Annotated in this window: 96 protein-coding genes, 3 tRNA genes, 2 other RNA genes, 1 pseudogene and 2 riboswitches (1 of these 104 only partly in view); of the genes and pseudogenes, 67 read left to right on the top strand and 35 right to left on the bottom strand. The window is 61.8% G+C overall.

What is annotated here, in order from left to right; genetic code table 11:
* Window positions 1-42: 42 nt before the first annotated feature.
* Window positions 43-143: riboswitch (SAM riboswitch) on the top strand.
* A gap of 177 nt (window positions 144-320) precedes the next feature.
* The 3 genes from metK to H8S23_RS01540 all read left to right on the top strand — a co-directional run bounded on the left by metK (window position 321) and on the right by H8S23_RS01540 (window position 4,050).
* A complete protein-coding gene (gene metK / locus H8S23_RS01550) occupies window positions 321-1,463 on the top strand; it encodes a methionine adenosyltransferase (RefSeq protein WP_186886552.1) in 1,143 nt (380 codons plus the stop codon).
* Between the two features lie 331 nt (window positions 1,464-1,794).
* The gene (pepD, locus tag H8S23_RS01545; protein ID WP_186886551.1) at window positions 1,795-3,255 is read left to right on the top strand and encodes a beta-Ala-His dipeptidase; all 1,461 of its coding nucleotides are present in this window, start codon (window positions 1,795-1,797) and stop codon (window positions 3,253-3,255) included.
* Between the two features lie 204 nt (window positions 3,256-3,459).
* Window positions 3,460-4,050: a sugar O-acetyltransferase gene (locus tag H8S23_RS01540; protein ID WP_186886550.1), complete on the top strand. Its 591-nt coding sequence runs from the start codon at window positions 3,460-3,462 to the stop codon at window positions 4,048-4,050.
* A gap of 380 nt (window positions 4,051-4,430) precedes the next feature.
* Here H8S23_RS01540 and H8S23_RS01535 read toward each other — a convergent pair whose 3' ends face one another.
* From H8S23_RS01535 to dhaS, 5 genes are all read right to left on the bottom strand, one after another.
* Complete coding sequence (locus tag H8S23_RS01535) at window positions 4,431-4,652, bottom strand: hypothetical protein (protein ID WP_186886549.1); 222 nt, start codon at window positions 4,650-4,652, stop codon at window positions 4,431-4,433.
* Between the two features lie 7 nt (window positions 4,653-4,659).
* Window positions 4,660-5,283: an ABC-2 transporter permease gene (locus H8S23_RS01530; protein WP_186886548.1), complete on the bottom strand. Its 624-nt coding sequence runs from the start codon at window positions 5,281-5,283 to the stop codon at window positions 4,660-4,662.
* A gap of 90 nt (window positions 5,284-5,373) precedes the next feature.
* Complete coding sequence (locus H8S23_RS01525) at window positions 5,374-6,240, bottom strand: ABC transporter ATP-binding protein (RefSeq protein WP_186886547.1); 867 nt, start codon at window positions 6,238-6,240, stop codon at window positions 5,374-5,376.
* A 3-nt stretch (window positions 6,241-6,243) separates the two neighbouring features.
* Window positions 6,244-6,618, bottom strand: a complete 375-nt coding sequence (locus H8S23_RS01520; RefSeq protein ID WP_186886546.1) for a GntR family transcriptional regulator — start codon at window positions 6,616-6,618, stop codon at window positions 6,244-6,246.
* Window positions 6,619-6,912: 294 nt separating this feature from the next.
* Window positions 6,913-7,467, bottom strand: coding sequence for a dihydroxyacetone kinase transcriptional activator DhaS (gene dhaS / locus H8S23_RS01515; protein WP_186886545.1), 555 nt, complete (start codon window positions 7,465-7,467; stop codon window positions 6,913-6,915).
* A gap of 760 nt (window positions 7,468-8,227) precedes the next feature.
* On the opposite strand from dhaS, the gene H8S23_RS01510 reads away from it, so the two are divergent.
* The 5 genes from H8S23_RS01510 to H8S23_RS01490 all read left to right on the top strand — a co-directional run bounded on the left by H8S23_RS01510 (window position 8,228) and on the right by H8S23_RS01490 (window position 13,303).
* A complete protein-coding gene (locus tag H8S23_RS01510; protein WP_243165798.1) occupies window positions 8,228-9,088 on the top strand; it encodes a TraX family protein in 861 nt (286 codons plus the stop codon).
* Between the two features lie 208 nt (window positions 9,089-9,296).
* Entirely contained in the window at window positions 9,297-9,974 is a 678-nt protein-coding gene (locus H8S23_RS01505) for a response regulator transcription factor (protein ID WP_186886544.1), read from the top strand.
* On the top strand, window positions 9,953-11,329 hold the full coding sequence (locus H8S23_RS01500; RefSeq protein WP_186886543.1) for a sensor histidine kinase: 1,377 nt from the start codon (window positions 9,953-9,955) through the stop codon (window positions 11,327-11,329). The genes H8S23_RS01505 and H8S23_RS01500 overlap by 22 nt, the downstream gene beginning before the upstream one ends.
* 408 nt (window positions 11,330-11,737) lie before the next feature.
* A complete protein-coding gene (locus H8S23_RS01495; protein WP_186886542.1) occupies window positions 11,738-12,736 on the top strand; it encodes a nucleoside hydrolase in 999 nt (332 codons plus the stop codon).
* Window positions 12,737-13,303: a DUF3795 domain-containing protein gene (locus H8S23_RS01490; RefSeq protein WP_186886541.1), complete on the top strand. Its 567-nt coding sequence runs from the start codon at window positions 12,737-12,739 to the stop codon at window positions 13,301-13,303.
* A gap of 385 nt (window positions 13,304-13,688) precedes the next feature.
* Here the strand turns inward: H8S23_RS01490 and H8S23_RS01485 are convergent, their stop codons facing one another.
* From H8S23_RS01485 to H8S23_RS01470, 4 genes are all read right to left on the bottom strand, one after another.
* On the bottom strand, window positions 13,689-14,411 hold the full coding sequence (locus H8S23_RS01485; protein ID WP_186886540.1) for a YggS family pyridoxal phosphate-dependent enzyme: 723 nt from the start codon (window positions 14,409-14,411) through the stop codon (window positions 13,689-13,691).
* A 14-nt stretch (window positions 14,412-14,425) separates the two neighbouring features.
* Entirely contained in the window at window positions 14,426-14,983 is a 558-nt protein-coding gene (locus H8S23_RS01480; RefSeq protein WP_186886539.1) for a TIGR01440 family protein, read from the bottom strand.
* A gap of 234 nt (window positions 14,984-15,217) precedes the next feature.
* On the bottom strand, window positions 15,218-15,511 hold the full coding sequence (locus tag H8S23_RS01475) for a DUF3788 family protein (protein ID WP_186887210.1): 294 nt from the start codon (window positions 15,509-15,511) through the stop codon (window positions 15,218-15,220).
* 6 nt (window positions 15,512-15,517) lie between these two features.
* Entirely contained in the window at window positions 15,518-15,667 is a 150-nt protein-coding gene (locus H8S23_RS01470; RefSeq protein ID WP_186886538.1) for a hypothetical protein, read from the bottom strand.
* 174 nt (window positions 15,668-15,841) lie between these two features.
* Here H8S23_RS01470 and H8S23_RS01465 point away from each other — a divergent pair, with 174 nt between their 5' ends.
* The 4 genes from H8S23_RS01465 (at window position 15,842) to H8S23_RS01450 (ending at window position 21,352) form a co-directional block, all read left to right on the top strand.
* On the top strand, window positions 15,842-16,357 hold the full coding sequence (locus tag H8S23_RS01465) for an RNA polymerase sigma factor (RefSeq protein WP_186886537.1): 516 nt from the start codon (window positions 15,842-15,844) through the stop codon (window positions 16,355-16,357).
* Window positions 16,358-16,474: 117 nt separating this feature from the next.
* A complete protein-coding gene (locus H8S23_RS01460; RefSeq protein WP_186886536.1) occupies window positions 16,475-17,182 on the top strand; it encodes a response regulator transcription factor in 708 nt (235 codons plus the stop codon).
* Window positions 17,157-19,376: a sensor histidine kinase gene (locus tag H8S23_RS01455; protein WP_186886535.1), complete on the top strand. Its 2,220-nt coding sequence runs from the start codon at window positions 17,157-17,159 to the stop codon at window positions 19,374-19,376. Before H8S23_RS01460 ends, H8S23_RS01455 begins: the two co-directional genes overlap by 26 nt.
* Before the next feature lie 254 nt (window positions 19,377-19,630).
* Window positions 19,631-21,352, top strand: a complete 1,722-nt coding sequence (locus H8S23_RS01450) for a bifunctional diguanylate cyclase/phosphodiesterase (protein ID WP_186886534.1) — start codon at window positions 19,631-19,633, stop codon at window positions 21,350-21,352.
* A gap of 90 nt (window positions 21,353-21,442) precedes the next feature.
* Here the strand turns inward: H8S23_RS01450 and H8S23_RS01445 are convergent, their stop codons facing one another.
* A complete protein-coding gene (locus H8S23_RS01445; RefSeq protein ID WP_186886533.1) occupies window positions 21,443-22,012 on the bottom strand; it encodes a uracil-DNA glycosylase in 570 nt (189 codons plus the stop codon).
* Between the two features lie 287 nt (window positions 22,013-22,299).
* On the opposite strand from H8S23_RS01445, the gene H8S23_RS01440 reads away from it, so the two are divergent.
* The 8 genes and pseudogenes from H8S23_RS01440 (at window position 22,300) to ssrA (ending at window position 28,317) form a co-directional block, all read left to right on the top strand.
* Entirely contained in the window at window positions 22,300-23,238 is a 939-nt protein-coding gene (locus H8S23_RS01440; RefSeq protein ID WP_186886532.1) for a nucleoside hydrolase, read from the top strand.
* Complete coding sequence (locus H8S23_RS01435) at window positions 23,235-24,161, top strand: nucleoside hydrolase (RefSeq protein WP_186886531.1); 927 nt, start codon at window positions 23,235-23,237, stop codon at window positions 24,159-24,161. The genes H8S23_RS01440 and H8S23_RS01435 overlap by 4 nt, the downstream gene beginning before the upstream one ends.
* Window positions 24,162-24,617: 456 nt before the next feature.
* Window positions 24,618-24,716, top strand: an RNA gene (gene ffs / locus H8S23_RS01430) — signal recognition particle sRNA small type.
* A 61-nt stretch (window positions 24,717-24,777) separates the two neighbouring features.
* Window positions 24,778-26,313 (top strand): DNA polymerase III subunit gamma/tau, encoded by a 1,536-nt coding sequence (gene dnaX / locus H8S23_RS01425; protein ID WP_186886530.1) that lies wholly within the window; start codon window positions 24,778-24,780, stop codon window positions 26,311-26,313.
* A 75-nt stretch (window positions 26,314-26,388) separates the two neighbouring features.
* The gene (locus H8S23_RS01420) at window positions 26,389-26,736 is read left to right on the top strand and encodes a YbaB/EbfC family nucleoid-associated protein (protein WP_186886529.1); all 348 of its coding nucleotides are present in this window, start codon (window positions 26,389-26,391) and stop codon (window positions 26,734-26,736) included.
* A 25-nt stretch (window positions 26,737-26,761) separates the two neighbouring features.
* A complete protein-coding gene (gene recR, locus H8S23_RS01415; RefSeq protein WP_186886528.1) occupies window positions 26,762-27,361 on the top strand; it encodes a recombination mediator RecR in 600 nt (199 codons plus the stop codon).
* A gap of 90 nt (window positions 27,362-27,451) precedes the next feature.
* Window positions 27,452-27,910, top strand: a pseudogene (gene smpB / locus H8S23_RS01410) (SsrA-binding protein SmpB); the annotation flags it as partial.
* Window positions 27,911-27,969: 59 nt separating this feature from the next.
* Window positions 27,970-28,317: a transfer-messenger RNA gene (gene ssrA, locus H8S23_RS01405) on the top strand.
* Window positions 28,318-28,729: 412 nt separating this feature from the next.
* On the opposite strand, the gene H8S23_RS01400 is transcribed toward ssrA, so the two are convergent.
* Window positions 28,730-29,320 carry a hypothetical protein gene (locus tag H8S23_RS01400; RefSeq protein ID WP_186886527.1) on the bottom strand — a complete coding sequence of 197 codons (591 nt, stop codon included), beginning with the start codon at window positions 29,318-29,320 and terminating at the stop codon, window positions 28,730-28,732.
* Between the two features lie 591 nt (window positions 29,321-29,911).
* On the opposite strand from H8S23_RS01400, the gene H8S23_RS01395 reads away from it, so the two are divergent.
* From H8S23_RS01395 to gatB, 10 genes are all read left to right on the top strand, one after another.
* Complete coding sequence (locus H8S23_RS01395; RefSeq protein WP_186886526.1) at window positions 29,912-32,332, top strand: response regulator; 2,421 nt, start codon at window positions 29,912-29,914, stop codon at window positions 32,330-32,332.
* 104 nt (window positions 32,333-32,436) lie between these two features.
* Complete coding sequence (locus H8S23_RS01390) at window positions 32,437-33,801, top strand: GntR family transcriptional regulator (protein WP_186886525.1); 1,365 nt, start codon at window positions 32,437-32,439, stop codon at window positions 33,799-33,801.
* 93 nt (window positions 33,802-33,894) lie between these two features.
* A complete protein-coding gene (locus H8S23_RS01385) occupies window positions 33,895-34,044 on the top strand; it encodes a hypothetical protein (protein WP_186886524.1) in 150 nt (49 codons plus the stop codon).
* 339 nt (window positions 34,045-34,383) lie between these two features.
* Window positions 34,384-35,712, top strand: coding sequence for an esterase/lipase family protein (locus H8S23_RS01380; protein ID WP_186886523.1), 1,329 nt, complete (start codon window positions 34,384-34,386; stop codon window positions 35,710-35,712).
* Between the two features lie 54 nt (window positions 35,713-35,766).
* A complete protein-coding gene (locus tag H8S23_RS01375) occupies window positions 35,767-36,789 on the top strand; it encodes an aldo/keto reductase (protein ID WP_186886522.1) in 1,023 nt (340 codons plus the stop codon).
* 159 nt (window positions 36,790-36,948) lie between these two features.
* Window positions 36,949-37,605 carry a sporulation protein YunB gene (gene yunB / locus H8S23_RS01370; RefSeq protein WP_186886521.1) on the top strand — a complete coding sequence of 219 codons (657 nt, stop codon included), beginning with the start codon at window positions 36,949-36,951 and terminating at the stop codon, window positions 37,603-37,605.
* Window positions 37,606-37,701: 96 nt separating this feature from the next.
* A complete protein-coding gene (ligA, locus tag H8S23_RS01365) occupies window positions 37,702-39,687 on the top strand; it encodes an NAD-dependent DNA ligase LigA (RefSeq protein WP_186886520.1) in 1,986 nt (661 codons plus the stop codon).
* Between the two features lie 33 nt (window positions 39,688-39,720).
* Window positions 39,721-39,990: an Asp-tRNA(Asn)/Glu-tRNA(Gln) amidotransferase subunit GatC gene (gatC, locus tag H8S23_RS01360; RefSeq protein ID WP_186886519.1), complete on the top strand. Its 270-nt coding sequence runs from the start codon at window positions 39,721-39,723 to the stop codon at window positions 39,988-39,990.
* 19 nt (window positions 39,991-40,009) lie between these two features.
* The gene (gene gatA / locus H8S23_RS01355) at window positions 40,010-41,458 is read left to right on the top strand and encodes an Asp-tRNA(Asn)/Glu-tRNA(Gln) amidotransferase subunit GatA (protein WP_186886518.1); all 1,449 of its coding nucleotides are present in this window, start codon (window positions 40,010-40,012) and stop codon (window positions 41,456-41,458) included.
* Between the two features lie 7 nt (window positions 41,459-41,465).
* The gene (gene gatB, locus H8S23_RS01350; RefSeq protein ID WP_186886517.1) at window positions 41,466-42,908 is read left to right on the top strand and encodes an Asp-tRNA(Asn)/Glu-tRNA(Gln) amidotransferase subunit GatB; all 1,443 of its coding nucleotides are present in this window, start codon (window positions 41,466-41,468) and stop codon (window positions 42,906-42,908) included.
* Window positions 42,909-43,291: 383 nt separating this feature from the next.
* On the opposite strand, the gene H8S23_RS01345 is transcribed toward gatB, so the two are convergent.
* The 3 genes from H8S23_RS01345 to H8S23_RS01335 form a co-directional block, all read right to left on the bottom strand.
* Window positions 43,292-44,509, bottom strand: a complete 1,218-nt coding sequence (locus H8S23_RS01345; protein ID WP_186886516.1) for a helix-turn-helix domain-containing protein — start codon at window positions 44,507-44,509, stop codon at window positions 43,292-43,294.
* 795 nt (window positions 44,510-45,304) lie between these two features.
* A tRNA-Cys gene (locus H8S23_RS01340) sits at window positions 45,305-45,379 on the bottom strand.
* Window positions 45,380-45,383: 4 nt separating this feature from the next.
* Window positions 45,384-45,459: transfer RNA gene (locus H8S23_RS01335), tRNA-Gly, on the bottom strand.
* A gap of 368 nt (window positions 45,460-45,827) precedes the next feature.
* Here H8S23_RS01335 and H8S23_RS01330 point away from each other — a divergent pair.
* The 3 genes from H8S23_RS01330 (at window position 45,828) to H8S23_RS01320 (ending at window position 48,279) form a co-directional block, all read left to right on the top strand.
* Entirely contained in the window at window positions 45,828-46,712 is an 885-nt protein-coding gene (locus H8S23_RS01330) for an amino acid ABC transporter substrate-binding protein (RefSeq protein WP_186886515.1), read from the top strand.
* Between the two features lie 145 nt (window positions 46,713-46,857).
* Window positions 46,858-47,517 (top strand): amino acid ABC transporter permease, encoded by a 660-nt coding sequence (locus H8S23_RS01325; RefSeq protein WP_186886514.1) that lies wholly within the window; start codon window positions 46,858-46,860, stop codon window positions 47,515-47,517.
* A gap of 3 nt (window positions 47,518-47,520) precedes the next feature.
* Window positions 47,521-48,279 (top strand): amino acid ABC transporter ATP-binding protein, encoded by a 759-nt coding sequence (locus H8S23_RS01320; RefSeq protein WP_341479874.1) that lies wholly within the window; start codon window positions 47,521-47,523, stop codon window positions 48,277-48,279.
* Window positions 48,280-48,959: 680 nt separating this feature from the next.
* Here H8S23_RS01320 and H8S23_RS01315 read toward each other — a convergent pair.
* The 6 genes from H8S23_RS01315 to H8S23_RS01290 all read right to left on the bottom strand — a co-directional run bounded on the left by H8S23_RS01315 (window position 48,960) and on the right by H8S23_RS01290 (window position 56,501).
* Window positions 48,960-49,535, bottom strand: coding sequence for a xanthine phosphoribosyltransferase (locus H8S23_RS01315; RefSeq protein ID WP_186886513.1), 576 nt, complete (start codon window positions 49,533-49,535; stop codon window positions 48,960-48,962).
* 77 nt (window positions 49,536-49,612) lie between these two features.
* Window positions 49,613-51,064 (bottom strand): monomeric [FeFe] hydrogenase, encoded by a 1,452-nt coding sequence (locus H8S23_RS01310; protein ID WP_186886512.1) that lies wholly within the window; start codon window positions 51,062-51,064, stop codon window positions 49,613-49,615.
* A gap of 74 nt (window positions 51,065-51,138) precedes the next feature.
* Window positions 51,139-52,311, bottom strand: a complete 1,173-nt coding sequence (locus H8S23_RS01305) for a SpoIIE family protein phosphatase (protein WP_186886511.1) — start codon at window positions 52,309-52,311, stop codon at window positions 51,139-51,141.
* An 11-nt stretch (window positions 52,312-52,322) separates the two neighbouring features.
* Window positions 52,323-53,987, bottom strand: coding sequence for a [Fe-Fe] hydrogenase large subunit C-terminal domain-containing protein (locus tag H8S23_RS01300; RefSeq protein WP_186886510.1), 1,665 nt, complete (start codon window positions 53,985-53,987; stop codon window positions 52,323-52,325).
* Complete coding sequence (locus H8S23_RS01295; protein WP_186886509.1) at window positions 53,988-54,233, bottom strand: (2Fe-2S) ferredoxin domain-containing protein; 246 nt, start codon at window positions 54,231-54,233, stop codon at window positions 53,988-53,990.
* 165 nt (window positions 54,234-54,398) lie between these two features.
* On the bottom strand, window positions 54,399-56,501 hold the full coding sequence (locus H8S23_RS01290) for a glutamine synthetase III family protein (protein WP_186886508.1): 2,103 nt from the start codon (window positions 56,499-56,501) through the stop codon (window positions 54,399-54,401).
* A gap of 627 nt (window positions 56,502-57,128) precedes the next feature.
* On the opposite strand from H8S23_RS01290, the gene H8S23_RS01285 reads away from it, so the two are divergent.
* From H8S23_RS01285 to H8S23_RS01275, 3 genes are all read left to right on the top strand, one after another.
* Window positions 57,129-58,445, top strand: coding sequence for a glutamine synthetase family protein (locus tag H8S23_RS01285; RefSeq protein WP_186886507.1), 1,317 nt, complete (start codon window positions 57,129-57,131; stop codon window positions 58,443-58,445).
* A 29-nt stretch (window positions 58,446-58,474) separates the two neighbouring features.
* A complete protein-coding gene (locus H8S23_RS01280) occupies window positions 58,475-59,041 on the top strand; it encodes an ANTAR domain-containing response regulator (protein WP_186886506.1) in 567 nt (188 codons plus the stop codon).
* Between the two features lie 76 nt (window positions 59,042-59,117).
* Window positions 59,118-60,734 (top strand): CTP synthase, encoded by a 1,617-nt coding sequence (locus H8S23_RS01275; protein ID WP_186886505.1) that lies wholly within the window; start codon window positions 59,118-59,120, stop codon window positions 60,732-60,734.
* Between the two features lie 974 nt (window positions 60,735-61,708).
* Here H8S23_RS01275 and H8S23_RS14075 read toward each other — a convergent pair.
* On the bottom strand, window positions 61,709-66,853 hold the full coding sequence (locus H8S23_RS14075; protein ID WP_186886504.1) for an InlB B-repeat-containing protein: 5,145 nt from the start codon (window positions 66,851-66,853) through the stop codon (window positions 61,709-61,711).
* A 421-nt stretch (window positions 66,854-67,274) separates the two neighbouring features.
* Here H8S23_RS14075 and H8S23_RS01265 point away from each other — a divergent pair, with 421 nt between their 5' ends.
* Window positions 67,275-68,066 carry a LytTR family transcriptional regulator DNA-binding domain-containing protein gene (locus tag H8S23_RS01265; RefSeq protein ID WP_186886503.1) on the top strand — a complete coding sequence of 264 codons (792 nt, stop codon included), beginning with the start codon at window positions 67,275-67,277 and terminating at the stop codon, window positions 68,064-68,066.
* 242 nt (window positions 68,067-68,308) lie between these two features.
* On the opposite strand, the gene H8S23_RS01260 is transcribed toward H8S23_RS01265, so the two are convergent.
* The gene (locus tag H8S23_RS01260) at window positions 68,309-68,521 is read right to left on the bottom strand and encodes a hypothetical protein (RefSeq protein WP_186886502.1); all 213 of its coding nucleotides are present in this window, start codon (window positions 68,519-68,521) and stop codon (window positions 68,309-68,311) included.
* A gap of 284 nt (window positions 68,522-68,805) precedes the next feature.
* Between H8S23_RS01260 and H8S23_RS01255 the strand changes: the two genes are divergently transcribed.
* Window positions 68,806-69,558, top strand: coding sequence for a glutamine amidotransferase (locus H8S23_RS01255; RefSeq protein WP_186886501.1), 753 nt, complete (start codon window positions 68,806-68,808; stop codon window positions 69,556-69,558).
* A gap of 607 nt (window positions 69,559-70,165) precedes the next feature.
* Here H8S23_RS01255 and H8S23_RS01250 read toward each other — a convergent pair.
* On the bottom strand, window positions 70,166-70,597 hold the full coding sequence (locus tag H8S23_RS01250; protein WP_186886500.1) for a metal-dependent transcriptional regulator: 432 nt from the start codon (window positions 70,595-70,597) through the stop codon (window positions 70,166-70,168).
* A 102-nt stretch (window positions 70,598-70,699) separates the two neighbouring features.
* On the opposite strand from H8S23_RS01250, the gene H8S23_RS01245 reads away from it, so the two are divergent.
* The 3 genes from H8S23_RS01245 (at window position 70,700) to H8S23_RS01235 (ending at window position 73,533) form a co-directional block, all read left to right on the top strand.
* On the top strand, window positions 70,700-70,936 hold the full coding sequence (locus tag H8S23_RS01245; protein ID WP_186886499.1) for a FeoA family protein: 237 nt from the start codon (window positions 70,700-70,702) through the stop codon (window positions 70,934-70,936).
* Between the two features lie 43 nt (window positions 70,937-70,979).
* Window positions 70,980-73,118, top strand: coding sequence for a ferrous iron transport protein B (feoB, locus tag H8S23_RS01240; RefSeq protein ID WP_186886498.1), 2,139 nt, complete (start codon window positions 70,980-70,982; stop codon window positions 73,116-73,118).
* A gap of 67 nt (window positions 73,119-73,185) precedes the next feature.
* Window positions 73,186-73,533 (top strand): DsrE family protein, encoded by a 348-nt coding sequence (locus H8S23_RS01235; RefSeq protein ID WP_186886497.1) that lies wholly within the window; start codon window positions 73,186-73,188, stop codon window positions 73,531-73,533.
* A 439-nt stretch (window positions 73,534-73,972) separates the two neighbouring features.
* Here H8S23_RS01235 and H8S23_RS01230 read toward each other — a convergent pair whose 3' ends face one another.
* From H8S23_RS01230 to H8S23_RS01220, 3 genes are all read right to left on the bottom strand, one after another.
* Window positions 73,973-74,548, bottom strand: a complete 576-nt coding sequence (locus H8S23_RS01230) for an HdeD family acid-resistance protein (RefSeq protein WP_186886496.1) — start codon at window positions 74,546-74,548, stop codon at window positions 73,973-73,975.
* Between the two features lie 537 nt (window positions 74,549-75,085).
* Window positions 75,086-76,375 (bottom strand): sensor histidine kinase, encoded by a 1,290-nt coding sequence (locus H8S23_RS01225; protein ID WP_186886495.1) that lies wholly within the window; start codon window positions 76,373-76,375, stop codon window positions 75,086-75,088.
* Window positions 76,376-76,412: 37 nt separating this feature from the next.
* Window positions 76,413-77,099 (bottom strand): response regulator transcription factor, encoded by a 687-nt coding sequence (locus tag H8S23_RS01220; RefSeq protein ID WP_186886494.1) that lies wholly within the window; start codon window positions 77,097-77,099, stop codon window positions 76,413-76,415.
* Between the two features lie 211 nt (window positions 77,100-77,310).
* On the opposite strand from H8S23_RS01220, the gene H8S23_RS01215 reads away from it, so the two are divergent.
* The gene (locus H8S23_RS01215) at window positions 77,311-79,647 is read left to right on the top strand and encodes an extracellular solute-binding protein (RefSeq protein ID WP_186886493.1); all 2,337 of its coding nucleotides are present in this window, start codon (window positions 77,311-77,313) and stop codon (window positions 79,645-79,647) included.
* Here H8S23_RS01215 and H8S23_RS01210 read toward each other — a convergent pair.
* Both H8S23_RS01210 and H8S23_RS01205 read right to left on the bottom strand, forming a co-directional pair.
* Window positions 79,626-80,984 (bottom strand): sensor histidine kinase, encoded by a 1,359-nt coding sequence (locus H8S23_RS01210; protein WP_186886492.1) that lies wholly within the window; start codon window positions 80,982-80,984, stop codon window positions 79,626-79,628. The genes H8S23_RS01215 and H8S23_RS01210 overlap by 22 nt on opposite strands.
* Window positions 80,981-81,661, bottom strand: coding sequence for a response regulator transcription factor (locus tag H8S23_RS01205; RefSeq protein ID WP_186886491.1), 681 nt, complete (start codon window positions 81,659-81,661; stop codon window positions 80,981-80,983). Before H8S23_RS01205 ends, H8S23_RS01210 begins: the two co-directional genes overlap by 4 nt.
* A gap of 204 nt (window positions 81,662-81,865) precedes the next feature.
* Here H8S23_RS01205 and H8S23_RS01200 point away from each other — a divergent pair, with 204 nt between their 5' ends.
* From H8S23_RS01200 to H8S23_RS01130, 15 genes are all read left to right on the top strand, one after another.
* Window positions 81,866-84,010 (top strand): ABC transporter substrate-binding protein, encoded by a 2,145-nt coding sequence (locus H8S23_RS01200; protein ID WP_186886490.1) that lies wholly within the window; start codon window positions 81,866-81,868, stop codon window positions 84,008-84,010.
* Window positions 84,011-84,077: 67 nt separating this feature from the next.
* Entirely contained in the window at window positions 84,078-84,857 is a 780-nt protein-coding gene (locus H8S23_RS01195) for a carbohydrate ABC transporter permease (protein ID WP_341479873.1), read from the top strand.
* Window positions 84,854-85,723, top strand: a complete 870-nt coding sequence (locus H8S23_RS01190) for a carbohydrate ABC transporter permease (RefSeq protein ID WP_423717439.1) — start codon at window positions 84,854-84,856, stop codon at window positions 85,721-85,723. The genes H8S23_RS01195 and H8S23_RS01190 overlap by 4 nt, the downstream gene beginning before the upstream one ends.
* A 6-nt stretch (window positions 85,724-85,729) precedes the next feature.
* Complete coding sequence (locus tag H8S23_RS01185) at window positions 85,730-87,226, top strand: RND family efflux transporter (protein WP_186886488.1); 1,497 nt, start codon at window positions 85,730-85,732, stop codon at window positions 87,224-87,226.
* The gene (locus H8S23_RS01180; protein ID WP_186886487.1) at window positions 87,223-88,239 is read left to right on the top strand and encodes a hypothetical protein; all 1,017 of its coding nucleotides are present in this window, start codon (window positions 87,223-87,225) and stop codon (window positions 88,237-88,239) included. Before H8S23_RS01185 ends, H8S23_RS01180 begins: the two co-directional genes overlap by 4 nt.
* A gap of 151 nt (window positions 88,240-88,390) precedes the next feature.
* Entirely contained in the window at window positions 88,391-89,731 is a 1,341-nt protein-coding gene (locus H8S23_RS01175; RefSeq protein WP_186886486.1) for a replication-associated recombination protein A, read from the top strand.
* Between the two features lie 154 nt (window positions 89,732-89,885).
* A riboswitch (glycine riboswitch) is annotated at window positions 89,886-89,969 on the top strand.
* A 177-nt stretch (window positions 89,970-90,146) separates the two neighbouring features.
* Window positions 90,147-91,217, top strand: a complete 1,071-nt coding sequence (gene gcvT, locus H8S23_RS01170) for a glycine cleavage system aminomethyltransferase GcvT (RefSeq protein ID WP_186886485.1) — start codon at window positions 90,147-90,149, stop codon at window positions 91,215-91,217.
* 329 nt (window positions 91,218-91,546) lie between these two features.
* On the top strand, window positions 91,547-91,933 hold the full coding sequence (gene gcvH / locus H8S23_RS01165) for a glycine cleavage system protein GcvH (RefSeq protein ID WP_186886484.1): 387 nt from the start codon (window positions 91,547-91,549) through the stop codon (window positions 91,931-91,933).
* 37 nt (window positions 91,934-91,970) lie between these two features.
* Window positions 91,971-93,290 (top strand): aminomethyl-transferring glycine dehydrogenase subunit GcvPA, encoded by a 1,320-nt coding sequence (gene gcvPA / locus H8S23_RS01160; RefSeq protein WP_186886483.1) that lies wholly within the window; start codon window positions 91,971-91,973, stop codon window positions 93,288-93,290.
* Window positions 93,287-94,726, top strand: a complete 1,440-nt coding sequence (gcvPB, locus tag H8S23_RS01155) for an aminomethyl-transferring glycine dehydrogenase subunit GcvPB (RefSeq protein ID WP_186886482.1) — start codon at window positions 93,287-93,289, stop codon at window positions 94,724-94,726. Before gcvPA ends, gcvPB begins: the two co-directional genes overlap by 4 nt.
* A complete protein-coding gene (gene lplA / locus H8S23_RS01150) occupies window positions 94,713-95,726 on the top strand; it encodes a lipoate--protein ligase (protein WP_186886481.1) in 1,014 nt (337 codons plus the stop codon). Before gcvPB ends, lplA begins: the two co-directional genes overlap by 14 nt.
* Window positions 95,713-97,059 carry a dihydrolipoyl dehydrogenase gene (gene lpdA / locus H8S23_RS01145; protein ID WP_186886480.1) on the top strand — a complete coding sequence of 449 codons (1,347 nt, stop codon included), beginning with the start codon at window positions 95,713-95,715 and terminating at the stop codon, window positions 97,057-97,059. Before lplA ends, lpdA begins: the two co-directional genes overlap by 14 nt.
* A gap of 129 nt (window positions 97,060-97,188) precedes the next feature.
* The gene (locus tag H8S23_RS01140; protein ID WP_186886479.1) at window positions 97,189-98,550 is read left to right on the top strand and encodes a CCA tRNA nucleotidyltransferase; all 1,362 of its coding nucleotides are present in this window, start codon (window positions 97,189-97,191) and stop codon (window positions 98,548-98,550) included.
* 1 nt (window position 98,551) lies between these two features.
* Window positions 98,552-99,712 (top strand): DUF2974 domain-containing protein, encoded by a 1,161-nt coding sequence (locus H8S23_RS01135; protein ID WP_186886478.1) that lies wholly within the window; start codon window positions 98,552-98,554, stop codon window positions 99,710-99,712.
* Between the two features lie 111 nt (window positions 99,713-99,823).
* On the top strand, window positions 99,824-101,137 hold the full coding sequence (locus H8S23_RS01130; protein ID WP_186886477.1) for an alpha-amylase family glycosyl hydrolase: 1,314 nt from the start codon (window positions 99,824-99,826) through the stop codon (window positions 101,135-101,137).
* A 274-nt stretch (window positions 101,138-101,411) separates the two neighbouring features.
* Here the strand turns inward: H8S23_RS01130 and H8S23_RS01125 are convergent, their stop codons facing one another.
* Window positions 101,412-102,254, bottom strand: coding sequence for an Mrp/NBP35 family ATP-binding protein (locus H8S23_RS01125; protein WP_186886476.1), 843 nt, complete (start codon window positions 102,252-102,254; stop codon window positions 101,412-101,414).
* Between the two features lie 260 nt (window positions 102,255-102,514).
* Here H8S23_RS01125 and H8S23_RS01120 point away from each other — a divergent pair, with 260 nt between their 5' ends.
* From H8S23_RS01120 to H8S23_RS01105, 4 genes are all read left to right on the top strand, one after another.
* Entirely contained in the window at window positions 102,515-102,661 is a 147-nt protein-coding gene (locus H8S23_RS01120; RefSeq protein WP_186886475.1) for a hypothetical protein, read from the top strand.
* Window positions 102,662-102,706: 45 nt separating this feature from the next.
* Window positions 102,707-103,279, top strand: coding sequence for a sigma-70 family RNA polymerase sigma factor (locus H8S23_RS01115; RefSeq protein ID WP_186886474.1), 573 nt, complete (start codon window positions 102,707-102,709; stop codon window positions 103,277-103,279).
* On the top strand, window positions 103,260-104,078 hold the full coding sequence (locus tag H8S23_RS01110; protein ID WP_186886473.1) for a DUF4367 domain-containing protein: 819 nt from the start codon (window positions 103,260-103,262) through the stop codon (window positions 104,076-104,078). Before H8S23_RS01115 ends, H8S23_RS01110 begins: the two co-directional genes overlap by 20 nt.
* Before the next feature lie 460 nt (window positions 104,079-104,538).
* Entirely contained in the window at window positions 104,539-104,889 is a 351-nt protein-coding gene (locus tag H8S23_RS01105; RefSeq protein WP_186886472.1) for a DUF1622 domain-containing protein, read from the top strand.
* 466 nt (window positions 104,890-105,355) lie between these two features.
* On the opposite strand, the gene H8S23_RS01100 is transcribed toward H8S23_RS01105, so the two are convergent.
* Both H8S23_RS01100 and H8S23_RS01095 read right to left on the bottom strand, forming a co-directional pair.
* Entirely contained in the window at window positions 105,356-106,258 is a 903-nt protein-coding gene (locus H8S23_RS01100; protein WP_186886471.1) for a PfkB family carbohydrate kinase, read from the bottom strand.
* A 26-nt stretch (window positions 106,259-106,284) separates the two neighbouring features.
* A complete protein-coding gene (locus H8S23_RS01095; RefSeq protein ID WP_186886470.1) occupies window positions 106,285-106,704 on the bottom strand; it encodes a GNAT family N-acetyltransferase in 420 nt (139 codons plus the stop codon).
* Between the two features lie 104 nt (window positions 106,705-106,808).
* On the opposite strand from H8S23_RS01095, the gene H8S23_RS01090 reads away from it, so the two are divergent.
* Window positions 106,809-107,150 (top strand): MGMT family protein, encoded by a 342-nt coding sequence (locus H8S23_RS01090; protein WP_186886469.1) that lies wholly within the window; start codon window positions 106,809-106,811, stop codon window positions 107,148-107,150.
* On the opposite strand, the gene H8S23_RS01085 is transcribed toward H8S23_RS01090, so the two are convergent.
* A complete protein-coding gene (locus tag H8S23_RS01085; protein WP_186886468.1) occupies window positions 107,137-108,063 on the bottom strand; it encodes a DUF1848 domain-containing protein in 927 nt (308 codons plus the stop codon). The two genes, H8S23_RS01090 and H8S23_RS01085, sit on opposite strands and share 14 nt — an antisense overlap.
* 378 nt (window positions 108,064-108,441) lie before the next feature.
* Here H8S23_RS01085 and H8S23_RS01080 point away from each other — a divergent pair, with 378 nt between their 5' ends.
* Complete coding sequence (locus H8S23_RS01080; protein WP_186886467.1) at window positions 108,442-109,440, top strand: C45 family autoproteolytic acyltransferase/hydrolase; 999 nt, start codon at window positions 108,442-108,444, stop codon at window positions 109,438-109,440.
* 156 nt (window positions 109,441-109,596) lie between these two features.
* Here H8S23_RS01080 and H8S23_RS01075 read toward each other — a convergent pair.
* A tRNA-Thr gene (locus H8S23_RS01075) sits at window positions 109,597-109,672 on the bottom strand.
* A 130-nt stretch (window positions 109,673-109,802) separates the two neighbouring features.
* On the opposite strand from H8S23_RS01075, the gene H8S23_RS01070 reads away from it, so the two are divergent.
* Entirely contained in the window at window positions 109,803-110,159 is a 357-nt protein-coding gene (locus H8S23_RS01070; protein ID WP_186886466.1) for a hypothetical protein, read from the top strand.
* Between the two features lie 536 nt (window positions 110,160-110,695).
* Here H8S23_RS01070 and H8S23_RS01065 read toward each other — a convergent pair.
* Both H8S23_RS01065 and H8S23_RS01060 read right to left on the bottom strand, forming a co-directional pair.
* Window positions 110,696-112,066, bottom strand: a complete 1,371-nt coding sequence (locus tag H8S23_RS01065) for an NAD(P)/FAD-dependent oxidoreductase (protein ID WP_186886465.1) — start codon at window positions 112,064-112,066, stop codon at window positions 110,696-110,698.
* Between the two features lie 17 nt (window positions 112,067-112,083).
* The gene (locus tag H8S23_RS01060) at window positions 112,084-113,268 is read right to left on the bottom strand and encodes a glycosyltransferase (protein ID WP_186886464.1); all 1,185 of its coding nucleotides are present in this window, start codon (window positions 113,266-113,268) and stop codon (window positions 112,084-112,086) included.
* A 3-nt stretch (window positions 113,269-113,271) separates the two neighbouring features.
* On the opposite strand from H8S23_RS01060, the gene H8S23_RS01055 reads away from it, so the two are divergent.
* The 3 genes from H8S23_RS01055 to murB form a co-directional block, all read left to right on the top strand.
* Window positions 113,272-113,691, top strand: coding sequence for a hypothetical protein (locus H8S23_RS01055; RefSeq protein ID WP_186886463.1), 420 nt, complete (start codon window positions 113,272-113,274; stop codon window positions 113,689-113,691).
* A 104-nt stretch (window positions 113,692-113,795) separates the two neighbouring features.
* Entirely contained in the window at window positions 113,796-114,725 is a 930-nt protein-coding gene (gene hprK / locus H8S23_RS01050; RefSeq protein WP_186886462.1) for an HPr(Ser) kinase/phosphatase, read from the top strand.
* Between the two features lie 108 nt (window positions 114,726-114,833).
* Window positions 114,834-115,343 carry the 5' portion of a UDP-N-acetylmuramate dehydrogenase gene (murB, locus tag H8S23_RS01045; protein ID WP_186886461.1) on the top strand. It continues 399 nt past the right edge of the window, so only the first 510 of its 909 coding nucleotides appear in the window; the start codon lies at window positions 114,834-114,836; the stop codon falls past the right edge of the window.

The following is a 115,343-nucleotide window of genomic DNA, read 5'->3' as shown; positions in this document are numbered from 1 at the left end:
AAAGGACCAAAAAGAGGTACACTTGTTTTCACAATTGAATAACACTTATCAAGAGCGGCTGAGGGAACAGGCCCTGTGAAGCCCGACAACCTGCGCGTTTGCGCAAGGTGCCAAATCCTGCGGGTAACACCGGAAGATAAGCTTTTTATAGCCCCGGTTTGTTGCCGGGGCTTTTTCTTATCCCCGGCGTGCCTGGATGCCAGTGAAAAAAGGATATTCCGCCCGGCGGCGGCCTTTTTTTGCACGTTTCCAGGCCGCCTCAGGCGAGACTGCCCCGCGGTTATTCAGTTGGACAAAAACGGAAGGGAAGTCGAATCCAAATGTCCAAACGCTTTTTTACCTCTGAATCGGTGACGGAGGGGCATCCCGACAAGATCTGTGACCAGATCTCGGACGCCATCCTCGACGCCATCCTCGCCGAGGACCCGGAGGGCCGGGTCGCCTGCGAGACCACGGTGAGCACCGGCCTTGTCCACGTCATGGGCGAGATCACCACCTCCTGCTATGTGGATATCCCGCGGCTGGTGCGGGACACGGTGCGGGAGATCGGCTACACCCGCGCCAAGTTCGGCTTTGACGCGGACACCTGCGCGGTCATCACCAACATCGACGACCAGAGCCCCGATATCGCCATGGGCACCAACGACCAGGTGGGCGGCGCAGGCGACCAGGGCATGATGTTCGGGTTTGCCTGCGACGAGACGCCGGAGCTGATGCCCCTGCCCATCTCGCTGGCGCACAGGCTGGCAAAACAGCTGAGCCGGGTGCGCCGCCAGGGCACGCTGGAGTATCTGCGGCCGGACGGTAAGACCCAGGTCACGGTGGAATATGACGACGGCCGCCCCGTGCGGGTGGACACCATCGTGATCTCGACCCAGCACGCGCCGGAGGTGCCCATCGAGCAGCTGCGCGCTGAGATCATCGAGCAGGTGGTGAAGCCCGTCGTGCCCGCGGACCTGCTGGACGGGGAGACGAAATACCTCATCAACCCCACCGGCCGCTTTGTGGTGGGCGGGCCGCAGGGGGACTCCGGCCTGACCGGGCGCAAGATCATCGTGGACACCTACGGCGGCTACGGCCGCCACGGGGGCGGCGCGTTTTCCGGCAAGGACCCCACCAAGGTGGACCGCAGCGGCGCTTATGCCGCGCGCTGGGTGGCAAAAAATATCGTGGCGGCAGGCCTTGCCAGCAAATGCGAGCTGGAGCTGGCCTACGCCATCGGCGTGGCGCAGCCGGTGAGCGTGCTGGTGGACACTTTCGGCACCGGCAAGGCGCCGGACGACCGCATCGCCGAGGCGGTGAAAAAGGTGTTCGATCTCTCGCCCGCAGGCATCATCCGCACGCTGGACCTGCGCCGTCCGCAGTACAAAGCGCTGGCGGCTTTCGGCCACATGGGCCGCGAGGAGCTGGGGGTCGCCTGGGAGCGGACCGACCGCACCGAGGAGCTGAAAGCCGCGCTGTAACGCGCGCGGCTGCCGCCGGGCGCCGACGGAAGCAGGGGCGATAGCGCCGCTGCCGGCAGATGAAAAACCGTCTGGTTTTCAGCGCGCCGGCACCAAAGCGCCTTTTCCCAAAGGCGGTGAACAGCCCCGTCCCGCGGTTCTGGATAGATGCAATGGCAAAGAGGCCGGCGTCCTGCCGGCCTCTTTTTTGGATCTGCCCGCAGCAAAAACGGCTTTTTCCAGAGCGGCGCCTCTTCTGCGGCGCAGAAGAAAAGGGGCGCGCGGGCATTGCGCGCACGGGCAAAAGCGGGTATAATTTTTGCATACTGAGAGGAAAGCGAGGTCGTGAAGAATGGACTATGTTACCAAAGGGCTGGAGCCGGCCGATGCGCTGCGCTATTTTGAAGAGCTGTCCAGCATCCCGCGCGGGTCGCGCAAGGAAGCCGCGGTGGCCCAGTATATCTATGATTTTGCCCGGGAGCTGGGCCTGGAGGCCTACAAGGACGAGGCAAACAATGTGGTCGTCAAAAAGCCTGCCTCCCCGGGCTGCGAGGACAAGCCGCCGCTGATGCTGCAGGGGCACACCGACATGGTCTGTGTCAAGCTGCCGGGCTGCAGCCACGATTTTGAAAAGGACCCGCTGAAGCTGGAGATCCGCGATGGCCAGCTGACCGCGGTGGGGACCACGCTGGGGGCGGACGACGGCACTGCCTGCGCCCATATGATGGCCCTGATGGCGCGGGACGACTATGTGCGCCCGCCGCTGGAATTCGTCTTTACCAGCATGGAAGAGATCGGTCTGCTGGGGGCCAAAGCGCTGGACCCCGCCCTCATCACGGCGCGCCGGATGGTGAACATGGATTCCGGCGCCAGTGAAGACTATCAGACTGTGGTCTCCTGCGCGGGCGGCATCGTCTACGACTTTAAAAAGAGACCCCGCTGGGAGGCTGCCAGCGGCGAGGCGGTACAGCTGCGCATCTCCGGCCTGCTGGGCGGCCATTCGGCGATCACCATCGGCGAGGGACGGGGCAACGGCCTCAAGCTGATGGCGCGCCTGCTGCACGCCGTCGCCGCCGCGATGGAGCTGCGGATCGTCCGCTTTGAGGGCGGCACGAAGATGAACGCCATCGTCAGTGACGCCACCGCCCTGATCACCGTGCCTGCGGGCAGGGGCGCGCAGGCGCTCGAGATCGCCGAAAAGCTGGCCGCTTCGATCCGGGAGGAACTGAAGATCAGCGACCCCGGCTTTGCGTTCAGCGGCAGCGCGGCGGAACTGCCGGCCCAGGCACTGACCGGGGAGGACAGCCGCGCACTGGTGGATTTCCTGTTTTTGCTGCCGGACGGCATGCGTTTCATGAGCCGGGAGATCGAGGGGCTGGTGCAGTGCTCCAGCAATATCGGCATCCTCACCATGGGACAGGATGAGATCTATCTGTGCGACTGCATCCGCACTGCTGAGGACAGCCTGGGGGATCAGTTGGGTGGCGAGTTTGAGACGCTGGCCGGGCTGTTTGGCTTTGAGGCGGTGCGCACCGGCGGTTTCTGCGGCTGGAAATATGACCCGGCCTCTCCGCTGCGGGCCTGCGGCATGGCGCTGTACAAAAAGATGTTCGGCCGCGAGATGGAGATCCAGGCCACCCACGGCGGGCTGGAGTGCGGCGAATTCAAAGGCAAATTCCCGGAGATGGATATCATGACGGTGGCGCCCACCTGTTCCGGTGCGCACACCCCTGAAGAGAGGATGGACCTTGCCTCTTTCAAGCGGGTGCTGGATTATCTGCTGGCGCTGTTTGAAGAGCTCTGCAGGTCATAAAAATTCCTGCGCGGCAGCGCGCCTCGGCCTGCGCAAAATGACCCATGCGCCGGGCTTTGGCGCGCGCCGGGCTTCCCGGTGCAGGCGCTGCGCCCTGTTTTTGCTGTGTTTTTCCAGGCAAAGACATATATACAACACGGCCGCCCCAACCGAGGCGGCCGTGTTGTGTGCAGACCTGAAAACAAAAAAGAGAGGGAAAAGACGATGGAAAAAGAATTTTTGGGCGGCTACACCGAGGGCTGGTGGCAGGCGGACCGAAAAAACCGGGCGCTGGTGCGGCGGTACAATACCATGGACCCGGAACTGCTGTGGGAGAAATATCAGCTGCTCAAAGAGCTGCTGGGCGAGGTGGAGGAGCACGCGCTCATCGAGCCGCCGTTTTACTGTGACAACGGTAAAAATATCCGGGTGGGAAAAAATTTTTACGCGAATTATAATCTGGTGATCCTGGACGCGGACAAGGTGACGATGGGGGACCGGGTCGTGATCGGCCCCAACGTGACCTTTTGCGCTGCTTCTCACCCGGTACATCCCGAGAGCCGCTTTCACGGGGGCGCTTATCCAGTGCTTACCGCCCCTATCACAGTGGGGGATGACGTGTGGATCGGGGCCAATGTGACGGTCATGATGGGGGTGACCATCGGCAGCGGCGCCACCATCGGCGCCGGCAGCGTGGTGACCCACGATATCCCCGCGGGGGTGGTGGCCGCAGGCGTGCCCTGCCGGGTGCTGCGGCAGGTGACCGACGCGGACCGCTACGACTGGCCGGAGGACGGGCGGGACACGGCGCTATAGCGAAAATTCGTTCTGTCGACGGGTAAAAAACAGGGCCGGGAAGCTGTGCAGCAACACACAGCTTCCCGGCCCTGTTTCCGTTTGCAGCGCGCAGGCGCGCGGCGGTTTTCCGTCCAGCCCGGGCAGGGGGAGGGGCCGCACGGCCTGAAAGGACAAGAGCTGCAGACCGGCCCGCCGTCCCGCGCAGGCCCTTTTCAGCCCGCGCCGCTCCTGCGAGCGACGACGATCGGAAAAGTTGGCAACAACAGCGCCGCGGTTCGGGTTCAGTCCACGCCGCTCCTGCGAACAGCAACATCGTCATGGGCGGTTTGCAGGGGCGGCCATTTCCGTTTCGCTCCTGTTTGGAAAAAACGCTGTTCACGCCTGGTCCGGCCTTTTGTTTATCTAAAGGCCCGGCGCAGCTTTGCCAGGTCGGACGCGCTGTCCACCCAGTTTTCCACATAGCCGCAGTCCGCACAGACATAGCGGATCACCGGCACCTTGCCGGCCAGCGTAAAGGTGGTGGTGTAGATGTTGTTGCCGCTGGCATAACGGCCCGGGTGGTCGGGGATGCGCAGCAGCGCGCGGGAACCGCATTTGGGGCAAACACCTTTCTGCTTCATGACCGCATCACAGCTCCTTTTTGCGGAAGATGGAGACCGAGATGAAATAAGAGAGCAGATATCCCAGTGCCGCCGCAAAGGGCAGGGCGATGAGCAGCCCGATCCAGAAGTCTTCCTCGGGCATGGGCAGCCCAAGCTTTGACAGCGCCAGAATGCCCAGCGTGGGCAGCAGGAAGATGACGATCATCATCATGCGCGCCTTTTCGGTGCCGAACTTGTACAGGCAGGGCAGCAGCACGGCCTGCATCAGCAGGGCAACACACAGACAGGCGCCCACCGAGGCCAGGCCCTCTGTCATGGGCCCGCCGCTGAACAGGGCGGTGCCCACCACAACGGCCAGTGAGAGCAGTCCGCCCGCACCCACGGTCAGCAGGCCCAGCAGATATTTTGCGCCCACCAGAGACCGGCGGCTGAGAGGCATGGTCAGGGCGTATTTGTCCCATTTGGCCTGCTCATCGTAGGCCATGCTGCTGAGCACCACCATGGCGCTCAGCATAACGCCGTAGGCCGCGACAAACGAGTAGTTGTTGCCGGAAAAACTGAAAATAAAAACGAATACCACAAAGATCAGCAGCAGCTGTTTCAGATAGCGCCGCATGTTCATCAGGTCTTTATAGACAAGACCGCTCATTTCAATCATCATCCTTTCGCAATAAGCGCAGATCCTGCAGGGCTTGCAGGGCAAGAGGGGAAAAAGGGGGGGACAGAGCCGGTCCCTGACTCAGCCCTGCTCGCCTTTCACATAAAAGAGCATGATGTCGTCGATCCCGGCGCTGTCCAGCACAACGGAGGGGTGGCGGCGGGAAAATTCTTCCCGGTCCGCGACCAGCAGCTCTTCACCGCCCATGGCGGAACGGCGGCGGCGCAGGTATTCGTCCGCGCCGATGCGCTCAAACTGCTGGGCCGTGCAGCGCGCCACGCCGTAGCTGTACACAAGATCGTCCTTGTTTTTTGAGAATACGATCTTTCCCTTGTGGATAAAGGTGACGTAGTCGGCGACCTTTTCCAGATCGCTGGTGATGTGGGATGAGAACAGGATGCTGTGATCTTCGTCCTGGATAAAATCGTAAAAGACGTCCAGGATCTCATCCCGCACAATGGGGTCCAGGCCGCTGGTGGCCTCGTCCAGAATCAGCAGCCTGGGGTGGTGGGCCAGCGCTGCGGCGATGGAAAGCTTCATTTTCATCCCGCGGGAAAATGCTTTCACCTCTTTGCCCTGCGGCAGGTCAAAACGGCCGCACAGGGACGTGAAAGCGCCGCTGTCCCACTGCTTTTTGTAAATGCGGCCCAGCATTTTGTCGATGCCCCGGAGCGTCAGGTTATCGTGGAAATAGGTCTCGTCAAAGACGACCCCGATCTGGCTTTTGATCTCCCGCTCCCCATCCGTCATCGGCCGGCCCAGCAGCTCGCTTTCGCCGCTGTCAGGGCGGATCAGGCCCAAGATCGCCTTGATGGTGGTGGTCTTGCCCGCGCCGTTTTCGCCCACAAACCCCATGATGCTGCCGCAGGGCACGGCAAAGCTGACGTCCTGCAGCGCAAAGCCGGGATATTGTTTAGAGAGATGGCGCACTTCAATCGCGTTTTTCATCGTTTATTCTCCTTCATAGAGCAGGGCAAGGGCGTCCTGCAGTTCCGCAAGGGCAACGCCGCCGGTTTTGGCCGCGTCCACCGCGCGCTGCAGGGCTTCCTCCACCATGCGCAGGGACTCCTCCCGCAAGAATTCCGGGTTTTTGACCGCAACAAAACAGCCCTTGCCCGGCACGTTGGTGATAAAGCCGTCCCGCTCCAGATCCTCGTAGGCGCGCTTGGTCGTGATGACGCTGATGCGCAGGTCCTTTGCAAGCTGCCGCATGCTGGGCAGGCCCTCGCCCTCGGTCAGGACGCCGGTCAGGATACCGTTTTTGATCTGCGAGGTGATCTGTTCGTAGATGGGCTTACCACTGGAATTGCTAATGATGATCTCCAATCTTCTGCCTCATTTCCGGAAATGAATACTGTATATATACTGTATGCACAGTATAACGCGCTGTTTCCGCATTGTCAATAGAAAAGAAAAAGTTTTGTTTCGCTTTTTATGCCGCGGGCGGCGGCATAAAAAAAGAGCAGCCGCAAAGCGGCTGCTCGGACTTGTTCTGCAAAAAACACAACTGCGGGCCCACCGGCCCCGCGCCTGCGCCTGCCGCCGGCGCTCTGCTTTGCGGCAAAAGAGCAGCCCGCCCACCCGCGGAAAGAAAAACGCCCCGGGCCGGGGCGGAGCGCGCTATTTGTACTTTTCCAGTTCCCGCAGCAGGCTGCCGTTGATCAGTTCACGGATGCGGCCCACATAATAGGCGGGGTCCTCTTTCATGCCGCCGCGCGCCCATTTCATCACCAGACCGACAAAGGCGAACGCGTAAAAGTCTGCGATAAAGGCGCGGTCCTCTCTGGCGATGCGGCCGCCGCTCTCGGTCTCGATCAGGGAGCTGATCAGGCTTTGGAGAAATTGGGTCAGATATTCTTCAAAACTGTTTTGCCCCGGCGTGTTCAGGGCGTTGACATAGAATTTTTTGTTCTGCTGCACATAAAGGCAGAGATCGCGCAGGCCGTCCGTCCAATGGGCGCGGTCGGAGAAACTGCCCATAAAAGGCAGGGTCTCGGTGGAATAGATCCAGCCCACCAGGTCGTATTTGTCCTTAAAGTGGTAATAAAAGGTCTGGCGGTTGATGCCGCAGTGCGCGGTGATATCTCCCACCGAGATGCGGGCCAGAGACCGGGTCTGCATCAGCTCTTTGAGCGCGTCCGCCAGCCGCTGTTTGGTGAGGGCCGAATCCGCCATGAGTATCCTCCTTTGCTTGCCGGAAAAGCAAAAAGCGTCCGCAGAGCTTTTTTGCCGCCTTGCCGCGGGCTTGTCCCCCCGCGCGCCCACCCGGACCGGCTGCTTTTTGCAGCCGTGCGGCCGCCGGGCCGCCGTGACGGCGGTCAAAAGCGCGGCCCCGGGAGAGTGCTGTTTTTTTGCCGGACTCGGCCGCGGGCGTGAAAGGCAAGCCTTGCCGGTCTCTTCGGCCCGGCGGGTGAGGGGGCGGGAAAATCACGCCGTCCCTGCGGCCGTCGACCGCCCGGGCGGCCGGGAAAGTCTGTGCTTTGTCACAGGTTTACCGACGCTGGACTTGCGGACGGTGACCGCATCTCGGCCAGCGCGGGTATGGGCGATGGCCTGTTTCGAGCCGCGCCGCTCTTGCGAGCGGGGGCCAGATCGTCTAACAAACCGTTACAAATTGTAACGAGTTTCAATTCACGCCGTTCCTGGGGGTAGCGACGCCTGCCGGGTCATTTGCAAACTGCCTGCAAAGGCGTGTTTCAATCCTCGCCGCCCTTGCGGACGGCGGTCCTGCACGTCCGCAATGCTCGCCGTCCTGCAGCCGTTTCGACCCGCTCGGCGCGCATCCGATACCCCTATTTTAGAGGATTTCATCTTTTTTTTCAAGAAACGCGCCGGAGCCCGCCGGCGGCAGGACAAAAAACACGGCGGCCCTGATAAATTCCTTAGAAATTCCTTTTATGATAAAGACAGACCGATCACAAAAGGAGGATTTTTTATGGAACAGGAATTACAAATGATGCGCGCGCCGCAAAAGCGCCGCGCAGGGCTGACCGGCTTTGACCTCAAGGTCATCGCGCTGGTGCTGATGGTGCTGGATCACATCCATTATTTTTTTGAGTTCACCGGTGCGGTGCCGCTGATCTTCAACCAGCTGGGACGGCTTTCAGCGGGGCTTTTTCTCTTTTCGGTGGTGGAGGGGTTTGTTCACACGCATAACCGAAAAAAGTATTTTCTGCGCATCTACCTGATCTCGCTTGCCATGGGCCTGACGCTGTACGGGATGCTGGTCTTTGGCGTCGCCCGGGGCGACGGCATGGTCCCCCTGAACCAGATCATGGCAAATTTCGTTGTGCTGCTGCCCATGCTGCAGGGCTGTGAATGGCTGGGGCAGCGGCGCTGGGTGCGCGGGCTGGCGGCGCTGCTGCTGCCCATGGCGTGGCCCTATCTCGTCCTCTATCTGCTGTGCTCTCTGTTCCCGGTGCTGAACGGCTGGGTGGCCCTGGTGGGGTTTACCGTGCTTCCGATGCACAACCTTGTCATGGACGGGGGGACCTGGTACGTGCTTTCAGGTCTGCTGCTCTATCTGCTGCGCAAAAACCGGTTTTTGCAGGCGGGAGGCTATTTTGTATTCAATCTGCTGGTCTACGGGGGCATGGCGCTGTCGGTGCCGGGCATCACCGCGGCGGAGTTTTTCAACACCTATTTTGAGTGGATGTGCGCTTTTTCGGCCCTGTTTATGGTATTCTATAACGGGGAGCGGGGCAAAAATATCAAAAGCTTTTTTTATGTCTTTTATCCCGCCCATGTCTACGTCCTGTTCGGCCTCTCCTGTCTGGTATGGGACTGGCTGCACTGACAAGCTGTGCGGCTTGGCTGGGAAAGGGCTGCCGCGCAATGTTTTTGCCCGGCAGAGCTGAGCCCTGCCTGTTCTGCGGCGGGGCAGCGGCGCGGAAGAAAAATTCATCCCGCCGCCGGCAGGGCTTTGCCCTCGGCGACCCTTTGGAAACAGGGGCCGCCCGGCGCGGGGCGGTCTGGGGGGGCGGAAAGGAAAGCGGGGGAGAAAAATGGCGAATATCCTGGTGGTGGACGACGAGCCGGACCTGCGCGCGCTGCTGCAGGCGGCGCTGCAAAAGGACGGGCACCGGGTGACCGCGCTGGGGCGCGGAGACGAGGTCACCGCCCGGCACTGTGCCTGGGCCGACTGCATCCTGATGGATGTGATGATGCCGGGCGAGGACGGCTTTGCGGCCTGTGCGCGCATCCGCAGCGAGGCGGATTGCCCCATCCTGTTCCTCACCGCAAAAGGGGAGGAACAGGACGTGCTGCGCGGCCTGGCGCTGGGCGGGGACGATTATCTGACCAAGCCCTTTCGCCTGGCGGAGCTGCGCGCCCGCGTCGCGGCGCATCTGCGACGGCAGGGCCGCGTGCCGGCGCGCAGGCTGCGGCGGGGAGACTATGAGTTTGATCTCGCTGCACAGGAGATGTCGTTTTCAGGCCGGCCGGTCAGGCTCACCCGCGGCGAGTACGCCATCTGCGAACATCTTGCCTCCCATGCGGGGCAGACACTGGGCAAAGAGCAGATCTATGAAGCGGTGTTCGGCTATGAGGGCGGGGCGGACGCCTCCGCTGTGACCGAGCATGTCAAAAATATCCGGGCAAAATGCCGCGTCGCCGGCGCGCAGGAGCTGCCCGTGGAGACGGTATGGGGGATCGGTTACCGATGGAAAAGCGAAAAGGTGTGAGCCTGCGCGCGCTGCTGGCGCGCTATCTGCTGGCCACCGGCGCGCTGCTGGCGCTGTTTGCGGCGGCGGCATGGAGCCTGATCGTCCTGCTGATGAACAGCGGCTTCCTCCTGCCCGCCAGCAGCAGCCAGCAGGCTGCACTGCAGTCGGCCGCGCGCCTGCGCCAGCGGGAAGCGTTTGACGCGTCGGACCTGGATCCGCTGTGCGGTTATGTCTATTTCAGCGGCGAGGGCGCGGTGGTGCAGAGCAATCTGTCCCCAAAACGGCTGGAGGACGCGCAGAACATGCTGCGCGGGCAGGAGAAGACCAGCCTGCTGGGTGCCGCCTGGTATTATGAGAGCGTGGAGTTTGCAGACGGCGGGCTGTGCCTGATCCAGTACGACTACAGCGTGCCCTACGGCGATCCGGCGCTGCGGGGCCGTCTGCCGGATTTTCAGACGGCTTATCTGGCGTTCTGCGTGCTGCTGGCGCTGGGGATCGTCGCCCTGACCACTTTCCACTACAGCCGCAGATTGGGGCGGGCGGCGGACAAACTGGCCCGCGCGGGCGCGACGATCGCTGCCGGGGAGCTGGAACAGGGCGATTTCACGGCAACCGGCGTGCGCGAGCTGGACGGCGCGATGGATGCGATGCGCACGTTAAAGGAAAACCTTTCCGGCTCGCTGCGCGCCCAGTGGCGCATGGAACAGCAGCGCGCCGAGCAGATCGCGGCGCTGGCCCACGATCTAAAGAACCCGCTGACCGTGATCAGCGGCAACGCCGAGCTGCTGGCGGAAGAACCGCTCGCCCCGCAGGCGCAGGGATATGTGGAGGCCATCCGGCGCGGGGGAGAGCGGGCCGGCCGCTATCTGGAGGCGCTGCGGCAGGCGGCTGCCCCGGATGGCCTGGCGGCGGAGCCTGAGCCGCAGCCAGTGGACGCGGCGGATCTGTTTTGCGCGGTGCGGCAGGCGGCGCAGGATGTCTGTCGTCTGCACGGGGTGCGGCTGTGTGCCGGGACGCCGCCGCCCGGCGTTTTGCTGCGGCTGCAGGCTGAACCTGTGCGGCGGGCGCTGCTCAACCTGATCGAAAACGCAGCGCAGGCCGCACCGGGCGGCAGCGTGCGGCTGGCCCTTTGCCTGTCGCCCCGGCAGGCGGCTTTTGTGGTGGAGGACGACGGCCCCGGTTTTTCGCCGCAGGACCTGCAGCGCGGGACCGAGCTGTTTTACCGCGGCAGCGACGCACGGCCAGGAGACGGGCACTGCGGCCTGGGGCTCTATGTCTGCCGGCGTGCGGCCGAGGCGGCGGGCGGCAGCCTGACGCTGGAAAACGGCTCTGCCGGCGGCGCGCGGGTGACGCTGACCCTGCCGCGGCAGTAGAGCGGCGCGGGCTGGAGGCGGCGGAGAAACACGCCCCCGGCCCGTTTGCCGCCCCGCCCAGACAGCTTCCCGGCCTTCTGTGCGGCATACTGATTAAATCAGTCCAAAAAGCAGAGATGCTGTGCCGGCTATGTCAGCTGCTTTATCGCATGGATAAACGGTGCGGCCAGGGCGGTCGGGACCTGACGTCTGCAGAGGGCGTGGCCTCTGTCTTTGCTGCGGGGAAAGTAAGCAGGCTCAGTGAAGCAGAGATCAACTTCTGTGTAAAACACATGGAAAGTTGGATGCCTGCCCGCAGTGCAGCCTTGACAGGCCAAATCCCCCTGCCGTATACTGGGAGCGACAAAAGCAGGGCCTGCCGGACTTTTGCGGAAAACGGACCGGGGCCGGATGAGGGAGGGCATTGGAATGGACAGAAGAAAGATCATCATGGACGTGGACACGGGTTCGGACGATGCGATCGCGCTTTGCGCGGCCATGCTCAGCGATGAGCTGGAACTGCTGGGCGTGTGTACCGTGGGCGGCAACGTAGAGGTGAAAAACACCACCGACAACACGCTGCGGGTGGTGGAGTGCTGCGGCCGCCCGGAGGTAAAGGTCTATCGGGGTGCGGCGCTGCCGCTGGCGTCCACCCTGCAGCCCTGGGGCCTGCAGGCGCAGGAGCTGCCCCGCCGCGAGGGGGGCCGCGACCAGGAAACGGCGGTACACACCGACCATCTGCCGCTGCCGCCCACCTCGCTGCGCGAGCAGCAGCAAAGCGCCTGCGTCTGGCTGATCGAGACGCTGCTGGCGGCAGAAGACGGCGAGATCACCCTGGTGCCGGTGGGCCCGATCACCAACATTGCCCTGGCCATGCGGGCCGACCCCCGCATTCTGCCCAAGATCCGTGAGATCGTGCTGATGGGCGGCTCCCACGATACCTATCCGCCCACCCAGGCGGCGGAGTTCAATGTGTGGGCGGACCCGGAGGCTCTGGAGATCGTGCTGCAAAGCGGGGTCAAGGTGACCATGGTCTCGCTGGACGCCACCTCCCACGCCTGTTTGGACCGCCGGCAGGCAGCGCTGCTGCGGGAGATCGGCAGCGCCCCCGCGCTGCTCTGCGCCGAACTGGTGGAACACCGGCTGAAAGCGTCGGCCGCAGAGGGGGACGCGGACGGCACCGGCGTGGGCGCGGCGATCCACGACGCGCTGGCGGTGTGCGCGGTGCTGCACCCGGAGGTGCTCACCGAGGTAGAGTACACCAGCTGTCATGTGGACCTGGGCCACGGCTATGCTTACGGCGAGACGGTGCTGGGGCGGAACTACAAGTTTATGGAGATGCCCAAAAACTGCTATTACGCGCGTTCGGCGGATTCGCAGCTGTTTTTTGACTGGCTGTACGGCGTGCTTCAGAAAGCGGCCCGGTAGATGGAAAAGTATCGGCGCAGTTATCCCTGTTTTGCGCTCTGCGGCCTCAACTGCGGTCTTTGCCCCATGTATCACATCAGTGAAGAAAACCACTGTACCGGCTGCGGCGGCGCGGGACGGCCCTCCTGTGCGGTGCTGCGGTGCGCGGGGGAGCATGGCGGCATCGCGTACTGTTTTCAGTGTCCTGAATATCCCTGCGCGCGCTATGAACCGCCGCCGGAGTACGACTCCTTTGTGTCTGCGCGCAATGTGCGGCGCGACTTTGCGCGCGCGGAGAGCTGGGGGCTGGAACGGTATCAGGCCGTGCTGGAAGAAAAGATGGAGCTGCTGCGCTTTCTGCTGCAGGGATATAACGACGGCAGGCGCAAGTCTTTTTTCTGCCTTGCGGCAAACCTGCTGGAATTGGAGGACCTGCACACGGCCGTGGCCCGGCTGCGGCGGGAGACAGGGCCGGGGATGGAACTGAAAGAGAGGGCTGCCCTGGCGGTGCAGCTGCTGGGGGAGACCGCAGCTGCCGCAGGGGTGGTGCTGAAGCTGAAACGCCCGCCGCGCGGCGGCAAAAAATAACGGTCCCAGCCCGCCAGTTCCGCGTCGCCGGCCCCGGAACAGCGGCCTCCCAAAGCGGCTTCCCGCCGCCTGCCCGTGTAGACGGCGGGCGTTGACGGGGGAGGCCGGCAGACCTCTTTTGCCGCCGCGGGCCCGCTGTAAAAAGCGCTTTTGACCTGCGGCGGAAGAAAAAGGGCCGGCCCGGATGAAAAAATGAAAACACAGAAAAAGCAGCCGCAAACGGCTGCTTTTTTGTTTGCTTCCGATGCCAAAGACCATGCGCCCGGCGGGGGTGGGCGGCTGCAGGGCGCTGGCGGCGTGCGCGCCGGACCGGGGCAGGACCGAATGCGCTGTGCCGAAGCGGCGGCAGAAAAGGGCGGCATAAAAATGCCGCCCTCGCATCCTCTTATTTCGCGGTCACAGGGGGCCGCGGCCCAAAGATGGCGGTGCCCACCCGCACGATGTTGGCACCCTCCAGGATCGCGTCGGCAAAATCGCCGCTCATGCCCATGGAGAGGTATTCCATCGATACATTGCCCCCTGCCTGCCGGGCGGCGGCTTCAAACAGCGCATACATGCGGGCAAAATAGGGGCGGGAGGCCCCGGGCACCGCGGCGGCGGGAGGGATGGCCATCAGACCGCGCACCCGCACCGAGGGCAGGCCATGGGCTGTCTCCAGCAGCGCGGGCAGCTGGGCGGGCGCCGTGCCGCTTTTGCTCTCCTCTCCGCCGATGTTGACCTCGATCAGCAGGTCCTGAAAGAGGCTGCATTTCTCCGCCTGCGCGGCGACGCAGCGCAGCAGCTTTTCCGAGCCCACCGACTCGATGAGCTGCGCTTTGCCCACCACCAGTTTCACCTTGTTGGTCTGCAGGTGGCCGATAAAGTGCAGCGGCTTGCCGCCGTAGGCGGCGGCCGCGCTTTTTTCACACAGTTCCTGCACGCGGTTCTCGCCGAACAGGTCGATGTCGAGCCCAGCTGCCAGCCGCACCGTGGCCGCGTCCTGCGTTTTGCTGGCGGCGCAGAGCAGCACGCTGCCCTCTGCGCACCCGGCGGCGCGCAGGGCCTCGGCCATGGACAGGCGCACCCGCGCCACGTTTTCTTCCAGCAGCTTCCGCTTTTCCTCTGTCATTTTTGCCACCCTCCTTATCTGCCGGAGCCGGGCAGATAGGCCGCGCGGCTGCCGCCGATGTATTTGGGGCGGGTGCGGGCGCAGAGCAGCCCCGCCTCGCCGATGCGGGCAAGGCTCAGCCGCACCGGCACCGCCACCGGGCGAAGATGCATGCCGATCAGGGTGCCGCCGATGTCCAGCCCGGCTCCGGCGCGCACCTGTTCCACCGCCACGGGCTGGCGCATCCTGGCGTAGACGGTAGTGGCAAAGGAGCCGCCGGCGTGGGGCTGGGGCACCACATTGACCACCTCTGCAAAGCGGGGCAGCGCGGCGCGCTCCACGATCAGCGCGCGGTTGAGATGCTCACAGCACTGGGCGGCAAGAAACAGGCCGTGCTGTTCCAGCAACGGCAGGATGCCGTCACAGACCGCGGCCGCAGCCTCCATACTGGACCCCTGGCCGATGCGCTGGCCCATGATCTCACTGGAAGAACAGCCCACCACAAAGAGGTCGCCCGGTTCAAGGCGCGCTTCGGCCAGAAGTTCCTCTGTGGCCCGCCGCGCCTGTTCCCGTATCTGATCCAATAATTCCATTTTATTCGCCTCCGCACTATTGAGGATAAAAAAACGCTTCCGGCCCCGTGTCCGGCGCAGAACTCTAACACAGCCGCCCTCGGACCCACTGCGGCCGGCTCTCCCGGGCCAACAGGACCGGCCCAGGATCCACCCCGCGAGGTCCTCGGCTCATCGTGAGAGGTCCAAGGTCCATCCCGCGACGCCCTCAGCCCATCGCGGCCGTCCCAAAGTTTGGCCCGGGAGGCCCCGGGCTCACCGCGTCCCGCGGGCCGGCTTTGCCCGCACCGCGAGCAGAGCCTTCACGTCGTCCAGGGCCGCGGGCGAGTCTACCTGGATCATCAGCCACTTGCCGCCGTTGAGATAGGCGGTATTTTCAAACAGCTGCCGCACGGCAGGCGTACAGCCGCTGAGGGCGAGAGAGACGGCCTGTTCGTCTTTTTCACGCGCGACCACCATGCAGGTAAAGCTGCCGGGCGCGGGCCAGCCGGGATAAAGCGTGCACAGGGCCCTGCCGGATTTTTTGTACTTGACGTTCCAGCCCGGCAGGCTGCCTCATCGGCTGTATTCGACAGATGGGGCGACGCCGTAAGCCTGCTCCAGGTAACCGCAGAGCTGATCCCAAAGCGGTGTGGCCGCCTGGGCGCTGATCGCCCCGGGGCCGGGCCTGCGGTCTGCGGGGTACAGCTTGCTCCAATCACTCATAAAGACGTCCTCTCCGGGCGCAGCCCTCTGTTTTCTCCATTATACCAACCGCTACCGAAAATCCAAAGGGATTCTTTAGAAATTCTTTGGAAATTTATGTCCGGGCTTTTTAGATTTACCGGGTAAGATAGGAGACAGTGAAGCGGGGAAAACACCCAGACGGAGGAGACGGACATGACGCAGGAGCGGTTTGAAGAGATGGTGGAGCAGTACGGACGGCTGGTGTTCACAGTGTGCAACCAGCTGGTGGGGGACGCGGGCCAGGCGGAGGACTTGGCACAGGAGACGTTCCTCTCCGCGTGGCTGCACGCGGACCGCTGCCCGGAGGGGGCGGAAAAGGCATGGCTTTGCCGCATCGCCGCCAACAAGGCCAAGGATTGCCTCAAAAGCGCTTACCGGCGCAGGGTGGCCGCCGCCGGAGGGCCGGGCGACTGGCTGGAGGGGCAGGCCTGTGCGGAGGAAGTATCGCCGGAGGACGCCGTCGCCTCCCAGGAAACGCTGCGCACCGTGCGCGGCGGCATCGAGGGGCTGCGCGCCCCCTATAAAGAGGTCTCAGCCCTGTTTTTTCTGGAGAATTATTCTGTCGCCGAGATCGCTCAGCTGTTGGGGCGGCCTCACAAAACGATAAACACCCAGCTCTACCGCGCAAAGAGCATGCTGCGCGGCCAGCTGGCCGCGCAGGTGGCGTGAGCCGCCCCGCCGGTCCCTCCCGCCCCGGTTTTGGGACCGGGGATGTTTTTCACGGCGTTTCCATGTATAATAGATAAAAAATGGAGATGGGCATGAAACACCCGCCGGGAGGAAGTTATGGGGTATCGCATTCTGGTCGTCGAGGATGACAGGGAGATCCGGGACGGCATCGGTATTTATCTGAAGAACCAGGGATATGAGGTCGTCAAGGCGGCCAACGGGGAAGAGGGGCTGACCGCCCTGCGCGAAAACGAGATCCACCTCGCCATTGTGGACATCATGATGCCGGTGATGGACGGCGTCACCATGACCATGAAGCTGCGCGAAAGCTATGATTTCCCGGTCATCATGCTCTCTGCCAAGTCGGAGGACATCGACAAGATCACGGGCCTCAATATCGGGGCGGACGACTATGTGACAAAGCCGTTTGCGCCCATGGAGCTGATCGCGCGGGTGAACTCGCAGCTGCGGCGGTATGCAAAATATCTGGCCCTCGCGGGCGGGCAGCCCGCCCAGCCGGAAGAGCATGTCTACGCCATCGGCGGTCTGGAGCTGAACGAGGACACGGTCTCGTTGACGGTGGACGGCCGCCCGGTGCGGCTGACCCCGCTGGAATTCAAGATCCTGGCGCTGCTGATGAAAAATCCCGGGCGGGTGTTTTCCGCCGAGGAGATCTATGAACGGGTGTGGAACGAAAAGGCGATCACGACCGACACCATCATGGTGCACATCCGCAATATCCGGGAGAAGATCGAGATCAACCCCCGGGAGCCAAAATATTTAAAGGTGGTATGGGGGATTGGATACAAGATCGACCAGGAATAGATGGGTGGCCGTGCTGCTGTGCGTATTGATGACCGCGGCGGCGGCCGTGGGGCTGACAGGGGCCGCCCCGCTTTATTATGAGCAGCGCTGGTCCGGCGACGAGGCGCTTTTTAACCAGGAATATTTTGTCTGGCTGATGGCGGCCAGCAACTATACCCTGTACTGGCGCGCGGAGGAGTCGTGGCAGGGCAAAAGCCTGCTGCCCAGCGACGTCTATTACCCTGCGCAGCAGGCGCAGGACGAGGAGGACCCGGACGGCGCTTCTGCCGGGATGGAGGAGCGCAGCACCTTTGACCAGACGCTTTATAACTGGGACGCGCAGGTCGGCGATCAGCTGGATGGGATGCTCTGGGCCGTGATCGACGAGAAGCGCGATAAGATCTACACCAACAGCCGGGAGGACCTGACCGCTTTTTGGAAAGACGGCCGGGTGACCCAGGCTGCCGGGGAGGAGTACCAGTATTTTCTGGCGATGCAGTTCGACGCAGCCGGCGCGCAGATGCCCGCCGACTTTTACGGGGAGGGCGGGGACTATGTCCTGGCCGGCCATCAGGACATCCTGTGGCGCTTCCGTCTGGGAGAGTACAGCCTTGACCAGCTGGCGGCGGAGGACTTTGGCTGCCAGCCGCCCCGGGAGCTCACCATCCTCTATGCCGTGCCCCGCACGGTGGGCGGCGCGGGCATCGGCGCTTTGGCCTATTGGAGCGACCTGCGCAACTTTATAAACACCGGCTATGGCGGCGCGGCGCTCACAGCGGCGCTTGCGGCGGCGGGTTTTGCGCTGCTGCTCACCCTCAAGCGGTCCTGGGGGCTGGGGCGGGGCATCGCTGCAAAGCTGCCCTTTGAATTGGCGATAGCAGGCGGGTTTGCGGTTCTTTTTGCCATAGAAAATGCAGTGCAGCTGACCTTTAACGTGGTGCGCGGCACGGTCCCCCGCTGGCTGGAGGAGGTCGCCTCGGTGGACGACCCGGCCCTGGCGGGCGGGCTGTCGAATCTGCTGCTGTGCGCCGTGTTCTTTGCGATATTGGGGCTGGCGGTCTTTTGCGCCCTCAGCCTCTCCAATATCTTTTTTCAGGGTCCGGCCGCCTATTTTGCGCAGCGCAGCCTGATCGTGCGGTTCTGCCGCCGGGTGGGGCGCGGCTTCAGACGCTTGTGGCAAGCCGCCACCCGCATTGATCTGACCGATTCCGTCACCAGAACTCTGCTGCGGCTGCTGGCGGTGAATTTTGTCATCCTGGCCCTCTGCTGCACCGTCTGGGTCTTCGGCATCCTGGGGCTGGTGGCCTATACCGCGATCCTGTTTTTTGTGCTGCGCAAACGGGTCGGCCGCATCCAGCAGGATTATCGGACTCTGCTGGACGCCACCGGGCGGATGGCGCAGGGCGATCTGGACCTGCGCATCGAAGAGGATCTGGGCATCCTTGACCCGCTGAAAGAAGAACTCAACCGGGTGCAGAGCGGCTTTAAAAAGGCGGTGGAGACCGAGGTGCGCAGCCGTAACATGAAAACTGAGCTGATCACCAACGTTTCCCATGATCTGAAAACGCCCCTCACCGCCATCATCACCTATGTGGACCTGCTCAAAGATGATTCCCTCACCGAGGAACAGCGCAGAAGCTATGTGGAAACGCTGGATAAAAAGTCTCAGCGGCTCAAACGGCTCATCGAGGACCTGTTTGAGGTGAGCAAGGCAGCCAGCGGCAATGTGACGCTGCATTTTGCCGAGGTGGACCTGGCGGCGCTGCTCAAGCAGGTCGAGTATGAGCTGGAGGACAAGATCGGGGCCAGCGGCATCGACTTTCGCTGGAACCTGCCCGACCACCGGGTGCCGCTGCGGCTGGACGGACAGCGCAGCTGCCGCATCTTTGAAAACCTGATCGTCAATATCACGAAGTACGGCATGCCCCACACCCGCGCCTACATCGATCTGCGTGAAGAGGAGGATGCGGTCACCGTGACCTTTAAAAACGTCTCGGCAGAAGAGCTGGACTTTGGCGAAGACGAGATCGTCGAGCGCTTTGCGCGCGGCGATAAGTCCCGCAACACCGATGGCTCGGGGCTGGGGCTGGCCATTGCCAAGAGCTTTACGGAGCTGCAGGGCGGGCGCTTTGCCGTGCATGTGGACGGCGACCTGTTCAAGGCGGAGCTGGTCTGGCCCAAAGACGCCAACGCGGGCAGGGAAGATCTGGATTGACCGGCGGCCGGCGCGGCTGCAAAAGATAAAAAAAGGCGGATAACCGGTGCAGCTGCGCCGGTTTATCCGCCTTTTTTTGGAGATAAATGAGTCTTATATCAAAATAAAACCGACAACAACAAAAAATAGGTGACTTTTTTTGCCCGAAATCGCCAAACCAATTGCGCGGGCGCAAAAGGTGTGTTATCCTATATCTTGTAACAGGGAAAGCGCGCATTTCAGCCGGCCCGGCAGGGCGAAAGGGGCGATGGAACATGTCTCGTGAGATCGAAAGTGCCCGGCAGATCGCACAGGCCGCGGCGCGGTTTGCCTATGACGAGAGCCTTTTATACGACGCGTTGGTGGGCAGCACCGACGAATATGTTTACGTGTGCAATCTGCACACCAACACCATCCGCTATCCCGCGCGCATGATCGAAGAGTTCGCGCTGCCCGGCGAGGTGATCCACGACCCGGTGCCGAAGTGGAAGCCCATCATCCATCCGCAGGACTGGCAGCGCTTTTATGAGGCCAATACCGAACCCTACGACTACAGCCGTGTCAACTACCACATCGTGGAATACCGCGCCCAAAACCGGCGCGGGCAGTGGGTCTGGCTGCAGTGCAGGGGCATCCGACTGTGCGACGCCTCGGGCGAGCCGGCCCTTTTTGCGGGTTATATCTCCGATATGGGGCGGCGCAACAAGGTGGACCAGCAGACCGGCCTTTACAACCAGGTGGAGTTTGAATATCAGACCCAGACCCTTTTGCGGGAGGCGGAGGACGCCCCCTTTGGGCTGCTGGTGCTGGGCATGGACAATTTCCGCCAGATCAACGAGCGGTATGACCGGCAGTTCGGCGATCAGGTGCTGCGCGCCGTCACCCAGAAGCTGCTGTCCAGCCTGCCCGGCAACGCCTCCCTTTACCGGCTGTCAGGCGATCAGTACGGCCTTTTGGTGGGCCATTGCGGCGCGGCGGAGATCGCCGCCCTCTACGAGAAGCTCCAGCGCCAGCTGGACCATCAGCAGGAACTGGACGGCAAAAAGTATTACTGCACCGTCTCGGCGGGCTGCGCGCTCTGCCCCCAGGACGCTCTGGGCTATGAAGAGCTTTACCGGCGCGCCGAGTGCGCGTACGATTACGCCAAGAAACACGGCAAAAACCGGCTGTGCTTTTTTTCGCAGGAAGTGCTGGACGACAGCGAGCGGAGCAGCGAGCTCATCCTGCGCCTGCAGGAGAGCGTGGAGCATGGCTGCGCCGGGTTCACCCTGCTCTATCAGCCCCAGGTGCGGGCGCAGACGGGAGAGCTGCACGGCGTGGAGGCGCTTTTGCGCTGGAACTGCCCCGAATTTCCCGGCATCGGCCCGGCCGAGTTCATCCCGGTGCTGGAAAACTGCGGCCTGATCCGCCGGGTGGGGAAATGGGCGATGCATGAGGCCGTGCTGCAGGCGCACCGGCTGCAGCAGGTGTTTCCCGGTTTGTCGATGAGCGTCAATGTCTCCTATAAACAGCTTGTCGATCTGGACGGTGGGGTGGAGGAGAATCTGCTGGATTTTGTGCGCCGGGAGCTGGAGGCTTTTCCGCTGGGGGACGGCAGGCTGATCATTGAGCTGACCGAGTCCTGCGTCATCGACCGCCTTGAAGAGACCGCGCAGCTGATGGAGCGCTTTCACCAGCTGGGCGTGGGCGTGGCGGTGGACGATTTTGGCACCGGTTATACGGCGCTGGGCATCCTCAAGCAGATGCCGGTGGACGTGGTCAAGGTGGACCGCTCTTTTGTGCAGAGCCAAAACCGCAGTGAATTTGACGAGGTGTTTTTAAAGTTTATCTCTCTGCTCTGCCACCAGGTGGGGGCGGAGGTCTGCCAGGAGGGGGTAGAGGACGAGGACGAGTACCGCCTGGTGCTGGCCGCGCAGGCGGATTACATCCAGGGTTTTTGGTTCGGCCGCCCGATGACCGTCGGCCAGCTGATCGAAAGATTTGAAAAAAAGCAGTAGGGGGGCTTTGTCCGGCCGTGTGACAGGCGCGGGCCGGCCCTGCAGATCAAAAATGCCGCGGCAGAAGCCGCGGCATTTTTGGGTTCCGGTTCAGTCATAGGTGTGGTCGCACACCTCGCGGATCTTGTCGCGCAGGGCGGCAAAATCTTCAAAGGCGATGGGCTTGTTGCCCGGGCTGCGCAGCAGCGCGGCGGGGTGGAAGGTGCCCATAAACAGCACCCCGTCTTTTTCGGTGAACTGGCCGTGTTCGCGGGTCACCGAGTAGTCGGGCCGGATGATCTGCTGGGCGGCGATACGTCCCAGACAGACCACGATCTTGGGCTTCAGGATGCGGAACTGCTCCCGCAGCCAGGGCAGGCAGGCTGCGCGCTCGTCGGGCTGAGGGTCGCGGTTCTGCGGCGGGCGGCATTTGACGGTATTGGTGATGAAGATGTTTTTTTTGCGGTCCAGATCAATGGTGCGCAGAAACGTGTCCAGCAGCGCCCCGCTGCGCCCCACAAAGGGCAGGCCCTGTTCGTCCTCATTCTGGCCCGGCCCCTCGCCGATGAACAATACCTCCGCATCGGCGACGCCGTCCCCGAAAACCACATTGGTGCGGGTCTCGCAAAGGCCGCATTTGGTGCAGGTCAGGCATTCGCTTTTCAATTCCTCCCAGGTCATGGGCGATCCCCCTTGTCAGTTGTCTGTAGAAGTGTATTTCCGCATTATTGTACCACAGTTCGCGCAAAAATAAAACGCGGCGGCCGAAAACAGCGTCCCAGAAAAACAGATCGATTTTTCCGATCGGGAGGCCGGCGCGGGCCACGCCCCGGGCCGCGGCCGTGGAAAGGGCGGTTCCTGACGGCGGAACAGAAAAGACATCTTTGTGCCGTTTGCCGGTTTTCAACCAGTCCCGGATGTGGTACCATGAGGGGGAAAGAGAACACAGGGGAAGGAAGCTGGAAACTTTGCAAAAATTGATCATCGACGCGGACACTGCGTCCGGCGACGCGTCCGCCATCGCGTTTTCGCTGCGGACGCCGCAGCTGCAGGTGCTGGCGGTCACCGCGGTGGCGGGCGCGGTGCCGCTGGCCTGTGCCTGCCGCAACAGCGCGCTGGCGATCGGGCGGGCGGGGGCAGGCGGCGCGCCGCTGTATGCGGGCTGCGACCGGCCGCTGGTGCGCCCGGCTGCGGCGCAGCCCGGCCCGTGGGGCGCGGACGGGCTGTCGGGGAACGCGTTTGCCGGGCCCGGCCCTGCGGCCGGGCCGGAACACGCGGTGAACGCGCTGATCCGCATCCTGCGCGCAGAGCGGGAGGTCACGATTTTGGCCCTGGGGCCGATGACAAACCTGGCACTGGCGCTGCGCAAAGCCCCGGACATTGCCGGGAATATCAGCTGCATCGCGGCGGTGGCAGGCTGTGGGCTCTCCCGCGCCTCCCACACCGCGGCTGCGGAATTCAACGTCTTTACAGACCCCCACGCGGCCGACGCCGTCTTCCGCTCAGGGGTGCCGCTGCTGCTCTTCCCCGCGGAGACCGGCCTTGCGGATGCGCGCCTGGAAGAAGCGGAGCTGGCGGCGCTGCGCGCTTCTGGTGACCCGGCGGCGGAGCTCTGCGTGCAGGGCGGCGCCTGGCAGGCGGAGTATCACAGGGCGCGGTACGGCGAGGCGTTTTTTGCGCTGCCGGAGGCCGCTGCGGCCGCCTGCCTCGCCCATCCCGAGTGGATCCTCGGTTCCCTGCGCTGCAAGGTGCGGGCGGATGTTTCCGGGGCAGCTACTCTGGGACAGACCGTTCTGGACGGCAAGGCGCCGGAAGAGGAAAAAACGGCGCGGGTCGTCACTGCGCTGGACCGGCGGGCGCTGGCCGCCTGCCTGTGCAAAACATTGGGAGGGGAGGGCGCAAAGTGAGAAAGCTGATCATTGACACCGATACCGCGTCGGACGACGCGATCGCGCTGGTGCTGGCCCTGCGCTGCCCGGATGTGAAAGTGGAGGCCGTCACCACCGTGGCGGGCAACGTGCCGGTGGAGGCGGCCACCCGCAACGCCATGGTCTCGATCGCAATGGCGGACAGCTATCGCCCGCCGGTTTATCGGGGCTGCGGCCAGCCGCTGTGGCGGCGGCAGATCACAGCCCAGCAGGTCCATGGCCAGGACGGGCTGGGGGACAGGGGATACCCGGACCCCGGCATCCCGCTGGAGCGGGAGCACGCGGCCGACGCCATCGCCCGTCTGGTGCAGGAGAACGAGGGCATCGACATCGTCACGCTGGGGCCGCTCACCAACCTTGCCATGGCTGTCCGCCTTTACCCGCAGGCGATGAGCAAAGTGCGCTCCATCACTGCCATGGGCGGCCAGTACCGTCAGCTCAACCCCCATTGGCCCTGCAGCGAGTTCAATATCCTGGTGGACCCCGAGGCGGCGCAGATCCTACTGGGAGCGGGCATCCACATCACCTTTGTGCCGCTCGACGTCTGCTTTGGAGCGGCGGCCTTTGATCGGCAGGAGCTGGACGCGCTCTACGCCCTGGGCACCCCGCAAGCCCGCTTTTTTGTGGACTGTAACCGCACGCTGATCGACTATACGCTGGCAAAATACGGCTATGAGGAACTCATCATGCCCGACCCCACCGCCATGGCCTGCTATCTTGAGCCGGGGCTGGCGCTGGAAAAAAAGCCCGCCTTTACCCGCTGCGAGCTGCAGAGCGTGCTGGCGCCGGGAGAGCTGGTTTATGATTTTGAAAGGCGCGGCGGCGAGCCGGAGAACAGCGCGCTGGTGACCAAGATCGACGCGGAGCGCTTCAAAAAGATGATTTTCGACTGCTGCCGCTGAGGGCGCGAAAACAGCCCCGCGAGCCTGCTTTTCCGTTTTGGGACGCCTTTTGACCGTGTCCGGGAACGGCCATCCAGAGCGGGGGAGACCGCTTTGTTCTCCGTTTGACCCGGGCCTGCCCGGCATCTGTCTGCCGGGACCGGCCGCTGGAGGATGCCCGGGGTAGGATCGCCGTCAGGGCCTCACCCGCCGCCGCTTTTCCGGCGGCCGGTTTTGGGAGGGGCGCGGGGCGGACAAAAGCATAATTGCCGCCTTTGCGCCCCATTCTATCCCATAGGCCGCGGCACCCCGCCCATCACACGGCATGCAGCCGGGCGGCGCGGGCGGGCGGGCGGAAGGGGATCGGCGGCGTCCGGGATAAAAAGGAGAGGCGCCCCTCTTGCGCTTTGCGCCGTTTTCGGCTATAATTATTCTGTTAATGGACACGGGGCGGCGGCCGCGTGCCCCGGATACGAAGCGTTGGCCCTGTGCGATGAAGGGCCATGAACCATGTCAGGCGGGGAACCGAGCAGCATTAAGTGGTTTCCTTTGTGCGCCGCAGCAAGCCTGCGCTTCGTATCGGGGGCATGAGGCCCTTTTTCCGGGTCCTGTTTTTTCGTGGAGGGGGGCGTCTGCCATGTATCACGCGCTTTACCGCAAATACCGGCCCAAGACTTTTGGCGATGTGTTCGGCCAGGACGCCATCACCGCCGCACTGAAAAATCAGATCGAAAAAGGCCGGGTGGGGCACGCCTATATCTTTACCGGCACCCGGGGCACCGGCAAGACGACCTGTGCAAAGATCTTTGCCAAGGCGGTCAACTGCCTTTCCCCCCGCGGCGGCGAGCCCTGCGGCGAGTGCGACATCTGCCGCGGCCTGGAAGAGGGCAGTATCCTGGACGTGGTCGAGATCGACGCGGCGTCCAACACCGGCATCGACGACATCCGTGCCCTGCGGGACGAGGCCGTCTACACGCCTGCAAACTGCAAATATAAGGTATATATCATCGACGAGGTGCATATGCTCTCCAACAGCGCTTTCAACGCGCTGCTCAAGATCATGGAAGAGCCTCCCTCCCACGTCATCTTTATTTTGGCCACCACCGAGATCCAGAAAGTGCCGGCCACCGTGCTCTCCCGCTGTCAGCGGTACGACTTCGGCCGCATCCGGCAGGAGACCATTCAGAAACGGCTGGAGATGGTGGCGGAAAAAGAGGGGATCACGCTTTCCCCCGACGCCGCGGCCCTGATCGCCCAGCTGGCGGACGGCGCGCTGCGGGACGGCCTTTCCATCCTGGACACCTGCGCGTCGGCGGAAAAAACAGTGGATGAGGCTCTGGTGCGCCGCATGGCGGGCGTCACCGACAAGAGCTATCTTTTCAGCTTTTCACAGGCGATCACCGCGGGGGACGCGACCCGGGCCATCGGCCTGGTGGCGTCTTTGCGCGAGAGCTCTATCGACATGAAGCGGCTGTGCGAGGAGCTGATCGCCCATTACCGCACCATCATGCTGCTGGGCGCGGGTGCGGGCGAACTGGGGCTCAGCCTTTCCGCCGCCGACCGGGAACGCTACCGGGCGGAGGCGGGGCAGGTGCCGCTGGCGGCGGCCGTCACGGCGATGCGGGGGCTGGGCGACTGCCTGGACCGCATGGGGCGGGGCACCGACCCGCGCATTGAACTGGAACTCGCCCTTTTCACCCTTTGCGGCGTCCCGGCGGCGTCCCCGGTCACGGAAAAAAGCGTCCCGGCCCCCGCCGCACCGCCGCAGAGCGCCCGAGAGGAGCCGTCTGCCGTGCCGCCCGCCCCACCGCCGCGTCCGGCCCCGGGCGAGGGGGCGCAGGCGGCCGCCGCGCAGCCCTGCGCGTTCTGGCCCCAGGTGATCGCCCTGTCGGAGCAGAGCGACCCCATGGTGCACGGTTTCCTGGTGGGCAGCAGCGCTTATCTGCAGGGGCGGCGGGTGCTCATCGACGGCAGCGCGCTGTTTTTAAAGTTTATGAAGACCAACAAGGATTCTTCCGAGCGGCTCAAGGGGCTGATCGCGCAGGTCACCGGCGAGCGGTATTCCATCGGCCCCTATCAGAAGCAGACGGCTGCGGAAGAGCCGGCGCCAAGCCGGGCGGAGGAGACTTTTCAACAATTGCAGGACGCGGGCGTGCCCGTGGAATATCGCTGAACCTTGCCCCGTCTTGATTTTTTATCCTGTGCGGGAGCGGGCAGCAAAGAATATTGAAGCTGGAGGAAGTTCACAATGAAAGCAAGATTACCCCAGGGCTATGGCAAGGTCGACCGCAACGCTTTGATGCAGCAGTATCAGCAGATGCAGCAGGATATGGAGAGCCTCACCGCTGAGCTGGAGGCGCGGGAGCATACCGTCACCGCCGGCGGCGGACAGATCAGCCTGACCATGAACGGCAAGTATGAGGTCCAGCGGGTGGAGATCAAGCCGGAGGCGGTCGACCCCGAGGACGTGGAACTGCTGGAGGACCTGCTGGCTGCCGCCGTCAACGAGGCGGTAAGGGTGGTCAAGGAGACCCAGGAGAGCGAGATGAATACCCTGACCAGCGGGTTCAATCTGCCCGCGGGCCTGAGCCTGTAATTTTTGTGACGAAGGATGTTGCCTGATGGGAGCAAACGCCGCCCCGCTGGAAAAATTGATAGAGGAGTTCTCCAAACTGCCGGGCATCGGCCGCAAGGGAGCGTCGCGGCTGGCCTATCAGGTGCTGGCCATGGACAAGGCCGAGGCGCTGGAGTTTGCGCAGGCGATCACCGACGCGCACACCAAGATCCATCGGTGCAGCGTCTGCCAGAACTTTACCGACGGCCAGGTCTGCCCGATCTGCGCAGGTGAAAAACGGGATAAAAGCACCATCTGCGTGGTGGAAAGCCCGCGCGACGTCTCCGCTTTTGAGCGCACCCGCGAATACAAGGGCGTTTACCATGTGCTGCACGGCCTCATCTCCCCCATGAACGGGGTGGGGGCGGAGCAGCTCACCGTCAAGGAACTGATCGCCCGCCTGGCAGGCGATGAAGTGAAAGAGGTCATCATGGCGACCAATCCCACCGTGGAGGGGGAGGCCACCGCCATGTATCTGGCAAAGCTCATCAAGCCGCTGGGGGTAAAGGTCAGCCGCCTGGCTTACGGCCTGCCGGTGGGCGGCAGCCTGGAATATGCCGACCCCACCACACTGGGGCGCAGCCTGCTTTCCCGCGGGGAGTTGTAAGCTGCGGCGCGCGGTTCCCCTTGACAGCGGCTGGCAAAACGGGTATAGTATTAGTCCAGCACAGACCGAAAGGAGGGGGACGAAACGGCCGAAAATTTCAAGACGATCGCAGACAACCGCAAGGCGCGGCACGACTATTTCGTCCTCGAGGCGATGGAGACCGGCATCGAGCTGGTGGGCACCGAGGTCAAGAGCATCCGCACAGGGTCGGTGAACCTGAAAGACTCCTGGGTGGACGTGGTCAACGGGGAACTCATGGTGCTGGGCATGCACATCAGCCCCTATGAAAAGGGGAATATCTTCAACCGGGACCCGGTGCGGCCGCGCAGGCTGCTGGCCCACAAAAAGGAGATCCGCCGTCTTGCGGCGCAGGTCAAGCAGAACGGTCTCACGCTGGTGCCGCTCAAGCTTTACTTCAAGGGCTCGCGGGTCAAGGTAGAGGTCGGGCTGTGCAAGGGCAAAAAGCTGTATGACAAGCGCGCCACGGCAGCCCAGAAAGACGCCAAACGGGATATCGACCGCGCCATGAAGTCGCACAGCGTCGGCTGAATGCGCCGGTATCGGCAGTATTTTTATCCAAAACGCCCGGCGCAGGCCGGGCAGAATATGGGGATGTAAAGGTTTCGACAGGGAGAGCGAAGCCGGAGCAGCGGGTAGTGGTGCGGACCCACTTAAAAAGCCGCAAAAAAATAGCTAACAACAATAAATTAGCAGTCGCAGCCTAAATTTAGGCTGCTGTCCTTCCCACTTTACCGCGGGGTGGTGTTTGGGCATTAAATGAGCGGTGCACGTGAACGGCCCTAAGCTTTGCGGACCGTCATGAACTCATGAAGCTACCGACCCTGGCAGCCTGCTTACCGGCGGCCAGGCGGGGGAATCTCAATGATAAGCTGCACCCGGAGATACTCTGACAGAACTCTTTTTGGACACGGGTTCGACTCCCGTCATCTCCACCAAAGAGAAAATCCCACAGAATGGCTTGTACAGCCGTTCTGTGGGATTTTTTATGCCTGTAAAAACCTGCAAAAACCACACTTTTGACCACACTTTCAGGCATGAGTAAGGATCCTGTCAAAAACTGCCCCTAAATCCTCGGCGGTTTGCCGGGCTTCGCCGGTGAGAAGATGATTGCAGACACCGAAAACGTCCATGCTTTTTGGGTGGCCGGCGACGGGCCGGATCTTCCTCTCCGGATCGTGGCGGGAAAAGTATCTTATCCTTTTCCGCATTTTGGACAAACAGTATCTTTTGGCCCATATTCTGCTCCACAGTATTGGAAAAACCTGGGCTGAGGGGAAGAAGGCGGCCCCGGTTCCGCAGGCGAGGAAGTCACAACGGATGTGGAAGTGCTTGACTCGATGGGAGCGGTCATTGAACTGAAGCGGAAGACTCTTCCTGTGCAGGCTGGGGCGTTACGGCTTCCGGCGGGGATGGGGGCGACACACTTTCGGCGGCGGCCGGCGCATCGGGTGTTTGAGGAGAAGAAGAGACATCGGCTGCCACGGCCGGGCTCTCGGCGGGGGTGACAGGCGCCATACCCTCGGAAGAGAAAAGCGGAGGTTTATATGGCGTAAAAGCGTGAGCAAAATTTGAGGACCAATAAAAATAAGCAGCCCAGATCGTCGGCAGCACCAGGGGCGTGAGGAAAGAGGGGGCGGACCCGCCCATCACAAGAACAAAAAGGAAAGTGGCGACCCGGCAGCCGTAATCGACCCAAAAGCAGATAAGGAAGGTGCGTTTCTGCTGGGCGATAAAGACCAGCATCCCCACATACATTGCAAGCTCGATAAGGCGCAGCCCGATATCGATCACGGCAAGGCTCGCATATTCGGTGCCCCAGAAAGCGTCATAGTCAACGAACATCTGGTAGGTGCTCCCCAGCGCAGTCAACAGGCCCAATATCAGGGTAACTGTAAAAAGGGACATTAAACCGGGCAGCTTGGTTTTTTCCTTGCGCATTTTACACTTCTCCTTTTACACGCTTTCTAAATAGGGATGATTTACTGCGGCGTGATATACGTATAGATATTTTTTAAGAGCTTTTGCTCTTCTCAGCCAAACCGATAGCTTTTAACATTGACGAGCTGATAAACCCGTGGCGCTTTCTACCTCGCCTCGGAAAACTTGATTATTTCGGTTTTCTGATATCGTATCTCGCAAATTCAGCATATCATAAAACCGAAGCACACACAACTATGAAAGCCTACAAAGAGAGGAGGTGACAGCGATCCGTTTTTCACAGAAACTTTCCTGATACACTGAGTTTTCAGGATATCAAAGAGATGTTCTGATGCCTAAATAGATGTTCGATCGGCAAAAGCAAGACCGGTTTTTGAGGAGCCATTCTTTCAGGCACCCGCTTGCTGCAGCGCCGGGACGGACTCTTTCACAGGATACCCTGATAAATTCTTACGGCAGCATCTTCTAATACGGCTCAGAGGCTTGAGTTTTCTTCGCTTCTGCACTATAATCGAAAATAACCCATATGAACAATGTTGAGCGCGCGTCCATAAGGGCAGAGGATTGCGATAGGGCGAGGAGCAAAATCTTATGAGTGATCGGCAAAAAGAAATGGCAATGGGGAAAGAGCCGCAGTTTACACCTGCCGACTATGAGTACGCGACGCTGATGCATCTGCTGGGCGTCAGTGTCAGCAAACATCTGTTAGACGAGCATTTTACCCTGGTTTGGGCCAACGAGTACTACTACGAGTTTACCGGCTGGACCAAAGAGGAGTATGAATCCACCTTCCACAACCGGCCGGATCTCTACTATAAGGATGATCCCAAGGAATGGCAGGAGCTCACCAATGCGGTGCTGGATGCCCTCAGCAAAGGGCAGAAGAGCTACAAGCTGCTTTCGCGGTTCCGGCGGAAGAACAACGACTTTATCTGGATCCAATTTTCCGCCCAGTTTGCCGATGAGTATATCGACGGCTATCAGGTGGCTTATACCGTGCTCACCAACGTCAACGACGTGATCCGGATGCAAAAGGAGCAGTCTGTCACTTATGAGAGCCTGCCCGGCTTTATTGCCAAGTACCGGGTGGAGCGGGATCTCGGTCTCACCCTGCTGGAGGCCAACAGCCGGTTTATGGAATATTTTGATGAAGGTGCTGGCAGCGGCCATATCCTGCATCAGAGGAATATTGAGGATAACCTGACTGTCCTTATGGAAAATCGAGACCGTTTGCTCTCGGGCGAGCCGGTACAGTTTGTGATGAACGTAAAAAGCCGCCAGGGTAAGACTCTGTGGCTCCAGGTCAACGCTTCCTGCGTGAGCTGGCAGGACGGCTGTCCGATTTACCTTGCCATTTTCATCGATATCACCGATGTCACAGAACTGCGGGAGATCCAGAGAAAGCTGACCGAGCAGGCCGATGCGCTGAAAGACGCCCTCACCGTGGCCGAGCACGCCAACCGGGCGAAATCCGAGTTCCTCTCCCGCATGTCCCACGAGATCCGCACCCCCATGAACGCTATCATCGGAATGACCACCATTGCCGCCGCTTATATAGAGGACCGGCAGCGGGTAGCTGATTGCCTGGAAAAAATCGGCTACTCATCCAAGCACCTGATGACCCTCATCAACGACATCCTCGACATGTCCAAAATCGACGAGGGCAAGATGAAGATCGCCCATGAACTCTTTGATCTGGAGACGGTCATGGAGTCCGTCACCTCCATCATCTATCCTCAAGCGGCCGCAAAAGGGCTGACTTTCACCGTGCCGCTGGTGGACCTGACCGGCACAACATTCATCGGCGACCCCCTGCGGCTGAACCAGATACTGCTGAACCTGCTGTCCAACTCCCTGAAATTTACCCCGGCAGGTGGTTCCATCCGTTTGGAGGTCCGACAGATTCAAAAGAAAAAGGGGCGGATTCGCCTGCGTTTCACCGTCAGCGACACTGGGATCGGGATGAGCCGTGAATTTATGGACCGTCTGTTTGCGCCCTTTGAACAGGAGAGCGCTGAGACCGGCCAGAAATTCGGCGGCACGGGATTGGGCATGGCGATCACCAAAAATCTGGTCACCCTGATGGGCGGGATCATTTCCGTCAGGAGCCAGGAGGGGCAGGGCAGCACTTTCACCGTTGAGCTGGACTTTGATCTGCCCGGGGAAGAGCTGGGGCAGCCGCCCAGGCAGCCTGCCCTGGGATCCTTTCGGATAATGATCGCAGACGAAGACCGGGACAGCTGCATCCATGCCTCTCTTCTGCTAAAAAACCTGGGCATCCGGTCTGACTGGGTGCTCACCGGGGAAGAGTGCGTTGAGAAAGTCCATGCCGCCCATGAGACCGGCGAGGACTTCGACGTGTGCCTGATCGGCTGGAAGATGCCGGACATCGATGGGATCGAAGCGACCCGGCGCATCCGGGAATGGGTGGGGCCGGAGGCGACCATCATCATTATGACCGCCTATGATTGGAGCTCCATTGAAAAAGACGCCCGGGCAGCCGGCGTCAACGCGTTTTTGTCCAAGCCGGTTTTTGCTTCCACGCTTTACAACGCCCTCCTTTCCGCCACCGGAGCCCACAAGGCAGTCCTGACCTCCACGCAGAGCGCGGGGCTGAAACGGCCTGAGCTTGCCGGCCGCCGTGTCCTGCTGGTGGAGGACAATGAGCTCAACCGGGAGATCGCCCTGGAACTGCTCAAAATGACGGATGTGGCTGCGGACTGCGCTAAAAACGGCCGGGAGGCGCTGGAGCTGTTCCTGGCCAATGGGCTGGACTACGATCTCATTTTGATGGATGTGCAGATGCCGGTCATGGACGGATACGAGGCGACCAGAGCCATCCGAAAATCCGGGCATCCCAAGGCGGGGAGCATCCCCATCATCGCTATGACCGCTGATGCCTTCCGGGAAGATGTGGCCCGGGCGTCCGAGTCGGGTATGGATGGACACCTGGCAAAGCCCATTGATCCGGCGCTGCTCTACAAGACCCTGGCTGAAAAGATCATTGGATAGCCGGAGAGTCCAGAAAGGTCGAGGGGATCCCCCTCGGCCTTTCTGGACTGTTTTGTTTATTGATGTTATACTTCGGGTGAGGGATAGCAAAAGGAGGGCAACATATGAGAAGTGTGCGGTACAGCCTTATTTACAAATTTTTTGCAGCCCAAATCCGGTTTGGCTATTACAAAACAGGCGACTGCCTGCCCTCCATTGAGGAATTGACCAAAATCTACCATGCCTCCTCCCGGACCGTACACAGCGCCTATACCCAGCTCCAGCAGGACGGATACATCAGCTTATCTGCCGGCCGCAGGACCACGGTCGTTTACCAGATCACAGAGGAAGAGTGTATTCGGAATTGCCGGACCTACTACTTGGCCCGCCGAGATGCCGTTCAGTCGCTGCGGGAGACGCTTCAGGTCCTGTTCACACCTCTTATGCGGGAGGGGTGCCGCAGGCTTGGCCCGCCGGAAATGCGGCATATCAAAGAGATGGCGGCCAAACTGGGGCACGGGGATTTCTACGTTTCTTTCTTCTGCGGGCGCGCTATGTTTCTGGCGCTCAAAAACAGGCTTGCTCTTTACCTTTTTAACGATGTCGTCTCGTTCTATCAGTTTCCTCACACCCTGCTCCGGCGCTGGGGAGATACGGTGGATAAACAGCGTCTGCAGGCGCTGTCGGAAAGCCTTGTCGCCGCCTGTGACCGCCAGGACCGGGAGGGCCTTTTTCGCATTTATATGGAGGTTCAGGGGTTGATGGACCAGATCCTTTGCCTCTATATCCCGCACGCAGGCAAATTTATTTCGGCGCCGGAACAAATTCCTTTCGAATGGAAGGTCTACCGGGATCATCCCCAGCTCTGCTACTCGGTGGCGGCGCAGATGATAAACCGCATCTTTGTTGAGCGGGAATACCGCCCGGGAGATACTCTGCCGTTTTATGGGGAATTGGCAGAACACTATGGCGCCTCTTTCAGCACCATCCGGCGGACCATGGACCTCCTGGAGAAGCTGGGCGTCGTCGCGACCTCCCGCGGCGCGGGGACCAGGGTGACGGAGATGACCCGGGTCCCCGACCATGTTCAGGATAGGAGTGTACAGGGCATCCTCAAAGCGCTGCAGGAGGTCCTGCAGATCCTGTGCATTTCGTTCAACACCATCGTGGAACGGGTCGCTCTGCAGACGGAGGAACTCGATGTCTGCGCCGCTCGGCTCAACCAGCTGGACGACACAGAAGGTCCCACGGCATTTCTCACCTGCATGCGTTACCTGCTGCACGGGCAGGCTGGATTTCAGGGGATAGGGGACAAGCTGTATGAGGCTCTTCTGCTGGGCCTGCCTCTTCTGGGAGGCCGGACGGACGCCCCTGCGGTCCGGCCTCTGGCCCGCAGCCTGGAGGCGGGCGACGCTCCCGCCTTTTACGCTGCCCTGAAAGAACTCATGCTGCACCTCTCTCAGACTGCGGACAGCCTTATGGCTCTGTGACGAGATGACGAATGCGGGAGCCGCTCCCGGCAGTCTCTCCATCTCCGCACGCCTTGCGAAGCCCTGTTGGAACGCTGAAAAAAGATAACGCTGATGCGCGCCTTTTGGGAGGGCAGCGACAGCCTGTTTGTGGGCAGCGCCGCAGGCTTTGTGAGGCTGAATCTGGCCATGCCCCGCACCATTGTGGAAAAAGGCCTGCTGCGCATGCGGGACGCCGTGCAAAGGCACCAGGCTGCCCGATAAGGGCGTGCAGGGCCGGGGAAGAGATGCCGGACACAAGGTCCTTGCGCGTCTGTCCTCCCCGGTTTTGCGCGCTTTGCGGCCCTGCGCTCAGTGGAGGGGAGCGGGCGGCCCGCGGCAGTGCGGCGCCGGCGCTCTCTTCGCGCCGGATGGGAGTCCTTCCTGAGCTTGTGCGGGGAAAAAGGCGGGTCCTCTTGGCTGCGCGGCGTTCGGGGCTCATCTCTTTAAAAAAAGTGCAAGGCCTCTGGGCCGCGGGCGGTTCGGAGGAAACAAAAGGATTCCTTTTTGGGCCAAGGCGTGGTAACATAGAAAAAAAGAAGCTGCCGAAGACCGGGGGAGACCATGAAAAAATTTGCGGTGCGGGCCGGCTCGGCCCTGCTCTTTTTTGTGACGATCAACTTTTATGCATTGTCGGTCTGGACAGGACGGGCGTTCAGCGGCTGGGGCTTTGTGCTGCTGGTGCTGTTGTTTTTTGCGGCGAATCTGCGCCTGCCGCAAAAGGGGGCGTCCTCGCGCCGCATTGAGGTGTTGGACAGCGGCGGTGAGCTGCTGAAGCAGTTTCTGGCCGTCACGGCGGCGGAGATCGTGTTTTCGATTTTGTTTTTTGTGTTTTGCCGTCCGCTGAACACGGCAAATGTGCTGCTGCACCTGCTGAGCGTGCTGGTATTGGAAAATCTCCTGTTCTGGAACGGGATGCTTCGGGTCTATCTCACCTCGGTACAGCTGGGCATCAAATGGAGAGTGATCGGCGCGCTCTGCGGCTGGATACCGCTGGTCCATCTCTGGGCACTGGGGCGGATCCTGCGCATCACCGGGCGGGAGGTGGCCTTTGAGCGGGCCCGGCTGGAACTGAACGCGGTGCGGGCTGAAAATGAGATCTGCGCGACCCGATACCCCATCCTGCTGGTACACGGCGTCTTTTTCCGGGATTCAAAATTGCTGGATTACTGGGGCCGCATCCCCGCAGAACTCAAGCGCAATGGCGCCGCCGTCTATTACGGCGGGCAGCAGTCCGCCGCCTCAGTGGCGGACAGCGGCGCGGAGCTGACCGAGCGCATCCGCGAGCTTGTGCGTGAGACCGGATGTGAAAAGGTGAATCTGATCGCCCATTCCAAGGGCGGCCTTGACTGCCGCTACGCCATCACCCATGCGGGGGCCGGCGAGCTGGTGGCGTCGCTGACCACTGTCAACACCCCGCACCGGGGCTGTTTGTTCGCGGATGAATTGCTGGGGCGGATCTCCGCCCGGGTGCAGAACGCCATTGCCCGCAGATATAACCGGGCGGCGCGGCTGCTGGGAGACCGGGAGCCGGATTTTCTGCGTGCGGTCCAGGACCTGACGGCCTCCTCCTGTGCGCGCTTCAACGAGCAGACCCCGGACCTGCCGGGCGTGCTTTACCAGAGCGTCGGTTCGGTGATGCGCCGCGCGGCCAGCGGCAAATTCCCGCTCAACATGACCTATCCGCTGGTGCGGCATTTTGATGGGGAAAACGACGGCCTGGTGGCGGTGGAGTCCATGCCCTGGGGGGAAGCGTTCCGGCTGGTGCGCACTAAAAAACGCGGGGTCTCCCACGCCGACATGATCGATCTCAACCGGGAGAATATCCCGGATTTTGATGTGCGGGAATTTTATGTGCAGCTGGTAAGCGGCCTGAAAGCGCGGGGGCTGTGAGCCGCGCGGGCCGCTGCGCCGGTTTGGGCAAGTGAAAAAAAGGGAGGAAAAATCATGGCAAAGATGACATTGGGACGCACCGGGCTGACCGTGGAGCAGAACGGGTTTGGGGCGCTGCCCATCCAGCGCATCTCCAAGGAGGAGGCCGTCCGCCTGCTGCGCAGGGCGCAGGAGGGGGGCATGACCTATTTTGACACCGCCAGGGCCTATACCGACAGCGAAGAAAAGCTGGGCGCGGCCTTTGCAGGCATGCGGGACAAGGTGGTTATCGCGACCAAGACGATGGCTCAGACTGCCCACGCGTTTTGGGACGATCTGCACACCAGCCTGCGGCTGCTGGGCACCGACTATGTGGACGTTTATCAATTTCACACCCCGTCTTTCTGCCCCAGACCGGGGGATGAGAGCGGGCTTTACGACGCTATGCTGGAGGCAAAGCGGCAGGGCAAGGTGCGGTTCATCGGCATCACCAACCATCGTCTGGACGTGGCTCACGAGGCGATCGACTCCGGCCTGTACGACCTGCTCATGTTCCCGTTCAGCTATATCAGCAGCGAAAAAGAGCTGGCCGTCGCCGACGCCTGTCTTGAAAAGGGGATGGCGTTCGTTGCCATGAAAGCACTTTGCGGGGGCCTGATCACCAATTCGGCGGCGGCCTGCGCGTGGGTGGCGCAGCACCAGGGCGTGCTGCCGATCTGGGGCATCCAGCGCGAGCGCGAGCTGGACGAATTTTTGTCCTATCTGCCCACGCCGCCCCGGTTGGACGACAAATTGCGTGCCGTCATCGAGCAGGACCGGCGGGAACTGGAGGGAGATTTCTGCCGCGGCTGCGGCTACTGCATGCCCTGCCCGCAGGGGATCAAGATCAACTCCTGCGCCAGGGCTTCGGTCATGATGCGCCGCGCCCCGGCGATCAACTTTTTGTCGGAGGAGGGGCAGGCGATGATGAAAAAGATCGAGGACTGCGTCGGCTGCGGCCAATGCGCGGCGAAATGCCCCTATGGTCTGGACACCCCCGCGCTGCTGCAGCGCAACTACCAGGATTTCAAAGAGGTCCTGGCGGGCAAGCCGCTGTGAGACGCTGCAACTCTGTTTTTCCTATCTGAAACAAACCCGGGCCGCAGCGCTGCTTTATGCGCGCTTTGCGGCCCGGGTTTGTTTGATTTGCAGCGAAAAAAGTGACGTTTTTTGCCCTGCCCGCATATAGTGAAAAGAAGAAAGCAGGGGGGTGGCGGGATGCGTTACCGGCAGAAAAGAACGGGGCGGAAACGCCGCAGGCTGCCCTGGGCGCTGCGGCTGGCCGCAGTGCTTGCTGCGGCGGTCGGCCTGCTGGCGGCGCTGGACAACGAGGTGCGGCCGGTGGTCATCACGATGGCGCAATACCAGGCGCGGGTCAGCAGCATCCTTGCCATCAATGAAGCGGTGCTCGACGAGCTGGAAAAAGAGGAGATCGGCTATGACGACCTGGTGACCATCGACCGGCTGCAAGACGGCACCGTTTCCTCTATCCAGGCGGACGCGGCCGCCATCAACCGCCTCAAAGCGCGGCTGACCAGCGCGGTGAGCGCCCGGCTGGCCGCCCTGCAGCTGGAGGAAGTGGAGGTGCCGCTGGGCACGCTGCTGGGCTGGCAGATCTTTGCCGGGCGCGGCCCGTCCATTCGCTTTCAGGTCGTGCCGGCGTCGTTTGTGGAGAGCGATATCACCAGCACGCTGGAGGCCGCGGGCATCAATCAGACCCAGCACAAGATCCTGATGCAGTTCAAGGTGGAGATGAGCGCCATCATCCCGGGCTATACCACCAGCGTGACCGTCAACACCCAGGTCAGCATCGCAGACACCCTGATCGTAGGCAATGTGCCGCAGTTTTACGCAGTGGGAGACCCGTTGGTGTAAGGGCTGTCCATCATGAATTTTAGACAAAAATACCGCCCAGAATATAGCCGAAGCGCCGAAGTTGTGCTATACTAAATTAGATAGGGCGGTGAGTGCATGGAAGAACATCAGGCGCGTGCCAGAATAGAGGAACTGCGTGCTGAGATCAGAAGAAACGACGACCTGTATTACAATCAGGACGCCCCGGAGCTGGAGGACTATGAGTACGACCGGCTCACCCAGGAACTCAAACAGCTGGAGCGGGAGTTTCCCCAGCTGGTGACAGCGGACTCCCCCACCCAGAAGATCGATGCGGCGGCCTCCTCCGCCTTTGAAAAGGTGGTCCATGCCGTCAAGATGGAGAGCCTGCAGGACGTGTTCTCCTTTGAGGACGTGGAGGACTTTGTGCGGCGCGTGCGGGAGGAATCGCCTCAGGCTTCCTTTGTGGTGGAGTCCAAAATCGACGGGCTGTCAGTGAGTCTGGAATACCGCGACGGCGTATTCGTGCGCGGCTCCACCCGCGGCGACGGCGTGGTGGGCGAGGACGTGACCGAAAACCTGCGCACCATCCGCGATATCCCCAGCCGGCTGAAAGACGCGCCCGCTTTTCTTGAGGTGCGGGGCGAGGTCTATATGCCGAAGGACGTCTTTGCCGCCGTGGCGGCACAGCAGGAGGACGAGGGCAAGCGGCCTTTTAAAAATCCGCGCAATGCCGCGGCCGGCTCCCTGCGCCAAAAAGACCCCTCGGTGACGACCAAGCGGGGCCTTTCCATCTTTGTGTTCAACGTGCAGCAGTGCCAGGGGCGCAGCTTTCAGGGGCATGCGGAGAGCCTGGAGTATCTGGCGGGCCTGGGCTTCAAGGTCTCGCCGGGGTTCAGGACCGCGTCCTCCGCAGAGGAGATCCGCGCCGAGATCGAGCGCATCGGCAACACGCGTGGCGAGATCAATTACGGCATTGACGGCGCGGTGGTCAAGGTGGACGATTTCGGGCTGCGCAATAATCTGGGCAGCACCAGCAAGTTTCCGCGCTGGGCGGTGGCTTTCAAATATCCGCCGGAGGTAAAAGAGTCGGAGCTGCGCCGGATCGAGATCTCGGTGGGGCGCACCGGCGTGCTGACCCCGACGGCCATCTTTGATCCCATTTTTCTGGCCGGGACCACTGTGGCCCGCGCGTCGCTGCACAACGAGGATTTTATCCGGGAAAAGCAGATCCGCATCGGGGACGTGATCCAGGTGCGCAAAGCGGGGGATATCATCCCGGAAGTTCTGGGCGTGGCGGCCCACCGGTCGGACGCCCCGGTCTTTGAGATGCCCACGGTCTGCCCCTCCTGCGGCGAGCCGGTCTCGCGCCTGCCGGACGAGGCCGCGCTGCGCTGCCTCAACCCGGAATGTCCGGCCCAGACGATGCGCAACCTGATCCATTTTGCTTCCCGGGGCGCCATGGATATCGACGGCTGCGGCCCGGCGGTGCTGGGACAGCTGGTGGACAGGGGATATGTGTCCAACGCGGCTGATCTTTACTATCTGACAAAAGAGCAGCTGCTGACGCTGGATAAATTCAAAGAGAAATCGGCCTCCAACCTGCTGGCAGCCATCGAAGCGTCCAAGGCCAATAACCTGGACAGGCTCATCAACGGGCTGGGCATCCGCAATATCGGCGATACGGCGGCCACCCTGCTGGCCGAGCGCTTTTCCACCATTGACGGCATTATGGCGGCGGGCGAAGAGGAGATCGCTGCGATCGACGGCTACGGCGGCATCATGGCCAAAAGCGTGGCGGAGTTTTTTTCAAAGCCCGGCAGCCGCGATCTGGTGGAAAAACTGCGCGCGGCAGGCGTCAACATGGCGTATACCGGCGAGGAAAAGACCGATTATCTGGCGGGCAGGACCATCGTAGTCACCGGCACCCTGCCGACCCTCTCCCGGGACGAGGCGGAGGAGCTGATCCGGAAAAACGGCGGCAAAGCCACCGGGTCGGTGTCAAAACGCACCAGCTATGTGCTGGCGGGCGAGGCGGCCGGCAGCAAACTGACCAAGGCGAACGACCTGGGCGTGCCGGTCATCGACGAGGCTGCGTTTTTAGAAATGATTCACAGGAACTGAAAAAATAGAAGAAAGAAAAAAGGAGTGTCCAGTATGGAGATCGATGTGCGGCATATCGCCAGGCTTGCGAAGCTCGATATCCCCGAGGAGGAGCTGCCCCGCATGGAGCAGGAGCTTTCCAGTATTGTGAGTATGGTGGAAAAACTTCCCGAGCTGGCCAGCAAAGAGAGCCTGCTCGACCCGGAAAACACGATGGAGCTGCGCCCGGACGTGGTGCAGCCGTCCTTTCCGCGGGACGAGATGCTCAAAAATGCGCCCGACACCGCGGCAGGCTGCCTGATGGTGCCCAAGGTCGTAGAATAAAAAGAGGGAGGAAGAAAAAATGAGAAAGCTGTATGAGTATTCGGCGACCGAACTCTCCTCCCTGCTGCGCGGCAGAGAGGTCAGCGCCGCCGAGATCACCGAGGCCGCGCTGGGCCGCATCGAGGCTGTGGAGGGGCAGGTGGACGCCTTTTTGACCGTCACTGCCGACGAGGCGCGTGCAGCCGCTGAACGCGTGGATGCGAAGATCGCGGCGGGGGAGGAGCTTGCCCCGCTGGCGGGCATCCCGGTGGCGGTGAAAGACAACATCTGCACCAGAGGGGTGCGCACCACCTGCGCCTCCCGCATGCTGGAAAATTTCGTGCCCCCCTATGACGCCACTGTCACGGAAAAGCTGGAAGCGCAGGGCGCGGTATTGACCGGCAAGACAAATATGGACGAGTTTGCCATGGGCGGGAGCTGTGAAAACTCCTATTTCAAAAAGACGAAAAATCCCTGGGACACCAGCCGGGTGCCGGGCGGCTCTTCCGGCGGCAGTGCGGCGGCGGTGGCCTCCTGCGAGGTGCCGCTGGCGCTGGGCTCTGATACCGGCGGTTCGGTCCGCTGCCCGGCCAGCTTTTGCGGCATTGTGGGCCTGAAGCCCACCTATGGCGCAGTCAGCCGCTACGGTCTGGTGGCCTTTGCCTCATCTCTGGATCAGATCGGCCCGTTTGGCCGCACCGTGGACGACGTGGCCCTGCTGTACGGCGCCATCTGCGGCCACGACCCCAGAGACGCCACCTCCAAAAACGCCGCGCTGGGCGAGGTGCGGGGCGAGGTGAAGGGCCTGCGTCTGGGCGTGCCCAAAGAATATTTCGGCGAGGGCATCTCCCCGGAAGTCAAGGCCGCGGTCTATGCCGCCGTGGAGCGCCTGAAAGGGCTTGGGGCAGAGGTGGTCGAGATCTCCCTGCCCTCCACCGACTATGCCTTGGCCGCCTATTATATCATCTCCTCCGCCGAGGCCAGCAGCAATCTGGCCCGGTACGACGGGGTCAAATACGGCTTTTCGGGCAACCGGGAGGGCACCCTGAACGACCTTTACCTTTCCACCCGCAGCCAGGGCTTCGGCGCGGAGGTGAAGCGCCGCATCATGCTTGGTACTTACGTGCTCAGCTCAGGCTACTATGACGCTTACTACAAGCGGGCCAAGCTGCTGCAGGGCGTTATCGGGCAGGAGTTTGCGGACGCATTTGAAAAGTGTGACGCCATCGTCACCCCGGTCAATCCCACCACCGCGTTCAAATTGGGGGAAAAGTGCGACGATCCGGTGCAGATGTACGCCACCGACGTGTGCACCGTCACGGTGAACATTGCCGGCCTGCCGGGCGTCAGCCTGCCCTGCGGCAGCGACGCTGCGGGCCTCCCCATCGGCATGCAGGTCATCGGGCCCCGGTTCAGCGAAACGCGGCTGCTCTCGATCGCGAAATGCTATGAGACGGCCGTGGGCGGCTTTGCAGTAAAGGAGATGTGAGCGAGAGATGAACAACAACTTTGAAACCGTGATCGGCCTTGAGGTACACGCCGAGCTGAATACGAAAACAAAGATCTTCTGCAGCTGCGAAAACCGCTTCGGCGCCGAGGTCAACACCCTTTGCTGCCCGATCTGCATGGGCCTGCCCGGCACCCTGCCGGTGCTGAACCGCCAGGTGGTGGAAAGCGCGGTGCGCATGGGCCATGCCCTGAACTGCCGCATCAACGGCGTCACCAAGCAGGACCGCAAAAACTACTTTTACCCCGACCTGCCCAAAGCTTATCAGATATCCCAGTTCGACGTGCCCCTGTGTGAGGGCGGCTATCTGGACGTGCTGGTGGGGGACGAGGTGCGCCGCATCGGCGTCACCCGCATCCACATCGAGGAGGACGCCGGCAAGCTGATCCACGACGATTCTTTCGACGGCACTCTCTGCGATTACAACCGCTGCGGCGTGCCCCTGATCGAGATCGTCTCCGAGCCGGACCTGCGCAGCGCCGACGAGGCAAAAGCGTATCTTGAGACCATCACCACCATACTGCTGTATCTGGGCATCAGCGACGCCAAGATGCAGGAGGGCAGCGTGCGCTGCGACGTGAACGTTTCGGTGCGGCCCCGGGGCGCCAGCGAGTTCGGCACCCGGTGCGAGATGAAAAACGTCAACAGCTTTGGCGCAGTTTACCGCGCCATCGTCTATGAGGCCGAGCGCCAGATGGAGGTGCTGGCCTCCGGCGGGACCATCCAGCAGGAGACCCGCCGCTGGGATGACGCCAAGGGCAAGAGCATCCTGATGCGCAGCAAGGAAGACGCGCAGGATTACCGCTACTTCCCCGATCCCGATCTGCTCACCTTTGTGGTGAGCGAGGAGAAGATCGCGGCCCTCAAGGCCAGCTTGCCGGAGCTGCCTACCGCCAGGACGCTGCGCTATGTCAAGGATTTCGGGCTGCAGAAAGTGGACGCCCAGCTGCTCAGCGTCAACAAGGCGCGGGCTGATTTCTTTGACGCCTGCGCCGCACTGGGCAGATGCGAAGCGAAGATCGCCGCGAACTGGCTTTTGGGCGATATCGCCAAGATCCTCAACGAACAGCGCATCGAGATCACCGACACCGCCCTTACCCCGGAACATCTGGCAGACATGATCGTGCTGATCAACAAGGGGACGATCTCCAACACGGCGGCCAAGACCGTGCTGGAAGAGATCATGCGGCGGGATGTGGAACCGGCGCAGGTGGTGGAGGAAAAAGGCCTGGCCCAGATCAGCGACGCTTCGGCGCTGTCGGGCATCGTGGATCAGGTGCTGGCCGACAACCCCAAGGCCGTGGCGGATTACAAAAAGGGCAAGGTGAACGTCGCGGGCTTCCTGGTGGGGCAATGCATGAAAGCGAGCCGCGGCCAGGGCAACCCCGCCACTCTGCGGGATATGGTCATCGAGGCCATCCAAAAACTGTAAAAAACGCCGTGCGCGGGCTTTGAAGCCCCAAACCGCGGCGGAACGGCAAAGACAACAGCGGGCCGTCCTCCAAAAGGAGGACGGCCCGCTGTTGTTGCGGTGAAAGACCCCACAGGCGCGCAAGACCACCCGTTTTGGCACTGCGGACAGCGCCGCGGCGAGAAGAAGATCCTGGCAGCTGAAGCCGCGGCGGCTGGAACTTCGTTGAATAAATGAGAGACAGCACATCACAAAAGGGGGGACAGGGAATGACCAGACACAAGACCGCGGTATTGCTGCTCTGCCTGGCGGTGCTGGGGCTTACGGCCCTCAGCAGTCTGTCGGGGCTTCTGGCCGTGCTGGCGGCCCTGTAAGGCGCCAGGAGGAATGGCCCCGGAAAAAGGTCAGAAATGATGGGACGCAGTGATCACACTGCCGGTGTTTTCAGTGACGCGGGCGATGATCTCCACCTCGTCGGGGCCTGCGATTTCATAGGAGCCGATCTCAAAGGAGGCGTAAAAGGAGCCGCCGGACATAAATGTGGCCGGTTCATCCTGAGACGGCTGGTCGGCGAAGTCGCTGAAAAGAGAAACGTCCACCTCTGCGGTCTGCACCACCTTGCCGCCCACCACCAGATCCGCCTGTGCAGCCACGGGGTAAGGAGAGGTGTCCTGATAGCCGCGCTCGATGCTGAGCTCAAATTCGCCGCCCACACGCCACACTTGGTCTGTGTCGGGGCCGAGGGCGGAGTGGCTGATGGTGAATTCCCTGGGGGCGACCTGCACCAGAGCGCGGTAGCCCCGGACAAAGTCCGTCTCCCGCAGCAGCTCTTCGCTTTGCACGCTGCCGTCGGGGCCGGTAAAACTCACCGAGAGGATGAAATCGGAATAGTCCGCCTCCAGCGGGATCTTCAGCTCGCCGCCAAAGCCGTTTCCCCCGTCGGGATTGCCCTGTACGATGACGGCGTCGCCGCCCGAGGGGAACAGGGTGAACGCGGCGGACATGCCGGGCTGGTACGCTTTTGGCAGCACGCTGACGGACAGCGGCACCCAGGCGGCGTTCCACCCCGGGCTGCCATAGTGAAAATCAAAGCTGGCGATCAGGCTGGCCTGCTGCTGCAGGCTGTTTTCGATGCCGGCGACCCGGGCGTCGATGGTGCTGTCGATGGTGCTGTCAAGGCCGGCGACCGCGGCCTCAAGTCCCCCTATTTTATTGGAAAAATAGTTCAGCCGGCCGCTGGTGTGGACGGCAATAAAGACACAGGCGGCGGCAGCCGCGCAGGCGAGAAAGGCCAGCGCAGCGGCGACCCACCGGTGTGCCCGGCCAGTGCGCTGCTGCGCCTCGGCCTGCCCGTCCAGCAGCGCGCGCACGCTCTCCAGGGCCACAGTGCCCTCTGCGGGCTCCGCATCTTCGCCGGACGGCGCTTTCTCGCCGGTGATCAGTTCGTCACAGCTCACGCCCAGTGCGCGGGCCAGTTCCTGCAAATTGTCCACGCCGGGCAGGGAGGACCCTGACTCCCACTTGCCGATAGCCTGCCGGGAGACGCCCAGCTGCTCGGCCAGACGCTCCTGCGACAGCCCTGCGGCCCGCCGCAGGGCGCCGATCCGCTCTCCGATCGTCATGATAAAACCTCCTTTATCTGTAGCTTATCATACCAGAAAGAGTCGCGGCGGCGCCACCAACAGTTTCTGTCATTTCGGCAACCAGAGGTTGCCGCCCTCCCCATTTTGCCATTTCCAGCGCCAGATCGTCCCGGGGGAGGGAAACGGATAGGCAAAGGCCTGTTAAAGTCCCACGAAGGCAGGCAGAGACTGCCCGGGTTGCCTCCAAAGGGATGGGATCCCTGAAAGGGAAAGAGGTCCCCTAAAGGGACGGGTTCCTGCAAAGGGAATGTTTACTTTAAACAAATGATTTTCCGCAAAGGGGGGGGCTCCAAGGGAACGAGGCTCCCTAAAGAAGGAATGGGGTCTTTGCAAGGAATGGCTCTCTTAAAGAGACGAGTTTCCCAAAGGGATGGGCTCCCCCGCAAAAGGACGGATCTCCCGCACAGGGGCCTCTTTCCCATAAGGAAGCCGTTTTCTCCCAAAAAGGCAGGCCTCACAAAAAGAGACGGTTCCCCCCAAAGGAAAAGATCGGAAAATAAAAAAGATCGCAAGAAAGTTTTCTAACAGGGGAGCCGCGCGGAGGAGACGGCCATACGGAGGCAGGAGACCCTGCAGAGGGCGGGTAGCCTTGCAGGGACCTGATGGCCAGACACAGGCCGGCAGGGAACGGTCTGCCTCCTGTTTTGCCCGCGTGTGTGTGCGGCCGCACGCCGGCTTTATTCGGCGCAGCCGCGCGGCCGTGCCGGGGCTGCCGGGGTGCATGGCAGATGCAAACAGAAAACGCGGACATCCCTTGAGATGTCCGCGTTTTTTTGGAGGTGCTGGACGGATTTGAACCGTCGCATGAGGGTTTTGCAGACCCTTGCCTTACCACTTGGCTACAGCACCGTATTGGAGCGGCTTACGAGGCTCGAACTCGCTACCTCCACCTTGGCAAGGTGGCGCTCTACCAGATGAGCTAAAGCCGCATTTATTGTGCCCGGAACAGGAGCTTTTTATAGCAACTGTGACCACTTGACTGATGAGCCTTATTTATTATAAGGGAGGAGCAGGGGGTTTGTCAAGGATAAATTTTACTTTTTATGGGAAATGGAAAAAAGACGGGCAGTAAGTGTGGGCGGAAAGAAAAGAACAAAAAGCAAAAATATTTTTTGTGAGAATGTCATAAAATGTTGACCGCTAAAAGGCCTGTCAGTGCCCGCCTGCACAAAAATCAAAATTTTATCAAATTAGCACTTTACAGCTTTATCAGAATGAAGTACAATAAGCCTGTACTCGAGAGAGCAGGCGGCTCTCAGCCGCACAAGAGAGAAAAGAATTGAGGAGAGGATCCAAGATGAAAAAGACGATATCGGTTCTGCTCGCGGCCGCGCTGGCCCTGAGCTTCACGGCCTGCGGCGGCGATACGAGTTATCAGACAGCTTCGGGCGCGGGCAGCGGGGAGCCGTCTGGGGGTTCTGGCTCCCAGGCTCAAAGCGCTTCTTCCAGTGCGGCGGGATATTCCACCACGCTGGCCGACATCCAGGCCAAGGGGGAACTGGTCATTGGTCTGGACGACACCTTTGCGCCGATGGGCTTCCGGGACGAAAACAATGATCTGGTGGGCTTTGATATCGACCTTGCCACAGCGGTCTGTGAAGAGCTGGGGGTCAAGGCTGTTTTCCAGCCCATCGACTGGAAAGCCAAGGAGATGGAACTTTCCACCGGCAAGATCGATTGCGTCTGGAACGGCATGTCCATCACGCCGGAGCGGCAGCAGACCATGAGCCTGTCGGACCCCTACCTGAACAACAAGATCATCGTCATGACCAACCAGGGCGTGGAGATCGCCGACAAAGAGGATCTGGCCAACTACAAGCTGGGGACGCAGGCGGATTCTTCGGCGCTGGAGGTCATCAAGGCGGACTCTGTGTATGACGCCATCAAAGATCAGCTGACAGAATACGATACCTATGACCAGGTGATCATGGATATGCAGGCCGGCCGTCTGGACGCGATGATCGTCGACGAGGTGCTGGGCCAGTACAAGAACACCCAGATGGACAACGCTTTCGGCGTCGCCTCTTTTGACTTCGGCGACGATCTGTATGCCATCGGCTTCCGCAAGGGGGACACGGAGCTGACCCAGGCGGTCAACGACGCCATTGCGGCCTGTATCGAGAGCGGCAAGGCGGCCGAGGTCTCTGAAAAATGGTTTGGTGCCGACATCATGGTGCAGTGACAGGGGCTGGCGCGCCAGCCCGCAATGTGGTAAAATAAACAGGTCTGTGACCGGCAAGGCGGCGGATGCGGGAAAAGCGTCCGCCGGCTTTGCTGTCTGACCGCAAAAAAGCCGCGCAGGCGGCAGCAAAGGTGGAGGAGAGCGGATGGATCTTTCCTATATCGCGGCGTTGATGCCGGCGTTGATGCAGGGGTTGTGGCAGACCCTGAAAATATTTGCACTGACCCTGGTTTTTTCGTTGCCGCTGGGGCTGGTGTTCACGCTGGGCAGCATTTCCCGGGTATTGCCCCTGCGCTGGCTGGCACGCGGCTATATCTGGATCTTTCGCGGCACGCCGCTGATGCTGCAGCTCTTTTTCGTCTATTACGGCCTGCCGTTTCTGGGGCTGACGTTCGACCGTTTCCCGGCCGCGGTGCTCACCTTTGTGCTCAATTACGCGGCTTATTTTGCCGAGATCTATCGCGGCGGCATCCAGTCCATCGACAGAGGACAGCACGAGGCGGCAAAGACGCTGGGGTTCACGCCCTGGCAGACCATGCGGCTCATCATCATCCCGCAGACGGTCAGCAGGGTGATCCCGCCCGTCTGCAACGAGACGATCACACTGGTGAAAGATACCGCCCTGGTGACGGCCATCGGCGTGGGCGAGCTGCTGAAAGCGGCCCAGGGGGCGGTCAACCGGGATGTGAATATCACCGCGTACGTGGTGGCCGCAGTGATCTATCTGGCCATTACTTTTGTCATGACCATGGTGTATGAGCGGCTGGAGAAATATTTCAGCCGCCATCAAAAAAAGGAGGCCTGAACCGTGCCTATTTTGACAGTGGAGAACGTGACGAAGCGGTTCGGCGGCTTTGAGGCTCTCAAGGGCGTTTCACTCACGGTGGAGCGCGGGGAGGCGGTGGCGATCATCGGCTCTTCCGGCAGCGGCAAATCCACGCTGCTGCGCTGCATCAATGATCTGGAACGCGTTTCCAGCGGCCGCATCGTCATCGATGGGGACACGCTGGTGGAAACGGTGGACGGCGCTGTGAAGTATCCGCCTGAAAAGGAGCTGCGCCGCATCTGCATGAAAACGGGCATGGTCTTTCAGCAGTTCAACCTGTTTCCGCACCTGACCTGTCTTGAAAACATCACCATCGCGCCCCTGCAGATCTTAAAACAGAACCGGGCCGACGCGATCGCCAATGCCGACCGCCTGCTGAGGCTGGTAGGGCTGGAAAACAAGGCCGACAGCTATCCGGCCATGCTGTCGGGCGGGCAGCAGCAGAGGGTGGCGATCGCCCGGGCGCTGGCCATCGACCCCCAGATCATGCTTTTTGACGAGCCCACCAGCGCCCTGGACCCGGAACTGACCGCAGAGGTCACGTCGGTCATCGCCAAGCTGGCGCAGCAGGATATCACGATGCTCATCGTCACCCATGAAATGGAGTTTGCGCGCACGGTGGCGGACCGCATCCTGTTTTTTGAAGATGGGGAGATCATCGCCGGGGGCTCCGCCGCGGAGTTTTTTGAAAGTCAGCAGAACGACCGCATCAAACGTTTCCTCAGCGGTTTTCAAAAGTGAGACGGCCCGCCGCGCGGCGGCAGGACAATAAAAATTCCCCGGCAAGGCCGGCGGCTTTTTACAGACGGGTAAGCCCCTGGAATACCGGCACGCGCGCCGCGCCCCCACGTTGATGCGCCCTGCCGGCTGCAGGGGAGCGTCCGCTTGCCGCCCGTAAACGGGCTTATTAAAAAAATTTATTGTCAGAGGCCCGCCTGCTCCATCTTGTTCCAGCGGACGTCGTATGGACTTTTCTGTTCTTTTTGCATTTTTCGCTGTATCTGCGCAGTATCCTCGACACCAGAATGCCTGATTCCCTATGAGATAAACCGTTTTAGGTCATTCTTTGGAGAAACGCCCTTTGTTTTTTTGTGCAGTTGACAGACCTCATTTCTATTTTAGCAAAGGGCGTTACTTTCTCTGCATCATCGCCATGAGACTTTTTTGAACCGTTCGTCCGGCGAGTGGTTTTTCTTTATGCAAAAACACGAGGAAAGCGGATTTGCGCCACCCTTCTGCGCTGCCCGCACGGTGGGGGGGAGAGGCGCCGTTGCCGCGCACGACCAGCCGGAGCCGGATCAACCTCTGTCTGCACTGCCCGCACGGTGGGGAAGCGGCGCAGCAAAAGACGGCAGGCGCGTTCCAAACGCCTGCCGTTTTTGTCCCGCAGCGGCAAAATGCCGCAGCGCTTTGCGACCGCCTCAGATGTGGCGGAACACAATGCCCTCCGGGTCCATCCGGTCGATGACGGCAAGGCTGTGCAGGTTGTAGCCCGCCTCTCTCAGCTTGTCGCCGCCGCCCTGGAACCCCTTTTCAATGGCGATGCCGATGCCTGCCACGGCCGCACCTGCCTGCCGGGCGATGTCCAGCAGGCCCAGCTGCGCTTTCCCGGTGGCGAGAAAGTCGTCCAGGATCAGGATGCGGTCCTGCGGGGTCAAAAATTTCTTCTCCAGCATGGCGGTGTAATCATTGCCGTGGGTGTAGCTGCGGATGACCGATGTGTACACGTCCCCGTCGATGTTTTTGCTCTTGGCCTTTTTGGCAAAAACGATGGGCACATGAAAATACTGGGCGGCAATGGCGGCAATGGCGATACCGCTGGCCTCAATGGTGACGATCTTGGTGATGGCTTCGCCGCGGAACAGGCGGAAAAACTCCCGTCCCATCTCATTCATCAGGGCGATATCGATCTGGTGGTTGAGAAAGCTGTCCACTTTCAGGATATTGCCCTCTTTGACTTTGCCGTCCTTTAAAATGCGCTGCTCCAACAGTTCCATAAAAGCACTCCCGTAGTAAAAGTGCGCCCCTCCGGGCGGCGGACGCCGCCGGGGGACGCACAGTTTTTTTGTAGGTCTTATTCCTTTTCCGGGCTGACGCCGAAGGTGATGCCCGCCGCGCTCTCAATGGTCTTTTCCAGCGCCAGACGGCCGTATTCGTCCACCTCGTTTTTGTCCTTGGGGCCGTGTGTCAGGCAGCCCGCGCCGCCGATGCAGCCGTTGATGCAGGCCATGCCCTCAATAAAGTTGCCGGGCAGCAGGTTGCGGCTGGCTTTGAGCAGCGCCAGCTTGCACTCCTCAATGCCGTTGCAGACCACCGGCTTTGCCTCAAAGTCCTTGATGTCCTGCTCGCGGAATGCCTGGGCCACAGCGTCGGACAGACCGCCGCTGCGCGCAAAGATGCGCCCGTAGTAAGAGGCGTTGTCCAGCACGTCCTCTTCCAGCGCGGTCAGGTCGATCTCGCAGGCCTCAAACAGGGCGTGCAGCTCTTCAAAGGTGAGCACGCCGTCCACATAGGGGCTGACTTCCGGCAGCTGGAACTCCATCTTTTTGGCGGTGCAGGGGCCGATAAAGACAACTTTGGCTTCGGGATCGGTCGCCTTGACAAATTTGCCCACCGCGCCCATGGGGGAGAGGTTCGAGGAGATCTTGTCGGTCATGGCGGGGAAATTCTTTTTGATGTAATCGACAAACGCCGGGCAGCAGGAGCTGGTCAGGAAGCCGCGCTCCGCCAGCTCGCGGCTTTCGGACAGCGAGACCATGTCCGCGCCGAGGGCCGCCTCGATCACATTGTAAAAGCCCAGCGTTTTCAGCCCCGAGATGACCTGCCCCAGCTTGGCGTAATTGAACTGGCTGGACACCGAGGGGGCGACCACCGCATACACCTTATAATTGCGGTTGTTTTTGCTGGCGCGCAGCAGCTTGATGACGTCCACGATAAAGCTGCGGTCCACGATGGCCCCAAACGGGCACATGTACACGCAGGAGCCGCAGGAGATGCACTTGCCGTTGTCGATCTCGGCTTTTTTCTCCTCGTTCATGTGGATGGCGTTCACCTTGCAGGCGTTTTCGCAGGGGCGGGTGTGCTTGCTGATGGCGTTGTACGGGCACACCGACGCGCACTTGCCGCAGCCCACACATTTGGAGTGATCGATCTGGGCGTGCTGGCCCTCGACGGTGATCGCCCCGCGCGGGCAGACCTCTTCGCAGCGGTGGGCGATACAGCCGCGGCAGTCGGGGCCCACCGTGTAGCCGCTCACGGGGCACTCGTCGCAGGCGATGTCCAGCACCTGGATCACGTTCGGGTTTTCCGGGTCGCCGCCCAGAGCGCTGTGCACGCGCTCGCCCAGCACCGCGCGCTCTTTGTAGATGCAGCAGCGCATGGTCGCTTTGGCGCCGTCCGGGATGATGGCCTTGGGGATCTCCCGGTAGGCGTCCTGCAGGGTGTCGGCATAGGCGTGCTTGGCGACCTCTTTGAGGACCTTGTACTTCAGCCACTGGACGCGGGTGTCAAAAATTCTTCCATTCACGTTGCAGATTCCTTCCTCTCCTGAACGCCGCGGCGCGCTTTGGGTCCGGCAGGGCGCAGCGCGGCTCCTGTTTATCAGAAATAGCTGACCTTGATGTGCTTGCCCATTTTTTCAAGACACTCGGCCAGTTCCTGGATCAGGCGGATCTTGATGCCGAAATTGATGGGCAGGTTGGGGTTCTGGTGCGCGGGGTTGATGGCCTTGCCGACAAAGAAGTTGATGTCGGTGGCTTTTTCAAACAGCATCTGGGCGATCTGGGCGGCGCCGTCCTTGCGGTTGGCCCAGGGCGCCGAGATGTCATTGCTGGAAAGATAGGCTTTTGCGTACTCCACCACGCGGCTGATGGTGATGACGCCCTCGGTCACCAGATCGATGCCCTCCACATAGGCGATGGGGGGGATCTCGGGGTCGCAGTAGTCGATGCTGGTGTTGACCGGCTTGCCCAGGAACTGGGCCGCCAGGGTGCTGGTGGTGCCGCCGCAGACGATCTTTGCGCCCTCTTTGGAGAAGAAGAGGTTCATCATCATGTTTACGTCCTTGGGGTCCGAAGGCGGCCCGATCATCAGATTGACCGGGTTACGCTTTTTGATCTTGACGCAGGCAATGGTGGTGTCGTCCCCCGGCTCGCCCTCATACAGGCTGTTGCACTCGTCCACGATCATGGTGGAGATGGTCTTGGCGGACATCGACCAGTCGAAAATGGCCTCCGAAAAGTCGACGATATTCTCGCGCTGCCAGCCAAAGTTGAGTGTTTTGCCCACACCGGCGTAGATGGCGCCGTCGCTCATGGCGATAAAGGTATCGTCCAGCTGCAGCGAGACGGTGCTTTCCAGTACCGTCTTGTCGCCGATCATCCGGCTGACGATGGGGTAGTCCACGCTTTTGCCGTCCCGCAGAAAGATGACGTTGGGGTTGTCGAACTGGATGATGCGTGCGGTGTCGTTGTGCTCGATGTGGATGATGGTGAAAGTGCTGTAAGCGACCTTGCGCACCTGGCAGACGGGCAGGGTCTTGACGATGGTGTCCACACAGTCCTCGATGGACATGCCCGCATCGATCATCGTACACAGGATCTTGGAGGTCAGGGTGGAGAGGATGTTTGCCTTGACGCCGCTGCCCAGGCCGTCCGCCAGGACAAGGGTCAGGCAGTCGTCCGCCGTGCCGATGATCTCCACCTTGTCACCGCACAGCTGCTCGCCGTTTTTGTTGATGCTGACGTAGCCGGTGTCGGTCCACAGGTTGTTCATATGCAGCCTCCCTATTTCTGGATCGTCGATTTGAGCTTTGTCAGCGCGATCTTGGTCTCGGCTGTCGTCTCACCCAGAAGGGATGCGATCTCCTGCACGACCCGCATCTGCTTTTCGATGACCTGGTCGGTGATCTCGGCCGTTTCGCGGCGCAGATCGTCCTCCTGCGAGGCCTTGGTCTCCGCGTCGGTGATGTCCCGCATGATGCTGAAGATCATGTGGTATTCCTTGTCGTAGATGATGGTCTCGGCCACATATTTTTTGTACTCGGCAAGATAGTACTTTTTGTCCAGCACGTTCCTGCCGGTGACCATGGTGTTGAGGTAGTCGGTGGGGTTGAGGATGCGCACCAGCGGCGTGCCCTTGAGGTCGGCGCCGGCGGGGATGTTGAACAGACTCAGCGCCGCCTGGTTGATCTGCTGGATGTTCAGATCTTCATCCAGCACGAAGATGGCGTTGGGCGTGTTGCTGATGATCTTGTCGGAAAAGCTCTCCGCTTTCTCTTTCAAAAACGGCAGACACATCGACAGGTCGGCCTTGCCCTGATAGACGGCGATGGCCTTTTCGCGGCAGGTGTTGTAGCCGCAGCTGCCGCAGTTGAGCTCTTTTTCCGGGCTGGTCTTGCCCATTTTGGACAGGATCTCCTTGATGGCCGCTTCGCCCGGGATCTGGGCGCGCACGCCTATGTAGTCCATCTTTTTCTCCAGCGGGGCTTTCAGTTCGGCGTCAAATTCTTCTTTGCCGGCAAACGAGCGCACCTTGACCGCGCCCGCAATGCTGCGCTGGTGACGCGTCGTGGTGGCGGGTCCGTTGATGCAGCCTCCCTCGCAGGCGTTCATCTCCACAAAGCAGCCGCTGAGGCCGCCGGCCTCGATCTCCTTGAGCGCCGCCTTGCAGTTTTCCACGCCGTCGATGGCGATATAGCTGTAGCCGGTGTCGGCCGTATCCATGCTGGCGATGATGCCGCCGGGGATGGGGAAAAAGCGCGGGCGCTTGCCGCTCTCGTCGGCGGGGTCGGGCTCGATGACGAGATGCTCTTCGGTCATCCAGCTCTCCAGGTCCTCAAAGGTGAGCACCACGTCGCAGATGCCGTAAATGCTGGCCTCCTCTTTTTTGGAGATGCAGGGGCCGATAAAGACTGTCGCCGCGCCGGGGTTCTGCTCTTTGATCAGCTGGCAGTGGGCCAGCATGGGCGAGAGCACGTCGGCCAGATAGGGCAGCGCGCCGGGATAATATTTCTGGATCAGGGTGTTGATGGTGTGGCAGCAGGAGGAGATGATCAGCGGGTGCTGCCCGTCTGCGATCATTTCCTGATAGCGGTTTTTGACGATGCCGGCGCCGATGGCGGTCTCCTCGGCCGAGGCAAAGCCCAGCTTTTGCAGCACCCGCTTGACCTGGCTGAAGTTGGTGGCCCCGAATTCAGAGATGAACGAGGGGGCGACGCTGGCGATGACCGGCCGGCCGGAGGCGATCAGTTCTTTCACCTGCGGCAGGTCGTCCCGGATGACCTTGGCGTTCTGCGGGCAGTTGACAAAGCATTCGCCGCACAGGATACATTCGTTCGACACGATGTTCGCCTGGTCGTCTGCAAATTTGATGCTTTTGACCGGGCAGTGGCGAATGCACTTATAGCAGTTTTTGCAGTTGGACTTTTTCAGCCCCAGAAAGTCGCTCATTTACAGATTCCCCTTCAGGACATATTTGTCAAAGATATCGTTGAAATTGTCGGGCGAGACGCCGGTGATGATCTCGTCATCCACCTTGATGGTCACGCCGTCGGTGCAGCGGCCCAGACAGAACGCGGCCGAGACGTTGACCTTGTCGGAGAGGCTGTTTTTTTCCAGAGCCTCTTTCATCAGATTGATGATGTTGTAAGAGCCCTTGAGATGGCAGGAGCTCCCCACGCAGATATAAATATTCATAACTAACCCCTTCTTTCGTGATTTTTGGGTACTTTAGACAAAAAAGAGCAAAAAAAATAGGTATGTTAACTATTTAACATACCTATTATATAATAGAACTGCCATCAGGGTCAAGTCGCAAAACGTTCCGCAGGCATGAAATTTAGGGGATTTTTGGCGCGGGCCTCAGCGCACGCTGAACAGCAGCTCGCCGTAGGTGGGATAAGGCCAGAATTCTTTGGCCACCAGCCCCTCCAGTTCATCCGCGACAGCCCGCAGCCCCTGCATGGAAGGAAAGACGGTCTCCTTGTAATGATCGGCCTGCGCCCTGCTGTCCCCGCACTCCTTTGCGGCCAGCAGCCGGGCCTCCAGCCCCGCCGCGCCGTCGTACAGGCAGCCGGCAAGGGTGGACAGCCTGCCGGCGAGCTCTTCCTCCACGCCGCAGCTCAGGGCCGGGCAGAGCTGCTTTTTTTTGAGAGCCGTGTCGGCCAGGGCCTGCGTGTAGCGCAGCACGGCGGGCAGGATGTCCTTGCGTGCCATCTCCAGCATGGTCAGCGCCTCGATGTGCAGGGTCTTGCAATAGCCCTCCAGCAGGACCTCATAGCGCGAGCGCAGTTCAGCCTCGGTAAAAATTCTGTTTTTTGCGAACAGAGCGATGTTTTTTTCGCTGACAAGATGAGGCAGGGCGTCGGCGGTGGTCTTCAGGTTCAGCAGGCCGCGCTCCCGCGCCTCCTCCACCCATTCGCGGGCGTAGTTGTTGCCGTTGAAGATGATGCGTCGGTGCGCGGCGATGGTGCGGCGCACCAGATCGTTGAGGGCGGCCTCAAAGTCGTCCGCCTCCTCCAGCTGGTCGGCAAAGCCGGACAGCTCTTCGGCGACGATGGTGTTGAGCACCGTGTTGCAGTCGGCGATGGACTGCGCCGAGCCCACCATGCGGAACTCGAATTTATTGCCCGTAAAGGCAAACGGGGAAGTGCGGTTGCGGTCGGTGTTGTCGCGGGTAAAATGGGGCAGGGTGTGCACCCCGATGCGCATTTCCACCTTGTCGTGGGGGCCGCAGTCGGCGCCGGTCTCAATGGCGCGCAGCACCTCGTCCAGGTCGTCCCCCACAAACATCGAGACGATGGCGGGCGGCGCCTCGTTGGCGCCCAGACGGTGGTCGTTGCCCGCCGAGGCCACCGAGATGCGCAGCAGGTCCTGATATTCGTCTACGCCCTTGATCACCGCCGCGAGGAAAAGCAGGAACTGGGCGTTTTCGCGGGGGCTGTCGCCGGGCTCGAGCAGGTTGACGCCCCGGTCGGTGGAGATGGACCAGTTGTTGTGCTTGCCGCTGCCGTTCACGCCCGCAAAGGGCTTTTCATGCAGCAGGCACACAAGACCGTGGCGCGCCGCCACTTTCTGCATCAGTTCCATGGTGAGCTGGTTGTGGTCGGTGGCGATATTCGTGGTGGTGAAGATGGGGGCCAGCTCGTGCTGGGCCGGGGCCACCTCGTTGTGCTCGGTCTTGGCGAAGATGCCCAGACGCCACAGCTCCTGATCCAGGTCGTGCATGAACTGCGCGACCCGCGGCTTGAGGTTGCCGAAATAGTGGTCATCCAGCTCCTGTCCCTTGGGCGGCTTTGCGCCGAACAGGGTGCGCCCGCAATAGATCAGGTCGCGGCGCTGCTCGTACAGCTCGCGGTCCACAAGGAAATATTCCTGCTCGGGGCCGACGGTGGTGTTCACCTTTGCCGTCTGGGTGTCGCCGAACAGCCGCAGGATGCGCAGGGCCTGGCGGTTCAGCAGCTCCATGCTGCGCAGCAGGGGCGTCTTTTTGTCCAGCGCCTCCCCGCCGTAAGAGCAGAAAGCGGTGGGGATGCACAGCGTCCCGTCTTTGATAAAGGCAAAAGAGGTGGCGTCCCAGGCAGTGTAGCCGCGGGCCTCAAAGGTGGCGCGCAGCCCGCCGGAGGGGAAGCTGGAGGCGTCCGGCTCGCCGCGGATCAGCTCCTTGCCGGAAAAGCGCATGATGGCGGTGCCGTCTTTTTGCGGGCAGAGAAAGCTGTCGTGTTTTTCCGCCGTGACGCCGGTCATGGGCTGGAACCAGTGGGTGAAATGGGTGGCGCCTTTCTCGATGGCCCAGTCTTTCATGGCGTTGGCCACCACGTCGGCAATGCCGCGGTCCAGGCTGCGCCCCTGCTCGATGGTGCGCTTGAGGGCCGCATAGGTCTCGGCGGGCAGGCGCTCTTTCATCACGTGCTCGTTAAAGACCATGCTTCCAAAGATCTCCGTTACGCTGTTCACTTCTCTCATCCTCCCTCGATCGACATAAAAGAAAGGCGCCGTGGACAAAATGTCCACAGCGCCTTTGCTGTCTATAGGCCGCATTATATGCCTGCACGCCGCGGTTTGTCAAGCGGTATCTCCAAAAACAGGTAAAAATTTTGCGTTTTTCGTTGACAGGGGCCGGTGCGCTATTGTATAATCGGGCGGTGGACAAAGGGGTCCGTCAGGGTCGCCGCGCGGGTGCGGGGGACTCTTTGGCGGGACCCCTTGATTTTTTTGGCTTTCACTTTTGGGTTCTGGCCGGCCCCGGCGGGCGAACCCCTCCGGCAGCGGCGCGGAGGGTAAGGGAGAAGTGCTGCGCGGGTGAGCGGGTTGAAAAACGTGCGGCGGCCGGACCGAAGCGGGTTCGAAAGGGCGCTTGCCAAGCCGTGGACCTGCCGCCGTTTGCAGGAGCGGCGAGGATTAAAATTCGTCGGATACTATCATCGACAACTGCACGCATTGCCACCATTTGCAGGAGCAGCGAGGATCGAAACAGCATCCGTTGGTCCCGGTTCTGCAGAGCGGCCGGACGCCGCCCGCAGGGACCGCGCGGTTCGAAACAGGAGCAGAAAAACGGCAGGGCCGTTTGAGAAAAAATCATGGAGGTGCGGTATGTACGACAGCGCTGAGGATATCCTGAATTATGTGAGAGAGAACGACGTCAAATTTATCCGCCTGGCTTTCTGCGACATTTTCGGTGTGCAGAAGAATATCGCCATCCAGCCCTCAGAGCTGCCGCGCGCCTTTGAGAAAGGGATCTCCTTTGACGCCTCGGCGGTCAGCGGGTTTATGAACGTGGAGGAGTCCGACCTGTTGCTGGTGCCCGACCCCGGCACCCTCACGGTGCTGCCCTGGAGGCCGGACCACGGGCGGGTGGTGCGGCTGTTCTGCGATATCCGCCGCCCCGGCGGCGCGCCCTTTGAGGGGGATTGCCGCAGGCTGCTGCGGCAGACCGCCGCGCGCGCGGCCCAAAGGGGATATGTGTGCAAATTCGGGCCCGAGTGCGAGTTTTACCTCTTTCACTTGGATGAAGAGGGCGAGCCCACCGACCGCCCGCTGGACAGGGCCGGATATTTTGACATCGCGCCCCTGGACAAGGGCGAAAATGTGCGCAGGGACGTCTGTCTGGCGCTGGAGGAGATGGGCTTCACACCGGAGGCCAGCCACCATGAACAGGGGCCGGGCCAGAACGAGATCGACTTCCGCTACAGCACGGCGGTGCGGGCAGCCGACAATGTCGTCACGTTCAAATCGGCGGTCAAGGCCATCGCCGCGCAGCACGGGCTGCACGCCAGCTTTATGCCAAAGCCGCTGGCCGGCGCCCCCGGCAGCGGCATGCATATCAACATGAGCCTGTATAACCGGGACGACCGCAACCTTTTTCTGGGGGACGCAGACGGCTTTTTGCCCGAGGCGAGACAGTTCATCGCGGGCATCCTGGCGCGCACGGCGGAGCTCTCCGCTTTCCTCAACCCCACCACAAACTCTTATGCCCGGTTCGGCCTGTTCGAAGCGCCGCGTTACCTGACCTGGTCCCGCCAGAACCGCAGCCAGCTGGTGCGCATCCCGGCCGCAGAGGGGGACTTCAGCCGCATGGAGCTGCGCAGCCCCGACCCGGCCTGCAACCCCTATCTTGCCTTTGCGCTGCTGATCGAGGCCGGCCTGGAGGGGATCGGGGAACAGCTGGAACTGCCTGCGCCCACCGACTGCGATCTGTATGAAGCGGGCGCGGCCGGGGACCTGCCCGCCCTGCCCGCAAGCCTGGACGAGGCGCTTTGGCTGGCCGAGCGCAGCCCCCTGGTGGCCCGGGTGGTGCCCCAGGCCACGCGGGACAAATACTTTGCGCTCAAGCGGGCGGAGACGGAAAAGATCGGGCGGGGCCCGGACCGCGCCGCCAGGGAGCACGCCCTCTACTTCGACCGGCTCTGAGCGGCGCGGCGCAGAGAGGGGGGCGGGTTTTGGAACGGATATTGATCGTCTCGGACGGCGAACAGTCGCGCCGGCAGCTGGCAGGGCTGTTCACCCAGGCGCCTTTGCCCACAGTGGCGATGGCGGCGGGCGGCGGCGACGCGCGGCGGATGCTGCTGGGCGCGGAATACGATCTGGTGCTGGTGAACGCCCCCCTGCGGGATGAGTTCGGCCACGAGCTTGCCGTGCAGGCGGCGCGGGGCGGGGCAGGGGTGCTGATGCTGGTGCGCGCGGGCCTGGAGGAGGAAGCGGCGGAGCGGGTGGAGGACTACGGCGTCCTTGTGCTGCCCCGCCCGCTGAACCGCACGGCTTTCCATCAAAGCGTCAGGCTGCTGCAGGCGGCGCGGCGCAGGGTGGAGCATCTGCTGGAGGAGAACCGGCGCCTGCGGGAGAAGATGGAGGAGCTGCGGATCGTGGAGCGGGCAAAATACGTGCTGATCGAGCATCTGGGCCTCACGGAAGAGCAGGCCCACCGCTGCATCGAGAAGCAGGCGATGGACCGGCGCGCCACCCGCCGCAGCGTGGCGGAGGGGATACTGAACACCTATGAGGCATGAGCCGCGCGGGCGGGTCCGCTGTTCAGGGCAGCGCGGCGCCGGAGGCTCAGGGCGAAAGGAAAGGACGGCAGACGGTATGACAAAGTATATTTTTGTGACGGGCGGCGTGGTGTCCGGGCTGGGCAAGGGGATCACCGCGGCCAGCCTTGGCAGGCTGCTCAAGGCGCGCGGGCTGCGCATTGCGGCCCAGAAGCTGGACCCCTATATCAACGTGGACCCGGGCACCATGAGCCCTTATCAGCACGGGGAGGTATTCGTCACTGAGGACGGCGCGGAGACCGATCTGGACCTCGGCCATTACGAGCGCTTCATCGACGAAAATCTGAATCAGTATTCCAACCTCACCACCGGCAAGGTCTATTGGAACGTGCTCAACAAAGAGCGCAGCGGCGCGTATCTCGGCGAGACGGTGCAGGTCATCCCGCACATCACCGGCGAGATCAAAAGCTTTGTTTATTCGGTGGGGCAAAAGACGGGTGCGGATGTGGTCATCACCGAGATCGGTGGCACCACCGGCGACATCGAGAGCCAGCCGTTCCTGGAGGCCATCCGTCAGGTCGCCCACGAGGTGGGCCGCCAGAATTGCCTGTTCATCCACGTCACGCTGGTGCCCTATCTGAAAGGCAGCGACGAGCACAAGTCAAAGCCCACCCAGCATTCGGTAAAAGAGCTGCAGTCCTTTGGCATCATGCCGGATATCATCGTCATGCGCAGCGACGAGCCGGTAGAGGAGTCCATCCGCCGCAAGATCGCGCTGTTCTGCAACGTCAAGCCGGACTGCGTCATCGAAAACCTGACCCTGCCGGTGCTGTATGAGGCTCCCCTCATGCTGGAAAAGAACGGCCTCGCCCAGGTGGTCTGCCGCGAGCTGGATATCCGCTGCGGCCCCTGCGACCTCACCGACTGGAACGCCATGCTGCAGCGCGTCTCCGCGGCCGCAAGGCCGGTGCGGATCGCGCTGGTGGGCAAGTACACCAGACTGCACGACGCTTATCTTTCGGTGAACGAGGCGCTGGCCCATGCCGGTTATGAGAACGGGGCGGCGGTGGAGATCGAGTGGGTGGACAGCGAGCAGCTGACGCCCGAGACGGTCGGCGCGCGGCTGTCCTGCTGCGACGGTATCCTGGTGCCCGGAGGCTTTGGGGACCGGGGCATCGAGGGGATGATCTTGGCCGCTGGCTACGCCCGTGTCAACGGCGTCCCCTACTTCGGCATCTGCCTTGGCATGCAGATCGCAGTGATCGAATACGCCCGCAGCGTGCTGGGGCTTGCAGACGCCAATTCCAGCGAGTTTGCGCCCGATTCGGCGCACAAGGTGATCGATTTGATGCCCGATCAGCACGGAAACCTGCCCAAAGGGGGGACGATGCGCCTGGGGGCTTACCCCTGCAACATCGCGCCCGGCACCCTGATGGAGCGGGCCTATCGCTCCGCCCAGATCGGCGAGCGCCATCGTCACCGGTACGAGTTCAACAACGAGTTCCGCGGGCAGCTTGCAGAGGCCGGGCTGGTGATCTCGGGTACCTCGCCGGACGGGAGACTGGTGGAAGCGGTGGAGATCCCCGGCAGCCGCTTTTTTGTCGGGGTGCAGTATCACCCCGAGTTTAAGAGCAGGCCCAACCGCGCGCACCCGCTGTTCCGCGAATTTATTGCGGCGAGCCTGGAAACCGCAGACCGGCGAAAAGACGGGTGAAGCGGACGTCCCGCCGCCTGTTCCGCCTGCGGGCTGCCGGGCTGAGGCCTGTTCTCGTGACGCAGCGAAGAGAGCGATAGCTTCCCGCCGGGCCGCGCCGCGGAGCCCATCAAAAAAGCGCCTTATCCTGTCCCGGAGGCACCGGGGGACAGGATAAAACGCTTTTCTTTTCATCAACAAGAGCGACCGCGCAGACAGCGCGGGGAAGGGCAAACGGGAAAACTCAAAACAGTTCACAGACCGATGCGGCTCTGGCTTTTCCATTTCATTGACGGGGAAGCCTTTGCCTGCCTTGCCGTCGGCAGCAGCCACCAGGGAACGCGGCCTTTTGCATTTCACCCCACCGGCTTTTCAGACAGGGGCCGTCTTTTTTGCGCAAAGAACAAAGCCCCTCGACTCCCTGCGGCCCGGAGGAACCTTTTTTTGATACCACGGCCCGGCCGCCCCTGCGTCTGCGGCTTAAAAATGCCTAGGGCCGGCAGTTTGCCCGATCAGGCGCCTGATTGCCGTTATTGCACACCTGGATATGGATGCCATGCCGGATGGGCGCGAGCAGAAAACCGGCGGCAACGCCTGCAAAAAAGAAAAGAGCCGCGATCAAAGGCAGGGGGGCTGTACGTTTTTCCATTCCGATCACCTCGTTCCCAGTATACCATCCCGGCAGATGGAAAAGAAGACTTTCTTTTTGTATAACTATGAGAGCATTTATTTTGGCGGCCCCACCCGCACCGCCTGCGCGGCAGCTGGGCAACGGCCGGGAAAAACAGCCTCCGCTGCGGCCGCTCTTGGAAGACGCCGGACCCGCGGCGCGCTCAGGGCAGGCCGCGGTGCCGTTTTGCGTTGTCGAGCTGTTTTTCTCTTGCGGTTTTGCATACCGACTCGGCCGTCGAGAGCAACGCCCGCATCGTCGGCAATATTGATAATACCGACAGCCTTATGGTAAATTTCAATATCCCGCTTTCCTGGATACAAAGTTATTTTACTGTATGTTTTCTGCGTTTTTTCATTGCTGCAAGTGCTGCTAATCCACCGCCCGAAACAAAGAGTAGTGCCGCCCACAACATCGCATTGCTGTTATCGCCTGTTTGCGGACTATCTGTATCCGGCTTTTCTGAAGTATCTGCTGTGAGCATTGGAATATCAGCAGTTTCCCTATAGCTGCAGTTTTGGCATTTGCGTTCTTTTTCGCCTTTTGCTGTTTCAGTAGGTTCTTTTGTGACTTTCCAATCACCGAAAGAGTGACCTGTTGCCGGAATCACTGTGCTGTCCTTTATGGCATCACATTTCGCACAATGAATGGACTTACTGCCATCCTCTGTGCAAGCCGACGCTTTGTCAATCGTAAAGTCCGTTTCCCATTCATGTCCAAGCTTGTCTAAATCTCTTGATTCGGTAATAAGACAAACGGAACATTTGCGGCTTTCAGAGCCTTTATCCTCGCAGCTCGGTGAATTTACTGTTGTCCAATCGCCCCAAGTATGACCATTTGCATTGACGACCTCTTGTTTTACAAGTATTGTATTACATACTGAGCAGTGCTTGCCCTCGGTCAGTCCTGTTTCGGTGCAAGTCGGCGCTTTGGCGGGATCTATCACTTCGGTATGGCTTTTTACCGAGCCTATATCAGGAACAGTGTCTTTTACATCACAATAATCGCACTTGGCGGTTTTCGTTCCGTCTTTGATGCAAGTCGCATTATTGTCGGATGTATAATTGGTAAAGGTGTGTCCATTATTTACCGTGATCGTATAGGTCGTGCTGTTTCCGGCTTTATCGGTAACAACGATCGTCTGTGCTCCCTGTGCAGGATCTACAGTGAACTTGCCGCCATCGAACGCAGCAGCAGTACCATTTACTGTCACACTGCCAACGTAATCATCGGAAACTGTTGCCGTGGCAGCAGAGCAGTAGGTCTTGTTGTTTTCAATGCCGCTGATAACAGGAGCGGTCTTATCGATCACCATACCATCGGAACTGATATAAGTAACATTATCACTATTATCGGTGATTTTGGCATAGATGATATATTTGCCCTCGTTTTCAAGGCGGAATGCACTGTATGCAGTCCACCCTGTTTTATTTGCAATATCATCCTCGGAAATTGCTGTATCAGACAGGAGATATTCAATGCTTTTTACGCCTGAACCAGTGTCATCAGAAGTGATCGTTACATCATACTTATCTTTACAGAACAATCCGAAAGTGATCGTATGGATAAAAGATTTCCAACTGTTGCCCTTTACCGTGATCTCGCCTGTCGGAGCGGTTTCATCAACCCACTTAGCATAGAGGATGATATCGCCTGTCACTGTATCACTTGCGAAATTCCAGGCCGTGGTGCAGGTGCTTTCCTTGTACCAACCCTTAAAAGTATAGCCTGTTTTGGTAGGGGCGTCAGGCTTTGAAAGCACCGAATTCTGCTCGACGGTTACTGCGGCAATTTCACTTCCGCCGTTTGTGTTAAAGCTTACCGTGTAGACAGCAAGCGTTTTGATCTTTGTGCCGCTGCTTGCAGGCGAAGCGTTATAATACACATTATCAGCATAGCGGGCAAAGAAATAATAGGTTGTGTTGGGAGTTAAGCCGGTAAAGGCCGGGGTGTTTTCCCATCCGTCATTTGGAACTGTATTCACCGTATTCATGGCGTACTGTGCCGTCGTGTTATTGTTTGGTATTTCGTTTAGGGTAACGGATTTACTCGTCTTGCTTGCTACTGTTGGTGCACCCGGTGCAGTCTGATTGGCTCTTGTTACCGTCAGCTCCTTTGAACCCTCACTGCTAAAAAGTAAATCCGTTCCGCTGAACTCGGCAATAATTTCGTATGGAATTTCGCTCGGCGTCCAACTAAACGTATTACTATCCAACAACTCTATTTCAAGTGTAGCCTTGCCGTTAACTACAGGAATTGCCGTATCATTCAGCTTGTCACTATAACCTGAATTCCAGTAATAAAAATTCACAGTATTGGCTTCTGCTTCTTGAGATAGCAGCTTATCCTTGCCGTTCCCCTCGGATATTGTGGCAGTGGCGATAATCGTATCGCCGTAGGCAGCAGTATTGTTTTGAAGTGCCTTGCCGTCCTTATCCGCAAAGGTGACTGTCACACTGCTGGCGGAAATGATTTTTCCGTCGCCGCTGTTTGTAATGGTACCATTGATCGTGCCGTATTTTTTTATCGTGCCTTTGTTGATAAACTGCACACCGTGTCCAATGGCAAGGGTGCCGCCCTCCGGGACAGTCAACGTGCAGCCACTTGGAATTTCCGCATCAGTGCTGATGGTGGGGCTGCCGTAAACTGCACCGCTGTCTCCCTCTAAAATAATGCCGCTCCAACTACTGTCCTTGCCGCTGATATCGCTGATGGCTGCGGCATTGCCTCCGCCGGTGGCTATAACGACGGCGCTGCCGCCCTCGCCGGTGGTGAATGTACCGCCTGCACCTTGGTCACCGCCGCCGATGCCTGCACCTCCGTCGTCGCCGCCGGTGGATATAACTGTTCCGCCGTTAACAGCGATCGTACCGCCTGCACCGCCTTCACCGCCGCCGATGCCTGCACATCTGTAGCCGCCGGTGGATGTAACGGTTCCGCCTTTTATGGCAATAGTGCCGCCATCACCATTATAACCGCCGCCGATGCCTGCGCCGCCAATTCCTATACCAGAAGAGCTGCAGCCTTTGGATATAACCGTGCCATCGTTTATGGTTATATTGCCACCATCACTATTATAACCGCCGCCGATGCCTGCACCACCCGCACTACCGCCGGTAGATGTAATAGTTCCGCCGTTTATGGTTATGCTGCCGCCGTTTCCACTGCCCCCGCCGCCGATCCCTGCGCCATCTATATCGGCTCCAGCTATAACCGTGCCGCCGTTTATGGTAATACTGCCGCCTGCACCTCTTTTACCGCCGCCGATCCCTGCGCCGCAGTAGCCGCTTGTGGCTGTAACGTTTCCGCCATTTATGATGATGTTGCCGCCATCACCATTATCACCGCCGCCGATGCCTGCACCGCCCTCACCAGCGACCGTGGCTGTGACTGTTCCGCCGTTGATGGTGATGTTGCCGCCTGCGCCTTCATAGCCGCCACCGATTCCCGCGCCTGTGCTGCCGCCTGTGGCTGTAACATTTCCGCCGTTGATGGTGATATTACCGCCTGCACCTTGGTCACCGCCGACGGTTCCACCGCCGCCGCCGATTCCCGCGCCTTCGCTGCTGCTGTTAGCTACAATCGTACCGCCGTTTATGGTTATACTGCCGCCGTGTCCACCGCTTCCGCCGCCAATTCCTGCACCAGTGCCAATACGGTAGCCTTTGGCTGTAACTGTACCGCCGTTTATGGTTATGCTGCCGCCATTTCCGCCATTTTCGCCGCCGATACCTGCGGCAGTCCTGTCGCCGTTGGCAGTCAGCTTGCCCATACTGTTCCCCGCAGACTGCGCATAGATAGTCAAACTGTTTGTGTTCACTTTATTGGGATCGGTTTTACTATTATCCTGCACCGTAATACCCGCTGCGGCATTTAAGCAGGCGTTATCTTTCAAAATCAAATAGACATCGCCGCTGACGGTAATGCGGTCGGATATTTCCACCTCACCATTCACCACATACCAATGCTCCGCACCATCATCTGCGCCCCAGCTTGTGCTGCTCGTATCGACTATGGTGTAGTCAAAGCATTCCGCTGTCTTCCAGTTTTGCCCATTGCTATCACAGGTCAGATAAGAAATAGGCGGCATAAGCTGACTGCCGGATGTAAATGTCTCGGTTCCTGCCGCACCACAGACACAGGATCTATAATATATTGCAGGATTTGTGTGATCCGCATCGCTGACCTTGTACATATCGGAAACGACTTCCTGATCATAGACGTGTTCCGCATAACCGTTTTTTTCGCTGTTTTCCGTAATCGGACAGTTAGTATTATTGCACTCATGCCAGTGATGAGCACTATCTTTACTCCATGCGGTTGCCCAATCGTGGGTATGGGGAGCGCTTACCGTCACGCTCGTGGTTACCGGGTCACTGCAAAAGTCGGTATACATATCCCCGTTGGCTTCTTCGGAGAAAATGGCAAGCGTATATGTTCCGGCAGGAACGCCGTTAAACGGAACGCTCACTGTTCCGCTGGAAGAACTCGAACAGTCGGCAAGCTTGCCATAATATTTGATATTCCCATCGGCATCTGCCAACACGCAAGAAACATACCTATTTGTGCCGGCAGTCACACCTGAGTAATTAAAGTCCAAGCTGTCGTTCCCAGTCACATTGTAGCTCGTCTGCATATCGGATATAGTCAGAGCTTGACTGGTATCGCGCATGGTAAACTTCACAGTATCTGAGGTTGCCGAGGCAGGCACAAGATTGCCACCTGCGGCCGCAGAAGATTTGCCTGTAGAGGCATTCGCATCCGTGGTAAAGAATATATCACCCAGATTCAAACTTAAAGCGGGTCGAGCGGCGAGATCGTAGGTGTTGACATAGGTGTTGTCCGTGCGGGCGCCCGTATGATCGCCAACCATTGCATTGCCGCCATTGGTCAGGCAGGGAGAACGCAGCCACCAGGGCATTCCGAAGTAACGTACTGTACTGTCGTTTATTGTAGCCCACTCAACTTCGGATAGAGCCCAGAGCTTTTTATTCTCTACGCCCTGTCCGGTGATACCGTCTGAAGTGGTCAGGCTTCTTGCCGTGATGACTGCCTGTTCTTTGGACGGAATATTTTCTGCGATCTCCTCCATCTTCTGCTGCAATGTACTTCCCGCATACTCATTCGGGGCTGTCCAGGCTGAAAGAGCGCTTGGATTATTTGCATAATACCAATTATCGCCGCTATACTGACTCGAATCTGAAAAGCTACTGCTTGACCCTGTGCGGAACGCCGTTGTTCCCAAATCATTGTTTGCCGCAAGCAGGGTGATATGCCCCGTCTGCGGATATACGCCGCTTGACCCGTCGCCGATGACCCACCATTCATGTCCGGCAAAGGCGACCTTACTGCTGTTTACGGTCAACGTTGGTATCCCGTTTTCAATCCCTGCTGCCAATGCCGCCGTCGGCAGCATACCAAACAGCAGACACAGCGTCAGCAAAGCCGCGAGTGATCTTTTCAGTTTCATTTTATCGTCCCTTCTGCCGCAATGGGCGCATCATCTATGACCGTGGATAAAGTCAAAAAAGGCGCATCTCGCCCTCGTGCAAACCACGAGCGGAACACGCCCAACAAATGTTTTGTATAGCAGAAAAAGACAGAGGGATGCTCTGCCTGTCTGATCTTGCGGAAGTCCGCTGTATTTGCCAAGTCTTTTTTTCAAAAATCGCATATTTTCACGTTCCCTGCCGATCGGTCAAGTCATTTTTCGCCCTGCTTTCGGTAATATTTAAATTGGATAAATTTACACGGATATAGTATAGCGCACACCCATTTTTATGCAACAGGTTGGAAACTAATCGTGTGTTTTGGGGTACGAATCGTGTGCTTTGGATTACCCTTTCTTTTGAGTTTTGTTAGAATAGGATAAAGAACGGGAGGGCAAACCGATGGCAAAGAAAAAGATCGATCCAGAAGAAGTCGCCGCCTTAACAAAAGAAATGTTCCATGCCTATTATGCGGGTGATCTGGAACGGTGGTTTTCCTATCTCTGCCCGGACAGTATTTATATCGGCACCGGGGAGCCGATGCTCTTTGGCGGAGACGCCATACAGTCGCATTTCAAAGCCTTTCAAGGGCAAACGGCAGAAGTGGTCGAAGAGGAATACTATCCCATTCCGCTCAGCGACACGGCGGCACAGGTCTGCGGAAATATTGCCGTAAAAAACAAGGGCGTTCCGTTTATTGCTGTCACGCACTTTACAATGAGCTGGCGGCTGATAAACGACGAACTAAAAATGGTACATCAGCACAATTCCTATGAGTACACACAGCCGGAGGCGCGGGGGGAACGAGGTGTTCTCCAAATGGATATGAGCACCACCCAGTTTGTACGCAGTCTGCTCTTGGAGCGTCCGATCGGCAAGCATCTTGCCATACAAAGCGGCAGCCAGACCGTATTTATCAATCCCTATACCGTCCTGTATGTGCAGAGCCAGCGGAAACGGACGGAGCTTGTCGGCGTGGACAAGATCATCTCCTGCAACAGTTCTATCGGGGAACTTGCGAAACAACTGCCGGAGGTGTTTTATCCGCTGCACCGCAGCTACCTTGTGAATACGCTGTACATCACCGCCCTGCGGCGGTTTGAAGTGGAGTTGATTTCCGGCATTGTACTTCCGATTCCCGCCGTGACTTATACACAGGTCAAGCAGGATTTGAAGCTGCTGATTAAAAAATAAGGGGTAAAACAAGAGCAGATTTTAAAACTGATGTACCATTCTACTGGAGTGATTTCGCTGAGCAGGAGGGTCCACTGTCCATTCCACTTTGTTCACACCGGAACACGTCCGTTTTCTGTGTCCCATATGGTCACATTTATCTTGGCGGCTCGCCCGCGCCGCCTGCGCGGCAGCTGGCCAACGGCCGGGAAAAACAGCCTCCGCTGCGGCTGCTTTTGGAAAACGCCGGACCCGCGGCGCGCTCAGGGCAGGCTGCGGCGCAGCAGCGCGTCCTCGATATAATCCCTGAAATGGAGCGGGGAGAGGTTTTCTCTCTCCATCCTGCCGGTCAGCTCCTCCACAAAGCCCCGGTCCCGGGAGACCGCGTGGATGCAGTCCCCCTCACAGGCGATCCCGTAACACGGCACCGCGATCCCGTCCTGAACGCATTCTTCCGCTACGACCTGGCATTTCATTTTGAATCCTCCAGACACAAATTCGTCCATCCCCGCCCCTCAAAGACAGAATGGAACAGGTATTTCGTATCATGAAATCCGTGAAATGTCAATAAATGGGATATAAAGCGGCAGAAAGACATGAAAAAAGTGAAAATAATACAAAATGCGCAAAAGGGCTGACCGGGCCGAAAGAAAGCGGCAAAGGCTTTTTTGGCCTTGCAGGAGAGGAAGAGTGCATGCTATAATTTTCATATAAAAATGATGGAGCGCGGCAAAGCGCGGTATAAGACAAGGAGGTCTTTATGGGCGATCGGAAAAAGATTTTGCTGGTGGGAGAGAGCTGGCATGTACACACCACGGAATCAAAAGGGTTCGACGTGTTCAGCTATGATTATTACGAAGAGGCCACCGGCTATATCAAGGCGGCGCTGGAGGGCGTGGGCATGGAATTTGTCCACATCCCCTCCCACATGGTGGAGTACAGTTTCCCAAAAACGGCGGCGGAGCTGGCGCAGTACGACGTGGTGATGTTCAGCGACGTGGGCGCAAACACAATGAACCTGCCCATGGACGTTTTTATGCGGCTGCATCCCACCACCAACAAGCTGGAGATCCTGCGCGAGTATGTGGAGCAGGGCGGCGCCTTTGTGATGATCGGCGGCTATCTCTCTTTCCAGGGCATTCAGGCACGGGGCGCCTACAAGAACACCCCGGTCGAAGAACTGCTGCCGGTGGAACTGCTGCCGGGGGATGACCGGGTGGAAAAAAGCCAGGGCGTGCGCCCCGAGGTCTGCCAGCCGCAGCACCCCGCAGTGCAGGGCCTGCCCGGCGAATGGCCGGTGCTGCTGGGCTACAATAAACTGATCCCGAAAGAGGAGGCCGAGGTGCCCGTGACCGTGAACGGCGACCCGCTGGTCGTGCTGGGCGAATACGGCAAAGGACGCACCTGCGCCTTTGCCACCGACTGTGCGCCCCACTGGGCCCCGGTGGAGTTCTGCACCTGGCAGGGCTATGCCCCGCTGTGGAAAAACCTGGTGGACTGGCTGACGAAGTAAGCCCTGCGGCGGCCGCGGCTGCGCGGCAGGCAGATCAAAATACCTGCAAAAACGGCAAAAAGAACGGCGCGGAAACGTGCCGTTCTTTTTTATGGCTTTACAGGGGCCGCCCCGGCGCGGACAGCGGGAAAAGAACCTGGCTGCCGGCGGCAGGCAAAGCAGTTTTTAATAAACAGGCCGTCACCGGGCCGCCGCCGGGCCGTCGCAGGGACAAAAATGCTGGTCGGATGGGCAAAACGGCCGTTGGACGGCAGCGGGGCGCGGGAAACGAGAAGCGAAAAAGCTCCGCCGTGCGCGCTTCAAAGCCGCCCGGCGCCAAACGATTTTTACAGCCGCCGACCGGGGCTTTTTGTCCCGCCCGCCGGGATGGCTGTTCAGGCCGCTCCAGCTGTTTTGAGAGCGGGAAAAGCGCTTTCCTGTGGTGGGGGACACTGCGGTGTAATGCGGTGTGAAAGGGCCGCTCCGGCAGCGGCCGGGACGGCGCGGTGCGCGGAGAGAGACGGACCAACACGCCACCGGCACCCGGTTCCTCTCACTGTCATACGCGGTGCAGCGCACGGGGAAAGACGGGCCAACACGGCGGGAAAGGCGTTCTTTCGCCTGCGCCTCAGCGGGGCGGGAGATCATACCGCTCCAGCAGGCGGGCCAGATTTTCCACCGTGCGCCGGTCGATGAAATGCTCGATGCGCTCGGTCTGCTCCAGCTCGCTTTCGGTGTGGTTCAGCAGGCAGAGTGCCCGGTGCAGCACGCCGTGGCGATAAAGCAGATAACGGCCCACTTCCTCCCCGCGCGGCGTCAGACGCAGCAGACCATATTTTTCCGCTTTTACCAACCCCTCCCGCTTCAGCCCGTCCACCATTTTAGAAGCGGAGGAGGGCTGGACGTTGAGCCGCTCGGCCAGCAGATGCACGCGGGTAAAGCCCTCTGTGCCGCACAGGCGGCAGAGCATTTCCAGATAATCCTCCATGGCGGCGGTGAGCGGGCTGCCGCCGGCCAGTTCATAGCCCTTTTGCGTGTGAAAATGCGACGGCCCGTCCATCCTCCGCGCCTCCTCCCGCGGCACACATCCGTGCGGGCCGCATATATTGGCAGCAGGAAAGAAAGTTTCCTGTCCCTAACATATGGCGAGGAGGAATCGGTTATGACCGGTAGCAATAGTTTGACCAATCTCAAGGTGGGGCAGCGGGCGCGGGTGACCGCCCTGCGATCGGACGGCAGCATGCGCCGCCGCCTGCAGGACATCGGCCTGATCGCGGGCACCGAGGTGGAATGCGTGCAGAAAAGCCCGGCCGGCGACCCGGTGGCTTATCTGATCCGCGGCGCGCTGATCGCCCTGCGCTCAGAGGATTCGGCGCGGGTGATGATCGCCTGCCCCTGAACGGCGCGGGCAAAAACAGAACAGGCGAAAGAGGTGATGGGGCTTGGGTCTGACCAGCGGCTCCACCGGGATCCACGCGGTGGACACGAGACTGGTCGTGAAAAAACAGCAGGAGTCCCACATGGTGGTGGCCCTGGCGGGCAATCCCAACGTGGGCAAATCCACGGTATTCAACGCACTGACGGGCATGAACCAGCACACCGGCAACTGGCCAGGCAAAACGGTGGCGAATGCGCAGGGAAACTGCACCCACAAGGGGCGGGGCTTTGTGCTGGTGGATATCCCGGGCAGTTATTCGCTGATGGCGCACTCGGCGGAAGAAGAGGTCGCGCGGGACTTTATTTGTTTTGGCGCGCCGGACGCGGTGGCGGTGGTCTGCGACGCCACCTGTCTTGAACGCAACCTGAACCTGGTGCTGCAGACGCTGGAGATCACCGGCAGTGTGGTGGTGTGCGTCAACCTGATGGACGAGGCGCGGCGCAAGGGGATCTCGGTGGATCTGGAGCTGGTGTCCCGGCGGCTGGGGGTGCCGGTGATCCCGGCGGCGGCCCGCAGCGGCGAGGGGCTGGAGGAGTTGATGGACGCGCTGGCCGGCCTGCCGCGGGAGAGCCGCCGGGAGACGCGGCTGATCCGCTATCCCAAGCCGGTAGAGCAGGCGGTGGCCCTGCTGGAACCCGCGCTGGAAAAGCTCTGTGCCGGCAGGCTGCCCGCCCGCTGGGCCGCGCTGCGTCTGCTGGACGGGGATGAAAAGCTGCGCTGCTCCCTGTCAAGCCTCTGCGGCGCACAGCTGGAAGAACAGGCCGACGTGGCACAGGCCCTGGCCCGGGCGCGGGCCCTGCTGGGTCAGGCCGGCCTTACGGGAGAGGGGCTGGAGGACGCGATCGTCTCCGCGCTGGTGCGGGAAGCGGAGCGCATCTGCCGCGGCGCCGTGCTGGCGCAGCCCACCCGGCAGGAGCTGAGGGACCGCAAGATCGACCGCGCGCTTACGAGCAAATGGTTTGGTTACCCGCTGATGCTGTTGCTGCTGGCGGCGGTGCTCTGGCTGACCATCGCGGGCGCCAACCTGCCCTCCGAGCTACTGGCAAAGGGGCTTTTCTGGGTACAGGACCAGCTCAGCCGCGCTTTTGTGTGTTTTCACGCGCCGGAATGGCTGCGGGGCGTGCTGGTGGACGGCGTGTTCCGCACCCTGGCGTGGGTGGTCTCGGTGATGCTGCCGCCCATGGCCATCTTTTTCCCGCTGTTCACCCTGCTGGAAGATCTGGGCTATCTGCCCCGCGTGGCGTTCAACCTGGATAAATATTTTAAAAAGTGCTGTGCCTGCGGCAAACAGGCGCTCACCATGTGCATGGGATTTGGCTGCAACGCTGCGGGCATTGTCGGATGCCGCATCATCGACTCGCCGCGCGAGAGGCTGATCGCCATGATCACCAACAATTTTGTGCCCTGCAACGGACGTTTTCCCACCCTGATCGCGATCCTGAGCATGTTTTTTCTCGGCGCGGCGGGCGGGCTTTCCGGCTCGATCCTGTCGGCGCTGCTGCTCACCGGCATCATCCTGCTGGGTATCCTGATGACCTTTCTGGTCTCAAAGCTGCTGTCGATGACCCTGCTCAAGGGGGTGCCCTCCTCCTTTACGCTGGAATTGCCCCCTTACCGGCGTCCCCAGATCGGCCGCGTCATCGTGCGTTCCATCTTCGACCGCACCCTGTTTGTGCTGGGGCGGGCCGCGGCGGTGGCCGCCCCGGCCGGGCTGGTGATCTGGCTGCTGGCCAACGTCACGGTGGGGGAGCACACCCTGCTGGCGCTCTGCTCCGGGTTTCTGGACCCCTTTGGCCGTTTTCTGGGCATGGACGGGGTCATCCTGCTGGCCTTTGTGCTGGGGCTGCCCGCCAACGAGATCGTGGTGCCCATCATGATCATGGCGTATACGCAGACCGGCGTGCTGACCGATCTGGCGGAACTGTCAGCGCTCAAGGGTCTGCTGGTGGCCAACGGCTGGACCTGGATCACGGCGGTGAGCACCATGCTGTTTTCGCTGATGCACTGGCCCTGCTCCACCACCTGCATGACCATCCGCAAGGAGAGCGGAAGCGTCAAGTGGACGGCAGTGTCGTTTCTGGTGCCGACGCTGGCGGGGGTCGTTGTCTGCGGGCTGTTTGCAAATCTGGCGCGTCTGCTGTAAGGGCGGGGCTTGCATTTTGCTGCCGGATGACCTATCATCAGAAAAAAACGGAAGGCAGGGATGCGTTATGCAGACGATCTTTCATGTCGATGAACTGGAAAAGTGGGGGTTGGCATTAGGCAATGCGGAGAATATGCTCGCCTATTGTGAGGAGAGCGGCGAGGCTGTAAAGATCGAGCTGCTGGCCAACGGCATTGCGGTGCGCGCCTTGTCAGCTGAGGGGAGCGACGCGGCGCTGCTGCAGCGGATGGCGGCCCTGGCGGAAAAGGGCGTCGTGTTTGCAGCCTGCCGCAACGCCCTGCGGGCACAGCAGATCGAGCCGGAGGCGCTGGCTCCGTTTGCGGTGACGGTGCCCGCCGGCGTGGTGGAGCTGGCGCAAAAGCAGCAGGCGGGATACGCCTATATCCGCCCCTGACGCCCCGCGCAGGGTTCCGAGCAAGCCGAAGCGGACAGAAAAAACGCGTCCTGAAATGGCCTTTTGGGCCGGTTTCAGGACGCGTCTTTTAATTCTTTTAATTTTAAATTGAGGGGCCTGCGGCGCCGGCACGGGCCGCCAACAGCAGCCCCGGCCGCAGGGGAAAGGCAAAGAGAGACGCTGATCAACAGGCCACCGGGAAAGACGGAAGCCGCCAGATCGGGCAGCGGGCCCGTTTGCAGGCAGAGGGAAGCGAAAGACAGCCCAAAAGCATCTGGTGCGTCTGCGGCCGCCTGCCGCTGAAAAATTGTCCCGATATCGTTTCGGCCGCCCGCTCAGCCGGTGTCCATGGCTGCGGCGTCTGCCAGCCCTCGCGGCCACCGGGGCGGAGGACGCGGCCACCCCCACAGCTGCGGCAGAAAGGCCTGCCGGCACGCTTTTAAAAGTTTTGTTTGAAAAAGTCTCCGCCGTCCTCCGGGGGATAATAGAGCCGCTGCCGCTTGGTGAGCAGGATGGAAAAGACAAATTCACAGATCCCCTCCACCGCCAGTGCCGCGCCGGTAAACCGCATCAGCACCAGCGCGGTGGAAAAGGGGTTCGCCAGGATCACCAGCCCCAGCCCCGCCAGCACTGCGGCGGCGATCAGGGAAAAATACCAGCGGCCGTCTTCCATCCGCTTCATATCAAAAGCGGTCTGTACCTCGCTCATGGCCCCCACCACCAGCAGCAGGCCGAACAGCACCGGCAGCAGTGAGACCAGCAGCTCCGGCCGGGCGAAGATAAAGACGCCCACGGCGATGGCGATCAGGCCCACGGCCAGGTCGCGGCGCAGCATGGTGAGCACCGCGTCCCGGATAAAATAGCAGACGATGCGGTAGATGCCGTAGGCCAGAAAGGCCAGCGCCAGACCATAGCAGAGCAGCTTGCCCGAAAGGGAGGGCCAGATCAGCAGCACCAGCCCCAACACCACGCCCGCCAGGGAGGAATACGCGTATTCGTTCAGGATCTTTTTCATTGGTGACAGCAACCCCTTTCGTCCCGGCGGGGCCGGAACGCTTTTGTTTTTGGCAGGAATCTTCTGCCTTAATCATACCGCAGCGGCGCCAAAAGGGGAAGATACAAAACGCAAAAATCGTCAAAAAATGAAGTTCCTGCGGCGGTGTGCCCCCCTTTTTCCAAGAGAAGTCCGGGCGCGGGGCCGGATCCCGCGATCGCCGGCAGCGGCGCAGCGCATTTAAAAAAAGTTTCTGAAAATTGCGGTATCATGCCCGGCGGGCTTGATGGCAGTGCGGCAATGGGGAAAAGGGAAAACGGGGCTTCCGCTCCGCATTTTGTTTCAAAAGAGCTTTTGGGCCTGTCCCGAACGGGGAAAATGGGAGCGATCAGAAGCCCTGCCCCGGCGGGGACTCCGGCCCCTCCCGCAGAGGTCCCGCTTTTTGTGTCTCCGTGGTTTGTCTCTGTGCAGGGCACAGACAAAAGAGGAAAAGATCAAATTTGTCACTTTTAAGGCCGCGGCATTCTGCAAAACGGGCCGGACGCCGCGGTGGGGAGATCAGCGCAGCGGCAGGGAGAGGGTAAAGGCCGCGCCTCCACCCGGGGCGTCTCCCACGGTGAGGGACCCGCCGTGCAGGGCCGCCAGTTCGCGGGCCACCGAAAGGCCCAGGCCAAAATGGCTTTTCCCGCTGCGGGCCGCGTCGGCGCGATAAAAGCGGTCAAAAACGCGCTCCTTTTCCGCGTCGGGCACCCCGGGCCCCTGGTCGGAGATCGTGATGAGGGCGCGCGCTTTGCCGCGCCGCGCCTCCAGCGTCACCGCGCTGCCCTGCGGCGCGTAATCCGCCGCGTTGGAGAACAGGACCGAGAGGATCTGCATCAGGCGGCCGCGGTCGCCCTCGGCGGCGCCCACCGGGGCCTGCGGCAGCAAAAGGCGCAGGGAAAGGCCCTTTGCGCGCGCCAGCGGCTCAAACTGGTCAAACGCGTCGATGAGCAGCGCGTCGAGATCGACCGGTTCCGTGCGCAGCTTCCAGTTTTTTGCGTCGCTGCCCGCCAGGATCAGCAGGTCGTCCACCAGGCGGGACATCCGCTGCGCCTCGCCCTCGATGTTTTTGAGGTAGCGCTTTTCCCCGGCCGGGTCCGCCGGGATGGCGGACAGGCTGGTGCGGATCACCGCCAGCGGGCTGCGCAGCTCGTGGCTGGCGGCGGCGACGAAATCGCGCTGTTTCTGGATCGCCTCGGCGGTGGGGCGCAGCACGCGGCCGGACAAAAACCAGCTCACCGCCAGCAAAAGCGCCGCCCCCGCGGCGCCGATGCCGCCGTAAAGCAGGCGCAGGCGCAGCAGGCCGCCCTGCAGGGGGCGGGTGTCCTGCAGCAGGATCAGGCTGTACCAGCCCTCGCCTGCGGGGATGAGCGCCGCCTCGGCGAGATAGGCGTCCCCGTTGTCGCCGCTGAGTTCAAATTGCTGTCGGACGGCGTACAGGGAAGAGACGGGCGCTTTTTCCAGCGGCAGGCCGAGGGCCTCGGCCTTTTCCCGCGCGCGGGCAAGCAGAGTCTCCCGGCTTGTGGCGGGCGTCCAGGAGCCGGAAAAAAAGAGCGGGCTGCCCTGGTCCGTGATGCCGATGACAAGCCGCGAGGCCGCCTCCATGCGCGCCAGCCAGTCGTCGCTGATCGTCCGGCCGGAGCGCATCTGTTCGATCAGGGTGTCCGCGATATCCGACAGCCGCCCGCGGGCCGCCGTGCGCGCCTGCTGCTGCGCCAGCATCAGGGTGAGCAGCAGCATGGCCGCAAGCACTGAGCCGGTAAGGGCGGTAAAGATCAGGGTCAGGCGGCGGCGCAGGGGCTTCAGCATGGCGGGCGCGCCCCTCTTTTGCCCGCCGGCGTGCCGGTCACGGCGCATCCCGCGCATCCTCCAGCCGGTAACCCACGCCCCGCACCGTCGCCACCCGCACCCGTTCGCTCACCGCGGCAAGGCGGCGGCGCACAAAGTGGATATAGCTGTCCAGGCTGGCTTCCTCCACCTCTGTATCGGCCCCCCATACGCGGCCGAACAGCAGCGCGCGCGACAGGGTGCGCCCGCCGCCCTGCAGCAATGCCGCCAGCACCTCAGCCTCTTTTTTTGACAGCACACAGGCGCCTTTCCCGCCGCGCAGCGCCAGCGAGCCGCGGTCCAGGGAAAGGTCCCCATAGCAGAGCAGGTCCGGCGCGGCCAGGGTCCCCGGGCGGCGCGCCAGCGCCCGCACCCGGGCGAGCAGTTCCCGCATATCAAAGGGCTTGGTCAGATAATCGTCTGCCCCCGCGTCCAGCCCGTCCACCCGGTCGCCCACCCGCCCCATGGCGGTGAGCATCAGGACCGGCGTGCGCACCCCCTCGGCGCGGGCGGCGGCAAGCAGGGCCAGCCCATCGCTTCCCGGCAGCATGCGGTCCAGGATGCACAGATCGTAGATGGGCTGGCGCAGATAATAGAGCGCCTCCCCTCCGTCGTGGCAAAAATCCGCTTCAAAACCGGCTGCCCGCAGCTGCGGCGCGCAGGCCTCGCACAGTTCGCGGTCGTCCTCGATCATCAAGATCCTCATCTGAGCTCTCTCCTTTGTTCCGGCCATTGCAGCCAGTCTAACTTATATTACCTTAAAAGGTCCTGAAAAGCAGGTGCGGGGGATGAAAAAACTGTGAAAACGGTCCGCCCGCTCTGCTTTTTAAGGATTTTTCAAGGATGGCGGCGGTATAGTTTGAGACATGGACGGGGGCAGGGCTCCCGCGATGACAGGAAAGAGAGAGGCGATCATCTTGAAGATAAAAAAACGATTGGCCTGCCTGCTTCTGGCGGCGTCGACGATGCTGGCCGCAGGCTGCAGCGCCGGGGCGGGGAGCAGCGGGGCCGCCGGGGCACAGACACAGGCAAAGGGACGTTTTGTGGAGAGCAACGTCACCCCGGAGGGCAGCGGAGCGGGCCTGCCGTCGGGCCTGTATGCCCACCCGGACGGCAGCGTCGATTATCTGTGGTACGACCAGCCGGCCCAGGGGGGCGAGCCCGCCCTGCATCACAGCAGATCGCAGGACAACGGGGCCACCTGGCAGGCGCTGGACGTCTCGTGGCAGCAGGAGTTTGAGGGGCTGCAGGCGGCCCTGGCCCTCTCAGACGGCAGCCTGCTGCTGATGGTCAAAACAGAGGAACAGGGCTTTTCTTGCTGGAAAGTCGCGCAGGACGGACAGAAAGTGCAGCTGGCGCTGCCTGAGCTGGAAGAAAGGCTGGGCGCAGGGGGCACGGTCATAGACGCAAAGCTGCTGTCGGACGACCGTCTCTACCTGCAGTATATGGGGGAAAGGGCGTCAGGCGGCGTCCAGGCCTCTGCGGCTGCAGCCGCAGAGGCGGGCGCGGAGGACGCGGAGGACGGAGACAGCGCCCCCGCCGGCGCCTTTAACGTGGACGGCATCGCCAATGCGGTGTTCGATCTTTCAACCGGCGCGCTGCTCACCGACCTGAGCGGGCAGGACGTCTACCAGGTGGCCCTTGCCGGAGACAGATTCCTGGTTTCCGACTATGAGGGCGGCCTGAGCGCCTACAGCCTGGAGGACGGGGCGCGGGACAGCGGCTTTCACGGCGGCCAGGGCAGCCCCGAAATGGCGCTGGGCGCGGCGGCGGACAGCGAGGGCAACTTTTATTATATCAACACCCAGGGAGTCTACCGGCTCACACCGGGCGGCACTTTGTCAGAAGCCCTGATGGAGGGCAGCCGTTACAGCTTCGGCTCCCCCACCTATGGGATCAACGCCTTTGCGCGCACCGCGCAGGGAGATTTTCTCGCGGCGCTGTCCCTGCCGGATGGCAGCAGCCGGCTGATGCGGTATGTCTACGACCCCGAGATGCTCAGCCGCCCGGATAAAGAGCTGACGGTGTATTCGCTTACCGATTCCTCCACGGCAAGGGCTGCGATCACGGCGTTTCAGCAGGCGCATTCGGACGTACAGGTGAACTATGAAGTGGCGCTGGAAGAGGGGGCGGGCAGCCAGCAGCGGGAGGATGCGCTGCGTGCCCTGAACACCGAGCTGGTGGCCGGACAGGGGCCGGACGTGCTCATCCTGGACGGCCTGCCCTTTGAGTCCTATATCGACAAAGGGGTGCTGGCAGACCTTGCGGGCCTTTTGGACACCAGCGGCGTCATCCCGCAGCTGGTAAAGTCTTTCGAGACGGAAAAAGGGCTTTTTGCGCTACCCACCCGGTTCGGCATCCCGGCACTCTTCACCGCTTCCGGGCGCGGCACGGACTGGAACACCCTCACCCAGCTGGCCGGGGCGGTGGCGGCTGGCAGCGGCAGCCCGGCCGGCGGCGGCCAGGAGGCAGCGTTCTCCCCGCTGCCGGAGGGGCAGCGCCCCGTGCTCTCCTTTCAGAGCTGGCAGGAGCTGTTCGAGCTGTTCTACAGCGCCAACGCCTCGGCCCTTGCCAACCGGGAAAACGGGGTGGACGAGACCAACCTGCGCACTTTCCTGGAAGCGCTGAAGACCATCTCGGACCGCTGCGGCCTGGGCGGGGAGAGCGGCGGCTGGAGCGGCGGCCTGGTGATCTCCGGCGGCACGGGCGGCGGCTTCACCAATATCCCGGGCAGCGTGATGGGCTACAGCAACGGGCGCGCCCTGGCGGGCTGCGGCGAGATGATGGATCTGATGCTGGCCCAGTATGCCGCGGGCATTGAGGAGGGGACACAGGCCCGGCTGCTGCCGGGGCTTGCAGACGGGGCGTGGGTGCCGCACGCCCTGGCCGGCATCAGCGAAAAGAGCGGGCAAAAAGAGCTGGCTGCGGCTTTTCTTGAGACCATGCTCTCCCACGAGGTGCAGGACTACTCTGTCGGCGACGGGCTGCCCGCGCTGCGGGCCGGGCTGGACGCCCAGCTGCGCCGCGCCGCCGCCCAGGAGGATGTAAAATATTCTTTCAGCGCCGGGCAGCTGTCCGGCACGGACATGGACGCCCTGCTCGCGGGGCTGAAGACCCCGATGCTGGCAGACGCCACGTTAAAGGAAAAGATCAGCGCGGGAGCCGAGGCCTGCTGCAAGGGCGAGCTGACGGTGGAGGCTGCGCTGGAGCAGATCAAAAGCGAGACGGCGCTTTATCTGGCGGAGCGCGGCTGACCGCTGCCGGGACCAGGGCCCGCCGCGCGGTGCTTTTCGTCCCGCCGCGGCGCCGTGCGGCAGGTGGGAACAGGCAGGGACAGGGTGAACAGGGCCCCGCCGTCCTCCGCTTCGCCGGCGGTGAGACGGCCCCCGTACAGCGCGGCCAGCTGCCGGGCCACCGGCAGGCCCAGCCCGTAGTGCGCCTTATCGGTGCGGGACGGTTCGGCGCGGTAAAAGCGCTCGAATATTTTTTCCCGCAGCGCCCCGGGCACGCCGGGCCCGGTGTCCGCGACCTGCAGCAGCACCCGCCCGCGCTGCACCCGGCCGGAAAGGCTGATTGTTCCGCCCGGCGGAGTGTAAGCGCAGGCGTTGGAGAGCAGGGCTGAAAGGATCTGCATGAGCCGCTCCGGGTCCCCGGCGACCGGGGGCAGGGGGGAGGGCGGCAGAGCCGCGCACAGCCGCAGTCCGCGCTGCGCGCAGACGGGGGCAAACCGGTCGTAAGCTTCGATCAGCAGGGTGTCGGGTTCCACCGGCACGGCGGGCGGGGCGGCGGCCGCCTCAGCCCCCGCCAGCGTGAGAAGATCCTCGACGAGGCCCGCCATGCGGCGGGCCTCGCCGCAAATATTGGCGAGATACGGCCCCTGCATCCCTTCGGCCATCAGGTCGGCGCTGGAGGTGATGACGGCCAAAGGCCCGCGCAGCTCATGGCTGGCGGCGGCGACGAATTCCGCCTGCCGGCGCAGACTGTCCCGCACTGGCGCAGCCGCCCGCCCGGACAGCCAGCGCCCGGCCAGCGTCAGCGCCGCGCCGGCGGCAAAGAAAAGCGCTGTCCAGCGCAGGGCCAGCATTTTCAGTGCGGCGCGCTGCGGGGCAAGGTCGCGCAGCAAAAGCAGATGGAGCCAGCCGCCGTCCTCCAGGGGAAAGGCCGCCGCCACGCCGCGAAAGCGCAGATCGTCCTCTTCCAGCGCAGCGGGGGCGGCGGCATAGCGCAGGGGCCGGTCCTCCGGGCGGAAGCCCGCAGCAAAAGCGCTCTCCCGCGCCGCGCGGGCCAGCGCGCCGCGCCGGTCGGTGGGCAGCCAGGCCGCGCCCTCAAACTTCATCGGCTGGCCCGCGTCCCACAAAAAGACCGCCAGCCGGTTTTCTGCCTCGAACCGGGCCAGCCAGTCGCCGCTGATGCGCCGGTCAAACTGCAGGCGGCCGGTCAGGTCGGAGAGATGTGTCTGAAAGAGAAGTTCGTCGGCGGCCCGCTGCTGCCGCGCAGAGAGCAGAAAGCCTGAGACGCAGGTGGCCAGCAGCACCAGGCCGGAAAGGGCGGCGTAGTGCAGCGTCAGGCGGCGGCGCAGCTTTTTGATCATACCGCCTCCTCCCCGCACAGCAGATAGCCCACGCCGCGCCGGTTGCGGATCTCCGCCCGCGCGCCCACCGCGGCAAGGCGGCGGCGCACAAAGTGGATATAGGTGTCCAGCACCGCGCCCTCCACCTCGGCATCCGGGCCCCATACCCGGGCCAGCAGGGTCTCGCGGGACAGGGTGCGGCCCGCGTTCTGCAGCAGCAGGGAGAGCAGCGCGCACTCGCGCCGCGAAAGGGTGCAGCGCCCCGCCGGCCCGGTCAGCACACATCCGGCCTCGTCCAGCGACAGCCCGCCCGCCCCGGGCAGGCTGTCCCGCGCCAGGATAGGGCGGCGGCTCAGGGCCCGCACCCGGGCGGTCAGTTCCCGCAGATCAAAGGGCTTGACAAGATAGTCGTCCGCCCCCGCGTCCAGCCCCTCTACCCGGTCGCTCACCGTGCCCCGCGCAGTGAGCAGCAGCACCGGCGTCTGGCTGGCCCGGCGGCGCAGGCCGCGCAGCAGGGAAAGACCGTCCTGCCCGGGCAGCATGCGGTCCAGCAGCACCAGGTCCCACGCGTCCTGGCTCAGCTGCCAGCCGCCCTCGTCCCCGTCGGCGCAGCAGGTCACTTCAAAGCCCTCGGCACGCAGCTTGGCCGCCACCGCCTCCCGCAGCGGCGCGTCGTCCTCAATCAGCAAGATACGCATTTTCATGGCTCCTTTTTTCACTCTCAGCCGTTTTATTGAATGGGCAGGGCAGGACCCTCCTGTTCGGAAAACGAACCACCCGCTCTAAAAGTAACAAAAAAGTCTTAACTTTTCCTTAAACCTGCCATGGACGACAGGGTTTAAAGCTTAATTTAAGAAACGGCTGATAGCATACGGGTATCTTGAAAAAAGGAGCGATGCACGATGAAGCGTTTTTTATCCCTTTTGCTCTGCGGTGCGCTGGCGGTCTGCGCCGCGGGCTGCGGCAGGATCCCCGCGGCGGCGCAGGCGGCCGGGCGCTATGTGGAGCGGGAGATCACGCCCCCCGGCGCGCAGGAAAAACGGGCCCGCGGCCTGTTCCAGCTTGCCGACGGCAGGCTGTGCTACCTTGCAGGCGACCTGGACTGGTATGAGAGCGGCGACGGCGGCGCCACCTGGCAGCCGCAGAATACGGATTGGTATGAGGAACTCTGCGCGCTGGCGGGCAGCCGGGAGATCGCGCTCTGCCTGGACGGGGACGGCGCGGTCTGGGCAGCCGCCCCCGCGCAGGACGGGATAGGGCTGTTTTACAAAGGGGAGGATGGCCTGCGGCAGATCGGGACCGCCGGGGCGGAAAGCGGCGCGCGCCCCCTGCAGCTGCGGACCGGCGCGGACCAGAGCGTTTTTGTGCTGGCCCTCTCCGGCGGCGGGACCGTCATGCTGGTGATCGACGGCGCTTCGGGGCAGGTGAAACAGCAGTTCTCCGTAGAGCCGGGCGCTGATTTTGGGGTCAGAGGGGAAAAACTGGAGCTGTTCACCGCGGGCGGCGAACAGGTGACCTACGACCTCACCGGCGGGCAGGAAACTGCGCGCCGCCCGCTGGGGACCGGGGCGCTTGGCGCTTTGGGGCCGGACGGCGCCGTGTGGGCCGTGTCGGCGGAGGGGCTTTCCCTGATCGCAGCGGGGGGCAGTGTGACGGAAGATCTTTTTGCCGGCACCGGCAACCGCTTCCAGGCGCCGGACACCTCTCTGCGCGGGGTGCTGCCGCTGCAGGACGGCGCCCTCTGCGTGGCCTATGACACGCGCGGGGGCGGCGCCCTGTGCCTGTACGCCTACGACCCCGACGCCCTGGTGCGCGGGGAGAATTCGCTGGTCGTCTGGTCCCTGCGCGGCAGCCTGACCCTCAACGCCGCGATCAGCGCTTTCAAAGAAGAAAATCCGCAGGTGGACGTGGTGCTGCAGCTGGGGCACGAGACCGGGGACGCCGGTCTGTCGGACGCCGACATCATCCGCAGCCTGAACGCCGCGCTGCTGACCGGGGACGCCCCGGACCTGCTGATCCTGGACGGCCTGCCCGCGGACAGCCTGATGGAAAAGGGGCTGCTGGAAGATCTCACCGGCCTTGTGGAGGAAGCGGACTATTTTGAAAATCTGTTTACCGCCTGGACGCTGGACGGCAAAACCTACGCCTATCCGGCCAGGGTGCAGCTGCCCGTGCTGTTGGCACAGGCGGGCACCCGCGTTGAAAACGGCAGCCTTTCCGCCCTGGCCGCAGCGGCAGCGGCCGGCAGGGGCCTGCCCGCGGCGGGAGAGGTCACCGGCTTTGCGGGGGCGGACCAGCCGCTGCTGTATTTTGACGACTGGAGGGCCCTGTTCGACGTGTTTTACGCGGCGGCCGCGCCGCGGCTGCTGACCGACAAGGGCTGCGACGAGGCGGCGCTGACCGAACTGTTTTCCGCCACCGGGGCGATCAGCGAAAAATACGGCCTGGCGGCGGAGCCGAGCGGCAGGGTGAGCGGTACCGTCATGGACCTGGACGGCGGGCAGGAGTACTGTTTTCCGCTCCAGATCGAGGCGTACAAGTACGGCGCGGCATGCCAGTGCGCGGTGTTGCTGGAGGATCTCGCAAATCTGAACGGGCCTTTCTGGCTGCGCGACACCCAGGTCGCCCTGATGCCCGGCGGCGCTTTTTTGCCCCGGATCAGCGCCGCCGTGCCGGTAAACGCGGCGCAGAAAGAGCTGGCAAAAAAATTTGTCGGGGCGCTGCTCTCCCAGCCCGTGCAGGCTGCAAAAAATTACTATGAGGGCCTGCCGGTGCGGCGGGAGGCATTGGCCGCGCTGCAGGAGCAGCTGCGGCAGAGCATCCGGCACTGGCAGGAGCAGCATCCGGAAAACAGCTACCCGGCGGGCCTTGTGTTCGACAGCGCTGCGCTGCTCTCCGGGGCCGGGGCGGCAAGCAAATCCAACGATCAGTTAAAGGAAACCATCTATGAGCAGGCGACAAAATTTTACGACAAAAGCTGTACCCTTGAACAGGCGGTGGCAAACGCCATGGAGGCGACGCGGCTCTATTTCGAAGAGCGGCGCTGACCGCGCCGCGCCCCCGCGCGCCGCCTGGGCGTTTCTCGCGCCCAGTCTGGCCGGGGTGCTGCTCTTTGTGCTGTTCCCTTTCGCAGACACGGTGCGCCGCAGCTTTTTTGACCCCATGGGCGGCAGCTTTGTGGGGCTTGCGAACTACCAGTCGGTGCTGGCAAACAGCGCTTTCCGCCTGGCGGCAAAAAACACTGCGCGCTTTATCGCAGTCTGCCTGCCCCTGCTGCTGGTCCTCAGCCTGGCGCTGGCGCTGATGGTGCGGGCGGCAAAGGGCGGCGGGCGGCTGTTCAGGACCACCTATCTCGTCCCCATGGCGGTGCCGGTGGCCAGCATCGCCCTGCTGTGGCAGGCGCTGTTCGCCCAGAACGGCATCGCGAACAGCCTGCTGTCCGCAATGGGCAGCCGGCCGGTGGATTTCATGGGCACGGGCGCGGCTTTCTGGGTGCTGATTTTCACCTATCTGTGGAAAAACAGCGGGTACGACATGATCCTCTGGATGGCGGGGCTGGACGGCATCCCGCAGAGCCTTTACGAGGCCGCGCGGGTGGATGGGGCGTCGAATTTCCAGTGCTTCTGCCACATCACGCTGCCCGGTCTGCTGCCCACCCTGTTCATGACCGCGGTGCTCAGCCTGCTGAACACGTTCAAGGTCTTCAGAGAGGCGTACCTGGTGGCGGGCAGTTATCCGCAGACCGATATTTATCTGCTGCAGCATCTGTTCAACAACTGGTTTGCAGATCTGGACCTGGGCCGGCTGTCGGCTGCCGCAGTGCTGGTGGCGGCGGTGCTGCTGACGGTGATCCTGCTGTTTCAGCGCGTCCTGAACAGGGGGGATGAGCTGTGAACCGGCCCGGAAAACGCGCAAAAGCGCTCTCCCGCCTTTTTCTGTTCTGCCTGCTGTCGGCTTTGGCGCTGCTGGTGTGGTGGCCGCTCTGGTCCATGGCGGAGGGCGCGCTGATGCCTTTGGACGAACTGAACGCGGCCCTTGGGCCGGTTCTGGCCGGGCGGGAGGGAGAGGCATTTTGGCCGCTGCTGCCCAGCTGGCCCACACTGCAGCCGCTGGCGGAGCTGCTGCTGGACACCCCGCAATTCTTTGTCATGTTCTGGAACACCTGCAAGCTGGTGTTCCCCACCGTGCTGGGGCAGCTGCTGGTGGGCGCGCCTGCGGCCTGGGCTTTTTCCCGCTTCCGGTTCCGGGGCCGCAGGCTGCTTTTCACCGTCTACATCGTGCTGATGCTGATGCCTTTCCAGGTGACGATGGTGCCCAGCTATCTGGTCGCGGACGGCCTGGGCTTGATGGACACTCTCTGGGCGGTCATTTTGCCCGGCATGTTTTCGACTTTTCCGATTTTTATCATGGCGAAAGGCTTTGACGCGGTGCCTGACGCTTTGCTGGAGGCGGCCGCGCTGGACGGCGCGGGCCCGCTGCAGACCTTTTTCAGGATCGGCCTGCCGCTGGGCATGCCGGGCATCCTCTCGGCTCTGGTACTGGGCTTTCTTGAGTGCTGGAACGCCATCGAACAGCCCATGACCTTTTTAAAGACCCGGTCTCTGTGGCCGCTTTCTCTTTATCTGCCGGAGATCGCGGCCGAAAAGCTGGGGCTGGCGATGGTGTCCAGCCTGCTGATGCTGGCCCCGTCGGTACTCATTTTCCTGTTTGGGCAAAAATATCTGGAGCTTGGCATCCAGTCGAGCGGACTCAAGGAGTGACCCTCTATGAAATGGCTTGAATTCAAAGAAAGATCGCGGGCGCTGGCCGCGCGGCTGCCCCGCCCGGCGGAGGACAGCCAGCGGCGGGCGCTGGGCAACATCCTGCGCTTCTTCTCTCTGATGCTGGTGTTTACGCTGGTGGCGCGCGGCGCCGCGGCGGCCACGCTGCCCCGGGTGGGCCTGTCCCGCCCGGCGGCGGGGGAGATCGTGCAGGCTCTGCAGGCGGGGGGCACGGTGCAGGCCGCGGACCCGCTGGGGGTCGCGGCGCCGGCGGGGCTTACAGTAAAAAAGTGGCTGGCGCAGCCCGGACAAAAAATAAAAGAGGGAGACCCGCTGCTGCAGCTGGACGGGGAGGAAGCGGCCGAAGCGCTGGCCAGGGCCGAGCTGGAACTGGAACGGATGCGCCTGGAGCTGCAAAAACTGCTGGACGGCGTGCAGGTGGACACCGGCGCCCTCTCGGGCGCGGCCACGGCACTGGAGAGGGCCAAAGCAGACGCGGAGAGCCAGCGGGCGGCGGCACAGGCGGCACAGGCAGGGGCGCAGTCGGCGCTGGACGCGGCGGCGGCGGACGCAGCGGCAAAGGCGGTGGAGTTGGACGCCCTGCGCACCCAGCAGGACCCGCCGGCGAGCGGGGAACAGCTGGCGGCCGCGGAGGCGGCGCTGGCCGAGGCAGACGCCCGCAGGGAGCAGGCCGCCGGCGCCTTGAAAGAAGCAAAAGAACAGGCGGCCGCGGCGGACCTTTCCGCCGGGCGGTCGGTAAGCGACGCCCAAAGCGCCTGGGACGCGGCGGCGAAAGCGCAGCGGGAGGCGGAAAAACAGGCGGGCTACACCCGCAGGGACAACGAGATCAGCGCCGCGGCCCTGCGCCTGGACATCCGGGAGAAAGAAGACGCGGCCAGAGCGCTGCGGGCCCTGCGGGAAGCGGATGGGATCCTGGCCGCCCCCGGGGCGGGCACGGTGGTGGGCCTGGACGCGGCGGCGGGGACGCGTACCGGGGAGGCTCCGGCAGCCTGGCTGGCGCCGGAGGACAGCGGCTTTGAAGTGGTGTTTCAGGTGACGGAAAAGGAGGCCAAAAAAATGGCGCCGGGTTCTGCCGTCCGGGCGGAAAGCGCGGGCAAAACGATAAACGGCACCGTGGCCTCGCTGGCCGCGGCGGATGAAAACGGCATGGTGACCGTCCGCGCCGCGCTGGAAGGGGGCTCTGCCCTGCGGCCGGGGCAGAGCGCGCTGGTGACAGCGGAGCTGAGCCGCCAGAACTATACCGCCTGCCTGCCGGTGGGGGCGATCCGCAGCGACAGCCGCGGCGACTATGTGCTGGCCATGGAACAGAGGCAGACCGTGCTGGGGTTTGAGAACATCCTGGTGCGGGTCCCGGTGGAGGTGGTCGAGAGCGGCGGGGAGCTGGCGGCGGTCGAGGGCGTGATCGCTCCGGGCAGCAGGATCGTGTCGGAAAGTGACAAACCGGTGTCAGAGGGGGACCGGGTGCGGGAGCTGGACACATGAGCAGGTCCCGACGGAAAAAGCTGACCCGGCTGCTTTTGTGGCTGTGCTACCTGCTGCTGACCGCGCTGGCGTTCCGCGCCGCGGCGTCGCTGCAGCGCCTGCTGCCGGGCTATTCTCTGCGCTTTGCCGCCCCGGTGACGGCGGCACAGGCCCGCGCGCTGAGGGAAGCCGCTGCAGAGGGCGATTTTGAGCCGGTGTTTTGGGGCCTGCGGCAGGGGGCGGCAGCGGACGGCGGTTTGCGCTGTGTGCAGGCGGAAGAGCTGCTGGTGTGGGGCGAACCGGCAGGCGCCGCGGCGCCGGGCCAGCTGACCGACGGCGGCTGGCCCTCGGCGAAAGACCTGGTGGGCTGCGCTGTCTCCGACAGCCTTGCCTGGAAGCTTTGGGGCAGCGGGCAGGCGGTGGGGATGGATTTGGAGCTGGATGGCCGGCACTGTGTAGTGCGCGGCGTGTTTGCGGATAAAACCGCACGTGTGGTGCGCCAGCAGCCGCAGGAGCGGGGCGAGACCCCGTTTACGGCGGTGGAGCTGCTGCCGCGCGGACAGAACACCTCGCTGGAACAGGCGCAGCGCTTTGCCCAGGGCGCGGGCCTTGTCCCCAGTGCGGCGGCAGACGGCCCGGCGCTGGCGGCCGCGGCGTCGCTGGCCGCCCTGCTGCCCGCGGCCGTGGGGGCGCTGTGGTGCGCCGCTCGGCTTTTTGGGCAGGTGTGCCGCCCGCTTTCTCCCGCGCAAAGGCAGCTGCTGGGGTTTGCGCTGCTGCTGGCCCTGGCCCTGGCTCTGCCCGCGCTGCTGCGGCTGCTGCCGCCCGCGCTTGTGCCCGCCCGCTGGAGCGATTTTTCCTTTTGGGGACAGCTTTGGCGGCAGATGGAAGAGGGGGTGCAGAGATGGTTTTCTCTGACGCCGACTGCGCGGGATGTGGCCGCAAAGTGGGGGCTCCTGCAAACGGCGCTCTCCTCCGCCGGCGCGGCGTTCCTCCTGCTGGGGCTGTGGAAAGGCGCTTTTGCAAAGGAACTTTAAAAAGATGAGGGCTGTTTTCTTCCGTCCGGGCACAGGCGGCGGGACAAAACAGCTCTTTTTTTCGCGCCGGAAAAAGTGTACAATGAAAAAAACGGCCAGATCGAGAACGGAAGAGCGGCCCCCGGGCGGGCCGGGATGGAGGGGAACACAGATGGAGCAGCGCTCGCTGTTTGACGACCGGGAGAGGACCAACCCCCTGGCCAGCCGGCTGCGGCCGGAGACGCTGGACGGCTTTGTGGGCCAGCAGCACCTGCTGGGCGAGGGCAAGGTGCTGCGCCAGCTCATCGACCGGGACGAGATCCCGTCCATGATCTTCTGGGGGCCGCCGGGGGTGGGAAAAACCACCCTGGCCCGCATCATCGCCCGGCGCACCAGGGCAAATTTTATTGATTTTTCAGCCGTGACCAGCGGCATCAAAGAGATCAAAAAGGTGATGGACGAGGCGGAGGCAAACCGCCGCATGGGAGAAAAGACCATCCTTTTTGTGGACGAGATCCACCGCTTCAACAAAGCGCAGCAGGACGCTTTCCTGCCCTTTGTGGAAAAGGGCAGCATCGTGCTGATCGGCGCCACGACGGAGAACCCCTCTTTTGAGATCAACTCGGCGCTGCTCTCCCGCTGCAAGGTGTTTGTGCTGCAGGCCCTCGCGCCCGAGAATCTGGCCCGGCTGCTGCGGCGGGCCGTCGCTGATCCGCACGGCTTTGGCAGCCGGCCGGTGGAGATCGGGGACGACGAGCTGTCGATGATCGCAAATTTTGCTAACGGCGACGCGCGCACTGCCCTGAATACGCTGGAGATGGCCGTGCTCAACGGCGAGCTGGAGGACGGGCGCACCCGGGTCACAAAAGAGATCATCGAGCAGTGCGTGAGCAAAAAGTCGCTGCTTTACGACAAAAATGGGGAAGAGCACTACAACCTGATCTCGGCGCTGCACAAATCCATGCGCAACAGCGACGCCGACGCGGCGGTCTACTGGCTGGCGCGGATGCTGGAGGCCGGCGAGGACCCGCTCTATGTGGCGCGGCGGGTGGTGCGTTTTGCCAGCGAGGACGTGGGCATGGCGGACAGCCGGGCTTTGGAGGTGGCGGTGGCGGCTTACCAGGCCTGCCATTTCATCGGCATGCCGGAATGCAGCGTCCACCTCACCCACGCGGTGGTGTTTTTGTCCCTGGCGCCCAAGTCGAACGCGCTGTACACAGCGTATGAGAGCGCCAAGCGGGACGCGCAGAAGATGCTGGCCGAGCCGGTGCCCCTGCAGATCCGCAACGCGCCCACAAGGCTGATGAAAGACCTGCACTACGGCGAGGGCTATATCTACGCCCATGACACCGCAGAAAAACTCAGCGCCATGCAGTGTCTGCCGGATTCCCTGGAGGGCAGAGTTTACTACCGCCCGACAGAAGAGGGGGCGGAAGCCCGGGTAAAACAGCGCAAAGAACAGATCGAGGCCTGGAAGCGGGAACAGAGAAAAGCGGCGGAAAAGGAAAAGTAACTAAAATTTGGCATTTAAAACGGGCGAAGTGCTCAAAATTTTCGCAAAGACGGGTTTACAGTTGACGAGATAGGAAGTTTTTTCTATACTGAAACTGGATATAGGGATGGCGTGGGAGCAGCGCTTTCACACCCCAAGAAAAGTAAATCACTGGATGAAGCTGCCGGGAGAGACCGCGTCATGCGGCGCCGAAGGGGAAACGCCGAAAACTCTCAGGCAAAGGGACCGGCAGCGGACAAAACTCCGAAAAGCCAGATGGATGGCACCGAAGAAGCAATCCCCGCCGCGGGCGGGGAGAATCTTTCAGGTTGGATGACGGGGCGCGCAGGATGTCTGTGCGCCCCGTTTTTTATTGTTTATCCAATGTCAAGGCCGCGGCCCGCACAGGCGGCGGCACAAAAAAGGAGGGATCGGTTTGGAGAAAAAGACGCCTCTGTACGAAAAGCATGTAGCACTGGGGGGCAAAATGGTGCCCTTTGCGGGGTATCTGCTGCCGGTGCAGTACAAAAGCGGGGTCATTGCCGAGCACATGGCGGTGCGCGGGCAGGCCGGGCTGTTTGACGTTTCCCATATGGGGGAGGCGCTGCTGACCGGGAGGGACGCGGAGGAGAACCTCGACCGCATTTTGTCCAACAGATTTACCGGCATGCCGGAAGGCGCTGCGCGGTACACGCTGATGCTGTATGAAAACGGTGGCGTGGTGGATGATCTGATCGTTTACCGGCTGGCGCAGCAGCAGTTTTTTCTGGTGCTCAACGCGGCCAACACGGAAAAGGACCTGGATTGGCTGCGGTCGCATCTGAAAGGGGAGGTGGAACTGCAGGACCTGTCGCCCCGCGTGGCGCAGATCGCCCTGCAGGGGCCGCAGGCAAAGGCCCTGATCTCCACCGTGGCAGACGCGGCGCAGCTGCCGCAGAAATACTACACCTTTGTCCCCGAGATGCAGGTGGCGGGCGCGCGGTGCATGGTCTCCCGCACCGGCTATACGGGCGAGGCGGGCTACGAACTGTATCTCGACCCGGCCGACGCGCCGGGCGTCTGGGACGCCCTGGTCGTCGCGGGTGCGGTCCCCTGCGGCCTGGGCGCGCGGGATACGCTGCGGCTGGAGGCGGCGATGCCCCTTTACGGCCATGAGCTGTCGCCCGTCATCGACCCCATCACGGCGGGGCTGAACTTTGCGGTCAAGCTGGAAAAAACGGACTTTATCGGCAAAGGTGCGCTGCTGGCCGCAGGCGAGCCCAAACAGGTCCGCGCGGGGCTGAAGGTCACCGGCCGGGGCGTGCTGCGGGAGGAACAGGACGTTTATTCCGGCGGCAAAAAGGTGGGTGTGACCACTTCGGGCACCCACTGCCCCGCCGTGGGGGTAAGCTGCGCCATGGCCTATCTGGACAGGGACGCCGCGTCCGTGGGTACATCGGTGGAGGTGGACGTGCGCGGGCGCAGGGTCGCCGCGGAGGTCGTGCCGCTGCCGTTCTATAAAAAATAGCCGGAGGCTATTTTTTATAGCCATGTGGCCTGTCCTCAGGCCACGGCGAATCAAAATAAATTGTTTTTTATTGCGGAGCAATAAAAAATAGCCGGAGGCTATTTTTTAGTAGCCATGTGGCCTGTCCTCAGGCCACGGCGAATCAAAATAAATTGTTTTTTATTGCAAAGCAATAAAAAATAGCCGGAGGCTATTTTTTCGGCCATCCGCCCCGTTGCCGCATAAGCGGCGGGGGCGAGACCATATAAAAATGCAGAGGGCGGCCCGCCGCGCCCGGTGCGAAAGACGAAACACAGGACAGCATCAATTTTTTCAGGGAGGGCAATATTATGAATTTTCCGGAGAATCTGCTCTACAGCAAATCCCACGAATGGGTCGAAAAGATCAGCGATACGTCCGCGCGGGTGGGCTTGACCGATTATGCGCAGGACGCGCTGGGCGATCTGGTCTTTGTCAATCTGCCCGAGCCGGGGGACCCGGTGACCGACGGGGAAGCCTTTGCGGACGTGGAGAGCGTCAAGGCGGTGTCGGACGTCTACAGCCCCGTCACCGGTGCGGTGGCGGCGATCAACGAGGAACTGCTGGATCGCCCGCAGCTGATCAATGAGAGCCCCTATGAGGCGTGGTTTGTGGAGGTGGAGGAGATCGAGGCGTTCGGCGAGCTGCTGGACGCCGCAGCCTACGAGGCCCACTGCCGGGCGGAACAGGAAAAATGACCCGTCCCCCGCAGAGGGACAGAAAGGAAGGGTGCAGATGGGCAGTTATATCCCGTCCACCGGCGCACAGCGCGAAGAGATGCTGCGCGCGGTCGGCGTGCCGTCGTTTGAGGCGCTCTATGCAGATGTGCCGCAGGAGATCCGCTTTCCCGAATTGAAGATGGGCACGGGCAGGTCGGAACTGGAGGTCGCGGCAGAGCTGCGCGCCATGGCGGCAAAAAACCATGTTTTCAGCAGCATTTTTCGCGGCGCAGGCGCTTATGACCACTATATCCCCTCCATCGTCAAGCGGGTGACCGCAAAGGAGGAGTTCGTCACCGCCTATACGCCTTATCAGGCGGAGATCAGCCAGGGCATCCTGCAGTCCATTTTTGAGTACCAGACCATGATCTGCGAGCTCACCGGCATGGACGCGGCCAACGCCTCGGTCTACGACGGAGCCACTGCGGCGGCGGAAGCTGCGGCCATGTGCCGCGACCGCCGGCACAGCCGGGTGCTGGTCTCGGCCGCCGCCCATCCCGCCGTGCGCAGCACGGTCCGGACTTACTGTGAGGGCGCGGGGGTGGAAGTGGCCGAAGTGCCGGTGCGGGACGGCCGCACCGACCTGGAGGCGCTGCAGGGACTTCTGGCCGCCGGCGACGCCTGCTTTTATCTGCAGCAGCCGAACTTTTACGGTGTGCTTGAGGATGCGGCCGCTTTCGGGGCGGCGGTGCATGCGGCGGGCGCAAAGTTCATCATGGGGGTCGATCCCATCGCGGCCGCGGCGCTGGCAACCCCGGCCGAGTGCGGGGCCGATATCGCGGTGGGAGAGGGCCAGCCGCTTGGCATGCCGCTCTCGTTCGGCGGGCCGTATCTGGGCTTCATGGCCTGCACGCACGAGCTGTTCCGCAAGCTGCCCGGCCGCATCGTCGGCGAGACTACGGACAGCAGGGGAGAGCGCTGCTTTGTGCTCACCCTGCAGGCGCGCGAGCAGCATATCCGGCGCGAAAAGGCGTCCTCCAACATCTGCTCCAACGAGGCGCTGTGCGCCATGACCGCTGCGGTCTACATGGCCGCCATGGGGCCGCAGGGCATGGCGCAGGCGGCGCAGCTGTGCACCTCTAAAGCGCATTATCTGGCATCGCGCCTGGGCGAGACGCCGGGGTTTGAACTGGCCTACCCGAAAGCGGAGTTCTTCCACGAGTTTGTCACCCGCACGCCGGTGGAACCGCAGCGGCTGCTGAAAGCGCTGGAGGAGCAGGACATCCTGGGCGGGCTGCCGGTGGAGGACGGCATCCTCTGGTGCGTCACCGAGAAAAACACAAAAGAACAGATCGACCGTCTGGTCGAGATCGCGCAGGAGGTGGCACGGGCATGAAACTGATTTTTGAAAAGAGCGTCCCCGGGCGCTGCTGTGCGTTGCTGCCGGCCTGTGATGTGCCGGTGCGGCCTCTCGAAAGCCGCTTTGCCCGCAAAGACCCGCCCCGGTTGCCGGAACTGTCCGAGGTGGACCTGTCCCGGCATTACACCGCGCTCGCGGGCCGCGTGCACGGGGTCAACGACGGGTTTTATCCGCTGGGCTCCTGCACCATGAAGTACAATCCCGCGCTGCACGAGGAGCTGGCGGCCCTGCCGGGCTTTGCCGGCGTGCATCCGCTGCAGCCCCAGCACACGGTACAAGGCTGCCTGGAGGTGCTGGCGCGGGCCGAGGCGCTGCTGTGCGAGGTCACCGGCATGGAACAGATGACCTTTCAGCCTGCGGCGGGCGCGCACGGCGAGTTGACCGGCCTGCTGCTCATCAAGGCCTATCACCGGGACAGGGGCGATGCGGCGCGCACCAAGATCATCGTGCCGGATTCCGCCCACGGCACCAACCCCGCCTCGGCATCCATGGCCGGGTTTGAGGTGGTCAACATCCCCTCCGCCCCGGACGGCTGCGTGGACTTGGAGGCGCTGCGCGCGGCGGTAGGGCCGGACACGGCGGGCCTGATGCTGACCAACCCCAACACGCTGGGCCTGTTTGACAGAAATATTTTGCAGATCACCCGCATCGTCCATGAGGCGGGCGGCCTCAACTATTACGACGGCGCAAACCTGAACGCGGTGATGGGCGTGGCCCGGCCCGGCGACATGGGCTTCGACGTGGTGCACCTCAACCTGCACAAGACCTTTTCCACCCCGCACGGCGGCGGCGGGCCTGGCTCCGGCGCGGTTGGCGCAGGCGCGCTGCTGGCGCCGTTTCTGCCGGCGCCTCGCGCGGCCGCCGCCGGCGGAGGATATGCCTTTGAAACGCCGCCCAAGAGCATCGGCACGGTCAAAGCCTTTTACGGCAACTTTCTGGTGGTGGTGCGGGCGCTGGCCTATATCCTCACACTGGGCGGCGACGGCCTGAGCGAGGCGTCGGAAAACGCCGTCCTCAACGCCAACTATCTCAAAGCGCTGCTGGCGCCCTATGCGCCCCCTGCCTGTGCGGGCGTCTGCATGCACGAGTTCGTGGTGACGCTGGAGCGGCTCAAAAAGGAGACCGGGGTCACGGCGCTGGATGTGGCCAAAGCCATGCTGGACTGCGGCATCCACCCGCCGACGATGTATTTCCCCCTCATCGTGCATGAGGCGCTGATGTTTGAGCCCACCGAAACCGAGTCCAAGGAGACGCTGGACTGGGCGGCAGCGCAGATCACCGGCATCCTCCGGCGCGCCGCAGAGGACCCGCAGTCGCTGCACGCCGCCCCCTGCACCACGCCGGTGGGCAGGCCGGACGAAGTCGCCGCGGCCCGCGCCCCCAAACTGAGGTACCGCTTTGACACGCTGTGAACTGCTTTACCTTGTCACCGACTGCACCGACCCGGTGCGCAACCTGGCGCTGGAAGCCCTGCTGCTGGAGACGGTGCAGCCGGGGCAGTGTCTGCTCTATCTGTGGCAGAACCGCAATACGGTGGTGATCGGCCGCAATCAGAACAGCCGCAGAGAGTGCCGCCTTGACCTGCTGGAGGCGGACGGCGGCAGGTTGGTGCGGCGGCTGTCGGGCGGCGGCGCGGTCTATCACGATCTGGAAAACCTGAACTTTACCTTTCTTGCCCGCGGGGATGCTTACGATCTGGACCGTCAGCTGCAGGTGGTGCTGCAGGCCGTGCAGGGGCTGGGCGTCCCGGCGGAAAAGACCGGACGCAACGACCTGACGGCGGAGGGGCGCAAATTTTCCGGCAACGCCTTTTACCGGGCAGGGGACAGGCGGTATCACCACGGCACTTTGCTGCTGTCGGCGGACGGCGAAAAAATGGCCCGTTACCTTGCGGTAGACCCCGAAAAACTGCGCTCCAAAGGAGTGGCTTCCGTGCGCGCCCGGGTCTGCGGCCTGCGGGAATATGTGCCCGGCCTGACCGTGGAACAACTGCGGCAGGCCCTGATCGGCGCGTTTGGAGCCGTTTATGGAAAAACGCCCCGGCCGTTTACAGGGCCGCCGGACACGGAACGGCTGCGCGCGCTGGAAGAAAAGTTCGGGTCGGAAGCGTGGCGTTTCGGCAGGGAGCCAAAAGCGGATTGCACGCTGTCGGGCCGCTGGCCCTGGGGCGGGGCGGAGATCTGCCTCACGGCCGCCGGGGGCCGGGTGGTGGCGGCGGCCGTCTATACCGACGCGATGGACGCCGGCCTGGCGGCGGAGCTGGAGACGGCCCTTGTGGGGCTTCCGTTTGCGGCGCCGGCGTTGGCCGGTGCAGTCCGGGCGCTGGCCGGACGGAAAAAAGACTGCGGGGAGCGCCGCGCGATGGCGCTGGATATCGCCGCACTGCTGGAGGGAATGGATGGAACAGTTTGATCTGATCGTGATCGGCGCGGGGCCGGGCGGTTACACTGCCGCTCTCGAGGCGGCGGCCCTGGGCAAACGGGTGGCGCTGTGCGAGAAAGACGAAGTGGGAGGGACCTGCCTCAACCGGGGCTGCATCCCCACCAAGGCGCTGCTGCGCGCCGCGCACGTCTATAAAGCGGCCGCGGAGGGCGCGGCGGTCGGCGTGCGGGCAGAGGGGCTGCGCTGTGAGTTCACCTCCCTGTTTCAGTATGTGGAAGAGACCACCGCGCGCCTGCGCGAGGGGATCGGCCAGCTGCTCGCCCGCGGCGGGGTGACCCTTCTGCGCGGGACTGCAAAGCTGGAAGCCGGCAGGGTCGTGCGGGTGGACGGGCAGCGCTATGCGGCGGAACACGTCCTGCTGGCCGCGGGCTCCCGCCCGGCGTCCCCCCCCATCCCGGGCAGTGATCTGCCGGGCGTGGTGACCAGCGACGACCTGCTGGCGGGCCGCGGTGCGGATTGCGGCAGCCTGGTCATCCTGGGCGGCGGGGTCATCGGCGCCGAATTTGCCGAGATCTATACCGCCCTGGGGCGGCGGGTCACGGTGCTGGAGATGGCGCCCCGGCTGCTGCCGACGCTGGACCGGGAGATCGGTCAGAATCTGGCCATGATCCTGAAAAAACGGGGCGCTGAGATCGTCACCGGCGCTTCGGTGAAAGAGATCGCCCCGGCAGAGGGCGGCCTTTGCTGCCGTTACGAGGTGAAAGGCGAGGAGCGCTTTTCCAAGGGCGAACGCGTGCTGATCTGTACGGGGCGCGCGCCCTGCACCGCCGGCCTGTTGGGAGAAGGGGTGGACCTGGGCCTTGAGCGCGGGTACGTCCCGGTGGACGAATGCTTTCAGACGCGCGCTGCGGGCGTCTGGGCCGTGGGGGACCTGGTGCTGGGCGGCGTCCAGCTGGCCCATGTGGCGGAGGCGCAGGCAAAAAATGCGGTGCGGGCCATGTTCGGCGCAGGCGGCGCAAAAGAGCTTTCCGCCCTGCCGGCCTGCGTTTTCACCGACCCGGAGATCGCCTGTGTGGGCCTGACCGCAGACGGGGCAAAAGCCGCGGGCCGGGCCGTAACAGTGAAAAAATCGCTCACCTCCGCCAACGGCCGGGCGGTGCTGGAGGGGGCGGAGCGCGGCTTTGCCAAGCTGGTTTTTGACGCGCAGGACGGCCGGCTGCTGGGCGCTCAGCTGATGTGCCCCCATGCGGGGGAGATGATCGGCGGCCTGACCGCTGCCGTCAACGCAGGGCTGACGGCAGAGCAGCTGCGCGGGACCGTGTGGCCCCACCCCACCGTGAGTGAGATCCTGGGCGCTTTTTGATCCCGAAACCTGCGAACTGCATCTGAAAAGACGATACAGCCCCCGGCACGGAACCTTTTTCGTGCCGGGGGCTGTGCTGTTGTGGTATACTGAAAAGGTCTGAGAAGAGAGGGCGGGAGGGAGAAGCGGATGGAAAAGTTTGCGGCCGCACCGCCGGCGGGCGTGTTGGAACTGATAAAACGGCTGGAGCGCGGGGGCTTTGAGGCATGGGCCGTGGGCGGCTGTGTGCGGGACGCTCTGCTTGGGCGTGCGCCGCACGACTGGGACCTCTGCACCTCGGCCACGCCGCAGCAGATGCGCGCCTGCTTTGCGGGGCTTCACCTCATCGATACCGGCCTGCGGCACGGCACTTTGACCGCGCGGGTGGATCACTGCTCCTACGAGGTGACCACCTACCGGGTGGACGGCGCCTATCAGGACGGGCGGCGGCCGGCGCAGGTGCGGTTCGTGCGCAGCCTGACTCAGGATCTGGCGCGGCGAGACTTTACCGTTAACGCCATGGCATGGCATCCGCAGCGCGGCCTGGCGGACCCTTATGGCGGACAGACGGACCTGGCAGCCCGCCGTATCCGCTGCGTGGGCCGCCCCGTCGACCGCTTTGAAGAGGACGCGCTGCGCATCCTGCGCGCGCTGCGGTTTGCCGCCACGCTGGGGTTTGAGCTGGAAGAACAGACGGCCCGTGCCGTCCGTGAAGAGCGCGCCGCGCTCTCCCGCATCGCCCCCGAGCGTCTGCGGGAAGAGTTTTTCCGGCTGCTCTGCGGCCCGGGCTGCGCTGCGGTGCTGGACGGTTACCTGGATGTTTTTTGCGTTTTTTTGCCGGAACTGGGGCCGATGCGGGGATGTTTGCAGCACAACGCCTATCATGACCGGGACGTCTGGGGGCACACGCTGGCGGCGTTGGAAGCTGTCCCCGCAGATGACCTGACCGTGCGGCTTGCCGCTTTGCTCCACGACATTGGCAAGTCGAAATGCTTTACACAAGACGAAAACGGCGTGGGACATTTTTATGGCCATGCCGCCCGCAGCGCCGAGATCGCCCGCGCCGTGTTGCAGCGGCTGCGCTGCGACGGCGAGACGCTGCGCACCGTCACCGGGCTGGTGCTGCAGCATGATCTGCCTTTCAGCGCCGACCCGCGCCTGCTGCGAAGACGGCTGGCACAGCTGGGCCCGCAGCGGATAGAACAGCTGCTGGCGCTGCAGCGGGCGGATGTGTGCGGGCAGGCGCCGGGCTGCAGGGCAGAGCGCCTGGCGGCGCAGGAAGAGATAAAAACGGCCCTGAACGCGGTGCTGCGCCAGCGTCCCTGTCTGGACCTGGGACAGCTGGCGGTGGACGGCAGAGATGTGCTGGCCCTGGGCGTGCCCCAGGGGCCCGGGGTGGGGGCGCTTTTGCAGGCGCTGCTGGAGCAGGTGGTGGATGGCGCGCTCCCCAATGAGCGGGCCGCTTTGCTCGCAGAGCTGCGAAAAAAACTTTTGGCCGAAAAGGATGGATAAAATGGCGAATATCCTGGACTATCTCGAATGGCGGGGCGATCTGACACTGCAGCAGGCGCCCTTTAACCCGGTGGACGGCCTCATCCTCTGCCGGCTGGCCTACGTGCCTTTTGACGGCATCGCGCCCGGCCCGGGCGAGGGGACGGCGACGATCGGTGGGGCTGCCCGGGTCCTGCTGGCGCAGCAGACGCCGGAGCGCCGCGCCGTGGTGAGCGGGCTCTGGAAAGGGGATGCGGAGCTGCTGGCGGCGCTGATGGACAGCGGCCGCTTTTCCGGCATGCTGCTGGAAAGCTATGTCAGCGAGCTGGACCCGGAAGAAGAAAAACAGTTTTCCGCTTTTACGGTTTGCCTGGGGGACGGCTCCCGGTATGTGGCCTACCGGGGCACCGACAGCACGCTGGTGGGCTGGAAAGAAGATTTTAACATGGCTTTCACCACGCCGGTGCCCGCGCAGCGGACGGCGGCGGAATATCTGCGCGCCCGCGCGGCGGAAAAGCCCGGCCCGCTGCGGGTGGGCGGGCACTCCAAGGGCGGAAATCTGGCTGTGTTCGCCGCCGCCTTTTGCGGCGAGGAGACCCAGGGGCGCATCCTGGAAGTGCAGAACAACGACGGCCCCGGCTTTGAGGCGGCCGTGACAGCGCAGCCGGGCTACCGGCGCATTGCGCCGCGGGTGCGCACGATGGTGCCCCAGTCCTCTGTGGTGGGTATGCTGCTGGAACACGAAGAGGCTTACACCGTGGTGCACAGCACCCAGCTTGGGCTGATGCAGCACGATCTTTACTCCTGGCAGGTGCGCCGCACCGGATTCGTCTGCCTGGAGAGCGTGGACGAGGGCAGCCGCATGGTGGACCGGGCGCTGAAAGAGTGGATCTCCTCGATGACCCCCGCCCAGCGCGAGACCTTTGTAGACGTGCTGTTCGGTTTGCTGGACGCCAGCGGGGCACAGACGGTGGGGCAGCTCAGCCTGGGCTGGCTCAAAAACGCCGGAGCCCTGGCGCGGACCCTCAAGGGGATCGACGAGCCCACCCGGGAGGCCATGTCCTCGATACTGAAAGCACTTTCCCACGCCGCGCGCCACAGCCTTGCCCAGGCGTTTCCCCGCGGGGAGGAGCGGCGACAAAACGACGTCCCGGCGCAGCAGGACACCGGCTTTCAGGGATAGTATTTTGCCGGGGATCTCCCCTGCGGGGAATGAAGCGGGTAAAAAGTGTGGTATACTGAATAACAAGAAAACAGCGGCCCGCCTTTTGGGGCCCCGGAAATGAGGAATTTCATGGCCTGGTATGAAAAGAGCGTCTTTTATCAGATCTACCCGCTGGGGTTTTGCGGAGCGCCCTGGCAGAACGACGGCGTGACGCGGGACCGTATCCTGAAAGTGCGGGACTGGATCCCCCACCTGACCGCGCTGGGCGCGGACGCAGTCTACTTTTCGCCGGTGTTTGAAAGTGATACCCACGGCTATAATACCAGGGATTATGCCCATGTCGACTGCCGGCTGGGCGGCGATGACGCTTTTGCACAGGTCTGCGCGGCGCTGCATGCCGCGGGCGTGCGGGTGGTGCTGGACGGCGTGTTTAACCATGTGGGCCGTGGGTTCTGGGCTTTTCAGGACGTGCTGCAGCACCGCCGGGAATCCCGCTATGCGAGCTGGTTCCATCTCAATTTTGAGGGCGACAGCCCCTATCACGACGGTCTGTGGTACGAGGGCTGGGAGGGAAATTACGATCTGGTCAAGCTGAACCTCGACAACCCGGAGGTGGTGGATCACCTGCTGGGATGTGTGGAGGGCTGGATCAGCGCGTTTGAGATCGACGGGCTGCGCCTGGACGTGGCCTATCTCCTGCCGGAGCATTTTCTGCGCCGCCTGCGGGCGTTCTGCGACGGGCGCAAGGCGGATTTCTTCCTGGTGGGAGAGATGATCCACGGGGATTACAACCGGCTGGTGCAGCCGGATATGCTGCACTCGGCCACCAACTACGAGTGTTATAAAGGGCTGCATTCCAGCTTCAACAGCGGCAATATGTTTGAGATCGCGCACTCGCTGGCGCGGCAGTTTGGGCCGGAGAACTGGACGCTTTACCGCGGCAAGCACCTGTTCAACTTTGTGGACAATCACGACGTGTCCCGCATCGCCAGCCTTTTGAGCGATAAACGGCAGCTGCCCTGCATTTATGGGCTGCTTTTCGCCATGCCGGGCATTCCCTGCCTGTACTATGGCAGCGAGTGGGGCGCCGAGGGGGAAAAGCGCCCCGGCGGGGATGAAAACCTGCGCCCGGCTTTTGACGCACCGCAGAAAAACGAACTCACCGCCTTTTTGGCCAGGCTCAGCGCAGCGCACAAAAACAGCGCGGCGCTCACCTGCGGGGATTACAAAAACATCCAGATCATGCCCCGGCAGCTCATCTTCCAGCGGCAGGCGCAGGGAGAGCGGGTCCTGGTAGCGGTAAACGCCGACAGCGCGCCGGCGACCATGCATTTTGACGCGGGCGCCGGCCGGGCAGTCGATCTCATCAGCGGCGCGATGCACGACTTTGGAGGCGGCAGCGAACTGCCGCCCTACAGCGTGGCCTATTGGCGTGTTGAGTGAACAGCCGCGGCGGACTGGAAAGTGGTGTGAGTGAAAAGCGGGGACCGTTTTTCAGCCATTGCCCCGGTCGTCCCGCGGAGATGAAAGGCCGGGGCCAGTAGGACCAGTCCTTTTTTCGATACAGCAATAAAAAGCAGCCTTTGGGCGCTGCCGCGGCACAGCTGCCGTGAAAAGCTGGAAGCGGATGGGTTTTTACTGTTCCGCTGCGCTTCCGTATAAAAAAGAGACGGCCCCAGCGATCGCTGTTTGGCCGTCTCTTTTTTATACGGAGCTTTTATTTTTTCAGCAGATCTTCCAGCGCCTGGACGCCGTCGGCAAGATAATTGCCCTCAAAGGCCTCGATCACGCCCATGTCGCACTGCTTGGCAAGGCCCGGGTCAATGGGAAGCTTACCCAGCACGGGGACCTTGTAAGCGGCGGCGATCTCATCAATGTGGGATTCCCCAAAGACCGAGATCTTTTTGCCGCAGTCCGGGCAGGTGAAATAGCTCATGTTTTCGACCAGGCCCAAAATCGGCACGTTCATCAGCCCGGCCATCTTGACGGCCTTTTCCACGATCATGGATACCAGATCCTGCGGGCTGGCCACGATCACGATGCCATCGACCGGCAGGGACTGAAACACCGTCAGCGCCACGTCGCCGGTGCCCGGGGGCATGTCCACGAACATGTAGTCCACATCGCCCCAGACCACGTCGGTCCAGAACTGGGTCACGGTGCCCGCGATCACCGGGCCGCGCCATACCACCGGGTCGGTCTCATGCTCCAGCAGCAGGTTGACCGACATCACCTTTACGCCGGTGCGGGTCTCGACGGGCAGGATGCCCAGTTCGCTGCCCACCGCACGGGTCTTCAGCCCAAACATCTTGGGGATGGAGGGGCCGGTGATGTCCGCGTCCAGGATGGCCGTATTGCAGGCGCGGCGGCGCATTTCCACCGCCAGCATGCTGCAGACCAGGCTTTTGCCGACGCCGCCCTTGCCGCTGACAACGCCGATCACTTTTTTGATGTTGCTGTTGGGATTTGCCGCCTCGTGCAGGTCCTGCGGCGCGCCCCCCTCGCGGGAAGCACAGGCTTCGCTGCAGGTCTCACAGTTATGGGTGCAGCCTTCGCTCATAAAAACGATACCTCTTTTCTGTATAGTGGCAGAGCTTTACAGGTGTGCGTGCGGCTCTGCGCCTGCCCGCCGCGCGGGCAGTATGCTTTGTCAGTATAGCACGGATCGGCGCGCATTTCAACGGCGCTTCGGTTGCGGCAGGGCCGGATCTATGCTATAATAACCCAAACTATCGTCAGGGGCGCAGGGCGGCCGCGCGGAGAAAAAACGGCCCCGGCAAGCGGCCGGGTATCGCGTCTGCGCCGCATGGGAGCGGATCAATGGAACAGGAAAAAAAGACCATTGCGCAGATCTTACTGCGCCGGCCGCTGCGCGGCAGGGCACGGGAGAAAGCGCAGCGGGAGAACCCCGTCTATAAGGACTGCTACGGGAAAAAGATCGCCACAAGACAGGTCTCCGGCCGCTGAGGCGCGGCAAAGCCGGGTGAACAGGGCGCAAAAGGGGGGCGGGCAGTGCTGCCGATCATGGTGTTCGATACGCCGGAACAAAAGAGCAAGTTTGAAGAGGCATATCTCAAGTATAACAAGATGGGCTTTTACTATGCCCGGGAAATTTTACACGACGACGCCCTGGCGGAGGACGCTCTGCACGACGCCTTTCTTTCCCTTGCCAGAAATCTGGATAAAATAGGGGAGATAGATTGTAACAAATCTTTCAATTATTTCGTTACTATCGTGAAAAACACCGCGATCTCCGCCCTGCGCAAGCACAAACGGGCGCAGGTGGTGGAGATCGACGATGAGGATACGCTTTTTCAGTTGGAGGACTCCGCCCCCGGGCCGGAGGAGACGGTGCTGCGCCAGGACAGCTATGAGGCGCTGCTTGCCGCCATCCGCACCCTTAAGCCGGAGTATCAGGCGCCGCTTCTGCTCAAGTATGCCAACGGCTACACAGAGGCAGAGATCGCAAAAGCGTTGGGCATGACGGTGTCCAATGTCTCGGTGCGCATCCATCGGGCAAAGCAGAAATTGATCCCCATGCTGAGAGAGAAGGGAGGTGCCGGTTTTGCACAGACCACAGAATAACAGCGCAGCCGATTTTGAGGCGCTGCTGGCCCGCGCGGCCGGCCAGATCGCCGCAGAGCAGGCGGCCGAGGTGCGCAAAAAGTATGAAGCCGCGCCCGGACCCGAGTACTCTCAGGCGTTTTTGGCCTCCATCGAAGAGATCGGGCGGGACGCGGAACGCCAAAAAAGGCTTCTCTTCTGGAACCGGGTGGCCAAGCGGGCGGCCATGATCCTGATCGTGGTGATCACCGCCCTCACGGCGGCGCTTTCAGTAAAAGGGGTCCGGGCCCAGTTGTACGAGTATTTTGTCACCCACAACGACGAGTACACCCAGGTGCAGGTCACCGCTGCGGACGAGAAAGTCCGCGGGCGCATGATATCGGAAGGGGATTATCACTACGAGCCGTCTTTTGTGCCGCGCGGATTCGTGTTGCGGGAGAGAAAAGAAGAATACGACTTTTTTTACCACCTGGAGTATGTGGACGAAAAGGCGTATGCGGAGTTTGAGCAGCGCCGTCAGGCTCTGATCGAGAAATGGGGCACCGAGGACGCGATCCCGGAGGAGGAGCGCATCTATTACAATGGCCCGTTCCTGATGTTTGAAGAGCAGCGTTCCGTTGAAGGGGTGGTCGCCTTTGACACCGAGGACGCGGTTTACAAAGAGCTGGAACTGGACGGCAGCCCCGCTTATCTCACCCTGAAAAATGGCCGCGCGACCCTGATATGGGACAATGGAGACCGGGCGTTTATGCTGTTTGGCCATCTCACGGAAGAAGAGATCCTGAAAATGGCCCGCAGTGTGGCGCGCGTCGAGGATTAAAAGCGTTCAGGGCCAGAGCGTCCCCCCTTTGTCCCAGAGAAGAGGGAGCTGGGGCCTATGTGATCTCGGGAATATGTCCCGGTACTTTTGCGGCGAAAAGCGCCGCAAAAAGGGAAGAGAGCCTTTGCGTGCGGTAATGTTCCTGCGTCGAAAAAGTGAAACAGCCCTGCGGGAAACAGCTTCCGCAGGGCTGTTTTTTTGTAAGGAGCTGTACGGGCAGGTGACTGGGTTCCCCCCTGCAGGGGTGAGAGAAAAAGGGGGAGGGCGCATCCCTTAAAAAGGGCCAAATCTTTGGTTCCTGCGCTCTTCCGGCCCCTCACCGGCCCCTCAAAAGAAAAAGCATCAGAGGGCTTTTCCGTTTTGGCGCGGGGAGAGGGCTTTTCAAAACGCGAAAAATGGGGTAAGATAGAACGACAGTAAACCCATGTGCCCGGCGCAGCCGGGCGGTAAAGGAGCGCTTATGCTGGAAAATCTGATAGAACTGGTCCTGCCGCCCATCATTGCGGCCACGGAATTGATCGGTATTTTTGTCGTCACGGTAGCGGTCCTGAAAGCTTTTTTTCATTATCTGGTCACCCTGCTGGGCATCCGCGGCAAGCGGTACGCGGTCAAATTTGAGCTGGCCAACGGGATGGCCACGGGGTTGGAATTCAAGATGGCGGCGGAGATCTTAAAGACTGTCCAGGTGCGCAGTTTTCAGGAGCTGCTGGTGCTGGGGGCCATCATCCTGCTGCGGGCGCTGTTGAGCTTTATGATCCACGCGGAGATGAAAAACGGCCCGGAAGAGACAGGGGACCAGCCCCGCACCTGAGAGGGGAGAAAGGCCGGTCCCAAAGAGGCGGCTTTTCTCCCCGGCAGACTTTTCAGAAAACGGGCTGTTTCGCCTGTCTGCCCTCCGGCGCAGGCGGGCGCGGTGAACCTGCGCAGCCTCCGACGCAGAAAGCCCTGTTCAGCCGCTTTTTGCCGTCGCCCCGGACGCCGGCGGTCTTGACGCCCCGCAGCGGAGCGCGGCCGCCAACTCAGTCCGATCAGGCGCTTTTTTGCATTTCACCGCGTTGTATGCCAAAAATCAGAATCACCGCGGCGGGGCGGCGGCGGAAAGCCGGATGCGCACAGAGCGCCTGATGTTCCGCTGCGTTCCGCAATAAAAAACAGCCGCAGCGCGGCTGTTTTGGCTGGGAGAGGCTTTTTGCGGCGGGTGCGGTCTGTCCGCCCCGGCTCAAAGGAACAGGCGGAAAAGGGCCCCGCTTCCACGCGTCCGGCCGGCGCAGGACGGTTCAAAATTCAAAACAGAGACTTTCAAACACTTCACGGGGCAAGATCGCGCCGGGGTTCGAGGCGACTGCGGCGGCAAAAACGTTGGCGTTGGAGGCTGCCTGCGCAAAAGAGAGCCCGCGCGCGAGGCCGGCGATCATCGCGCCGATATGGGAGTCGCCGGCGCCGATGGTGTCCTGCACCTTTGCTGGCCTGCCGGGGACCTCGGTGATCGTTTCGCCCTCGGCGCAGATCACGCCGCGCGCCCCGAGCGTGACCACCACCCGGCCGCGGGTGGCGGCGCAAAGGCTTTTTACCGCCCGGTGCAGGTTGCTGCAGCCGGTGACCGTCAGCGCCTCGCCGGCGTTCAGATGGATCAGCGGCCGCAGGCGGAACAGCCGCTCCAGCCGTTCGGCGGGGATGCTGCCGATGCGGGGGCCGGGGGCAAAATAGAGGTCGAACTCCGGGTGCTGTTCCAGATAATCGATCAGCAGATCGCCGCTGGACCGCTCCACCTCCAGCCCGCAGAGATACACCCCGCCGATCTCCTGCTGGGGCAGGGCGTCGAACCACTCCCGCCGGAAGAGATATTCCGCCCCGTAGCGGCACACAAAGGTGCGCTCGCCGTCCGGCTCAACAAAGCAGTAGCAGCAGCCGTTTTCCTCCGTCACCCGGGGCGCCGCGCTGCGGATATCCGCGGCGGCCAGGCTGTGAAAGACAAAATCCCCGTAGATGCCGGTGCCCACCGGCGAAAAGAGCAGCGCGGGCGAGCCGAACAGCTCCAGCGCATGGTACACGTTGTAAGCGCAGCCGCCCAGCGACAGGGACTGAGCGTCAATGTCGAGATCCTCGCCGGTGCGCGGCAGGTGGTCTACCCGCACGATCACGTCGGCAACGGTGGAGCCGATGACAAGCGTCTTTTTCATTCCTGATCCATCCAATCTGTTTCGTTTTATGTTCCGCTGTCCCGCCCGCCTGCAGGCGGGATGGGTTTGGGTCCTTTTTCTATCACATAGGCCTGCAGGCCTTTTTGACACCCGTTTTTTTCATAAAAGGCTTCCGCCCCGGGCTGCGCGCCAAAATACAGCAGGGTGGGCGCGTGCTGCCGCGCAAGCCGGAGAAGTTCGCTTCCAATGCCCTGCCTTTGATGGGAGGGGAGGACAAGCAGCTCTGTGATCGTTCCAAAATAGTACCCGTCGGAGAGGATGCGCAGGCAGCCCACGAGAGCCTTGCCGTCATAAGCGGTCAGGTTTATGGTCCTCGACAACGCGGCCTGGGTCTGCTCCGGGTCATATTCCCCGGGCCATACCCTGTTCGCAAAAGGGATAAAAAGGGCGGCGCTGAGCTGTCGGTCGTCCACCTTGTATTCCATGGTTTTCGCTGCCTTTCCACAGTTGATCTGCTGTTTTGAATATACTGAAAATTGACGGCGGCCGCAGGGACAGGGGCGGCCGCTGCAAAAAGAGGAGGATCTTTATGGCTTCAGCCTTTACGCAGCGCATCTATGAGGTGGTGAAACAGATCCCGCGCGGCAGCGTGGCCTCTTATGGGCAGGTGGCGATGCTGGCGGGCAATCCGCGCGGCGCGCGCGGGGTGGGGTTTGCGCTGCACCGCAACCCGGAACAGGGGGTCATCCCCTGCCATCGCGTCGTTTTCCGCGACGGCTCGCTCTGCAGCGGTTTTGCTTTTGGCGGCGAGGGGGAACAGCGGCGCCTGCTGGAAGCGGAGGGCGTATTCTTTTTGCCAGACGGCCGGGTGGATCTGGAGCGCTGCGGCTGGCTGACCGGCGGCCCGGAAAAGCGTCTCACCACAGAGTGAGCTGCCCGCCGCTCAGCGGCGGCATGGGCCGGTCGGTGATCTTTTCGTCCCCGCGGGGCCAGCCTGTCAGCATGGGGGCGGCGGGGTCATGAGCTTGGTATCGCCGCGCTGCCGCAGCGGGATGAGGTGTGGCGTAGCAATACCTGCAGCCGCCCGGACAGGTGTCATAGACGCCGACGTCCACGCTTTGGACACAGCCGCACGCTTTGCGCTGCCCGGGGTCTTTGACCGCCTCCAGCGCGCATCCCAGCAGGCGGGATATCTTGTCCGGGTCGATGCAGGCCCCTTTTTGGATGCCGAAAGACGATAGATCAGCGCGCTCGGCGCAGGTGAAGAGCGGCAGGCCGTACCGCTTTGCGACCGGGGCCAGCAGGGCGGCTGTGTCCCTGATCTGCCCGTCGTCCGGCGGCCGCGGCAGGCTTTTGTCCAGATGGGCATAGGGATCGGCAAAGCTGAGGATACAGCGGGTAGTCAGCGGCGCCAGCTGCGCGCAGAGCCGCGCAAACTGCTTTACCACCCGTTTCGGCGTCCGCTCCCCGCCCAGCAGGATGGGGTCAAAACGCCAGTCTACCCTTGCGGGCCCCAACAGGCCGGAGAGGGTGCGGAACGTGTCGATGGCAGCGGCCGTATCGGGCGTGCCGGGCTCCAGTGCGGTTCCCCAGCCGGTGATGGTGAAAGTGAAATAGTAAAGATATCCTCTGGCGTCCAATTCAGACAGGCGGGGCAGCATCGGCGCAGGGTCTTTGCTCCAAAAGACGATACAGTCGACGGCAGAGGGCGAAAGGGTGACCCTGCTGATGTGCTGCGGGTCATAGGGATCCGGCACCAGCACAAAGCCCTCATCCACCCGGCGATACCACCAGTCCGCATAAAAAGCGGGGATATCCGTGCGGCGGCTGACGCTTAAAATCATTCCGATCCCTCCCTGCGGCAGCTGCCGGCTTCGACTCCAGGATACCAGATAGATGAGAAATACGGGCCGCAGCCTCGGCAGCAGCGCCATTGCACATCCAGAGCCGGTTGCCCGGCGCGCGCCAGCGCAAAGGGCGGTGCGGTGCGCATCTGCGGTTATTTTACCATATAAGACAGAAAAATCGAATGCCTTTTTGGTGCAGGCCGAAAAGATTTTGAAAATACGCGGGGCAAAAAACAGGCGCAGAACAGGGCGGCGGCCGGGAAAAAGGCTTTTCCCGCGGCCGTTTTTTATTTGCTTGACATTAAATTTTTATTCCGTTATCCTCGGTGCATGGGCCGGCGCCGGCTCTCTTAAAAAACAAAGGAGAGCGATCGAATGCATCATTTTATCGTGTCCGGCCCACCGTATGAAGCGGGCCGGCGGCTGGGAGAAGAATTGCGCCGGTGCGGACAGGGACCCGGCGACCTGCCGGCCGCGGCAATGACAAAAGAGAAACGGGATTTTGCGCGCCGCTGCGGCGAGATCTGCGCCGAGGAATTCCCCGAGGCGGTACAGGAGCTGTACGGCCTTGCGGACGGCCTCTCCCTGCCGCGGGAAACGCTGGCAAGGCAGATCTTCTGTATTTATAATTATCCGCCGTTTCAGGGCTGCACCTGTTTTGCTGCCCGCAGCGGCGCAGGCGTGCTGCTGGGCCGCAACAGTGATTTTATGATACAGATGGAGGGGCACTGCCTCAGCCTGGAATACCGCTCTGCAGCGGGCTTCTGCTTTTGGGGCAACGCCACCGCGCCGGTGCAGCTGGAAGATGGGATGAACAGCCACGGCCTGGCGGCGGGCCTCACTTTTGTCTGGCCTGTCGTAAAGCGGCCGGGCCTCAACGCGGGGCTGCTGGTGCGCTATCTGCTGCAAAAATGCCGCACTGTCAAAGAGGGGATCGCCGCGCTGAAAAGGCTGACCATCTCCTCGGCGCAGACCATCACGCTGGCGGACGCCGAGGGGGATATGGCCACGGTGGAGTGCAATGCCGCGCGGGTGGAGGTGCTGCGCCCGCGTGCGGGGGAACACTTTGTAGCGGCGGTGAATGGGTTCTGCTCCGGCGCCATGCAGCCCTATGCGCCGGCATGGGATATGATGCTGTCGGACCAACGCCGCCGGACCGTGTGCAGCGCGCTGGCGGCGCGGTGCGACTGCGACGCGGCTTTTGCCCGCAGCCTGCTGGCAGGCGAACAGGGCTTTTTATGCCAGTATGACCGCGCGCTGGGGGCGGACACGCTCTGGTCGGCGCTCTACCTGCCCAAAAGGCAACAGGCCTTTCTCTGCGAGGGGAACCCCTCGCGCACCCCTTTTTACAAGGTCGCCGTGGGGGCGGATTGAAAAACAAAAGACGCACAGGCTCGCCTGCTGCGCTGCGGCGGCGCGGGCGGCGGTCTCTCTGCCGGCTTTGCAGCGGGGTGGAAAAGAGCTGAAAGGGGGAGACCGCTGAAAAAAGAAAACCGCACAGACGCTTTCTCAAGCAGCTGTGCGGTTTTCTGGAGCTGGAAACGTGACTCGAACACGCGACCTGCTGATTACGAATCAGCTGCTCTACCAACTGAGCTATTCCAGCACCCTTTTTTTCGCCCCGAACGGCGCGGCAATTATTATTATACCAATTTTCACGGTTTAGTCAAGAAATGCTTTACGAAAACTTTGTTTTGGGGTAAAATAAACCCGTGAAAAGGGGAGGAGGAGACGGGATGATAGTAGAGAGCGCGGCGATCTTTGGGATCACGATCTGCATCCTGATCGTTTTTGTGCGCAGCGGCAACGCGGATTATGCCATAGCGACCCTGCCGCTGCTGATCGTGCCCGCCGCAAACGTGCTGGGCTGGCCGGTGGCGAGCCTGGTCAACAATATGATGCCCGGCAATCAACTTTATCTGGTGCGCTGCTTTGTGGATGTGCTGGGGGTGGCGATCGCCTGCGGGCTGATCGCGCTTTTTTCCGGCAAGGTGAAAGCGAAAAAGAAAAAGCAGCTCTATGTGGGGATGTGTTCGCTGTACTGCATCGTCCTGACCTGCGTTTTTATCTATAACGCCCTGCCCAAGCTGTAAGGGTGGAAATCGGCTCAAAGCCGCGCATATTGGCAGGCCGCGCCGCCGCCCGCAGGAGCGGGGAGAGTTGGAATAAAGCCGCTGCTCCAAAGGGGAGTTAGTCAGATGCCGCCGCCCGCAAGAGCGGCGTGGATCAGCCCCCCTGCGCACGCCGGGGGCGATGACGATCGCCGCTGTCCGCAAAGACGGCATAGACGAAAAAACAGCAGCGCAGCTGCTGTTTTTTTATACGCCCTCGTTCCCCGAATGGGTGGGAGCCATTCTCGTAAAACAGCCGTAGGCGTGCCGCGCCCGCGCGGCCGTCTTTGGGCAGCCTTGCGGCCACCCCTCAGGCCGCAGCGGACAAAAAACAAAAAGCATCCGGCCCCGCGATCTGCTGCGGGGCCGGATGTTTTTTGTTCGTCTCTAAAAAATAGCTGTAGGCTGTTTTTAGGGCCAATCGCCCGGCTGCCGCGTAAGCAATGAGGGCGAGGCCATAGAAATAAGTCGTTTTGATCCGCCGTGGCCTGAGGACAGGCCATATGGCTGCTAAAAAATCAGCGCAGGATCTTATCCGCCACATACAGCCCGTGGGCCGCAGCCTGGGAGAGCGAGCGGGTAAAACCAGTGCCGTCGCCCACGGCATAAATACCCTGGCAGCCCTGCAGCTCAAAGTCGTCGCAGGCGGGCCGGGCGGAATAGTACTTGCACTCGATACCGTAGAGCAGCGTGTCATAATTCATGGTGCCCGGCGCCACCTTGTCCAGCGCCTCCAATGTTTCCAGGATATTGTCCAGCTGGCGCTTGGGCAAACAGAGGCTCAGATCGCCGGCCACTGCGTTCAGGGTGGGGCGGGTGGTGCTCTGTGCCAGCCGCTTGTCGTCGGTGCGCCGCCCGGCCAGCAGATCGCCCAGCCGCTGCACCAGCACGCCGCCCCCGCTGATGAGGTTTGCGAGGCTGGCCACATAGCGGGCGTATTCGATGGGCTCTTTAAAAGGCTCGGTGAAACGGATGGTGGACAGCAGCGCAAAATTGCTGTTCTGGGTCTTGCGGCATTCGTCTTTATACGAGTGGCCGTTGACCGTCAGCACCCCGGCGGTGTTCTCCATTACCACGTTGCCCCGCTCGTTGAAGCAGAACATCCGCGTCACGTCGCCGTATTGTTTGGAGCGGTACCAGATCTTTGGCTCGTAAATTTTCTTGGAAAAATTTTCCCATACCATCGAGGGCAGCTCTACCCGCACGCCGATGTCCACCTGGTTGTTGGTGAGGGGGATACCGTTTTTGTGGCACCAGTCGGCAAAACCGCGCGAGCCCACCCGGCCCACGGCAAGGATGATGCGGTCCGCCGTGACGGCGCCGTTCTCCCTGCCCTCCACGGTGAGGGTATGGCTGTCCTTGTCCACATCGGTGACATTGGTATCGGTGTACAGGTCGATGTGCTGGGCAAGGAATTCGCTCATCCTGCGCATGGTCTCAAAATTTGCGTCGGTGCCCAGATGTTTGAGCTGCGCCTGGGACATATGCAGATCGTGTTCCAGGCAAAGCTTTTTCAGTTCGTCGTCCGGCTGAAAACGGTCCTTTGGGGCGCCGAACGACATCAGCACCCCGTCGGCGGCCTCAATATACTCCAGCACGGTCTTGGCTGGCAGCAGGTCGGGCAGCCAGCCGCCGTACTCGGTGGAGATGACGTATTTTCCGTCCGAAAAAGCGCCTGCGCCCGCGACCCCTTCCATGATGGCGCAGGAGGGGCAGCGCACACAGGTGTCCGCTTTGCCGGTCACGATGGGGCAGCTGCGGTGTTCCAAGTCATGGCCTTTTTCAAACAGGGCGATCTTCAGGCCCGGGTCGCGCGTGATAAGGCGATGGGCCGACATCAGCCCGCCGATCCCGCCGCCGACAATGGCGACGTCATAGTGCTGTTTCATAGATGGCAATACTCCCGTCATTTGATTTTCATGCTGTATTCGTAGACCGCGCGCTGGTAGACGTGGATCACCGAACGGGTGAACTCCTTTTCACCATAGCGGCGAGTGGTGTCCGATACCCCCGCGCGCAGGGCGCTTTTTTCGCTGTCGCTCAGCGCGTCCCAATCGCGGATGATCTTGGCATAACCGGAAGCGTCCACAAACACGTCGCCGTTTTTGCCCTGGTCGATCTGCTCGCGGTTGTACAGGTCCAGCCGCTGCACCACATACAGGCCGCTTGCCATAGCCTCCAGCATCGAGATGGAATTGATCTCCGACAGGGAAGCGGTGGTGAAGAGGTCGCAGGCCTGAAAATAGGGCGGGAGCAGGTCGTGGTCGACACGGCCCAGCAGGCGCACCTGTTTTTCCACGCCGCGGGCGGCGATCTGCGCGCGCAGGGCCTCGGCCTCGGGCCCGTCGCCGATGAGGAACAGCTTGAACCGCTCTTCGCCGGCAAAATTTTCGCTGAAAAAGTCCACCAGCACGTCCAGGCTTTTCTCCTTGCCCAGCCGGCCCACGAACAGCATCGAGACGTCGCCGGGCCGGATGCCCAGCTTTTCCCGCGCCTGCTGCACTGCGGCCGGGTCGATGTTTTCCACCATAAAATCGCTCAGGTCCACCGTGTTGGGGATGATGTTGATGTGGCGTTCCACCCCGCAGCGGCGCAGGAATTCCACCACCTTGGGGGACGGGCCGATGATCTCGGTCGCCTTTTTGGCCACGTTTTTAAAGTACCAATGCGCGCCCGGCTTGACCACTTTCTGCATCCGCTCGCTGGGGGCCACGTAAAACAGGTAGTCGTCGTACATGGTGTGCAGCGTGTATACCACCGGTTTTTTCAGCTGGCGGGCGCAGAACAGGCCGAACAGGCCCATGGTGAACTCGGTCTGGATGTGGATGACGTCCGGGTTGAAAGCGCGCAGATAGGACAGGCGTCTCAGGTTGACGGGGTTGGCCACGCCGTAACCATAGATCTTTTTCAGCGGGATGGACGGACAGTAGAGGATGCCGTCCTTCAGATAATGGTGGCTGGCCTTGGGGTTCATGGTGACGATGAGCACCTGATGCCCCTGGGCCTCCAGGCCGTTCTTCAGCGTCTCGATATGGGTGACGACGCCGCTGATGAACGGGTAATAGGTCTCTGCAAAAATCGCGATCTTCATAAAATGAATCGCACCTCACTTTTTACTCTTGCGCGGGCTGAAAACGGAGAAAACTCCGCCGCAAAACAGCCCGCTTTTTCCATAAAGCCGGATCCGGACAAGGAAACAAGAGTCGAGCCATACGATTTTAGCGCAGCGCAGGTTCAAACCCGCGGGGCAATCCATACAGGATTGCGCCCTTGGTTTTCGCCCACGCTGCATCCAAAATCGTGGGGCTCGACCGCGCAGCGCCGCAAAGGCGGCAATTGGGGATGCAGTGCAAGGCAAACCACTGCAGGCATCCTGTATGGCTGGCAAAGTGGTTTAACGCAGCAATGCGCCCCAATTGCCCCCTTTGCGGTCATGTTTCCTTATTCGGATACGGCTAAAACGCGGCGCCACAGAAAAATCCGACAAGCCCATTATAACAGACCTGCATTTTAGTGCAACCGTTTGTTGCACTGAGGGGCCTTTCTATACTATAATATTGTCAGTACCGCGCCTCTATCCGCACCGGTGTGCGGCGCGCGCAGAAAGAGGTTGTGAAAATGGAATTTTCAGTCAGTCTCTCCAAGCTGGTCAACGATCTCGGCCTGGAGGTCGTCTATACCCCCTGCGATGTCGACAAGATCAGGATCACCTCGGCCGACGTCAACCGCCCCGGCCTTTTGCTGGCGGGCTATCACGAGTATTTCGACCCCACCCGCATCCAGATCTGCGGCAAGGTGGAGATGTCCTTTTTAGAGGCGCTGCCCGAAAACGAGCGGCGCAGCCGCATCCACACCCTGTTTGCTACCAAGCCGGTAGCCGTGGCGGTCTCCCGCAGCCTTTATATCTATGATTCCATGCTGGAATTCGCCACCCAGTACGGCGTGCCCGTCCTGTCGGCGGCAGAGAGCACTTCGCGCCTGACGTCGGACATCATCTCCATCCTGGGCGTGGAGCTGGCCCCGCGGGTGACGCGTCACGGCGTGCTGGTCGAGGTCTACGGCGAGGGCATCCTGATCCTGGGCGAGAGCGGCGTGGGCAAAAGCGAGACCGCGGTGGAGCTGGTCAAGCGCGGCCATCGTCTGATCGCGGACGACGCGGTGGAGCTGCGCAGGGTCTCCAACCGCACCATCGTCGGCACTGCGCCCGAAAATATCCGCCATTTTATCGAGCTGCGCGGCATCGGCATCATCAACGTGGCGCGGGTGTTCGGCTCCGGCGCGGTCAAGGCGTCCGAGCGGGTGGACCTGGTGGTGGAGCTGCAGCCCTGGGACAAGACCAAAAATTACAGCCGCACGGGGCTGGAGTCCGAGACCATCGAGCTGTTGGGGCTGGAAGTGCCCTATACCGTCGTGCCGGTGCACCCCGGCCGCAACCTGGCGGTGATTTTGGAGACCGCGGCCATCTGCAACCGGCAGAAAAAGATGGGCTACAACGCCGCGGAAGAATTGATGGCAAAACTCGGACTGGAAAACGACATCAGTGAGTAAACTGGAAGAGAGGGCCTGCAGGCCCGCCCTGCAAGCGCGGCGCATCCCGGCGGGGATGCGCTGTGCGGCTTTTTTGTGTAGGCATCACTGCGTTACAGGAGGAAACGGATGATCGATTACCAGATACTGGCGGGCCAGATGGAAGCGGCCGGGGTGCACGCGCGCCTGCAGGAACCGCTTTCGCGGCACACCACTTTCCGCATCGGCGGCCCGGCGCGGCTGTTTTGCCTGCCCGCCTCCGAAAACGCCCTCATAGCGGCGCTGGAGCTGTGCCGTGCCGCGGGCTGCCGCGTTTATCTGCTGGGCAAGGGGTCCAACACACTGTTCAGCGACGAGGGCTTTGAGGGCGCGGTGATCTCCCTGGGCATGGGGCTGGACGGCGTCCGGGCGGAGGGGAACGGCTGCCTGAGGGCAGGCTGCGGGGCCTCGCTGGCCCAGGTCTGCCTTTTTGCGGCAAAAAAGGGCCTGTCGGGCCTGGAATTTGCCTATGGCATCCCCGGCTCGGTCGGCGGCGCTGTGTACATGAACGCGGGCGCTTACGGCGGCGAGATGAAAGACGTGCTGACACAGGTGCGCTGCCTGACGGCGGAGGGCGAGCTGAGAGAGCTGGACAGGGCC

The organism is Anaerofilum hominis (genome assembly GCF_014287275.1).
Lineage (GTDB): Bacteria > Bacillota > Clostridia > Oscillospirales > Ruminococcaceae > Pygmaiobacter > Pygmaiobacter hominis.
Note: the sequence above shows the minus strand (reverse complement) of the source record. Positions and strands in the feature narration are given on the sequence as shown.

Bases quoted from the DNA above. Each gene is read 5' to 3' on its own strand.
- H8S23_RS01095 (WP_186886470.1), bottom strand. From the start codon at position 106,704: ATGGAATACAAGGTGGACGACCGACAGCTCAGCGCCGCCCTTTTTATC.
- hprK (WP_186886462.1), top strand. From the start codon at position 113,796: ATGGAATTTTCAGTCAGTCTCTCCAAGCTGGTCAACGATCTCGGCCTG.
- H8S23_RS01525 (WP_186886547.1), bottom strand. From the start codon at position 6,240: ATGAAAAACGCGATTGAAGTGCGCCATCTCTCTAAACAATATCCCGGC.
- H8S23_RS01275 (WP_186886505.1), top strand. From the start codon at position 59,118: ATGACAAAGTATATTTTTGTGACGGGCGGCGTGGTGTCCGGGCTGGGC.
- H8S23_RS01305 (WP_186886511.1), bottom strand. From the start codon at position 52,311: ATGAACAACCTGTGGACCGACACCGGCTACGTCAGCATCAACAAAAAC.
- gatB (WP_186886517.1), top strand. From the start codon at position 41,466: ATGAACAACAACTTTGAAACCGTGATCGGCCTTGAGGTACACGCCGAG.
- H8S23_RS01380 (WP_186886523.1), top strand. From the start codon at position 34,384: ATGAAAAAATTTGCGGTGCGGGCCGGCTCGGCCCTGCTCTTTTTTGTG.
- H8S23_RS01060 (WP_186886464.1), bottom strand. From the start codon at position 113,268: ATGAAGATCGCGATTTTTGCAGAGACCTATTACCCGTTCATCAGCGGC.
- dnaX (WP_186886530.1), top strand. From the start codon at position 24,778: ATGTATCACGCGCTTTACCGCAAATACCGGCCCAAGACTTTTGGCGAT.
- ligA (WP_186886520.1), top strand. From the start codon at position 37,702: ATGGAAGAACATCAGGCGCGTGCCAGAATAGAGGAACTGCGTGCTGAG.
- H8S23_RS01295 (WP_186886509.1), bottom strand. From the start codon at position 54,233: ATGAATATTTATATCTGCGTGGGGAGCTCCTGCCATCTCAAGGGCTCT.
- H8S23_RS01500 (WP_186886543.1), top strand. From the start codon at position 9,953: ATGGAAAAGCGAAAAGGTGTGAGCCTGCGCGCGCTGCTGGCGCGCTAT.
- H8S23_RS01255 (WP_186886501.1), top strand. From the start codon at position 68,806: ATGGGCGATCGGAAAAAGATTTTGCTGGTGGGAGAGAGCTGGCATGTA.
- H8S23_RS01385 (WP_186886524.1), top strand. From the start codon at position 33,895: ATGCGCGCCTTTTGGGAGGGCAGCGACAGCCTGTTTGTGGGCAGCGCC.
- H8S23_RS01245 (WP_186886499.1), top strand. From the start codon at position 70,700: ATGACCGGTAGCAATAGTTTGACCAATCTCAAGGTGGGGCAGCGGGCG.
- gcvPA (WP_186886483.1), top strand. From the start codon at position 91,971: ATGGGCAGTTATATCCCGTCCACCGGCGCACAGCGCGAAGAGATGCTG.
- H8S23_RS01185 (WP_186886488.1), top strand. From the start codon at position 85,730: ATGAAATGGCTTGAATTCAAAGAAAGATCGCGGGCGCTGGCCGCGCGG.
- H8S23_RS01130 (WP_186886477.1), top strand. From the start codon at position 99,824: ATGGCCTGGTATGAAAAGAGCGTCTTTTATCAGATCTACCCGCTGGGG.
- gatC (WP_186886519.1), top strand. From the start codon at position 39,721: ATGGAGATCGATGTGCGGCATATCGCCAGGCTTGCGAAGCTCGATATC.
- H8S23_RS01135 (WP_186886478.1), top strand. From the start codon at position 98,552: ATGGCGAATATCCTGGACTATCTCGAATGGCGGGGCGATCTGACACTG.
- H8S23_RS01330 (WP_186886515.1), top strand. From the start codon at position 45,828: ATGAAAAAGACGATATCGGTTCTGCTCGCGGCCGCGCTGGCCCTGAGC.
- H8S23_RS01105 (WP_186886472.1), top strand. From the start codon at position 104,539: ATGCTGGAAAATCTGATAGAACTGGTCCTGCCGCCCATCATTGCGGCC.
- H8S23_RS01400 (WP_186886527.1), bottom strand. From the start codon at position 29,320: ATGCGCAAGGAAAAAACCAAGCTGCCCGGTTTAATGTCCCTTTTTACA.
- H8S23_RS01460 (WP_186886536.1), top strand. From the start codon at position 16,475: ATGGGGTATCGCATTCTGGTCGTCGAGGATGACAGGGAGATCCGGGAC.
- H8S23_RS01470 (WP_186886538.1), bottom strand. From the start codon at position 15,667: ATGAGTGATTGGAGCAAGCTGTACCCCGCAGACCGCAGGCCCGGCCCC.
- H8S23_RS01090 (WP_186886469.1), top strand. From the start codon at position 106,809: ATGGCTTCAGCCTTTACGCAGCGCATCTATGAGGTGGTGAAACAGATC.
- gcvPB (WP_186886482.1), top strand. From the start codon at position 93,287: ATGAAACTGATTTTTGAAAAGAGCGTCCCCGGGCGCTGCTGTGCGTTG.
- H8S23_RS01395 (WP_186886526.1), top strand. From the start codon at position 29,912: ATGAGTGATCGGCAAAAAGAAATGGCAATGGGGAAAGAGCCGCAGTTT.
- H8S23_RS01540 (WP_186886550.1), top strand. From the start codon at position 3,460: ATGGAAAAAGAATTTTTGGGCGGCTACACCGAGGGCTGGTGGCAGGCG.
- H8S23_RS01055 (WP_186886463.1), top strand. From the start codon at position 113,272: ATGAATCGCACCTCACTTTTTACTCTTGCGCGGGCTGAAAACGGAGAA.
- gatA (WP_186886518.1), top strand. From the start codon at position 40,010: ATGAGAAAGCTGTATGAGTATTCGGCGACCGAACTCTCCTCCCTGCTG.
- H8S23_RS01235 (WP_186886497.1), top strand. From the start codon at position 73,186: ATGCAGACGATCTTTCATGTCGATGAACTGGAAAAGTGGGGGTTGGCA.
- H8S23_RS01285 (WP_186886507.1), top strand. From the start codon at position 57,129: ATGTACGACAGCGCTGAGGATATCCTGAATTATGTGAGAGAGAACGAC.
- H8S23_RS14075 (WP_186886504.1), bottom strand. From the start codon at position 66,853: ATGAAACTGAAAAGATCACTCGCGGCTTTGCTGACGCTGTGTCTGCTG.
- H8S23_RS01065 (WP_186886465.1), bottom strand. From the start codon at position 112,066: ATGAAACAGCACTATGACGTCGCCATTGTCGGCGGCGGGATCGGCGGG.
- H8S23_RS01535 (WP_186886549.1), bottom strand. From the start codon at position 4,652: ATGAAGCAGAAAGGTGTTTGCCCCAAATGCGGTTCCCGCGCGCTGCTG.
- H8S23_RS01510 (WP_243165798.1), top strand. From the start codon at position 8,228: ATGGAACAGGAATTACAAATGATGCGCGCGCCGCAAAAGCGCCGCGCA.
- H8S23_RS01345 (WP_186886516.1), bottom strand. From the start codon at position 44,509: ATGACGATCGGAGAGCGGATCGGCGCCCTGCGGCGGGCCGCAGGGCTG.
- H8S23_RS01140 (WP_186886479.1), top strand. From the start codon at position 97,189: ATGGAAAAGTTTGCGGCCGCACCGCCGGCGGGCGTGTTGGAACTGATA.
- H8S23_RS01465 (WP_186886537.1), top strand. From the start codon at position 15,842: ATGACGCAGGAGCGGTTTGAAGAGATGGTGGAGCAGTACGGACGGCTG.
- H8S23_RS01120 (WP_186886475.1), top strand. From the start codon at position 102,515: ATGGAACAGGAAAAAAAGACCATTGCGCAGATCTTACTGCGCCGGCCG.
- H8S23_RS01200 (WP_186886490.1), top strand. From the start codon at position 81,866: ATGAAGCGTTTTTTATCCCTTTTGCTCTGCGGTGCGCTGGCGGTCTGC.
- H8S23_RS01070 (WP_186886466.1), top strand. From the start codon at position 109,803: ATGATAGTAGAGAGCGCGGCGATCTTTGGGATCACGATCTGCATCCTG.
- H8S23_RS01290 (WP_186886508.1), bottom strand. From the start codon at position 56,501: ATGAGAGAAGTGAACAGCGTAACGGAGATCTTTGGAAGCATGGTCTTT.
- H8S23_RS01315 (WP_186886513.1), bottom strand. From the start codon at position 49,535: ATGGAACTGTTGGAGCAGCGCATTTTAAAGGACGGCAAAGTCAAAGAG.
- H8S23_RS01225 (WP_186886495.1), bottom strand. From the start codon at position 76,375: ATGCTGAAGCCCCTGCGCCGCCGCCTGACCCTGATCTTTACCGCCCTT.
- H8S23_RS01085 (WP_186886468.1), bottom strand. From the start codon at position 108,063: ATGATTTTAAGCGTCAGCCGCCGCACGGATATCCCCGCTTTTTATGCG.
- H8S23_RS01420 (WP_186886529.1), top strand. From the start codon at position 26,389: ATGAAAGCAAGATTACCCCAGGGCTATGGCAAGGTCGACCGCAACGCT.
- H8S23_RS01300 (WP_186886510.1), bottom strand. From the start codon at position 53,987: ATGAGCGACTTTCTGGGGCTGAAAAAGTCCAACTGCAAAAACTGCTAT.
- H8S23_RS01175 (WP_186886486.1), top strand. From the start codon at position 88,391: ATGGAGCAGCGCTCGCTGTTTGACGACCGGGAGAGGACCAACCCCCTG.
- H8S23_RS01495 (WP_186886542.1), top strand. From the start codon at position 11,738: ATGGACAGAAGAAAGATCATCATGGACGTGGACACGGGTTCGGACGAT.
- H8S23_RS01220 (WP_186886494.1), bottom strand. From the start codon at position 77,099: ATGAGGATCTTGATGATCGAGGACGACCGCGAACTGTGCGAGGCCTGC.
- H8S23_RS01505 (WP_186886544.1), top strand. From the start codon at position 9,297: ATGGCGAATATCCTGGTGGTGGACGACGAGCCGGACCTGCGCGCGCTG.
- H8S23_RS01530 (WP_186886548.1), bottom strand. From the start codon at position 5,283: ATGAGCGGTCTTGTCTATAAAGACCTGATGAACATGCGGCGCTATCTG.
- H8S23_RS01080 (WP_186886467.1), top strand. From the start codon at position 108,442: ATGCATCATTTTATCGTGTCCGGCCCACCGTATGAAGCGGGCCGGCGG.
- H8S23_RS01390 (WP_186886525.1), top strand. From the start codon at position 32,437: ATGAGAAGTGTGCGGTACAGCCTTATTTACAAATTTTTTGCAGCCCAA.
- H8S23_RS01445 (WP_186886533.1), bottom strand. From the start codon at position 22,012: ATGACCTGGGAGGAATTGAAAAGCGAATGCCTGACCTGCACCAAATGC.
- dhaS (WP_186886545.1), bottom strand. From the start codon at position 7,467: ATGGCGGATTCGGCCCTCACCAAACAGCGGCTGGCGGACGCGCTCAAA.
- H8S23_RS01265 (WP_186886503.1), top strand. From the start codon at position 67,275: ATGGCAAAGAAAAAGATCGATCCAGAAGAAGTCGCCGCCTTAACAAAA.
- recR (WP_186886528.1), top strand. From the start codon at position 26,762: ATGGGAGCAAACGCCGCCCCGCTGGAAAAATTGATAGAGGAGTTCTCC.
- H8S23_RS01450 (WP_186886534.1), top strand. From the start codon at position 19,631: ATGTCTCGTGAGATCGAAAGTGCCCGGCAGATCGCACAGGCCGCGGCG.
- H8S23_RS01260 (WP_186886502.1), bottom strand. From the start codon at position 68,521: ATGAAATGCCAGGTCGTAGCGGAAGAATGCGTTCAGGACGGGATCGCG.
- H8S23_RS01230 (WP_186886496.1), bottom strand. From the start codon at position 74,548: ATGAAAAAGATCCTGAACGAATACGCGTATTCCTCCCTGGCGGGCGTG.
- H8S23_RS01375 (WP_186886522.1), top strand. From the start codon at position 35,767: ATGGCAAAGATGACATTGGGACGCACCGGGCTGACCGTGGAGCAGAAC.
- lpdA (WP_186886480.1), top strand. From the start codon at position 95,713: ATGGAACAGTTTGATCTGATCGTGATCGGCGCGGGGCCGGGCGGTTAC.
- H8S23_RS01100 (WP_186886471.1), bottom strand. From the start codon at position 106,258: ATGAAAAAGACGCTTGTCATCGGCTCCACCGTTGCCGACGTGATCGTG.
- metK (WP_186886552.1), top strand. From the start codon at position 321: ATGTCCAAACGCTTTTTTACCTCTGAATCGGTGACGGAGGGGCATCCC.
- H8S23_RS01180 (WP_186886487.1), top strand. From the start codon at position 87,223: ATGAGCAGGTCCCGACGGAAAAAGCTGACCCGGCTGCTTTTGTGGCTG.
- H8S23_RS01205 (WP_186886491.1), bottom strand. From the start codon at position 81,661: ATGCGTATCTTGCTGATTGAGGACGACGCGCCGCTGCGGGAGGCGGTG.
- H8S23_RS01480 (WP_186886539.1), bottom strand. From the start codon at position 14,983: ATGGAATTATTGGATCAGATACGGGAACAGGCGCGGCGGGCCACAGAG.
- H8S23_RS01490 (WP_186886541.1), top strand. From the start codon at position 12,737: ATGGAAAAGTATCGGCGCAGTTATCCCTGTTTTGCGCTCTGCGGCCTC.
- yunB (WP_186886521.1), top strand. From the start codon at position 36,949: ATGCGTTACCGGCAGAAAAGAACGGGGCGGAAACGCCGCAGGCTGCCC.
- H8S23_RS01210 (WP_186886492.1), bottom strand. From the start codon at position 80,984: ATGATCAAAAAGCTGCGCCGCCGCCTGACGCTGCACTACGCCGCCCTT.
- H8S23_RS01485 (WP_186886540.1), bottom strand. From the start codon at position 14,411: ATGACAGAGGAAAAGCGGAAGCTGCTGGAAGAAAACGTGGCGCGGGTG.
- H8S23_RS01250 (WP_186886500.1), bottom strand. From the start codon at position 70,597: ATGGACGGGCCGTCGCATTTTCACACGCAAAAGGGCTATGAACTGGCC.
- pepD (WP_186886551.1), top strand. From the start codon at position 1,795: ATGGACTATGTTACCAAAGGGCTGGAGCCGGCCGATGCGCTGCGCTAT.
- H8S23_RS01125 (WP_186886476.1), bottom strand. From the start codon at position 102,254: ATGAGCGAAGGCTGCACCCATAACTGTGAGACCTGCAGCGAAGCCTGT.
- H8S23_RS01325 (WP_186886514.1), top strand. From the start codon at position 46,858: ATGGATCTTTCCTATATCGCGGCGTTGATGCCGGCGTTGATGCAGGGG.
- gcvH (WP_186886484.1), top strand. From the start codon at position 91,547: ATGAATTTTCCGGAGAATCTGCTCTACAGCAAATCCCACGAATGGGTC.